Consider the following 115,343-nt stretch of genomic DNA (forward strand, 5'->3'; position numbering starts at 1 on the left):
CTTTGATGGGGAATCTTTTGCTGATTGATGAGACCGAATAATGAGCGACCATCCATATTTTCAAAGGCTTCAATTCCAAAATATTCTGCTAAGGTGGGCGGTAAATCAATCGTTTGACATAATCCATCAACTCTTTGACCATTTAATTCATGATGAGGTACATGCATAAAAAATGGGATGTGAACAATTTCTTCATACATAGGTGCAACATTTTTACCTAACCAGTTATGCTCCCCTAATAAGAAACCATGATCTGTGTTAACGATCAGTAACGTATCCTCCCACATTTCTTGCTCATCCATAAAATCTAAAACACGCCCTAAATGATAATCACACATACTGATTAACGCGGCATATTCTTTCTGCATTTCAGCAATATCCCCTTGATAATGAGCCTTATCTTCAGCTGATAAATGCTGGTAGACTGGCCAATACAGAATATCTTGTGTTTCTGTCAGGCGATAAAGATCTCGATATTTTTCTGGCACGAAAAATGGTTCATGAGGATCAAAACACTCTAGTTGTAAAAACCAGTCATCCTTCTCGTGATTTTTCTGTAAAAAATCTAACCCTCGATCGATCACTTGAACGCTAGACATATCAGATTCCTGCTTTATTTGGCTACGATTGGCAAGATGTTGAATTCTTGAAATAGAATCTGCTGGTTTATTCAATGGTTGGGTATTATGATCTGCCCAATCACCCAATCTGGGAATCCAACGATCTCCTTCTTGACCTCGAAATCCTTCCCAAGATGAATAACGATTATGATACGTAGCGCCGCCATCTTCGAAATAATGAGAATGATCTGTAATTAGATGGGTATAGATATTTTCCTGATTTAATTTTTCAAAAACAGAATAATCAAACGCTTCTAATGGTCCCCAACAGCGATGTAAAAAATTATACTTTCCTGTATGCAATTCCCTTCTTGCTGGCATACAGGGCATACTTCCGCCATAAAAATTGTCAAACGTTATACATTTTTCTCTAAGTCGATCGAAATTAGGCGCCTGAACCCAATTATTTCCATAGTTTGGTAAATAGGCTTTAGATAATGTATCAAACATAAGCATAATAGCTTTCATTTCTATCAACTCCTTTAGTTAGTCTGACGTTCTTTCCAAAAAACAAAAGTTAAAATAAATGCTACGATGAAGGCTGCAATAATCCCAATCAGACTCCCATAAAAGCCCATATCTAAACCATTTTCTGAAATACGATTTGGCAAAGCAAAAATCCCCATTCCACCTTGAGTATAGGTTTTAGATCCAGCAAATCCCATGATCGTCCCCCCCACTGCTCCAGCAATCAAAGTACAATAAAATGGTATTTTTCTAGGTAGCGTAATACCGTAGATCGCGGGTTCTGAGATACCGAAAATACCCGTAATAAAACACGGAGCACACAATGACTTTACCTTCTTATCCTTGGTTTTCAGCATAACTCCCAATACTGCTCCCATCGTGGCGAATGGTACAGCAAACATTAACGCCATAACAGGATCATAACCAAACGATTGAATGTTCAATAACCCGATTGGAATAAAACCCCAATGCAAGCCAAACATTACTAAAACTTGCCACAAACCACCAATGACCGCACCTGCTAAAGGTGGACTTACATTATAGATCCAAAGAACTGCTGAACTCAGTAACGAACTAGCCCAAGTTGCAATTGGTCCAATCATGATAAAGGTCAGCGGAATCACAATGATCAACGTGAAAAATGGCACAAAAAACATTTTAACCACATCGGGACAAACTTTTTGTAGCCAACTTTCTAACTTCGCCGCACAAAATGTCGCCAAAATGATTGGAATAACTGATTGGCCATAACTCATCATAAGTACTGGGATACCTAGAAACTTAAAGTAGACTGGCGCTTCAAATAGTGTTCCTTGAAACATAACAGAAGGTGCGGGAGTTCCAATCAAATTGGCTAAATTTGGATACAATAAAGCAGAGCCAATCACAATCCCTATAAGTGGGTTCAAATTGAATTTTTTTGCAGACGTATAACCTAAAGCTACTGGAAAAAAATAAAATAATGCATCGCCTACGGCCCATAATATTTGATAAGTCCCTGAGTCTGGTGTAACAACACCTGTTACGAGTAAAATGGCAACAAGTCCTTTGATCATTCCAGAAGCTGCTAAAATTCCCAAAATAGGAGTAAATACACTAGAAATAATATCAATCAACCGATTAAATAAACTTTCCTGCCCTTGATCATCCGCTTCTGTTTCTGTAACCAAGTGCGGATCCGCTTGCATTAGAGCTAACTCTGATAAAACATACTCATAAACCTGACTGACATGAGTACCAATAACAACCTGATACTGTCCCCCACTTTGCATGACCGTCACCACACCATCCAACTGATTGATTGCTTCAGTATCAGCTTTCTCTTCATCTTTCAATTTGAAACGCAACCGAGTTGCACAATGCGTGACACTTTTAACATTTTCCTTTTGACCAATAAGTTCAACAATCGTTTTAGCTAATGGTTCATAACTCATTTTGATTCCCTCCCAATCTAAAAGCTAAAAGAGCTCGTTTAGTCTTGACAGGAAAATAGGAAAAAATACTTGAGGTGCTCTTTACCTCACTTATTTTTTATCTTTTTCCCAAAAGACTAGCTCTTGAAGCTAGACAACTCTAAATGCTCATAAAATTTAAAACCCTCCGTTAGAAAGCGCTTTCCGTATTTATCATAACTATGGTAAGATAAAAAAGAAATACTTCATACAACCTTGGGGAAGGTTCCCAAGTTATTGGGAAAGGATAAAATATGAGATTCCAGCAGCTTTTACAAAACAAAATCAACCATTTTAGCGAGACGGATAAGACGATTTGCGCTTATGTATACAACCACCAAGAGCTGATTCCTGAAATCAGTATTACAAGATTAGCTGAAGCCAGTTATACATCTAAATCCTCCGTCTTAAGATTTGTGCAAAAATTAGGGTTTAAAGGGTTTAGTGAGTTTAAATATTTGATTGATTGGTATGGTGTGCAAGATAATTTAAAAAAGCCCCTTTCAATTGAGGATGTGTCAGAACATTTAAACAGTGTCTTTTCTACTATTGAAGAACAGAGTTTAAGCAATTTTTTTGAGTTATTAAGAAATACTCCTAGAATCTATCTTTTAGCGACTGGAACAGATCAACAAATTCAAGCTCAAAATTTTGCTCGTGCTTTTTTAAAGATGAATATTGTCTGCACCTTGATTCCTGGAAATAGTAATATAGAACTTGCTAGTATTGTTTTGGATAATATCAATAAAAATGATCTTATTCTTGTTTTTTCTGGTTCAGGAAATAATGTACAAATCAATGAATTGCTCTCAATACCACTTTTGAAAAAAACACCTATTGTGTCGATCACTGTGACACAAAAGAATTGGTTACAGGAACATTCTGATCTAAATTTTTCGATTTTAAAAAAAGATGCTGAACTAATGATGGGCTTTTCTTCCGGATTTTGTCATTTGTTGATCGATTTTTTAGCGATTCGTTTCAGACTTTATATTGAAGATTTATTAATTGAACAATAGTTAACCGATTGTAATAGAGCTTTTCTTTTTAAATTAGAACATTTTAAAACCAAAAAAATCCAGTAACGTTCGTTTCAACGCTACCAGATTTTTTTAGACTAAAATTACAAAATGATAGTTATAAACAGTATTGAATTTTTGATAGTTATTTTGCATTTAATGCTGCCATCGTAATGTAATGGTATGGCTGATAAAATAAGGAAAGAGGAATACATCAAGTAGGTTCAATTCATCAATCGTCATACTTTTTTGAATTGCAAGTGAGAATAAATGAATGTACCTGGAGATTACGATATGGGCAGTTCTAAAATATATAGCTCCCCTAGATACTAATCCTTTTAATTAATATCTGGGGAGCTATATAATAATTACTTTTTTACCTTTTTTAATGTAAATAGCCAAATCATAGCCATTCAAAAGATTAATTAGCCACTTTGAGCAAGAGTATAGCACCTTTATTTTCCACTATACCCGCTTTCTTTTTTGTATCAATTATACTGCTACTTTTTTCCAATTATTTAAAAACTACAATTGCTAAGTACTATTTAGGGTTTATCAATGGTAATACAAACAAACTTAGATTATGAAGGATGCTTTTTTAGTGTAATTTAACTTTTAACCTTTTTCATTTATCTTACCGTTAAAACATTAGTTTCCTTCTCTCTATAATAATTCTTTGTACCGTTGAATATAGAATCGTTTTACAACTGTTACTAATGTTAAGTATGCCACAATTGTACCAACTAACCATAACCAATAATTAGACGGTAAAACAGCCATTCCTAAACTTTGTCCAAAGGCTGTAAAAGGCAAGACTGTTCCTATCACAATCCCTAGCGACGTAATGGTCGTCATAATGAATGAGCCACTACTTTGAATAAATGGAATTTTAGGCGTACGTAAGGCGTGTAAAACCAACGTTTGTGACCATAACGATTCCACAAACCAACCTGCATGGAACACGGCAATAAAGGCAACTTGCTGAGAAGCATTCAGTGTATGGAAATCTCCTCCTACAACTGCTGGGCAAATAATAAAGTACATCAATAAATAGGTGGTAATATCAAATACCGAACTTGTAGGTCCTAACCAAACCATAAATTTTCCGATGCTGGATGCTTGCCAACGCTTAGGTTTTTCCAAATATTCTTTGTCCATATGATCCCAAGGAATAGATACGCACGAAATGTCGTAAATCAAGTTTAAGAATAAAATTTGCAAGGGTAACATTGGCAGAAATGGTAAAAAGGTACTGGCAACTAATACTGAAAACATATTCCCAAAATTTGAACTTGCTGTTGCTTTTATATATTTCATGATATTTCCAAATGTTTCTCTACCTGAAATAATCCCTCTTTCTAAAACCATCAAATCTTTTTCTAATAAAATGACATCAGCGGATTCTTTGGCAATGTCCACCGCTGTATCAACTGAAATACCAACATCTGCTGCTTTCATTGCTGGTGCATCATTGATCCCATCCCCAAGGAAACCAACAGTATGTCCATTTTCTCTCAAAATGCTCGTAATTTGTTGTTTTTGTTGTGGGTTTAATTTTACAAATACATTGTGCTTTTCAACTAATTGACTTAATTTATCATTGGATATATTCATAATATCTTCGCCATTGATCAATTTTTCAGCACCCAAACCAACTTGTTTACATACGGATCGCGTTACCAAAGCGTTATCTCCTGTTAGGACTTTCACTTCAACGCCATGTGCTTTTAACGTTTCTAGTGCTTGTTTTGTCGTTTCTTTTGGCGGATCTAAGAATGCTAAATAGCCAATCAGCACCATCTCAGATTCATCCGCTACTGAGAATTCACCAACAACACTTGGATTTGTTTTTTGGGCAACGCCGATCACGCGTAAACCATCCTCGTTTAACTCATTCACTTTTTGCAATACTTCTTGTTTAACCTCATCCGTTAGCACACTAACCTTGCCTTTGAAATCGACAAAACTCGAAATACTCAGCATTTCTTCAATGGCACCCTTAGTGATCATTTGCGTTTTTCCGCTAGGATCTTCTACGACAACGCTCATTCGTCTACGATCAAAATCAAAGGGAATTTCATCCACCTTTTTATACGGAATTCCTGTTGTATTCAATTCCGTTTTGGCAGCATCAATAATTGCGACATCTAATAAATTTTTTAAGCCGGTTTGATAGTAACTGTTTAAATAGGCATGACGTAAGACACGGTCATCTTCTTCACCAGCCAGATCCAAATGATATTCCAGTATAATTTTATCTTGTGTTAGCGTGCCTGTTTTATCCGTACATAGGACATCGATTGCACCAAAATTTTGAATCGCATTTAAGTTTTTAATCACCGTTCCTTTTTTAGCCATACCTGTTGCACCTTTGACTAAGTTGGTCGTAACGATCATCGGTAACATTTCTGGTGTCAACCCAACGGCTACGGATAGGCCGAACAAGAAGGCTTCCATCCAATCCCCTTTTGTAAAACCGTTGATTACAATAACAGTTGGCGCCATCAATGCCATAAATTTAATAAACAAGAATGACGTTTTGCGAATGCCTAATTCAAAACTTGTTTGTACCGGTTTAGTAGACAATGATTTGGCCACATCTCCAAACAGTGTACGATTTCCAGTGGCAATGACCACGCCTTCAGCACTTCCGCTTATAACGTTGCTGCCCATAAACACAAGATTCTCATAACTCGTTTCATTGCTATCTTTAGTAATGATTGCCTCTGCCCGTTTTTCAACAGGATAACTTTCCCCCGTCAGTGCAGACTGAGAAATAAATAAATCTTTAGTTGCAATCAAACGAATATCCGCTGGAATCATATCTCCTGCTGACAATCTGACAATATCTCCACACACAATATCTTCCATAGGAATTTCATCATATTTATTTTTCCGTTTTACCGCTGCGGTGACTTTAACCAATGATTTCAATTTTTCGGCTGCTTGATTTGAGCGCACAGATTGAATGAGTGTCATCGTCCCACTGATCAAGACCATAGTGAAGATAATACCACTACCGAAATAGTCACGATCTTCCGGTGCAGCGATAACCACATCTGTAATAAAAGACATAATTCCTAAACCAATTAAAACAAGGGTAAACGGTGTAATATACGCTTTTAAGACTTCTATGAATAAAGGTGTTTTTTTCCCGTAGGAAATAGTATTGTCTCCATATTCATCTCGAGCCATAACTGCTTGAACTTCAGATAGTCCTTTTTTTGATGTTTGAAATGTTTCAAAAATACTTTCAACTGTTTTTCTAGCCATTAAGCCATAATCTATCTCTTGAATTGCTCTTTTTTTTCTTTCCATTTTGTTTCCTTCTCTCCAAAAAAATCCACCATGATCCTGCGCCAATACCTAAACGCATAACCATTTTTCCTAGTGTTTTTACATTGCTCCCTATTTGCAGGGGCTCGGAGAAAAAAGGGCACTAAAAACAAATAGATAATAATAATCGACTCCTTTTTAGTACAACTCTTTCCTGTGACCCCTGTTGCCTCGAACTACTGTCATCCATTTGTTTTCAACTCCCTCTGATTTGTAAAATGTCTTATGTCTACCATGCGTTTTTTAAATACTTTTAAGAGTAACTCGTCTTCTTGATAGGCATCCATCAAACTAACATAGCCTAATTTTTCATAAAATCCCCAGGCCTGCTTTCGACCCGTCAAAAAAATAGTGGCATAGTTTAAATTTCGAGCAACTTGCTCAGCATAAACGATTAATTTCTTTCCCAACCCTTGACCTTGAACGTCTGGACTTAGTGCAACTTGTTTTATTTGTATACAGTTTGAATCACAAGGATGCAAAAGAAGAGTGCCAACCACACGATCCTCTTTTTTGATGACTAAGTGAATATCGTGTTTTTCTTCTACAACAGATTTCGTTAGAAAGGGTTTGCCTGCGCTTGCTTTTAATACTTGATTGCGTAAGGCTAATGTTTCCCGATAAATAGGACTATCCCATCTGATTAAAGTGAACACTGTTTTACCATGATTCTTCCTCCTTTGATAATTGATACACTTCCAATACCTCTTTGTTTTTTGATAACTGTGTAATGATCTCTTTCATGGCCAATTCACGATTCGAATTTGGTTCGATTTCTACCTGTAACTGGACATTATTTCCTGCAAGATCCAGACACAAAAAATGACAAAAGGATAAATAGTAGCGGTCTAGCTGTGTCATCATTTCTGTTCGTAATGCGAGTTCCGCAGTTGATTTTCCAGTGACGATCAAAAATGAATTTTTCATTTTCACTTGCTCTTCTGGTCGATAACTCTCCGTCATTTGATCAAATCGTTGCGAAGCAAAACGAATCACACTATTCACCAGCATGATAACGATGGCGGCTAAAAAACCTTCTTTAATAAAACCGGCGCCGATCATTGCACCCACTGCTGCCGTACACCAGAGAGTCGCAGCCGTATTTAGCCCGGTCACACTAAACCCATCTCGCAAAATAATTCCTCCTGCCAAAAAGCCAATGCCACTAACAACTTGTGCAGCAATCCTTGTTGGACTTGTTTCCGTTGTGATCATGGTAGATATGGACACAAAAAGCATAGCGCCAAGTGAAACCAAGCTCATTGTACGTACGCCGGCTAATTTTTTTCGCCATTGCCGTTCAATACCAATTAAACTACCTGCTAACAAGCTCATTGATAACATCAATAAAAATTCATATACATTCCCCCTTGACGATTATTGAACATAAAATCCGATTTTCTTAGACGCAAAAAAAGTGACTTTTCGCACAAAAACTCCGCGAAAAGTCACTCTACATTCACCAAAAAAAAGCATGACAAATTAAGACATTGATCTAGTCGTTGAGTTTTGGCACTATACAACGTAAAGACAAACATCTTAGCTACCTTATGAAAAGCCTTGTATTCGACAATTCCTGTTCTACCCATTGGCGTCTCTCGACATTTTTGGGCAGTAGCCTATGTTTGTATAGGAGCCTCACCTAACAAATCATATTTTATATTCACTAACAAGTTAACAGAAGAAGAAATTATTGTCAAGTAGGATTTTGGTGGTGGGTGGGAAATTGTTGTTTATTTAGGTCTCAATATATTTTTTGATATCGGTAGTAGTTAGGGAAGAATTAATCAATATTACTATATAATATAAAGATTTTTAACGATCGATAATCTATGAAAAAAGTTTCAATTGAACATCACTCCTTACTTTAGTACTTTTTAATTTTATGTATTTTTTTACATTTAGTTTATATAGCGGAAACAAAAAAAGCTGAGCAAGTCCTGATTCTGAACATTACTCAACTTTATGATAATTTACATTTTATTTAAGTTACTTTTGACTCGTTCAGTCCCTTTATCTTCTAGAATCGCTTAGTTTAAAATGTTACACGTCAAATTCTCTACAGTTACTGTTTAGCATCTGTCCCATAATGATATTTGAGTTTAATACTAGAAAATAACTAAAATGTTACATGTTCTTTTTATAAATGATTCATCAAGAAAACAGTTGCTAATTTAATAATCCAAGCTAATGCACCAAAAAACAGGGTAAATACTAATACTATTAGTATTCTTTCTCCAAAATATTTTTTTGATCTCGTTGCTCTCTCAATTCATCTAAGTTAGACTTCCCTTCAGAAAAAGCAATAATCTCTTTGTACGTCTTAATATTATTTTTCTTTTTCAATTTTTCTATCTTAACAGCGTAATACATTGTTATGGCCGAAAGAAGTAAAAAGGGAATAAATCCCATTACCTTCCAAATGATAAGACTTGGCACACCTATAACAAGTGTCAAACCTAAAAAAATGATCATTCCCTTTGTGCTTTTATCCATTGCATCATCATTTACTATATTTTTCATTTTGTCTACATCTCCTTTAACTAGTTCATCTAGCGAGATATCAAAAAGAATACTTAAAGCAATTAAATTATGAATGTCGGGATAATTTTTATCGTTCTCCCATTTCGAAATAGTTTGACGCGTAACATATATTTTTTCTGCTAATTCTTCTTGACTTAATCCATTGAGTTCACGATTTTTTTTTAATTGCTTGCTAAAGTTCATTCTGCACCTCCTAGTAAATTTAGAATATCTCAAAATCAGCTAATTGTCTGCTTGTTATGAGTTACATTACCCTTTAAACTAGTGTATATATTTGTTTACATCATAGTAAAGATGCATTTCAACCTTAATAGTCTGCGTAAATTATGTTAAATCAAAAACTACTTGAGTATACTCTGTTTTATTTAGACCTATTAATTATGAGCTGGAGTTCTATTGATGTTGTTCATAATAACCAATCTTCTTTTAATTAGATAAAGATCAGTTACACCAAACCAAATGAACTGATTTTGTATAGATAGTTTAGGAACATGATTTCTACTACTAAGCAAATCGCTTTATTTTCTAATAAGGGTTTCAATAATGATAACCAATCACTTGTATTCATGTTCTCTCCTATAAACATGTTATTTTAGTACAAACTAAAGCTCACCTTGAATTAACTTAACTGATTCATTTTCTTGCCAAAGCGCTCGGTCACCAATCACATATAAACGATACTTGGCTCTTGTCACAGCAACGTTTACAATATTATCATTTACCCAGCGAACAGCTCCATTAGCAGTCGAATCACAGCCAAGTAAAAATATCACTTCGTTTGCTTCTTTTCCTTGAAAACGATGGACTGTTCCACAATTTTCTTCTAACCAATAGTCTAAATAATCTCCTGCAATTCTTTTTAGAACTTCCGATTGTCCTGCTGTCTTTTTAAAGCCATTGATTACACTCGTAAATGGTGAAATAACATATAGACTAGGCAAGTCAGGTACTCGCCTAAATGCTTCTTCTACATAAGACAATGCGACTTTAGCTTGTTCTAGAACATGGTGATCTTTATCTCCTATTTCTTTTCCAGAAACATCCTCCCATTTTGATTCAGGCTTAATAAAGGACTGACTTACCCCATCTTTTGGTTTGTTCGTACAGCTTATCATTGTGTTATTGTAAGATAAGGCATTAGAAATCGTAAACATCGGCTCTAAACATCTTCTATGAACAATCAACGGACTTCCAATCCATTCTTCTTCTTTTTCGCTATTAAGCAATGTAGTTCCAATAACATTGATACTATCAGCAAAACTTTGGACAGAGATCTTTTTATCTTGATAATCGGAAAGTTCTTTTGTGACAAACAAGCGCATTAAAGCGTCAACGTCGTCTGTAACAATTGGTTCTACTTGTTTTGGATCCCCTACAATAATTGACTTCTTAAATCGCCACAATGCTCCAACAGCCATTTGTGGGGTTGCTTGCCCAGCTTCATCAATAATTAATTGTCCTAAACTTTTCGGTGTTTCAATTCCATCTAAAAATCTAGCTACTGAGGCAAATGTTGTGGAAATAACAGGAGTAATCAGAAAGACTGTATTCAATAAATGCTCATATGCTGCTCGTTTATCTTTAGTAGAAAAGTGACACATTTCTTGCTCACTATTTTTTCTAAACTTCCACAAACACCCTAAATTAATTAAATTGTGTCTAACATATTTCGACGATAAAACAAAATATTTATTGACTTGTAGTGCCAAATAAAATAGTTTTTCTCTCTCACGATTGTATTCATCTGTCATCCAAGGGTTTGATAATTGAACTTTTTCATTATTAGAATGTAGATGTTTAAAGAATTGGTCATCAATTACAGTAACGCCAGAAGCTTTTAAATCACGTACCTTGTTACTATATCGATTGATACTTTCTTCTTTCTTAGTATCTAGAAGAAGAATTTTTTTCTTATCAGTTTGAATTGATTCAGCAAATGAATGATTTTTACTTTGCACATTCTGAATTTTATCCTTTATTTTTTGATATTCTTTTTCTGTCTTAATTTTTTTGTTAATGATTGGCTTGATTTCATCCTCTAGTAATTTGATTTTTTCCAAAATCAGTTTTTTACTCTCTGTAATCTTATCTAAACTATCTTTCTCCTCCTCAATTTCTGTAAGTCGCTGTGTCGTAATCCATTTACCTAGAATTATCTCAATGAATTTTCTAGTATCCTGTAGTTCTATAATTCTTGTTTTGCTCTCCTTTAGATCGTTTTCTACACTTTCTATATCTCTATTCATTTCATGGAGCTTTGTTTCTGATAATTCCTTTTCAACTTCTATTTTTAGAAGCATCTCTTGTATTTCATTCATTTCTGATTTCCGTTGAAGGATCTCTTTTTGTCCTATATGGATTTGCTTTTCCTTTTGAAAAATTTGTTTGTTTAAATCAGATTGTTCTTCTGTCATTTTGTGTATTTCTAAATCTTTGACGTTCATTATTTTACTAGTATCAGATAACTTTTGTTGAAGTCTTAATACTTTTTCTAACTGAAGTTTAAACACATTTCTTGCTTCGGTAAATTCTGCTTCGTTTTTAAAAGAATGAGTCGCAATATTTTTTATTATTGGTTGAATAACACTATAGTAATAGTCTTTTAAATTTTTTCTTTTTCCAAGTGGAGCAGATATTAATCCCCATTCAGAAAATAAGTCTACAGTTTCCATTTCTTCGTTATTTTTCAAGTCATGTGCCAAAGCTGAAAAATAGATATCTTTTTGCACTAAATCAACTGTTTTTCGTTTATTGTCTTTCGTAAAACTTGAAAATGAAAATTCAAGTGTCTTTTGCTCTTTAGTTAAATCAAATAATTGTTTAATTTCTTTGCACTGTTCTGATTCAAGTGAGTCATGTAAACTTTCGTACTCTGGTAAATCTTTGGTTATGTTTTCAACAGCTGCATTATTCGATGAAGCAACTAGCATACCATATTTTGAAATTTCGTCATTTTTAAATGCATAATAATTTCCAAACTTCTTATCATAACCATTTTCTTTTTTTGTCCCATCACTAAATGTTCTTTTTACAAATGCATCATCTGCTTGGTCATATTCAGATAATAAAGAAGCTACTTTTACCACATTATGTGCAACAATCTCTTTTAGTAGTGTTGTTTTTCCAGTACCCGGAGGACCATTGACTGAAAAATAATCATCTTTATTCGTCAAATAAGCATTAATCGCCACTTGCTGCATCAATGCTGGCTGATGATCTGATGGCCATTTACCTATGGGTGCATTCGCAGGATCTAATAATTCTTTCAAGAAATTATCTTCAGTACGAATGTTTATTTTTCTAGATTTTTCCTTATCAAAAGAATGAGCCATTAAACTTGTCACATAATTCGTAAAGTCTTTTGATGGTAATACCTCCTGCTTTAATTGATCAATTACCATCTCAAAGTCTTTCTGAAAAAAACCTGTCATTAGATCGCTATAATCTTCAAGAGAATCGTTTAATCGTTCCAATTCATCTTTCGTTTTGAATCTAGTATAAATCAATGAGCCCTCAAAAGTCGCTTGACTATTTTTCACCCAACGTTTAACAAATATCTCATAAATATAATCATACATTGATTTTAATAATGTATCATCAACAAATAATTCATCCTGTTCTTTCATAAAATACTTCTCGATATTATCCATGGTTTGGTCATATTCCGCAAGAGACATCTTGTTTTTGATATTGTCTGGATAATGGAAACAAATAGCCGTTCCCCAAAGTAAAGGAGAAACTTTAAGCGATCCTTTAATATATGTTCCTTCTTTTGTTACTTTCAAGGCGTACATACAAATTTTTTCACGATTTTTCTCTACGATTTCTTTTTCTTTTATTAGCGAGAACAGTGCTTCAATTATACTATTTCGAGCAACTTTCCCAACCATAATATGAATTGCCGCCCCCTCAAAAGGAAACACCTTTATTACTTCTTCTCTTTTGCTTATTGTTTCTTTCACAGTTGTATTTAAAGGGATATTTTCAAAAATAGTTAAAGAATTTGAATACACTTTTCGTTTTGATAAAACATCTTTTATCTGTTTTACTTGTAATTTAGAAGGGTATGGAAACTTATTCTGATCAAGAAACTCAACCATTCTCCAATATTCGATAATATCCGTCACTAATTTAGTATTTTCCATTTCAAAAAAACCACTTTTCGTTTTATTTTTAAAACTAATTGTACCATATTATCTTTTACTTTTTGTATTTATTATCCATTTGAAACCAATTTTACTCACAGTGTTTCTTCATTCTCTCCAACGTTTCCAATATAAAAAAAATTAAGCAGTCTTTTGATATAGAAACTCACTCAACTCCCTTACTTTTGTAACACCAATTTTTAAAGTTTTCTTCCAAACAATCCACCTTAACTATCGAGTTTATTGTCCTGCTATAATTGGTAGATAGACTTCTTTTTCCCTGATTTCAAGATGATAGTTTTAGTATGTTTTTAAATTCCGAATTTTCATTCGTTTTTTTCTCTGTTCGCCTTGATTCTCGCTGTCGATTTATTTATACTTAGTGTATAGAATGGAAATAAAAAAGCTGAGTAAGTCCTGATTCAGAACATCACTCAACTTTATGACAATTTAATCCTTGGCACCTTTTTGTTTGGCTGGCACCGAACGAAAATGGTCTTGAAAACAGCAGGAACTGTCCGCGCAAGTATGCCAATAGTAAATGAATCACTAGCTTTTTTGTCATGTCTCTTTTTGAGCGACAACTTGAAAAGAATGCTAGGTTTCTTTAAGGTACTATTGACTTATTCAGGTATTGGACATTGCGCCAATGCCTTTTTTGTTTCTATTCTATGGTTGATTTTTTCTAAAGTTACAATGCATGGAGTTAAAAATAGAAAAATAAAAAACGGCACCTTACAACCTGACTGGCATCACGTTGCAAGGCCCCGAATAAGCAGCAGGAACTGCATAATCGAGTTGCCGATAGCGCGTACCGAAGTACTCGCATGTTTTATTGTACTTAATTTTGATTGATTTGACTAGGGGTATTAGTGGATTCTTTCATTTTCTGACGATTTCATGCGTTCTTTGACGAACTATTGCACACGATGAGGCACAGGTAGGTCTGATCGTTTTTTATTTTCCTGTTGGTTTTACAAAAAAAGGAATGGATGTGTAATGATGAGTAAAGAACAGAATTTAAAGGCGGTACCTTATCAGGGTATTTTGGATGTGCAGAGTGAGTTGATCAAGCCTCGGTCTTGGCAGAAGTCATTGGTCTATTTGGATGAGTTTTTTGATGGAAAAGTTACGAGGAATAAGAAGGATATGCGGATGCGGTACTATTCTTGTCAGCAGTTGTATCAGGTGTTTTCTGGGGATTTTGAGGAGGTTTTGAAGGAGAGTGAGGAAGTTGTAGCGAGGATGATGCAGAGAGGGAAAATTTAACAATAATCATAAGAGGAGCTGAAAACAAATTCTCAGCTCTTTCTCTCTAAAACATTTATACTCAGCAAGCAAAAATCTCCGCTAGTTGGCGGCGCACTTTTGCACTCTAATCATCTTATCTATAAAACTATGAATATTTAGCACTATTTATGTAAAAACCAAAAATCTTGTTAATATAAGATTTCTGGTTTTTCTATTTAAATTCTGTTCTATTTTTAGTAGCAAACTGTTATTAAAAGTTACTTAACATCAATTATTTCCACTCGCTCTGCTAAAACCCATCCATTCATTCCATACGAAGAATATAAAACTTGGTAGGTCAAGTTCTCTTTTCTTATTTCTTCTTCCAGCTCTTCCAGTGAATTATACCGCATTGGCCATACATTTTTTTTACCTTGAATCAATAGCTCTTTATTTTCAGTAAAAAATTTATCTAAAACTCTTTCTTCTAAATCTAAAATAATACTGTAAGGCATTTCATCATAAAATTTGTAACATAAAAAGTTATGGAATACAATTTGTTTTTCTTTGTCGTCGTCAGAAATATTAATAACTATATCCTTATTTTCAAAATTTACAAAATAGCTTTTTATTTCATAGTCGTGTACCATATTCATTTTTACCATTCTCCTTTTTGTCTAGGTGGTCTTTTATTCCAATCCCACTGATGCCTATGTGGAAATTCATGTGTTCCGTCATCAGGGTGATTGTAGTCTATATCTTCAATTGGCAGACCATCTGGTCCATAGTATCTCCTTTGTTTAACTGAACCATCATCATTTAATAAGTCAGCAGATGAGTTTGGCTCACCTTCTTTATCCAGATTTCTTTTCTCTGAATCAAAGACTTTATATTTCTTAGCAGGTTTCCCTTTTTCACGACTCTTATCTAATTCCAATGTTTCGTCTACTGCATTGATAGTAGGTGCATTATTTATTTGATCTAAAATAGATTGTCCTACTTTTATTACTCCAGTACCTTTTTTAATAGCCTCTGCTATTTTTCCAACTTTTCCTAGATTCCCTAATATACCAACAAATCCAGGAGCAAGAGGCATTTCGTTTCTCATTACTTTCAGTTCTTCAACTTTGTACTGGTCTTCATTTAAGGAATCCTTACATATATCCAATTGCGCATATAGTTCTGGATATTTATCTGGCGAAACAATTTTACCATTTTTCATTAGATACCAATGACCTAATTCGTTTTTAACGATTTCATACCCATCTAATTTACCGATTGCTTGTTTTACTTGTGCATCTTTCACTTGTTGTTTCATTTTTTTACGTTGCTTCCAACGTGTATGGATTGGTTTTGCCCATGTCATGTCTAAACTCTTCATATCAAAAGTACCTGTTGCTGGATTCCATGCTTTAGAATTTGCTACTTGTGCTAAACCTGTATTAAATTCTTGTTGACTCGCTTCATAATCTGAAAAGAAACCTGCTGATTGACCATCATATGCATGAAACTTTTCTAATTTTTCCCGACGTTTATCAATACTTTCACAGGCATTGATATATCTACGCTCTAAATCTGGTCGCGGGGTTTTAGCGGTACTCATTTGGTGGTCTAAACGCTGTTTCAACTGCTCAAATTGATTGATTTCTTCCAAAATCAGGTCCTCATCCGTATCAATCCCACTAACAGTTCCTTGATATTCACTAAGAAACTTTTTATGCGCACTTTCCAACGCTTCACCTGTCATTATAGCAGATTGACATAACGGTGTATAAGCAACCATAAAATAACTTTTCGCTGAATCGTAGGCCTTACTAGAAAGTGGTGCAGATAAAAACAGTTGAATGCTTGCTTGTAATGATGTAATAGCCTGATTTGCTTGATTGGTCAATTGAGAGGCTTGTGATGATCGTGCTTGTGCTTCACTCACGTAAAATTTAAGCCCCATTTTCTTTTGCCTCCGACTTCTTCCAAAAAGCTTGTTGATCTGCCTTTAGATTTTCTTCTTGATCAAACAATGTACGTTCATCTTTCTTTAGCTGAAGAAGTTGTTTATCAAATTCTCGTTGAGCTTTTTTAGCGAGATGAAGACTTTCCTCTCCTCTTTCTTCAAAGAAAGCTCGCTCCTCTGCTTCACAATTTCCTAAGACAAAATCATAAGCAGCCTGTTCTTGTTGTTGTAGCTGAAAAAATTCTTCCTGTTGCTCTTCTATGTAGCGTTGCTCTTTTCTAATCGCTAACTGATCCTCTTGAAGTTGTTCTAAACAAATTCTGAACTTATAATTTTTTTGATCAAATACTTGTTGTCTCTGGACTTCACTCATGACAAACCTCCTGGAAAATTAAATTTTGTCAATTGAGCAATAGTTTGATCGATTCGTTCAAACTCTTCGCAACGGAATGAATATTATCGCCCGCAGAAACAACACTAGTAGATAATGCTGCTAATCCTTGTTGATAGTTATTAATTGATTGTACAGCTGGTGCATTGCCTGAAACATTGGTGCTAGAAGCTGATACAGAAACACTTATACTATTTAAAGCACTGTCAGACTGACTAAAAGAAGCCGAAATACCACCAGCAATACTTGAATTACTATTAACAGTCATTTTGTTCCTTCTTAATTATCATATTGTATAATTTAGTTTATCATATAATAGACAAACTATAAATATGGAAAATGGATTAAAAAGGAACTATAAATGAATACTTATATATATCCATAAAGAAATTATAAATAATCATACACATAAATTATTAAATGAGTTAAAATAAAGACCTTTTAATGATTCACCTAAATTAAAAAGGCTAGGAATATTGATTTAACAGTGTTCCTAGCGCATATTAGAGAGTTAGCAATATAGATTTCATTAGAAAGAATTGGGAAAAGTTAGTAAATATGCGAATCAACAATGAGTAAATCGTTACTCTTAATCACTAATAACTAGACAAAGAAAATTCAATCGTAGTTAACTACGGAGTTAAATCAAATAGCATGGGCATGCAAATACTTAGTATAATTTACTTACCATTGAACACTTTGCTCAGAAAAATTTCATCTACATTTTGATCTATTTTTAAATCCTTAAACATTGATGAATATATATTTACCATTCGTTCATTTGCTTGTAAACTGTCAACTGTTCCACTCTCTAAATAAGCATAGAATTTCTTCACAGCATCCATAACTTCTTTTGAATCGTAAAAAGTTGCTGTAATACCATTCATCGCAGCCGAGTATTCATCACTTTTAACATCATACCTATAACTAATCATTTGAACTAGAGTGCTATACTTTTTACTCCATAAATCATGTTCTCTTCGCGATTCTTCCATCTGCCTCTGAAATTCCTTATTCTGTTTATCAAGCTTCGACGAATATGCCAAAGAGATAAAAACGCCTATCAAACCTAAAGCACCACCAATAATTCCATCAATTGTTATGTTCATAAAAATAATTCCTTTCATATAGTCTATTCTAGTTATACGTAGATAGAGGCCACATAATTTCCCCACTATAATCTAACTCTTCTTCTATTTCCTCATCAATATTGTACTGAAGGAGGTTACATTCTTCTATTAGCCTATTTATCATCAAATTTCGTAGTAATAAAATGGGTTTTGTTTGAGTCTCTGGATTTTTTAGCTGATTTGTTATTTCTTCACTGGTAAAAGAAATACTATTCATAAATAAAGTCTTCGCTTTCAAATTCTTTGAAAGCAAATACTTTCCTTTATTGTATTTATACCAAAAGTATAAAAAGTCCTTTATTTCCTGATGTATCATTTTTATTTTTTCACTGTCAAAGTAATCGGTATTATTTATTTTCTCACCTATATTCTTGATAAAACTATCTGCTACTTTTTTAGGTATTACCAGGCTAGGCTCTCTAGCACAAATATAATAATTTTGAATAAAATCTAAAGGATATTCTTCATCCGCTAATTCAAGAACCTTTTCTCCTAATCTGACATACTCATCGTACGTATCCTGTAATTCAAAACTATCTTCTAAGAGATAATCTAGCGTAACCTCAAAGACTGATCTTAATTTCTTACAGTTTTCTAAGGTAGGCATAGCAGCATCATTTTCCCATTTTGCTATTGTCTTTATTGAAACCCCAACTTTTTCAGCCAATTGTTCTTGTGTCATTTGCTTCTTTTTTCTTTCTTCTTTTATTTTTAAATATACTCCCATTTATCAAACCCTCCAGTCTCAAATAATTCTAAATAACCAGAAATATCATCTACAACCGCTTCTAATTCCTCTAGTAAATCTAAATAGTCTACAGGGTCTCTTTTTTCTCTAATTCCTAAATATCCTGCACTATCATCATATATTCGGTTATATAATCTGTCATCAGTATAGTCCAGTTCCTTTATATTAACCATCCAATCTCTACACACCTCGTATGCAGCTTTGCAAGCAAAATAATCAGCTTGCTCACGTTTTAAATAATCTTCATAACAACGCATAATCAAATCATATTTTGGTGTCACAATCCAATCTCTACTATCAACAACTTCATACCTCATAGTAAATTCTGTAATGTTTTCTACCAAGCAATATTCGCTTATTTCTTTCCCAAATTTGTAGTATTTTTCTTTATTGTCAATAACTGGCTCTACATCCTCAGAAACTAAATCTTCCATTGTGATATCATATAATACACTTAAGAATGCTAACCCTCTTGGATCAATGGTTGAAATTCCTGATTCCCAACGTCGAATAGTATCTACCTGAAAAGTAAGACCTGTTCCTTGCTCTATAATTTGTACTAATCTTTTTTTAGAAATGCCTCTATTTTTCCTCTCAATCTCTAGTTGCTTATTAAGAAGCATATGATTTCCCCCTTTTTATTCTGTACATATATCTTACCAAGATAAATAAAGCTTATGAAGTAACTAAATCAGCTAAAAATACTTTAATTAGTTCCTTTTCACTATTTATATGTGTTATCGAAGCATAATTAAATGAAAACAGGAAAGTTTTATAACTCTCCTGTTTTCATTTAACTATTTTTATGATAAAGCAACCACCTAATTTCTTTCAAAGTACATCCTCTTACTTGCTATTTATCTGTCAAATAAGTACTTAACTTATTAGTTTCAAATAAAGATTTCATCGAATATAATTTTGTTATGGAGAAAAATTTGTGTAGATATTAAAGTTTTCTTATTCTTTTCTCCAACGATAATGAGTATAGGCTCAGGACAATTTATTTTTTTTTGCTTTTGAATTTCTAACATTTGCTTCTTATCTTGCATACTCATATATGGTAATGAACTAGGATGAGTGTGCCACTCTCCTAAATAATACTTCTTTTCCTGCCACATTTTTTTTGAATATTGTTTAAATCCTTTTTTTCCTCTGATAAAACTTCGATAAAATTTTTTAGAATCTGCAATATCGTAGTATATATCTGTAAGGTAGGCTAAAGTCAAATCTTCTGAATAATATCCAAAAAGAATTCCCCCTGTTTCTTGAGGTAACGAGTCTTCGTAAAGTTTTTTTAACAAAAAAACTATTTTTGGTTCTATTTCAATTTTCATCTGCAAACTCTTTTCTTTTCAAGATTGAAACCGTTCCAAGCTCTCCGCGTTCAATAATAGTCAAGCTTTCTTTTAAATGTAAAATATCTGACTCAATAATTGAAACAGCAGAGCTTGCTAACAATGACAAATGATCCATCCTTGCTGGAAACAATGGATGCCAGCAACCTAAACCATCTCTTGGGTAATCTATATTTGAAAAATCTGCCCTGTCTCGCTCTAACCACTCTTGAATATTTTCTTTGAATTTTTTCAGCACAACTTTATTTCCTCGTTGTATGTTAATATACATTCTTTTAGCATGTAGGCCTAATGATGTTGAAATAACTAAACCATTTAATTTTTTACTGACGATTAAATCTAATACTTTGTCATTGCCTGTTGTTTCAATAATTACATCATATTCATCTATATTCACTTCTTGTTTTTTTAGGAACTCTTCAATTGACATACTAAATCCATTGCCTTTGTAATGAATAAAAGATTTTGTTAATCTTTTTTCTATACTAATTGCTTTATATTTTCCAATGTCCGTCGCAGCTAAAGTATGCCTTGTTAGATTACCAATCTCTAAAATATCAGAATCCACAATATCCAATTGTTCAACTCCTGACCGAACTAACGTTTCAGACAACACCGACCCAAGTGCTCCGACACCAACAAAGAGAAACTTTAATTTTTTTATGTTCTTTGATAAATTCCCCCTACTTACAAGATTATCTGGAGACCAATTTTCACTACTAATCCATTCTAAAGAAACACTTTCTCGAAGAAATATCCTTCTCATATCAGCCATTTCATAGCCTTTTATATCTTTTCTAAATCCTTTGAAAAAGTGTTCTGGAGTACTAGAATCTGACAAAATAGGGAGTTCTAATGATTGCCAGTGCATTTCACTTATTTGTCCGTTTACTCTTTCTGATATAGGAAACCCAAGCATCATGATGTGTGAATTTCGATCTCTTAAATTGTTTAAAAAAGGCATAACATCTTTAGTGAAATTTACATTGTTTTCTTCGAATATTTTTATCAATTGAGACCAATTTTCAGGAGCCTGCCATGGCTCGATATATGGCATAGATAAAAGTTTTATCCAAACTCCCTTCTCATCTCTTGATTTTTCGTTCATCACATATTTTCCCCAAGAATAAGAAGTGATTTCAGCACCTTTCTTCTTATATCCCGAAATCCCTTTATAGTAATCAGTAACATACATAAAATCTTGATATACGGTTCCAGGCTTACCTGATTTCATATTTAAGAATCCTACCCGATATTCATCATACTTATTCCATTGACTAAAGCTTGCCTCATCTTCTGAAAATAGAACTTTTTTACGAAAATTTGTGGTAGGGTAAGCAACTTTTTCAAAATAATCCCCTTCTGCTAGCAATACTCCATTAGCAGCTTGTTTAATCCATTCTAACGCTTTTTTAGTATAGTTATATAATCTAGAATTCCCTTCCTCCATTTTAACCTCTAGGCTAGGAGAAAATTGCTCTAAACAAATATTACTATCATAGTAATCATGGTCCGAAATATTTTTTAAATGTGGAGATTGATGCGGAAAGACACACCCTATACCATTTATTTTAGATGGATAAAATTGAATTTTACCGTTTGGATAGTTATCATCAATAAATACATGCCAATCACTATATTTGGGGATGTAGCTTGACTGTTGCCCCTTATTCTTTAACCTTATCTTAAGTAGCCATCTACCTTCTGCTTCAAAACTATAATCTTTTATTATCTCACAATCATCCGCCAACCACTCCAGATATCGTCTTCCTTCGAGTAATGATTCACTTGGTTCTAAATTAACCAAATCTAGCACTTCCTATATCTTCTGTTGGAGAGTTTCTAGAGGTGAACTTATTATTGCTATCAGTAGGCGGTGTTTTAGGTTCTGGAAATTCTGTTCCTAAAAGATTTCTCCAATAATTTGCACTTGTTGAAAACTCAGTTTCATCTATAGCTTTGCGAGCTGTAAATGCAGCCTCTTTAATTAAATTATAAAATTCTTCATACTCCTCTTCTGTTATTCTTCCAAAAACATCATGTTCTTCCACACCGTGATCAATTAGTACAGGTTTTGTAGGATATTTTCTCACTATTTCTTCCAATGTTACTGTAACACCTTGAGCGACTGTATCAATATTATCCGGGCAACTTTGACCAATGATATGTTCTAACGGATACCCTTTTGGATATTTTGGAATCTCATGATGTTTTTTCCACCATTTAAGAGCTTTAACAACATTTATATAGTTTCCATTGCAGGTCTTGTTTTTTTCAACTGTCCAATGTATTTGAGCTAATGGATTTGTCAAAGACCATGTATTTTCGCTAGTGTCTGGTATCAAGATAGGTGCTGCATTTTTTGTTTCAGTATCCATTTTAATGACTAATTCTCCCAAAGCTGAATCATAATATTCTTCATTACTTATCATCGTTTGTAAGCCTCTAGTCATTTTTCTACCTTCATTTTTCATCAAGTTAAGAGTTTCAGCATCTTGTACCTTCGCTGTAATCACTAGATCAAGATCTACATAAGACAACTCAATTCCAATTGATCTTTGATTGATTGTATATTTATCTGCATAATACTTTTCTAAGAATGGCTTGAATCTTTCTAAGGCTTCATCAGGTGTCACTTGGTCAGCATCAATATTAGTTACGACAATGATATCTACATCTGAGCGATTCTCACCTTTAGGCTTGACTGCTGTGTTTCGTTTATAGCTTCCCTGAAGAAAAGTAGTCTCAATAATCTCTGAAAGATCATCATCAGCTAAAAGCCTACTTCTTAAAGTATTATGTCCTCTAGCTAAATCCTTAATTTGATTTTGAGTTAGTCTTATGTTCTTTAAAAAATCTGAAAAATATGAATTAACTGTTGCCATTTTATTCCCCTCCAATTTTATAATAATATTGATTCTCTATATGTGAAGTTTTTACTGTCATACTCTAGAAGTTGAATCTCTCCAAATTGAGTTGCATGTTGACCAAAAAAAACTATAAAACTATTTGGAACTGTAAATATGAGTCTCCACTGTTTCCGCTTTACTCTCATAGGTAGTCTTTGTAGTATTTCACTTGCTTCTACAGCAAGTTTCATACAATGATTTCCATCTTTAACAAATCTTTGCTCTGGAACTTTAGGAAATATATCTATGATGTCTATTTTTTCATCTAAAAATTCAGTTTCTACATATTCTCTAACATCATTTTTTAAATTTCTGTTCATCAAATCTATATTAATTATTACAACTTTACTATTTTTATCAATGTCTGTATTAAAATGCAATTCGTTTTCAAAATGCATATTTCCCTCAGAGTATTCCCAGATCTCAGAATTAAAACCTTTCTGAATAGGATACAGATATTTTTGTGTTTTTTGATGAGCATAGTATCCTAAAGTAAATGCTATTGATTGGTGTGCTTCTAGATAAATGCTGTATTCAACAGTTGGTTCTATTTGTTCCTTTACAAATTTTTGAATTTCATTTTTAATCTGGTTATTCCAAACTTCATAGTCACAAAATCTCGTTTCTATAAAATAAGGAGATAGATCCAAGAATTTATTAACATTTTCCTTAAGTTCTTCAGCACCATCAGAAAAACTTCTAATCCCTATACTAAAAAAATTATTTTCTGTAAATCGAGTAAATATTTTTGCCCTAGAAAAATGTTCCATCATTGCCTTTTTGTCTAAAACTACTCCGTCTTTTATTTTGGCATGTAGATCATCTATCAACGAAATATATGGAGCATCCCTATAAAAATCTTCATCTATTTTTTTGAGTTTATTCTTTTTTAAATCTACATTTAAGTAATCTATTAATGCAGCTATAGCTTTTCCTTCTTGAATTTTTATTCGACTTAAAAGAGAAAATAGTTCGGTTTCATTAATTCCTAGATGATTGGCCCACTCACTTCTAATCTTTCCCATCTTAGATTTTGCTGTTTTTCCTTCTTTTAATTTTGATAGGTCAAAGCTTCCGTCATCATTACTAATTAATTGACTTAAAGCATCTGTTTGATCTAACTTCCAAGAATTGATCAATATTACTTCTGCATTATCTTTAGAGTTATCTATGGCTTCTTTTGCCTTTTCCAAAAATGATTTTTTAGTTGCATTAATAAAAGAGGGGAGGATTAAGTCAGAACACTTAATTACCTCACCACTCTTTTCATGAAATTTAACTTGATAAAATCTTTTTTTGATTGTGCCACTTGATGTATATTTTTCAGATTTGAACTCAACAACAATATCATCAAACCCTTTTGCCTCATCTAATTCAAAGCTAACAGACTTTATTTCCGAAACTTCATCAAACATTTCTAAAGCTTTCTTCCAAAAATATAAAGCTTGATACACGAAGCCATTTTTTACAGGTATAACTGAATTTGCCATCTAGCATTCACCACCATATAAACATTTTTAATATTTCGATCTAATAAATAATATATCATTATAAAATTTTCATTACTCACTCACATATCTCCGCTAACCTAAAAGCAAGAATCAATTTCACAGAATAATTAATTTCTAATAAAATATAATATTTTTCGTTCTTAAAATAACAAGATTACCGCACTACTAACTAGTCTCTCGAAAAAGAGAGTAGGATTAGACAATTTTGAATATTAAATAGGATCTACATAGCTTCTTTTAAGGGTTACAATTTTTGTGTTACTTTGCTGATACTTTGAAAAGAATCCATCATCCAAGCAAAGCAGTTCTTCAATTTCTTGATATGTTAAATATTTACCGGAAATATTCGAATATTCTTCAACAAATGATTTGGGAGTATATATTTTTTCTTCAAACAATAACTCTAACGCCTCTTCAAAAGCCTCTGGCATGGCTATCGGCATAATTTCATCCAAAGGTTCTACTTTTCTCCATCCTCTTTTACTCAAATTCTTATAAAGTCTCACAAACTCATCTTGTGTTATTATTTCTAGCTGCTTTGCCCTATAAATCATTGATGCAATAGATACTTTCCATTTCACCTTCAATTCTCTATAATGGTTTAAGTTTAAAGGATCCTTAGAGACGTCAATACTAAACGCTTTTTTAGGAAGTAGAAAGTACCCTGCTAACGAGTCCGCTTCTCTTTCTATTTTTTTATATACATCATTGTTTTCATCTTCAATATTATCAATGTCTTCATGTTGAATGAAATGCGCCAATTCGTGTATGACATCAAATTGCCTTCTGTAAAAAGACTTTTTATTACTACCTAAAACAATAACATAATAATTCTTTACTCCATTTTGAAATTCCATTGTGACTCTTTGGCTAAAAGCATCTATCTTTTCACTCGAAAACGTTAAATCTGAAATTACAAATCCTTTACTTTCCAAAAGTTCTACGGCATTTTCAATAGGAGCTTCTCCTAAATTCCATAGATTTCTCAACAAGCCAGCTTTTTCTTCCAAACTCTCTATATCACTCAAATCAGGTAACTCAAATTCTGGAAATTCTACTGTTTCCTCTAAAAAGCTCCTAAGACTAACAATATTTTCAACTCTCGACAATTGATATTGTTTATCCTTTTTTGAAGTACTTAAAAGTGATCGGAAATACGAATTTCCATATGCAAAGTTCTGTTTATTCGAAGAATAAAAAAATTCTTTTGGGAATCTCAATGCTTGCAGTAAAGAAAATAATATTTCAGGAGTTGGTGCAGAAATGTTCTGTTCATATTTTGAAATCATCTGTTTTGATACACCAATTTTCTCTTTAAGTTCCTCTAGAGTCATCCCTCTATACATTCTTGCTTCTTTCAATCTTTGACCATTAAATTGGTGTTGTACTGACACTGTCATTACCTCTATTCAGCTTTTCTTTTTCTACCTTTAAGTTTAACATGCTTGTTTTTTCTATTTTTTAATTCAGCTCTTCCGTTACCTTCTATTTCTGAATCACTAGCAGCTATAATGTAATCTGATGGAATAAATTTACTCCAATCTTCACTATATAATATTTCACACCCGTCAGATAATTCATACATAGTAATTTTGGGAGTATCTCCAATAGAGTTATCTCTTGTAATTATACAAGCTTTCTCTATATATTCACCAAACTGCTCTAATATTTTATTTGCTTTTTCTGAAGCTTCCCCATAAAGATCTGAACCAAATCGATCGATAGTATATTCAGTCGGATCAAAGAGTTGTCCATATTTATCATGCTCTTCTTCTGGTGATGGATTCTTTAACAATATTACACTTGTGAGATATGTCAATCCTCTTTCCTTATGAAACTTTCTCATTATCTGATTTTTGTTATCTTCAGACATAAATGCATACATAACCTTTTCCATCTTATCAATGAAAATAACCGAACGTTTATCAATGAATTGAAATCTTTCAGCTAATTGAGTGTCAATAATTTTTTTCAAATTATCTGCTCTCTTTAACTTACCGAAATTTAAGTTTCGGCTCTTATATTCTATATTATATTTATTAACAATCTCCTTTAACTCGTTTTCATAGCCAGGATAAATTTGTTCAACAATAGCAACCTTCAAATTCTCTTCCAATCAATAACACTCCTTCAATATAAGATATAACTACTTTAACACAAAAGGGGATTGTTTTCAAATATCGATTAAAAAAGGAGATTATTATCATTTTTGTCAACCTGCTGATTTTATCTAATAAGTAAAGTTCAGCAAAAAATCTATTTTTCTTTTTCTAAATCGAACTCAATACTTCTCTTTACCCTCTGTATCGTACTCACACTCAACCTTGTCCTTTTAGAAATCTCCTTATAACTCAATCCAGATTTCAACAATTCATAAGCATGCAACTTATCATCTGTTATTTTCGCTTTAGGACGTCCTTCTCTGAAGTTTGGATTATTTCTCTTAGCAAATGCTTTACCCTCCTGTGTACGCTCTACAATCATATCACGCTCCATTTCAGCTACTGACAAAATTGTATGCATTATCATCCGACCAATAGTTGTATTTTCAATAGTACCGAGATTAAGAACCTTAATTGTAATATTACGTTCTAACAGCGGTTCAATTACGTCCAGAGCTTCTTTAGTATTCCTTGCAAAACGATCCAATTTCGTTACTACAACTGTATCGTTATCCTCCAGAATTGATAATAACTTGGTAAATTCCGGACGATTTATTTTCGTTCCTGTAAATTTTTCTTTATACACATTTTTTTTACTCACACCAGCTTGTTTCAATTGTTCCAGCTGTTCTCCTAATGACTGAGCTGTCGTACTTACTCTCGCGTATCCATAAATCATAAAATATCCCCTCTTATTCTTAATTATTTTCTGACCTAAGTTAATGACCATCTATCAAGATTGACATATCAACAAACAAACAGTTGGTCAGAAACTATTATGTTTCTGACCAACTAAAAAATTTATAAATCATCTTCTAATGAAATGGATTTAAAAATTTCCTCCTTCATTTCTCTACCTAAAAGTTTAGGCAAATTTTCTTGATTGATTCCTAAAACATACGGTGTTTGTATCAACACATAAGACATATCGTAAGTTAAAACTTCTTGTTCCGGCCTCAAATTAAGTGAATTATAGAAAAAACTCCTTGCGGCTCTTTTTTAAGTGTCTGGTAGTAAGAAGCAATTGCAGGTGAAAGTTTTCTAAGAACGTTACTTTCATTATAACCACTAAACTTAACCGTCAACTTATCTGCAACAATTCCAACGGCTCCTTTTAAAGCACTTTGTGTACCAATAATTACCACACAACCAGAAGATCTCCCTATATTTAAAATGTTCAAAAGCAATCTTTCTGCATAATCACTTTGCTTTTTATCTAACCCATTTCGAGTATTTTCATATTCATCCGCTAATAAAACTATTTGTTTTAGTGGAGCATGTAAATGCTTCTCGTTATATTCTTTAATGTTTTCAACTTGAAGCTCATAAAACAACCTTTCACGTCTTTCAAGCTCTTTTAAGACGTATTCAAAGACCTTCAACTGAGAGTTAATTCCAGAAGCAATAAAAGCTCCTGCTTTCTCAAATTCTATAAAATCAGCAATTTTAGAACTAGACGTCAAAAACATAGTTGTATAGTCAAAACCCAAATCGTATTGCGAAATTTGAGCTAACTGAGCTAAAATATTCTTAATTTTAACACTTTTCCCTGCTCCACTCATCCCTGCTACCCAAAAGAAATTCGTTTGAAAATTCCATTTAGCAGACAGTGCTCCCATTAAACTTTCCCCAATAAAAAACTCCCCAACTGCATTATACTTATTCAGTGCATCAATACTCATTTCATAAGAAGATAGCTCTTCATTTAATAAAACTACTAAAGTAAAAATACCTCTGTCGGCATGTTCTTTAATAATCACTCGGCACCTAAATAGAGCTTCAATATCTGGCTTCAATTTTTCAATGTTTTGAACCGTCTGATTTTCTATAAGTCGGCAATTTAATTGAAGGAATTTCTCTTGCCCCGAAACATTACTCACACTAAATTTCCACATTTTTCTATTTCTATATACTTGGTCTAAGAATCGCTATGCTTTTTTCTGAGCTGATAAAGGTAAAATACTAGCTTGAATTATTTGTTCTGCTTGAAATTCGGGATTTTTTTCTGGAACAATATTCTTAATCTTTTTTAACAGTACAGGATCATTCATTACATATTCCTCCATTAGCCTTGGGTCAGCAGATAGTAGTGCTGGAATATATTGATGCAAGTATCCTTCAACACTAACATAAACATTTTTCCTAAGTGAATTATGGGCGGGTAAGAGATATAGCATTTTAAACAATTCATCTGATGAACATCCTTGTGAAATAGTTGTAGTTATCTTTTGTACATTTAGTATTTTTATCTTCAAAATACTTCGTGCTCTATCATACTCTGTATGATAGAAGTCAATTGTTACACCCAAAATCTTTTCTATCGCTTCCCAAGTTTGATCTAGTCTCAAATGAATATTTAAGCTCACATTACAGACGATGATATAAATGATGCTCATAACCAGTTCGCTAAGTACGCAAATTTTTAATTCGTAGCTAACAACGTAGTTAAATAGATTTTCAGGCAAAATAAAAAACTCCGAATGCTGTTATATCAACATTCGGAGCTTCTATAATAGGTCTACCCAACAGACCCTTCCATCTCATAACTAATCAGTCTATTAAGTTCCACCGCATACTCCATCGGCAATTCCTTCGTAAACGGCTCCACAAATCCCATAACGATCATTTCCGTCGCTTCTTGCTCTGACAAGCCACGACTCATCAAGTAATAAAGCTGTTCTTCCGAAATTTTCGAAACCTTCGCTTCATGCTCCAACGCCACTTGGCTGTTATGGATCTCATTAAACGGAATCGTATCTGATTTCGATTTATCATCCATGATGATCGTGTCACACTCAATATGTGAAATCGAACCAGCACTATCTTTGGCAAAGGTTACTTGTCCACGATAGTTCACTTCTCCGCCATCTTTAGCAATCGATTTTGAAACGATCGAGCTTGATGTGTTTGGTGCATTATGAATCATTTTTGCCCCTGTGTCTTGGATTTGGTTTTCGCCGGCGAATGCGATTGACAGCATCGTACCGCGTGCGCCTTTTCCATCTAGATAGACACTTGGGTATTTCATCGTTGCTTTTGCTCCTAGGTTTCCATCGATCCACTCAACGGTTGCTCCTTCGTAAGCTTTGGCACGTTTGGTTACTAGGTTATATACATTATCTGACCAGTTTTGGATCGTTGTGTAACGTGTATAGGCATCTTTATGGGTAAAGATCTCAACGATCGCTGCGTGTAAGCTATTGCTTGTGTACGTAGGTGCGGTACAGCCTTCTACGTAGTGAACACTTGCGCCTTCATCCACGATGATCAACGTACGTTCAAATTGTCCGGTGTTTTCCGCGTTGATCCGGAAGTAGGTTTGTAATGGAACATCTACGCGAACGCCTTTCGGTACATAGATAAAGGTTCCACCAGACCAAACAGCAGAGTTTAAGGCTGCTAATTTGTTATCTGTTGGTGGCACTAATTTTGAGAAGTATTTCTTGAATAAATCAGGGTATTCTTTCAACGCTGAATCTGTATCGGTAAAGATGATCCCTAACTTTTGGAATTCTTCTTTCATATTGTGGTAAACCACTTCTGATTCATATTGCGCTGAAGCACCAGCTAGGTAAGCACGTTCAGCTTCTGGGATCCCGATTTTTTCAAAGGTTTCTTTGATTTTATCTGGTACATCGTCCCAGTCGCGAGCAGGTTTGTCGCTAGCTCTTTGGAAATATTTGATCTTATCAAAATCGATATCTGATAAATCCGGTCCCCATTCCTGCATTTTCATTTTATTGAATTGTTCTAATGATTTCAAACGGAATTCTAGCATCCATTCTGGTTCTTCTTTTTTACGTGAAATTTCTCTAACGACTTCCTCTGTTAGTCCATCCCCTGTACTGAAGATCGGTTTCACATCATCGTGGAAACCAAATTTATATTCTTCTAACTCTGGTACGTTGCTCATTATTTCACCTTCCCTTAAATATAAGTTCGAACTCTAAATACGAATAAACGGTGGGAGCAGAAGCAACCCTTTCGGAAATAAGCTGAAATTAACAAAAATTTGAAAAGTAATTTTCGTTAATTCCTTCTTATTTCTCAGGGTTAAGCACTTCTGTCCCATCCTCTCTTGATTTGTATTTTTATTATTCACAGTGTAATTGTCCTGCAGTTCCTTGTCCGTCATTTTCCACTGCTTGTTCTAATGCTTTCCACGCTAATGTGGCGCATTTGATGCGTGCCGGGAATTTTGCTACGCCGCCAAGCATCGCTGCATCACCAAGTTTCTCTTCATCGGATACCTCATTGCCTTGCACCAATTGGGAGAAATCTTCCGCAAGCTGCTCTGCTTCAGTTAAACTTTTTCCGATGACTGCATCGGTCATCATGCTGGCACTTGCGGTACTGATCGAACAGCCGCTGCCGTTAAAGGCGATATCTTTGATGATATCATCTTGGATATCCAGCTGCAATTCGATCACATCACCGCACGTCGGATTGTTCATTTCGATTGTCTGACTTGACGCATCCAAGCTTCCATGATGATGCGGATGGCTAGAATGGTCTAAGATCACTTGACGGTATAAATTATCTAATTTAGAGAGAGCCATGTTGGAAAAACTCCTTTGTCGCTAAAATTGCTTCGATCAATCGATCCGCATCTGCTTTTGTATTATAGAGATAAAAGCTTGCTCTAGCTGTTGCTGCTACGTCTAAATATTTCAGTAATGGCTGGGCACAATGATGTCCTGCCCGAACTGCCACACCCTCCATATCTAAAGCCGTCGCTGTATCATGAGGATGCAGTCCATCTAAATTAAACGCAATCACACCCGTATGATGAGCAGGATCTTGTGGGCCATAAACTGTTAGACCATCGATCGCTAACAATTTTGGCAATACATACTCTACTAATTCTGCTTCATGTTGATGGATATTGTCTAAACCGATCTCATTGAGAAAATCGATTGCGGCACCCAAAGCGATCGCACCGCCAATATTTGGCGTTCCTGCTTCGAACTTCCATGGCAATTCTTTCCATGTACTATCATACAAATTCACAAAATCGATCATTTCTCCGCCGAATTCGATGGGCTCCATTTTCTCCAGCAATTCGCGTTTTCCATATAATACACCAATTCCAGTTGGGGCGCACATTTTATGTCCGCTAAAAGCATAAAAGTCCGCATTGATGGCTTGAACATCCACCGACATATGAGGAACAGCTTGCGCACCATCGACAACTAAGACAGCACCATGACTATGCGCCAATTCAGCTAGTTCTTTGACTGGATTGATCACACCTAAGACGTTAGAGACATGAGCGATAGAAACAATCTTGGTTTTGTCCGTGATTTGTTGTTTCGCGCTTTCCATATCTAAAAAGCCATCTGCTGTAATATCAATGTATTTCAACGTTGCCCCTTTACGTTCGGCTAATTGCTGCCACGGAATGATGTTTGAATGGTGTTCCATATAAGAGATCACGATTTCATCACCAGCTTGTACTGCTAGATCACCATAGCTTTTTGCGACCCAGTTCAAGCTAGTCGTTGTGCCTCGCGTGAATAATGCTTCAGCTGTTTCTTTGGCATTGATAAAAGCTCTAACTTTTTCACGAGCCGCTTCGTAATCTTTTGTTGCCCGTTCAGCTAAAGTATGAACACCACGATGGACATTAGCATTATCATGTTCGTAATAATAAGTCAGTCTATCTAAAACTGCTTTGGGTTTTTGAGTTGTTGCTGCATTATCCAGATAAACAAGCGGCTCGTCATTTACTTCTTGAAACAAGATGGGAAACTGTTGCCGAATCTTATCTGCGTTTATCATGCATTCAACTTCCCTTCAATAACATCTACAAATTCTTTTTGGACTTCTTTGACCGGGATCGCTGTGATCACTGAGCCTAAGAAACCACGAATGACCAATCGTTCTGCTTCTTCTTTGCGCAGACCACGACTCATCAAATAGTACATTTCTTCTGGATCGACACGACCAACACTGGCTGCATGTCCTGCAGTTACTTCATTTTCATCGATCAATAAGATTGGGTTCGCATCACCGCGCGCTTTATCAGAAAGCATCAAGACACGGCTTTCTTGTTGCGCATCTGCCCCTTTAGCCCCTTTTAAGATATGACCAATTCCGTTGAAGGTTAATGTTCCGCGTTCACGGATAACCCCGTGTTGTAAAATGTGTCCTACAGAGTGAGACGCTTTATTGGTTACACGCGTATCGATACCTTGTGTTTGTTTACCAGCACTGATTGCAACAACTTTGACTTCTGAATGAGAGCCTTCGCCAACTAAGTCAGAATCAAAATCAGCAACCACATCGCCATCATTCATAACACCGATCGCCCAGTCAACTGAGGCATCGCGCATGATATGACCACGGCGGTTCATATAAGTCGTAAGGTTTTCACCTAATTGATCGACTGCTGAATACTTCACTTTTGAGCCTGCTTTAGCGATGACTTCAACAACGATGTTTGCCGAAACTTTTGCTTTACGTTCGCCGATCGTTTGGAATCGTTCTAAATAACTGAATTCACTATGCTCATCTGCAATGATCAAAACATGTTTGAAGAAGGGCTGTTCACTATCTGAATCTTGGATAAAGATCGATTCGATCGGTTCTTCGATCACTACATTTTTAGGTACATATAAAAATACACCACTGTTCATGAACGCTGTATGGAAAGCCGTTAGCTTGTCTTCGTCCATCTCCACAGCTTTTGTCATATAGTATTCTTTGACTAGATCACCATGTTCCTGCATCGCAGTGAACAGATCAGTGAAGATCACGCCTTGGTCAGCTAATTTTGCTGAAAGTTGTTCAAATGCTGTGATCGATCCTTGCTGCACGATGACTGGATTGTCTTTCATTGCATCAAAGCTAGGGATATTCATCGCTTGTGGTGTATATTCGTCTGTATTTACATTAAACAAAGGCCAACGGTGAAATTTCACCCGTTCGATCTTTGGTAATTCTAAGTGTTCAGCTTTTTCTAAAGCCGCTGCGCGCAAGTCCGTCATCCATGAGGGTTCTTCGTTACGTGCTGAAAAAGCTTTGATGTCGTCAAGATAATTTGCTGTTGTGATATCTTTCATTTATCTTGTCCTCCTTACGCTTCTTCTTTGTATTCGATACCTAATTCTTCACTGATTCCAGCATAGCCTTCTGCTTCTAAACGTTTTGCAAGATCAGCGCCGCCTGTTTTTACGACACGGCCTTCCATCATGATATGCACAACATCAGGTGTGATGTAGTTCAATAGACGTTGGTAGTGAGTGATGATCAATGCGCCAAAGTTTTCGCCGCGCATTTCATTCACGCCTTTTGAGACAACTTTTAAAGCATCGATATCTAAACCAGAGTCGATTTCATCTAAAATAGCAAAAGTTGGTTCCAGCATCAATAATTGTAAGATTTCGTTACGTTTCTTTTCTCCGCCTGAGAAGCCTTCATTCAAATAACGTTCAGCCATTTCCTCAGGCATATTTAGTAGTTCCATTTTTTTATCTAATTTTTTGATGAACTGCATCACAGAAATTTTGTCATCTTCGTCACGTTTGGCATTGATCGCCGCACGCATGAATTCAGCATTTGTGATACCAGGAATTTCACTTGGGTATTGCATCGCTAAAAATAGACCTAAGCGGGCACGTTCATCTACTTCAAGTTCTAAGACATTTTCACCGTCAAAAAGAATTTCACCTTCTGTGACTTCGTAGTTTGGATTTCCCATGATCGCAGCAGATAACGTTGATTTACCTGTTCCGTTTGGTCCCATGATCGCGTGGATTTCTCCTGTTTTCATGGTCAGGTTCACACCTTTTAAAATCTTTTTATCTTCGATTGATACGTGTAAATTTTTAATCTCTAAAACGGACATGTATAATTCCCTCCAACTTAAAAATAATTATTTTATCGTTCTCATTCATTTTATCCTAATTGAGAATGATAAGCAATCTCTTTACTAGAATAATTCTTAATTAAGCTAGCTTTTGTTTGTGAAAAAGTGGACTTAATTAGAATCTTTCTAAATTAACTATTGTTCTTTTATTTGGATTTTACTCTGTTACTTGCTTTTATACATTCCTAATTACTTTGATTTTCCCCACATATTGTGAGATAATTTACAACGATTTCAGAATAATTTTGACTAGAGCAAAAATCATTTTGTCCAGCCAATCGAAAAGAGGGTTTTTAATGTCTAAAAAAGGCATCATTCTTGTTAATCTTGGTACACCAGATAAACCTGAAACCAAGGAAGTTCGAGCTTATCTTAAACGCTTTTTAGGAGATAAACGAGTGATCGATACTAATCGTTTGATTTGGCTTCCTGTTTTACATGGGATCATTCTACGAACCAGACCAAAAAAATCTGCTGCTTTGTACCAACAAATCTGGCAAGAAGCTGGTTCACCTTTACTTATTTATACTCAATCACAAACGAAGCAACTGCAAGCACGCTTTCCAGATCAAGTTGTGCGTTATGCCATGTCATACAGCAGCCCTTTGATTCCAGAAGTGTTACAAGAGATGCATGATTTAGGGGTAACTGATTTGACGATCATTCCATTGTATCCCCAATATTCAACAACGACTACAGCGCCAATATTCGACGAAGTAGCAAAATTTTATTTGAAAGCTGAGGCGATTCCTAGCTTACATTTTATTCAATCATTTTATGATGAGCCATTATATATCAAAGCCTTAGCGAATCAAATCAAACAAGCTTTAACAGAAAGAAAAATAGATAAAATTGTGTTCTCTTATCACGGTATTCCAGTTTCTTATGTAGAAAAAGGCGATCATTATTTAGAGCATTGTCAACAAACGACCCAAGCTGTTATGGAACAGGTCGGTGATGTTTCGCACATTAGCACCTTTCAATCGAAATTTGGACCTGCTGAATGGCTGACACCAGCTACTGATCAAACGTTAAAAGAGTTACCTAAGCAGGGAGCTAAAAATATTTTGATTCTGACACCTGGTTTTGTTTCTGACTGTTTAGAAACGATAGAAGAAATTGAAAAAGAAAATTATGGCTATTTTATGGAAAATGGCGGTGAACATTTCCACTATATTCATCCATTTAATGCTGATCCTATTTTCATTGATATTTTAGAAAAAATGATACAAAAATAATAAAAAGAGACAGAAAAAATCGATTAAAATTTTTTCTGTCTTTTTTATTATTTATCTACTGGTTTTACAGATCCATCCCATTTTTCAAGAATCCAATCTTGGATTTCTTTACTATGCAATGCATCAACTAATTTTTTGATCTTATCACTATCTTTATCTTCAGAACGAACAGCCACAATATTTACATATGGTGAGTTGTCTTTTTCAAGTAAAACTGAATCTTTCAACGGGTTCAACCCTGCGCTATAAGCAAAGTTAGCGTTGATTGCTACAAGATCTGCTTCATCGTTATTGTACGTTGTAGTTAGTACCTCTGGATTGATATTATGGATAAATTTCAAGTTTTTAGGATTTTTATCAATATCTTCAAATGTCGCTGTTTCTAAGTCAACACCATCTTTAACCGTAACTAAATCTGCATCTTGTAAAATCGTAATAATTCGACCCCAGTCAGATTCTGAATTTGACGTAATGATCGTTGCACCGTCTTTTAAGTCTTTAATATCTTTGATTCGTTTTGAGTATAGACCCATCGGCTCAATATGAATACCGCCAGCATTGGCAAAATCATATTTGTTTTCTTTGACTTGTAAATTAAAGTACGGAATATGCTGGAAGTAATTGGCATCAATATCACCTTCAGCTAAGTTTTTATTTGGTAAGATGTAGTCATCGAATTGAACGATTTCTAAATCAACACCTTCTTTTTTCAAAATTGGTTTAACTTGTTCAAGGATTTCTGCATGAGGTGAAGCTGATGCACCGACTTTTAAAACTGAAGATTCTTTTGCAGATCCTGCTGATTTACTATCAGTTGTTTTGTCCTTTGCGCCTCCACAAGCAACTAAACCAAATGTTACAACTGCCAATGCTGCTAAACCGAATAATTTCTTTTTCATCATATATTTCCTCCAATTATGTTCTATTTTGATTGTTTATCGTTTGTCAGAGCGTTTCACTAATTGATCGCCGACAAACTGAATAATAAACACAATAACCAAGATTAAAACTGTTGCAACCAACGTGACTGTATTATTGTTACGACTAAATCCTTCTTGATATGCTAAACCACCAAGACCGCCGCCACCGATGATCCCAGCCATTGCTGTAAAGCCAATCATTGTGATCGTTGTTAGCGTTACACCCGATAATAACGCTGGTGTGCTTTCAGGGATCAAGACTTTAAAGATTTTTTGAATTTTAGAAGCCCCCATTGCATCTGCTGCTTCTAGCACACCACTGTCTACTTCACGAAAAGCAATTTCGACTAAGCGGGCATAAAATGGCGCAGCTGATACGATCAATGATGGAATTGCTGCCTTTGCGCCAATTCCTGTGCCAACTAATTTTCTTGAAAAGTCCATCAACAAGATAATCAACACGATATAAGGAATCGAGCGGAAAATATTGCTAACGACTGATAAAATACTATAGCAAATTTTTGCAAAAGGTGATTTGTTACGGCTTAAACTGTATAATAACAAACCTAATAAAAAACCAATAATAATAACAAAAATCATCGCAACGACCGTCATAAATAATGTATCAATCGCCGCCTGCTGCATTGATTCTGGATTCACTCGGCTAAAGTTTAAATATTTCTCTGCAAATGTTTCATTCGCCACGGTGAATCACCTCCATCACAACTTCTTTTTCATTGAAAAATGCCAATGCCTTATCTATTTCACTCGTTGTTCCTGTAATCATGACAGTCAAGGTCCCAAAGGCTCCTTCTTTTGCTTGTTGAACTTGACCTTGAACCACATTGATATCTACAGCAAACTGACGAATTGCTTGTGAGATCACAGGCTCGTTGGCATTATCACCGCTAAATTGTAGTGTTGCGACAAGTCCTGCTGGATTTTCTTTGATCAGCTCTTGTAACAGCTCTTCTGTATCTTCTTTTGGTTCTAATTCCTGTTGAACAAAACGTTTCGTAACAGCTTGTTTAGGATGTCTAAAGACCTCTAAAACATCCCCTTCTTCAACGATTTGGCCCTGTTCCATTACCGCAACTTTGTTGCAGATTTTGCGGATCACATGCATTTCGTGGGTAATCAATACAATGGTTAAGTTCAACGTTTGATTGATTTCCAAAAGCAGATCCAATACTTCATCTGTAGTCTGTGGATCTAATGCACTTGTTGCTTCATCACAAAGTAAAATTTCAGGGTTATTAGCTAATGCTCGAGCAATCCCTACACGTTGTTTTTGTCCACCCGATAATTGACTTGGATAAGCATCTCCACGACCTTCTAATCCAACTAAGCTTAAAAGTTCTTGTGCTCGTTCTTTTCTGACTTTCTTTGGAACATTTGCTAGCTCTAAAGGTAACATAATATTCTCTAAAATCGTTCTTGACCATAATAGATTAAAGTGCTGAAAAATCATCCCAATCTTTTTACGAAATTGGCGTAATTCTCGGTTGGCCATTTGGGCAACATTTTGACCTTGAATAATGACTTCACCTTGTGTTGGTAATTCTAGACCATTTAATAAACGAACCAAGGTACTTTTACCAGCGCCTGAATAACCAACGATTCCATAAATATCTCCTTGATCGACCGTTAGTGAAACATCATTCACCGCTGTTACTTGCCCGCTTTTACCGGAAAATTGTTTTTGTACGTTTTGTAATTCGATTAGAGGCATTTCTTTCCCTCCACTTTCTTTGGTTTTGCTTCTTTTTTATTATACTACATGATTTGCTTTACGTTGTGAAATAGCTGGTAGATTATTTTTTATAATACAGTGTGATTAATCTACTGCCTGGAATGTAATTCACTAGTAAGGAAACTTCTCTCACTTCGTTCGCCAAGTACTGTTCAACATCAGTTTACTTTTTAAACTGTGTTGAACATGCAAAAAGCTTCCGCCCCATGTCATCGATCTGACAAAAGGACGAAAGCTTGCCTTTCGTGTTACCACCTTGATTTACCATTATTTCACAATAATAGCCTTATACAGTACTTGAATTCGCATACTGTTGTGCTATAACGGGCACTCCCGTAATAAGTTCACATGCGCTCACTTATTCTGCTCAAAGACCATCTTCCATCTCAACTATGCTGCCCATTTTCAGCGAACAAGGCTCTCTTCAAACACGTTTGACATGTACTCTTCTTTTCAAAGCTTTCACTTTATATTGATGAAATTATAGCAATATCCAAATCGCTTGTCAATCATTTTCACGCTTGATTTAATTCTGCTTCATCGATATCGGTTAGAATGGCGATCCAAGCGTTCTTTTGATCAGGATCATCCAATGTACTCGGATCTTGTTCAGCCGCTTCATTGATCGCTGAAATCGTCCCGCTAAGAGGTGTACTAAATTCACTGACTGCTTTTTCAGCTTCCAATTCGATCAATGAATCTCCTTTTTTCAACGTTTGCCCTACTTTCGGCATGGTTGCAAACGTAATATTGCCTAGATCTTCTTGCGCTTCATTGGTCAAACCGATTTTATAGCCAGCATCTGTTTTTAAGAGCCACAAGCTATCGATTATTTTCAATTCTTCCGCCATTATTGAGTAGCTCCTTTGTAATCAGATTCTTTAAATCCGTTTGCTAAAAATTGCTCTCCTTTAACAAAAATCGGACGTTTGATCAACATACCATCAGTTGCTAATAATTCACTTGCTTCCTTGATTGAAAAGTCGTTGACTTTATCTTTCAAACCTTGTTCTCTATAGCGGATGCCGCTTGTATTAAAGAAACGGCGGACTGGTAAATCACTTTGCTCCATCCAACTTGCTAATTGTTTTGCAGTGGGTGGATTTTCGATCATATCGATTGTTTCGTATTTTACCTGATGCTCATCTAACCAAGCCTTTGCTTTCTTACAAGTTGAACATTTTGGATACCAGAAAAATGTGTACATTTTAACGCCTTCTTTCATTTAATAGTCTTCGATCGTTGCTTCTTTTTGATATTTCATTGACATAATCAATCCTACGCCTAACATATTGCCCAAAATCGAGGAACCACCTTGACTAATAAATGGTAATGGAATTCCTGTTAAAGGCAATAGCCCAATATTTGCACCAATATTTTCAAATACATGGAACAGAATCATCATGATAATCCCTGTTGCAATGTAGGCATAAAATTCATTATTTGTCTCAAAACAAACACGAATCATGCGGTAAATCAAGATAAAGTATAGCAAAATAATAAAACAGCCGCCAATGAAACCAAAGTTCTCACCGACAACAGTGAAAATCATATCTGACTCTCTAACTGGCACATAAACATCACTGACATTGTAGCCTTTACCAAGTAAACCACCTGAACCAATCGCAGTTATTGCTAATGCTGGTTGGAAAGAACGATCTGGATCATGATGAAAAGGATTCATCCATAAATCGATTCGGTCAAATTGATAAGGTTTAAAGCCAACAGAATACAAAAATTCACGTCCCGTAGTCGTTGTCACTAAATAAATTGTTCCTGCACCTATTAGTAACGCAGCCAAAAATGTTGGTAAAATAATTTTCCAAGTAATCCCTGACATTAAAAATACTCCGCCAAAAATGGCTAAGAAAACCAACATCGTCCCAAAATCGTCTTGTAGTAAAATTAGAATAATGACTGGCATCGTGACTAACATCATTTTACCAATCAGCCAAAAGTCCGATTTTAACGTTCGATTGACATTTTTCACATTATGCATCGTCACTACGTAAGCCAACATCAAGATAAAAGCGACTTTCATTAATTCTGAAGGTTGGAATGTCGTTCCGCCAATACTGATCCAGTTTTTAGAACCGGTTTGTGATTCTAAATAAGGATCGTAAAATTTTAAAAGCAGTCCCATCATGACTAAACCAATCGCATAGAAGATAGGGGTCAATCGCCATAGAAGTTTGGAACTAAAATTCATAACAATTACAATACTGACACCACCGACTAAATACCATAAGCCTTGTTTCATAAGCATATTACCAATCTCTGGTCGGTTAGGATCATTGCTTAGCGCCACATAAAGTGACAATATGCCGATGATCGATAGAAGGAATACAGGTAAAATCACACCATAATCAATTCTATTATCTAAATTACGCATTAGTTTATTTTTATTCATTCGTCATCCCTTTTCCTTAAATCATACGCTTTTTATTATAACTTTCTATAGGCAGAAAAGAAAGTATAGTCTTAATGATTTTGGAAAAACTTTAAAGTACAAATTTAGGTTTACCCTTTCAACAAACTTTTCTATGTTCATTTAATTACATATTGCTTTGATACACTACAAAACTATATACTAAAATTTAAAGGGAGGTAAATAGGATTGAAAAATATTTATTTGTTAGTAATTAGTTTATTTTTATTATCGCTTAGTGGCTGTGGAAAACAGACCATTACAGAAAACAAAGCGCAAGACTTAGACGAACCATGGATTACACTTGATACAGATACAATTGAATCTGATGAAAATGGCCAATTTCAGATTACGGGAAAAGCCAAATATAGCAGTTTTTCTGCTAATGTCTTGCAAAATAGAAATGGTGTTCGTACCCAAGGAACACGAGGTGTTCTCAAAATAGATAAAGATGGGACATTTATTTGGAGAAATATTTTTATAGATGGTAAAGAACCTACAACTGATGTATCTTTTTCATCCTACAAAGAAAAAGAAAAGATTCAATATCAGATTAAAGTTGATTATAGTAAATTTGTTGCGAAACAGGAAGAAGATAAGTTAGCAGAAGAAGAAATCAACAGTGTAATGCCAACACTTTTAGAAGAAATCGTTGCATCGTCTGAAGATATGATTATCAATATTGAGAGAAAATATTATAGTTACAGAAGTTTACTAGTGACAGTTCCCTTAGATATAAAGTATGAACGTAATAATGTGAAGAAAAAATATATGGATACGATTGGTTTTCTAGTTCAAGACAAAACTGCCAGTACGTTGTATCCAAATAAAGAACAAATTCCTTACATCACATTTCGTTATGAAAAAACGGATGAAATTTTAGGTGCTACTGATTTGATCAACCGACGAAAATTTATTCTTTATGATGACGTTAATGATTGAGAATATTGAGTTAATAAAACACCAAATAGTATTGAGTCTCAATAACAAAACTTAAATCGTTTTGTTTAGTTTATTGGTCTTGACCCCATAGTTGCGGCCTACATCATCATAAGAATAGGATTATTTTACAACATCTAATACTTTTTCATATGCTTCAACTTGTGCGTATAAACGTTGGAGTTGCAACTCATTTTCAATATAATTGATCGAGTTCCCAAGATTTTCTTGACGTAACTTAGCATTACGGTCTAAGGCGTTTTTATTCTCGTTGAAAAAATTAAAGCATTCTCAAAAACGACTTATTTTTTAACTATATTTAAAATAAAAAAGCCCGTCCCATCAACGGCTAAAACATTGAGGAGTCAAGCTTTATCATTATGCCAGCTGCAGGGATCGAACCTGTGACCTATGCGTTACGAGTGCATTGCTCTACCAACTGAGCTAAGCTGGCAATACATTCAAAATTATAAGACTAAACCTACCTTTTGTAAAGGAAAAACGGTGCCTTTTTTTAAATAAAAGTAGTTTTCTGAAATTTTTCTTCATTTATGGTATAATAAAATAAGTTAAGAAAGGAAGTTTTGTTGAATGTCTAATTTCGGTAACTTTAATCGTCCTGTTGAGCCTTCTTCAGAAGGGGATTTATTCACTGTTGATACTCAGGTCACTTTCTTGATGCATGGTCAGCTACAAACGGGAATTATCACAAAACAGTTAAATAATTCTGCTGTAGTGGAAATTGATGAGAATTCTGATAACACCGATTTAATAGTTAAAAGTAATGGTGTGATCGTCATCAATTACAAAAAACTTAAAAAAGTATAGATTTTTCCATCCATAATTACTGGATGGATTTTTTATTTTAGAAGAAAGAACGGGTAAAAACATCTTCCTGTTTTTACCCGTTCTTTTACTATTACTTCGTTCCAAATAAACGGTCCCCAGCATCGCCCAAACCAGGAACAATATAACCATTTTCGTCTAATTTTTCATCTAACGCTGCAGTATAGATATCAATATCTGGATGAGCTTCTTGTAAAGCTTTGATCCCTTCAGGAGCAGCTACTAGACAAACGAATTTAATATTGCTGCCGCCGCGCGCTTTCAATGCATCAATCGCCATGATTGCTGATCCTCCAGTTGCTAACATTGGATCAACCACGAATAATTGACGTGCATCAATATCTTCAGGCATTTTTACAAAATACTCTACTGGCTCTAATGTATCATGATCACGGTATAAACCGATATGTCCAACTTTTGCGGCTGGAATCAATTCCAAAATACCATCTACCATTCCAATACCTGCGCGTAAAATCGGTACGATTGCAACCTTTTTACCAGATAATGTTTTTTGTGTTGTTTTACAGATCGGTGTCTCGATAACAACATCTTCTAAAGGCATATCTCTTGAAACTTCATAAGCCATAAGCATTGCAATCTCATTCACAACTTCACGAAAAACCTTTGTTCCACAATCCTTATCTCTAATGATTGTTAATTTGTGTTGGATCAGTGGATGATCAATAACTTGGAATTTTCCCATGCTCATTCTCCTTCAATAATTTATTCCTTCCTATTGTAAAACAAAATCGAGCGATTGACTAGTCAATCACTCGAAACTTTTACTTATAAAGTGGATATTTTTTTGTTAGCTCGCTAACAGCTGTCCGGACTTCTGTTAAAATTGCTTCATTTTCGTGGTCATTTAAGACTTTCACGATCAATTTCGCTACTTCTACACAATCATCTTCTTTAAATCCTCGTGTAGTGATTGCAGGTGTTCCAAGACGAATCCCACTTGTTTTGAATGGACTAAGTTGTTCAAATGGAATTGAATTTTTATTAGCCGTGATATTGACACTGTCTAAAATCGCTTCTGCTTCTTTACCATTTAACCCAAAACCACTCACATCGATCAATAATAAATGATTATCAGTAGAGCCACTCACTAAACGAGCCTCTGGTGTTTGATTGAAAACCTTTGTCATCGCTTTAGCATTTTCAATAACTTGTTCACTGTATTCTTTAAACGTAATATCTAATGCTTCTTTAAACGCAACTGCTTTACCAGCAATTACATGTTCTAATGGTCCGCCCTGAATACCAGGGAATATATTGCTATTGATTTTTTTCGCTAGCTCTTCGTCATTTGTTAAAATAAGGCCGCCACGTGGTCCGCGTAATGTTTTATGTGTCGTAGATGTCGTGATATCAGCATATGGTACTGGATTAGGATGTAAACCAGCAGCTACAAGACCTGCAATATGTGCCATATCTACCATTAATTTAGCGCCAACCTCATCTGCGATTTCACGGAATTTGGCAAAATCGATTGTCCGAGAATATGCACTAGCCCCAGCAACGATCAGCTTTGGTTGATGTTCGCGCGCTAAAATACGCACAACATTATAATCAATCACTTCAGTGGTTGGATCAACACCATAACTAACAAAATTATATGTTTTACCACTAAAATTAACTGGTGAACCATGAGTTAAATGTCCTCCCGCAGACAAATCCATCCCTAAAACGGTATCTCCTGGTTCGATCAACGAAAGATAAGCAGCCGAATTGGCTTGTGAACCTGAGTGCGGCTGAACATTAGCAAATTTTGCCCCGAATAATAATTTGGCACGATCGATTGCTAAATTTTCAATGATATCGATAAACTCGCAACCACCATAGTAACGTTTGCCTGGATAGCCTTCAGCATACTTATTAGTAAGAATACTTCCCTGTGCTGCCATAACCCCTTTAGAAACAACGTTTTCCGATGCAATCAGCTCTAAGTTATTTTCTTGACGGTCGTTCTCTTTGGCAATTGCATCCCATAAATCAGAATCAAATGTTTTATAATCCATTAAACAAGCCTCCATTTCATTTGTTTGTATCGATTGTATCATAATTAAATGCTCTCTACTTGAAAATCGAATCTTTTTTTAAAATATTTTGATTTGCTGCCTTTTTTAATCGGTTCATATAGGCAATTCCCAACTCTGATTCAGGAAAAGCTTGAGCAAAAATCACATCTATCGCTTGTTCGTCTAAACTTCTAAGTCCAGCAAACAACAATTTAGTCGCCTGTTCAACTGAATGCTCGCCAAAAGAAAAGACTGCCTCAACTTCAGCTGAAAATGTTGCCGTTATTTGCTCATCTGCAAATAACCCGATCCGCTGATTGTTATTTTTGGCCCAAGTGATGACCTTTTTAAACACCTTCTGATCACCGTCTACGATCCACACAGGTACATCTGGAGAATAATGCTTATACTTCATTCCCGGCGCTTTAGGTGCTTCTTTTTCGCTAATTAAGTGCTGATCGATCATTACCTGACCAATAATTTGTTCTAAACGTTCTTTCGTGATTGCACCAGGCCTTAATATTACTGGAACACCATTTTTCGCAGTTAAATCTAATACCGTTGACTCCACACCGATTTGTGTTGGGCCATCATCGACTATACCAGCTATTTTCCCTTGAAGATCATGATAAACATGCTGAGCTGTCGTCGGACTAGGTTTACCAGAAGTATTGGCACTGGGTCCAACTAACGGCACTCCTGCGCTTTTGATCAACTTCAATGTTTCAGCATTATTGGGCATCCGAAAAGCAACGGTCTTCAACCCACCAGTTACAGTAGTAGAAAAAGCATTTGGTTTTACATTAAAAATCAACGTCAATGGCCCCGGCCAAAAAGTATCAACTAACGCTTTAGTCTGCACTGGAAAATCTGCTACATATTGTTTGACCATTTCAAAATCACTTACGTGAACGATTAGTGGGTTATCACTAGGACGTCCTTTAACAGCATATACTTGCTTTACCGCAGCTTCATTCAATGCATTTGCACCCAGTCCATAGACTGTTTCAGTGGGAAAAGCGATCAATTCACCTTGGCGAATGAGTGTTGCCGCTTGCTCAAGTTCATCTGCTGTAAATTGTTTTGTTTTCACTTGCTGATCCCTCCTCTTTTTATGAAACGATGATCATTCGATCATTTCCAGATAAGTCTTGAGCAATATCTACTTGCTTGTGCGCAAAGGCTTGCTGAAATAACTGTTTAACAGCTTGCCCTTGCTGAAAACCGATTTCTAAATAGATTTTACCATTTGGATTTAGCCAATCTTTTGCTTCCTCAGCTAACTGTTGATAAATCGCTAAACCGTCGTTTTCCGCAAACAATGCCGTTTTTGGTTCAAAGGTCCGAACACTTTTATCCATCAAATCCCATTCGGCATTACTGATATAGGGAGGGTTTGAAATCAAGATATCGATTTTGGTCCCTTTGATTGGTTTTAGTCCATCACCATGAATAAAATCAACTGTAGCTCCCAAACGTGCTGCATTTTGTTCTGCTATTTTTAGTGCTTCCTTAGAAATATCGATTGCTGTTACCTGCCAATCAGGTCGAGCCAATTTTAAACTGATTCCAATTGCGCCCGTTCCAGTTCCAACATCCACAACAATTAACGGCTGATTTAGATTTTCCTTTAGACAACGATCAACTAGTTCTTCTGTTTCAGGTCTAGGAATCAAGGTATGCTCATTCACTAAAAAACGGTGCTCGAAAAAATCACTATAGCCTAACAAATATTGTGGCGGATAATTCTCCCCAAGTTGCTTTAAATCTTCCGCAATTTGCTGTTCCTCTTCTGGTGAGATTTCTTCTTTTAAATGAAGTAACCAATCCGTTTTAGTCCAACCTTTTCTTTCAAGAAAGACAAAGAGAATACTGTATCCTTCTATCCCTTGTTTTTCTAAAAAAGAAAAAGCCCGTTCAAGGACTTCAAAATAACGGTTACCCATTTTGCATTTCTTCTAATTTTGATGTTTGATCGTATAAAACTAAAGCATCAACGATTTCATCTAATTTCCCAGCTAAAATTTGATCTAATTTTTGGATTGTTAACCCAATACGGTGATCCGTCACACGATTTTGTGGGAAGTTATAGGTACGGATTCGTTCTGAACGGTCTCCAGTTCCTACAGCAGATTTACGATTTGCATCATATTCGCTTTGCGCTTCTTGTTGCATTTGGTCATAGACTCTGGCACGTAAAATTTTCATAGCTTTCTCACGGTTTTTGATTTGAGAACGTTCATCTTGCATTGCAACCGCAATCCCTGTTGGAATGTGAGTCAAACGTACAGCAGAAGCGGTTTTATTGACATGCTGACCACCAGCACCACTCGCATGGTAAATATCTGTACGGATATCTTTATCGGCTAAATCTAATTCTACTTCTTCCGCTTCCGGTAAAACAACAACTGTTGCAGTTGAGGTATGGATCCGACCTTGAGATTCTGTTGAAGGGACACGTTGAACACGATGTGCACCACTTTCGTATTTTAATTTAGAGAAGACATTGTCTCCAGAAATCATCATGATTACTTCTTTATAGCCACCGATCCCCGTAATATTGGCCTCCATAACATCTGTCTTCCACCCTTGGGATTCTGCATACTTTTGATACATACCGAATAAGTCACCAGCAAATAAAGCTGCTTCATCGCCACCTGCGGCACCACGGATTTCCATGATGATATTTTTGTCATCATTTGGATCTGTCGGCAATAGTAGTATTTTAATACGTTCTTCCAGCACTTCTTTTTCTTTTTTTAGTTCTGAAAGTTCTTCTTTCGCCATTTCAGCCATCTCAGCATCTAGTTTTTCACCTAATAATTCTTCTGTATCGCTGATCCCTTCGACGACTTGTTTATAACGGCGATAAACATCGACAGTTTCACGAGTGTTTGCTTCTTCTTTTGATAATTGCATAAAGCGTTTCGTATCACTGATGACTGCAGGATCGCTTAATAATTCGCCCAGCTCTTCATAGCGATCTTCAATTGATTGTAACTGATCGTACATAGTTAGTTGCTCCTTTTATAGTTAAGTAATAAGTCTATTTTATTTTTCATTTTTTACTTTATTCATTGTTTGTTACTTGTTCACCATCGATTGGTGGATGGAAATAGTGATTACGGCATACAGGATAATAGGCTTCATTACCGCCGATTTGCACTTGAGTCCCTTCATATACTGGTTGACCATCAATATAGTGTAAATTCATTGTTGCTTTCTTGTGGCAGAACCAGCAAATCGTTTTTAGCTCTTCTAGTTTGTCTGCATACAGCATCAAATATTTTGAACCTTCAAATAGTTCATTCCGAAAATCATTTTTCAAGCCAAACGCCATGACTGGAATATTCAATTCATCCACCACGCGAGCAAATTCGATCACATGTTGTTTTCCTAAAAATTGAGATTCATCAACCAAAATACAATAGGGTTTATAATCTAGCTCTTGGATCACTTGATAAACGTTTGTTTCTTTAAAAATCGGGATTGCTTCTCTTCTAAGTCCGATACGACTTGAAACGACACCAACGCCATCTCTAGTATCCAGTCCGCTTGTCATAATCACAACAGGTTTGTCCTGTTCTTCATAGTTATGTGCTACTTTTAAGATCTCAATGGTTTTCCCACTGTTCATTGCGCCATATTTAAAAAATAATTGTGCCATTCCTTTGTCGTCACCTCTCGTGTAGTTCCTCTCGTATTTTACTATATTTTTGATAAAAAAGCAGTATTTTTGAAAAATTGCTTTCTTAGTTTTTGAAAAGAAACCATATCTGTAAACGAAAATAGCAAAGAAAAACTGCTTCTTTACTTAACCGCTATCGTTAATTTTCACTATCAACATTTAAGAAATAGGTTATGCCTATAGAATCATCTACTATTTACTTATAATTTGCGCCTATACATCCTAGTCTTTGTGAGTTCTCCATCACCTTGAACCATACATATAAATTCCCAACTATACCTTTCGTAAAATGTAGAATGATCCGTTATAAGGTAAAGATAATCGTTGCCTTTGTTTTTGAAATCATCGCAAACGAATTGAAGCATGTTTCCTGCTAGCCCTTGATTTCTATAAGAATCTTCAACGTAGACAGCACATATGTTAGGTGTTAAATCTTTTCGATCATGAAAATCATTTTCTATGACTCCGATACCTGCTACAATTTTTTTGTCATCACAAACAATATACCATTGGGGAACAGAAGTATTTGAATTTATGCATTCTTCCATGCTTTGAATGTAAGCTTCAATTGGTATCTTCCATTTTTGATGAAACCATTCAGCCGCTTCTGGTAGAAACTTAGGATGCTCTTTTATTTTTACTATTGTAAATTCTTTCATTTTTTCTCCGAATTCTGATTTTATTTATAGTATAGCGTTATTTATACACTCTCACAATAACTAATAAAAAAACTGACAGATACACATAAGTGTTATATCTGTCAGCTTAATCAAACTATTTATTTTTGTGCTGAAGCAAAGCTCGCTGCTTCTGTTCCTGATTGACGACCAAAGATGATAATATCCGCTACAGCGTTTCCGCCGATACGGTTTGCACCATGTAGTCCACCAGTTACTTCACCAGCAGCATACAAACCTTTGATTGGTGCGCCATCTTCTTTCAATACTTCTGTTTTCGTATTGATTTTCACACCACCCATTGTATGATGGATTCCTGGTGCGATTTTGATTGCGTAATAAGGTCCAGTTGATAAATCATGATCCATACCTGTTGCACGATTATATTGAGTATCAGATTTTGCTTGGACCTCTTTGTTCCATTGCTCAATTGTTTCTTTTAATTTTGCTTCAGGCATATCGATTTTTTTCGCTAGTTCTTCAATCGTTTCACCTTCTACAACAAAGCCTTGTTCATCATAAAAATCAATCGCTTTGGCACGCTCACGAACACCTTGATCGAACACTAAGTATGCTGATTTTTCTGGTAATGCAGTGATTGCAGCGGAAACTTTATCACGAGTATCCATCTCATTAACAAAACGTGTTCCCTCTTGCGAAGCTAAAATAGCTCCTTCACCACGAACAACTTCGCCGATCAAGAATGATTTATCTTGCTGAACAGTTGGATGAATTTGGATTTCTTTCATATCAACTGTGGCACCACCAAGTTTTTCAATCATCTTGATCCCGTCACCTGTTGTTCCTTCTTGATTTGTTGTTACGTAATCTTTTAATTTTGGATCATATTTTTCTAGCATTTCTTTGTTAGCACCAAACCCACCAGTTGTTACGATTACAGCATTTGATTTGATTTCTTTGGTTTCTTTATCGTTCAGTTTAACTTTGACACCATTGACTTGTCCGTCTTTTTCGGTGATTTCAGTTACGTTGGCATTCACAAAAAGTGGAATTTTTTCTTCTTTAACATTGCGAACTAGTCCGTCTACCAGATAACCGCCAATTGCTGATCCGTCAGCTGGACGATGAGTACGTTTTTCGCTCATACCGCCTGTGATCGTCAAGTTGCTTAGCTCGATCCCTTTTGTATCTAACCAATCGATCGCATCTGCTGAATGGTCTACGAAAAAGCGTAATAGTTCTTTATCATTCGTGCCTTTTCCGCCTTTTAAGGTTTCTTCAAAGAATTTATCGTTACTGTCTGTGATGCCTTCTTCTTTTTGGTATTTTGTCTCAGAAGCGTTCATACCTGATGATGATTTGATCGTGTTTCCACCAGCAACAGGCATTTTTTCTAGTATAGCCGGATTCATTCCTGCTTCTTTTGCTTGCAGTGCTGCCGTCATTCCAGCACCACCTGCGCCGATGATCACGATATCGTATTGGTCTTCTAATTCACTTAAATCTGTATAGCCATTGGCTGAAGCACCAGAAGTTACTTCTGTGCTTTCTTTTGATTCTTTACTTTTCTTAGCTGTTTTGTCTTGATCACTCGTACACCCTACAGCGATTCCTGCAAATAAGCTTAATGATACTAAACTCATGATAACTTTTTTCATTTTTTCCCCACCTCAGTAATTTTTATCCATACAATCCTGATTACACAATTTTTTAAACTCCTTCACACAAATGTGATTCTATTCACATTCGATAAAAGCGTAAATACCAGAAAAAAAATTGATTTCACTCCTTTTTAAAAAGAATCAACATATGAATGTTACTTCTCTCACAATTAAAATAACATGTTCTGATTAATTTGTGCGATATTCTGGCTTTTTTTAATCAATTTCTTATTTCTTCTAAGTATTTATTCTTTGTTTGCCCATCATTTATTTTCTGATATACTTGTTTTAACGATGTTCAGGAGGTCCATTATGAATCGATTTCGGCTTTTATGGCTGGCTCAACGCAAGGGAAGGCGTTTTATTTCTACTCATTTTTCATCTATTCAGATAATTGTTTCTTATTATATTATTATGACAGTCGTTTCTTATTTATTATTTTGTTTACCGTTTTTTAGAGAACCAAATTCTCATGTTCGTTTTATTGATATGCTTTTTATGGCGATCAGTACCGTTAGTGTTACTGGTTTGTCTACCTTCGATATTAATTCTGTTTTTAATGATCGTGGCGTGATCTTACTCGAAGTCCTCTTTCAGATCGGTGGTTTAGGGATCATGATGATTTCTACAGCCTTTATCATTCTATCTAAACGGAGGATTTCTTTAAAACAGCGACAATTGATCATGACCGATATGAATCAGCCAAAACTGAGTGGAATCGTTCGTTTGATTCGGATCACATTTACAATCATTTTATGGTTTCAGGTGATTTTTGGAACATTTTTCTCAATTTATTTCTATTTTTCAGGCTATTATAAAACCTGGTCAAAAGCAATTTTCTTTGGATTTTATCAGTCGATCTCAGCTGTGACCAACTCTGGATTTGATGTGACTGGTGATTCGATTATTCCGTTTGCCCACGATTATCTTTTTTTACTCGTGATCATGTTCTTGATTTTTGTCGGTGGGATTGGGTTTCCAGTATTGATGGAATTTCGTGAATGGCTTTTCTTTAAAAAGAAAAAACGCGGTCTCCCTTTCCGCTTCTCGTTATTTAGCAAAATTGCCGTTTTAGCCTTTGTGATTTTATTTGTCGGTGGAACGATTTTGATTTATTTATTGGAGAAAGATCATTTATTTGTCGGAATGGGTGAGATTCAGCGATGGATTACTTCGATGTTCTATTCTATGACTACACGAAATGCAGGCTTGCAGATCAATGATTTAGGCGACTTTCAGGTAACAACCTTAATTGTTTTTTCTCTATTGATGTTCATTGGCTGTAGTCCTAGTTCTGTCGGTGGGGGTATCCGAACAACAACCGTTGCTATCATTGGCTTATATTTATATGCCTTTTTAAAGAGCGAAGATAAGATCAATGTTTTTGGTCGGCGGATCGATGATGATGATGTAAAAAAATCAATCGTTGTTTTTATGCTTTCCTTGATCATGTGTTTCTTTGCTGTTTTATTTTTAACAGCAACCGAAGACCATCCACTGATCGCCATTATTGTGGAAGTGGCTTCAGCTTTTGGTACAACTGGTTTGTCTTTAGGTATCACTTCGGATTTAACAACTGTTGGTAAGCTAATGATTGCACTATTGATGTTTATTGGGCGTATTGGTATGTTGTATACTTTAATGTTGTTTGTACCAAAAGAAACTCGGGATATTGGGTATGAGTATCCTTCTGAAAAAATTATTATTGGATAAAAAACTTGGGTGTGGGACAAAAGTAAAAAGCACTTTTATTTCACACCCTAAATGCGAATAAACGGTGGGAGCAGAAGCAACCCCTTTGGAAATAAGCTGAAATTCACAAAAATTTGAAGAGCAATTTTCGTGAATTCCCTCCTATTTCTCGGGGTTAAACACTTCTGTCACAGCCTCAAGTTTCTAGTTTAGATTAATAGATTAACAATCAAATACATCAAGAATAAACCTGAAATCAGCCACATTGGCAATGAAAGTTCTGATTTTTTACCAGCAACCCATTTTGTTAAAGGATACGCAACAAACCCAAAGGCCATTCCGTCAGAAATGTTCATCGTAAAGGGAATCAAGACAATCATCAACATCGCTGGAAAATAATCACTAAAATCGTCAAAATGCAGTGTTTTGATTTGTTGAATCATCAAGAACCCCGTTATAATGATTGCCGGCGCCAGTGCTGAGTCAGGAATATAAGAAAGAAATGGTAACGCTAATAATGCTAAGAAGAAACAAACACCACTGGTAATTGACGTGATTCCAGTTTTACCACCTTCTTCGATCCCAGTAGCACTTTCCGCCGCCGCTACAGTTGGACTTGTGCCAAAGATACCAGATAACAGTGTAATAAATCCTGTCACACGATACGCTCGTAAATATTTTTTTTCGTCGGCTTCAGGCATCAAGCCTTTCAGTAATCCCATCGATTCAAAGATCAAAATCATTGATAAAGCAAACACGCCTAGTAAAAAGCTTTTAGAAAAGAATGTGCTAAAATCTAACTTTGAAAAAATTTGAGTATAACTCTTTAAACAACTCAATGAAAAATGCTCGGTTGAATTCACTAAACCCATGAGATTGGCAATGATCGTCACCACAACAATCCCAATGAAAAAACTACCTTGAATCCCTTTTAAAAAAAGACAAACAGTTAAAACCAACGAAAACAAGGTTAGTAATGTCAAACTATCACTTAATGACGCTAATTGAGTAAATGTATGTTCACCTCGAACAATAAGATGCCCTTTTTCTAACCCAATCAGCACCAGAAAAAAACCAATCCCCACAGTAATCCCAGTTTTTAACGTTTCAGGAACAACTTCTGCAAACAGCTTGCTTAACTTCGTGAAAGCCACCAGTAGATAGACGATACCAGCACAAAAACTAACGGCTAGAGCTTGTTGCCAAGTCAAGCCTAAAGACAGAACCAAGGTGTAGGTAAAGAAAGAATTCACACCCATTCCCGTTGTTAAAACGATTGGTGCATCTGCAATGAATCCCATCAAAATCGATCCGATAATCGAAATAAAGATCGTCCCAAAGACTGTCAATTCTTTTGGCATACCTGCCTCTGCTAATATCATTGTATTTACCATTATGATGTAAGAAATGGCGAAAAATGACGTTGTTCCAGCCAAAATTTCACGTTTTAGGTCTGCTTTGCTAAGTTTTTTCCATTGAAACATATAAACTCTCCTTATTATTCAGATTCACATGCAAGTACGATTTTTACTTTTTTATCATACTATTTCTAATCAACAAAACACTGTTACCAACTAAACAAACCGACCATACCTGCACTTAATAATGACACTAACACTCCTGATAATAACATATAAGGAACATTTTTTGATACTTCATCTGAAACCTCTTTCTTTAAGATACCATTTAGACACCCTAAAATCATACCTATCGTAGAAAAATTCGCAAATGACACTAAAAATGTGCTTAATACAGCAGCCATATGTTTGCTTAAAGATGCTAACTGCGGATTCAATTCCCCCATTGCTACAAACTCATTTGTAACTAATTTTGTCCCCATAAATTGAGCTGCTTCAAAGGCTTCGTCCAAAGGTAAACCTAAAATAAATGCAAAGGGCGTCATAAACACTCCTAAAATTTTGCTTAAAGATAGACCTCCTGGAAATAGAGCTAAAACTTTATCAATCAACGCTGCTAAAGCCACGAATGAAATAATCATCGCTGTAATGATCAAAATCAGTTTCCCTGCTTCCAAAATAGAATTCCTAAAAATGAGAAAAATGGTTCACGATCTGTTTTTTCGATTTTATAAATCGTATCTTCTTCTTCTGTAATCGTGACTGGATTTAAGACACTTGTTACGATCATTGCATTGATAATATTTAGCGGAATAGCGGTCAACACAAATTGGGCTGGCAACATTTGAAGATAGACAACAATCACCGCTGCAGAGACACAGCTCATCGACATCATTGAGATTGTCAGAATTCGCGCACTTTTCAACCGTTTTAATTGACCACTAGAAACGGCTAAAGCTTCTGTGTTTCCTAAAAACATCATCTCAACTGCAAAGAAAGATTCAAATTTTGGTTGTCCTGTCAGTTTAGACAATCCTTTTCCTAGCCATTTAATGATAAATGGCAGGACCCCAATATACGTTAAAATATCAAATAGGGGCACCACTAATAAAATCGGCATCAAGGCGCTAACAACAACATCCATATTTTTGACATTCACCATACTAGAGAAAGCAAAACCGATACCAGAAAATGAGGTTTCGATCAACCAATTAAAACCATCAGCGACTTTTTCAATGGCAAAACGTCCAGCCGAAAATGAGGTTAAAAACCAGGCTAGAAAAATATTTAGCAACACTAACACAATAATAGACCGCCAATGAATTGTTTTGCGATCTTTTGAAAATAACCAAGCAAGCCCCATAAATAGTAATACACCAAGTATATTGATCAATAAATATATTGTCATCTTCTCTAACTCCTTTTATTCACCAAACATAGCCCGCATTTTAGCTTCATCAGGCCGCTCAATAACCCCTTTTTCAGTAATGATCGCTGTAATTAATTCATGTGGCGTAACGTCAAATGCTGGATTGTAGACTTTTACACCATCTGGCGCCGTTTGTTTGCCAAAACTGTTGGTAATTTCTATTGCTTCACGCTCTTCGATTGGAATCTCTGAACCTGTTTTAGTGTCCATATCAATTGTTGAAGTTGGACCTGCAACGTAAAATGGAATCCCATGTTTTTCAGCTAAAACAGCAACACCGTACGTTCCAATTTTATTCGCCGCATCCCCGTTAGCCGCAATCCGATCACACCCAACAATAACTGCATCGATTTTTCCTTGCTGCATGACCATCGCCGCCATATTATCGGTAATCAATGTGACATCGATCCCGGCTTTCATCAATTCCCAAGTAGTCAATCTTGCTCCTTGTAGCAGTGGCCGTGTTTCGTCAGCATAGACTCGCAGTGTCATACCACGTTCTTTCGCTAAATAAATCGGAGCTAAAGCGGTTCCATATTGCGCCGTTGCAATGGCCCCAGCATTACAATGCGTTAGAACCGTTTGGCCATCCTCCAATAAAGTTAGCGCATGTTCCCCAATTTGTTTACACATTTGAGCATCTTCTTTTTTAATTAAATCAGCTTCTTCTATCAATTGCACTTTTAATTGCGCTACACTTTGGTGCGAATGATCGCTAACAAGATTGTTGAGATAGTTAGATATTCTTGTTTTATTGGTAATAAGGTTTGATCTAAAATAATAATTTGGTTCTCTTCTTTTAAATAACGGACTGATTCTACTTGTAACATGCTATCTACCCCTTCATACTAGCCAACATTTGATTAATGGCTGTTTCTTTCACAATTTTCGGCTGACCCACAGTCCGCGCATAATGATAAATCTTAGCAACATCTTCTAAATAGACAGCATTTGAATAGGCCTGTGCCATCGTTGTTCCAATGGCTAATTCACCATGACTTTCCAACAGACAAGCATTTACTTCATATTTATTCAATGTTTCCGCTACGGAACCCCTAATTCAATTGAACCAGGCATTGCAAAGGGTGCCACAGGAATTGCGCCTCCCAACAGAGCCATTTCAATCAAAACCGTTGGAATGACTTCATTCAATACAGCGAATGCCGTTGCAAAAGGAGAATGGGTGTGGGCAATTGCCCCTGTTTGTTGTGAAGTTCGATAGATTTCTATATGCATTTGCCATTCTGAAGACGGTTTCATTCCTGAAATCAGTAATCCTTCCAGATCAATGACACTCATAACATCTTCCTGAAGTTCTCTATAAGGAATACTGCTTGGCGTGATCACCATCACTCCAGCTTCTCGATCAATCGCACTGAAGTTGCCGCTGGTTCCTGCCATTAACCCATTTTCATAAGCCGTTAAAGCTGTTTCTAATACAACTTTTTTAAGTGGTGTTTTCATTGATAATCCTCTTTAAATTATCGGTTACGAACAAAATAAAACTGTAAGATAGTATTTGAAACGGTCGTTTTACAATAAAAAACCGGCTGATTCAAGGTATTAAAGAAGGTTTGTTCCATTATTTGAACTGCTTGATTTTCTTCAATTTCCAGCTGTTTTGCGGTTTTTTGGTTAGCATTTTCAGCATAAAACAAACAATCAGACTTCTTGATTTTATGCTGTAAAACATGATCAAAATATTCCAACATCGATTCTTTTGATTGAACTTCTAATAATTGTTCATCTAAATATTTTTCCGGAATATACACATCATCAATTGAAAAGGCAACACCGTCTGCTGTGCGGACTCGCTGAAAATAAACCAATTTTTGATCAGTTTCCAATAATAAATCAGAAGCAATCTTTTGATCTTGAACTGCACGCAACGTTTCTGTAATTTTTGTACCAATTTGATAATCGCGTTCTGTCACAAATTCAGTAATACTATCAAGTTTTTCTAATCCTGAGCGTAAATTTGGTTTACTGTCTAATACGAAAGTACCAACACCATGTTTTCTCACAATGTAACCTTCCGTCTCTAATCGTAATAAAGCTTCTCTTAAAATAGGTCTGCTTACATCTAGCATTTTAGACAGATTTAACTCTGAGGAAAGCTTTTTCCCTTCCGATAACTCTTTACTTTCTATTAATGTTTTTAATTTTTGATACGTCGCTTGCGCTAATGTTTGTTTTTTAATTTTAAAATTTGTCATTAGATCCTCCTGAATAATTGTCTATAAATTATAGCATATTCAGAAATAATAATGAGTTGAAATCAATTATTCATCACATAAAGCTTCTAAGGCAATCGTAATTTCAGCCTCTACTACTTTTCCAACAACTTCGGTATGAGGATTATAGTCAATCATATCAGAAAACGCATAACCATCTAAAGCAAAGATCCCTGCCGCTGCTACTCCACGCATCCGTGCAATGATATACAATGATGCAAGCTCCATTTCAGCTCCCAATGCTCCTGCTGCTTTGTATTCCATATGAGGAAATGCCACTGCTCCTGAATAAAAAACATCTAAGGTAAAAATCGTACCTCTTTTAAAGCGAATATCTTTCGTTGCAGCATTTTTTTCTACTTTCTGTACTAAAGAAAGATCCCCAACAGCCGGCATTCCTCTAGGAACCAATTGGTAAGTTAAACCGTCTTCGTGAACTGCCGAATCTGCAACAATCAAACTACCTGGTGGTAATTCCTCTACATATGAACTAGCTGTTCCGACACGAATGATTTCTTTTGCTTCCGCTTTAATCAACTCTTCAAAAGAAACTACTGCATCTGGGCAACCTGCTCCATGACTGGCAATTGTCACGTTAGTTCCATGATAAACCCCATTAAAAATCCGATATTCTCTTGCAAATGATAGCTCTTGTGCGTCATCCAATAGCTCTGCAATCTGTTTAGCACGCCCTGGATCACCACAAACAATCACTTTGCTGGCTATTTCTCCAGCGTGTACTTTGATATTTGGCAAATATACTTTTTCTTCCATAATTCTCTGTCCTCCTCACCAACAAGTCAGACCTCTTTACTTATTATAATATCAGAAATGATAGCGTTATCAATCAGTAAATTGAACTAAATTTAGTTTTTTGGTTAAATGATTTATTTATCTTCTACTACCTGATTACTTTATCAATCCTATGTAGTTAGCTGGTTTCTATCATCCTATCTATTTTTAGTATTATATAAAAAGGAGTATGAAACAAAACTAAAAATTAGTTTTGTTTCATACTCCTGATTTTAATAAGCGCCTAAAAAACAGACTGTATTTCGATTCCATTAGCTTTTTGAAACTCTGACATTTTACCTGCTAAGGTCATTTGTCCGACCCTATTTTTATTTCTTTATCTGACTCACTAATTTAACATAATTTTCAGAACGGTCTTCTGCATCATCTTTTGTTTTCGTTAAAAGATCTTCTACAACTTCTTGATTGTCTTTGATTGTATGAAGTGCAGAGAAACGAGTTTGTTTTTCAAGGAAATCACGTATTTTAGAGAAATCAGCTTTTTTGTAGTCAATGACCATAGGATCTTTACCTTTTTCAATAAGTTGTGGATTATAACGATACAATTGCCAATAACCTGACTCAACAGCTTCTTTTGCTAATGCCAATGTTTCGATCATTCCACCTTTAACACCATGGTTGATACAAGGTGTGTAGCCAATAATCAATGATGGTCCTGGATAGCGTTCCGCTTCATCAATGGCTTTGATTGTCTGCATTGAATTAGCACCCAATGCAATTTGAGCAACATAAACATTTCCGTAAGTCATCGCCATCATGCCTAGATCTTTTTTAGATGTTTGTTTTCCCCCAGCAGAGAATTTTGCGATAGCAGCAGCTGGTGTTGCTTTAGATGTTTGACCACCTGTATTTGCATAAACTTCATTATCCATGACAAAAATATTGACGTCGGCTCCACTCGCTAAAACATGATCGATTCCACTAAAACCAATATCATAAGCCCAACCATCACCACCAACAATCCATTGACTGGTTTTTACAAGTAAATCACTTTGTTGATAGATTTGTTCCAAAAGTGGATCTGTTTGATATTCCTCACTCAAAGCAGCAGCTAGTTTCGTTGCTCGTTGCTGTGTTCCTTCACCTTCCAAATAATGCTCTAACCAATCTTCCATTAAAGCATGAAGCTCCTCTGTTCCTAGTTTTTTATCGACTGCTTCTTGCACTTGATCCGCTAAATATTGCCGTTTTGTTTTATTGGCTACATACATGCCGTAGCCGTATTCAGCATTATCTTCAAACAGTGAATTACTCCAAGCAGGACCTTGACCGCATTCATTGGTCGTATAAGGTGTTACAGGAGAGGAGCCACCCCAAATAGAAGAACAACCTGTTGCATTTGCCATCATCATACGATCCCCAAATAGCTGTGTTAATAGTTTGATATACGGTGTTTCGCCACACCCTTCACACGCTCCTGAAAATTCCATCAATGGCTGATTAAATTGAGAGCCTTTGACTGATAATTTTCTAACTGGGTTTTCTTTTTGCTGCAAGGTCATTGCAAAGGCCCAGTTGATTGCTTGCTCTTTTTGTTCTTCATAAGGTTTCATAAGAATGGCTTTTTCTTTGACAGGGCAGGCTTGAACACACAAACCACAACCTGTACAATCTTCTAAAGAGACTTGAATCCGATACATCAAACCGTCAGCACCGCGCATTTCTCTAGCAACAAATCCTTCTGGTGCTTCTTCCATCTCAGCTTCATCTGCTAAAAATGGGCGAATCGCTGCATGTGGACAAACAAAAGCACATTCATTACACATGGTACATTTATCCATCTGCCATTCTGGCACTTCTAAAGCAATCCCACGTTTTTCATAGGCCGCTGTGCCCATTGGCATTTCACCTGTTTTCATGCCATTGTCGATTAAATCACCAACCGTTAAGTCGTTCCCTTCTTGGCGATTGATTGGCTGTAGAATATTCGTAACATACTTAGGCAAGGTTAGATCTTTTTTCTCAGGTTCAATGACGATCGTTGCCCATTCTGATGGTACTTCGATTTTTTGAAGTGAATCAAAGGTTCTATCAATTGCTTGGTAGTTTTTATTGACAATCTCTTTTGATTTTTTGCCATATGTTTTTTGAACCTCTGCTTTTAGTAAAGGCATGTATTCTTCTCGCGTCATAATATCCGTTACTTCAAAAAACGCAGTGGACATTACCGTATTGATTCTGCGACCCAACCCAACTTCTCGAGCTAATTCAACAGCATTGATAATATAAAATTGAATATTATGTTGCGCAATGTATTGTTTTAGCTTCGCTGGAAGTAATCGATAGACTTTTTCCTTGTCCCAAATAGTATTCAATAAAAACGTCCCGCCGTCTTTCAAGCCTTTTAATAAATCATAATTGTGAATATAAGAAGCATTATGACAGGCAATAAAATCTGCTTGTTCTACTAAATAAGTTGAAGTGATCGGTTCTTCTCCAAAACGTAAATGAGAAAGAGTCAAGCCGCCTGATTTCTTAGAATCATAACTAAAATAAGCTTGAGCATATAAATCAGTGTTATCACCGATAATCTTGATTGCCTGTTTATTGGCACCAACTGTTCCGTCTGATCCAAAGCCCCAGAATTTTGCTTGGAATGTTGAATTAGGGGTTAAATCCAACACCTCGCCATGCGGTAATGAGCGATAGGTCACATCATCTACGATTCCGATTGTAAAACGTTGTTTCAATTCAGCAAATGGTAATAATAGATGATCATAGACCGCTTTGATTTGATTAGGTGTTACATCTTTTGAGCCTAATCCATAACGCCCACCAATTACGATCGGACGATTTTCATGTTGATATAACGCGCTTTGAACATCTAAAAGCAATGGTTCTCCGTCAGCTCCAGCTTCTTTTGTTCTATCTAGAACCGCAACTTTTTCCACTGTTTTTGGTAATTTTTCTAATAGGTTTTCTGTTGGAAATGGACGGTATAAATGGATATTGATCAGACCAACTCTGCGACCTTGCTCATTTAAATAATCTACCGTTTGTTGAATAACTGGTGAAGCTGATCCCATGGAAATAATGACTTCTGTTGCATCATCCGCACCATAATAGTCTGTAAGATCATAATTCGTACCACGTAATTCATTGATTTGATTCATATACTTTTGAACGATTCTCGGCATTGCTTCGTAATTGGCATTAACTGTTTCTCTTTGTTGAAAATGAATGTCTGGATTTTGAGCTGTTCCTGAAACTGTTGGATGATTTGGGTTCATCCCCCTTTTTCTAAAGCGGTCCACTGCATCTTGATCCAGCATCCCTTTTAAATCAGCATAATCCAATACTTCGATTTTTTGTAATTCGTGACTCGTTCTAAAGCCATCAAAGAAATTAACGAAAGGTAAGCTACCTTCGATACTAGCTAAATGTGCTACTGCTGAAAGATCCATCACTTCTTGTACACTGGATTCGGCCAACATACAAAAACCAGTTTGGCGAGTTGCCATAACATCTCCATGGTCCCCGAAAATACTCAAAGCACTTGTCGTGATCGCTCTTGCTGCTACATGAAAAACACCTGGTAAAAGTTCACCAGCTATTTTATACATATTAGGGATCATCAACAGCAAACCTTGTGAAGCTGTATAGGTTGTTGTTAGAGCACCTGTTTTTAATGAACCATGAACAACACCTGCGGCTCCAGCTTCTGATTGCATTTCAATTACTTGGACTTTTTGTCCGTAGACATTTTTCAAGCCAGTTTCTGCCCATTCATCGACTAATTCTGCCATCGTAGAACTTGGTGTGATCGGATAAATCGCTGCTACTTCAGTAAAGGCATAGGAAATATACGCTGCGGCTGTATTTCCGTCCATTGTCTTCGTTTTTTTCATTTTTCTCACCTTTTATCTTCCCTCAAACTTTTGTTGTTACGGGCGTTTTCTTTTTTTCTCGTACATACTTGTCGATTTCTACAGCAGCAACTTTTCCAGCACCCATGGCTAAAATCACTGTTGCTGCACCTGTAACAATATCTCCGCCGGCAAAGATGCCGGGAATCGATGTTGCTCCCGTTTTTGGATCCGCCTCAATGTAACCCCATTTTGTTAATGTAAGTTCTGGGAAAGTAGATAATAAGACTTTATTGGACCCTTGACCGATTGCTTCGATCACTGTGTCAGCTTCGATAATAAACTCACTATTTTTGATTGGAACAGGGCGACGTCTTCCAGACTCATCTGGTTCACCAAGTTCCATTTTGACGCATTTCACACCAGTTAAATCACCAGTACCATTATCTATATATTCGATAGGGTTAGTCAGCCAATGATACATGATATCCTCCTCAACAGAGTGATGATATTCTTCAATACGTGCTGGCAGCTCCTCCAGTGATCTACGGTAGACAATGCTGACATGTTCAGCACCTAAACGTTTAGCTGAGCGTGCGGCATCCATCGCTACATTCCCACCACCGATCACGACGACATTATCCGATTGTTTCATCGGTGTATCATATTTTGGGAATTCATAACTATGCATCAAATTGATCCGTGTTAAATATTCGCTAGAAGAATAAACGCCATTTAGTGCTGTACCAGGAATCCCCATAAAATTAGGTGCTCCTGCACCAACAGAAATATAGCAAGCATCAAAATCGTTCATGATCTCATCCATAGTGATCGTTTTTCCAACGACAATATTGGTTTCGATCGTTACACCTAACGCTTCAATACTTTCAATCTCTTTTTTTACGATCCTTTTAGGTAATCTAAATTCCGGAATACCATACGTCAAGACACCGCCAGAATCATGTAGAGCTTCATAAACGATGACCTCATAGTTCATTTTGGCTAAATCCCCTGCAACCGTTAAGCCCGATGGACCGGAGCCGATCACAGCGATTCGCCCGATTTTTGGTTGATCATTCTGAATATGTCTAGAAAAGTCTTGATTTTCCAAAGCCCAGTCAGCCACCAAACACTCAAGTTTGCCAATTGCGACTGGTTCAAAATTTTTCGCCATCCCTAATTTACAAACTTGTTCACATTGTTTTTCCTGAGGGCAAACTCGACCGCAAATAGCTGGAAGATTTGTATATTTTCCTAATACATTAGCGGCTTCTTGCATATGGCCTTCTTTGATTGCAAGGATAAATCCAGGAATATCGATCATCACAGGGCAACTGGAGATACAAGGAGCATCTTTACATTGTAAGCATCTAATTGCTTCTGCTTGTCCTTCTTCGATTGTATAGCCTAAACAAACTTCAGAAAAATTTGTTTTGCGAAGAGCAGGATCTTGTTCAGTAATGGGTGTTTTTGTTCTGCTTCTTCTAGCCATGATTCCCCACCTGCGCTTTTTGGTAATTTGTTAAACTATTTTCTTCCTCAGTCTTATATTGTTTCATCCGACTGATAAACTCTTCCCAATTGACCTCAGTTCCTTTAAATTCCGGACCGTCAACACAAGCAAATTTAATACTTCCATCGATCGTTACCCGGCAACCACCACACATACCTGTTCCATCGATCATGATTGGGTTTAATGAAACGTAAATCGGTAATTTATGATTTGTTGCAGTCATCGTACAAAATTTCATCATTACGCTGGGACCAATCGCCCAGCTGCAATTAACTGTTTCTCTGGCAATCACTTGTTCCATTGCTTCAGTTACAAGTCCTTTCATACCAAGAGTGCCGTCATCTGTTGTAATGATCAACTCATCGGAATATTCACGACACTCATCTTGAAGAATCACTAATTCTGCGGTTTTGGCACCAAGAATCGTAATGACTCGATTTCCCACTTTTTTTAATCCTTTAACAATTGGAAAAATTGCAGCGATACCAACCCCACCGCCTACGATCATTACGGTCCCGTAATTTTTTATTTCGGTCGGCATGCCAAGTGGTCCTGTTAAATCTAAAATAGCATCGCCAACCTTTAGAGTACCAAGTTCAGCAGTTGTTTTACCGATTACTTGAAATACCAAACGAATGCTACCGCTGGAAGGTTCCGCATCTGCAATCGTCAAAGGAATCCGTTCTCCAACTTCATTGATACGGAGAATTACAAATTGCCCTGGTTGTGCTTTTGCTGCGATTCGAGGAGCTTCGATCCAAAAATCATATTCATTTTTGGAAAGATGAACCTTTTTGGTTATCTTATACATATGGATTACCGTTAATGAATAGCCTCATTCATTTTTCCTTCTTTCATATGATATCTGCTTATCTCTATAACCCAGCCGTTAGTTCCTGAACGAATTTTTTTAATGCTTCAACATCTTCATCTTCTGCATTATTTTCAATTTCAACTGTTTCGGCAACTTTTTTTGCACCAGATTTTTCTAAAGCCGCTACAAAATCATGGGCTGATTTGCAGAACAAATCGCCATACTCACGATCTCCAGAACCAACAACGCCAAAAATTTTTCCAGCTAAATCCTTTTCCTCCAACTCATCATAGAAATCCTCAAATTCAAATGGCAATTCACCATCGCCATAAGTATAAGTAGCAAGCACACAAGCATCTGCATCATCAAAAAAGTCAACATCTACTTCTGAACACTCTTCTCTTTCTACATCAAATCCCGCTTCTTGTACGGTACTTTCTATGATTTCTGAAATCTCCTCGGTGTTTCCTGTCATGCTTGCATAAATGATTTTAACCAATGCCATATTTACTCATCCTCTCAACTTTTTTACATAATATTTTAAAGTATAAAAAGATTGAGTTGTAACCCTTTTCATTCTTTTCATACTTAATATCAACAAAACTACATGTCTGTCGTACCTGTTAAGGATCTCTTATTCCAAATTACCTTTTTCACATATAAACAAATGCGCTAAAACGCTTTCTTTTTTTAGATCAAAATCATGTAAAAACTTCACTTATACTATAACATAAACAGCTACTTTAAAACAATATTTTTTAGGTAAAAAAAATAATTTTTAGCAAATCTGTTTCATCCGTGTTAAAACAAGTTTTTTTCTCGCCCTAACCAAAGAACCGCTTCCAAAACAGCACCACCTAATGCTCGTGCTTTATCTGATATCGTAAAGCAATCTACTTGGTCAATAGGACGAGGATCGACATCGCCACATTTTAGTCCCGTTTGACAGGATACTTGATCTGAAATCATCCCTCTTAGAACACCATCTAATGGTGATTGTACAGCTACTTTTCCAACATAAAAAAGTACTTCGCCTTTTTTTACGACATCACCGAGTTTTTTTATGTGTTTGACAGCTCCTGAGGCTGGCGAATGGATAACGCGTTCCGCACTCTTTCCACCAACTTCACCAGGTGTCCCAGTATTCGGGATAGCACGCCCTTCAAAATACAAGCGTCCTAAATAATGCCCTCTCATCGTTTCAACTACAACATCAACATCTTCTGGTGCTGAAAAACCTGGTCCTAAAGCAATTGTTATGGGTGCCATTTTTCTGTTCGTTCCTAAATTTTTTTTAGCTAAAATTGCATCTACCAAAACGGTTGGTTGTAACTCAGATAATGAACTTGCTGTGGGATCAACCAGCATGGGGATTTGCCCGTCAGCCCAGATTGCGGAACATTCCGAGACATCAGCTACTAAAATAGCTTCTAGATCTTCTACCTGCTGTTTTCCTTGAAAAATAGCCGTACACAAGGCCACAGTACGGCGAATTGCTAAAGGTTTGGCTGTTTCTAAAATGACGACTTTAAAACCGGCATGAACTAATTTTTGAATCACGCCTGTTGCCAAATCGCCACCACCTCTTACAGCTATGATTGCTTCAGAAATCGATTGTTTTATTTTTCCCATAATACAATGCCTTCTTTCGATTGAATATTGCAGGCAATCACTTTACTCAAGCGTTTTAACAACATTTGTGGTAATAAGGATAAGACTTTTTTTGCCTGATTCAATTGCGCTGGTGTTTCCACCTGATTGATACAAAGAATCCGTTGTCCCTGACTTTTCTCCCATAAACCTGTGGGACTAGTAATGATTTCAGCTAATGTTTCTTCATGGATTTTTGCTCCTTGAGTAGCCCCGGTTGCACGCAGAAAAAGCGGCAAACGATGGATCGTTCTATCATCAATAGCTTTTCCTACAGCAGAGATGGGAATCAAACCAATCGTAACAGTTGTTTCCGGCAACACAACAGGCTCAAAGGTTTCCCAGCCTTTTAAAGGTAATTGCTTGGAACCATCGGCCTCTAAAAATGCCTTGTCAAAATACTGAAGTGATTGTCGGAAGACAGCAAGAGGCAGTGCACCCAATTTATAGCCATCAGCAGTCAAACAACCTGCCAATGTGATCCCACATCCATCTTTACCTAGTGTTGAAAAGTCTTCACTATAAAAATAATCATATGATTGTTCCACTGGATAACCAATTTTCGTCGTTGTGCTGACTAAAATAGTTTGATCACGATAATACTCAGCAAGATACCACATCAAGCTTGTTTTTCCACCACTGCCGATCAATGAAACGACTTGTTGACCTTGAAAATCAAAACAGCCGCTCAAGGTTTCCATGGGACATACTTCCTTTCACTGTTACTTCCTTCAATTGTAAATACTCCTTTAATCGGTATCTTAGCATCCGCTAAATGCATTCGCCCTTGTTCAAAATCTTCTCTCGCCAGTCTTAAACAAATACCACAAAAATCGCCTAAGCTTGTCGGTAGTGCCATAACTGAAACAGGTATTTTTTTATTGAGTAAAATTTTCTCACTATGAACCGCATAATGGGTATTTTGAAACGTTAAAAGATACTCCATTTTTCCACCTCGTTTTAGAAATTGATGACTTTTTTCGCCTGCGCCATTACTTCTGAAATCCCATACATATTTGTGATTTCACCGATTGCTAATGTTTCTTTGATTTGGTAAAAATCTAAACAGGCACCACACGTACTGATCTGTGTCCCTTTATCTACTAACACTTTCAAGTCATTCAATGTATTGGAGCCTTGATTCGTCAAAAATGCCCCACTATTAAAGAACAAGAGATGCTCTGGTGGTGTATCTAGTTCAGTCAAAGAATAAATATAACTTTTTAATAGCATTGCCCCTAAATCTGGATCACCGTCCCCCATAGTTTTACGTCCAAAAGCAACGACTAATTCACTATCTGATACTGTTTGGTTTAACTGATCTTGATTTTTGGGAACGACGATTTCAACCGTAAATTCATCGTTTTTTAGTGTTTGACTGGTTGTTTTAAGCCCCAATCCCTTAGCCATTTTCTCGATATTTTTCACAGAAACTTCATTATCTACGATGATTTCAATAAGCCCACCATCATTCTTGATTTCCCGAATCGCTTTTTTTGCTTCAATCACTGGAATTGGACAGGGTTTACCTAAAGCATTAATTTTTTTCATTGCTGCTCCTTCTTTCTCATACAATAATAATCGACTGATCTGATTCTTTCTGGCAAACTTCCCCTATAATCGCCGCTACTGGATCATCTTTTTGGATTGCCGCAAGACATTCTACAGCCTTCTGTACAGCGACACTAATCAGTAATCCGCCCGAGGTCTGAGGATCAAATAAAATCTCCTGAAATGCTGGCGTAGTGTTGGTCAAGTCAATTTTAGTTTCCAAGAATTGGCGATTTCTTTGTCCGGCCGCTGTTGCTAAAAACTCTTCTGCATAATGATAGGCGTGCGGTAAAAGTGGTAATTGTTCTGGATCAATCACAAGCGTCACATCTGCCCCCGCCATTTCAGATGCATGCACTAATAAGCCAAAACCGGTCACATCTGTACACGCATGAACAGGAAAATCACGCATCTTTTCAGCCGCATATTTATTTAGTCGTTCCATCGAGGCGATTGCTGCCTTTTCTGATGTTTTACACGCTACTCCTCCTCTAACAGCAGATTGAACTAGTCCCACCCCCAAGGCTTTAGTAAGAATCAAAATATCGCCGACTTTTGGAGTATTATTATGAATGATTTTTTTTGGGTCCACTTGTCCTGTAACGGCTAATCCATATTTAGGTTCATGATCATAGATCGAATGCCCACCAGCTAATGAAGCCTGTGCTTCTTTTAATTTCTCAGCACCGCCAATCAGGATTTCTGAAAGCTTTTGTTTTGCCATTTTCTCTGGAAAACAAACTAAGTTCAATGCAAACAACACTTCTCCTCCCATTGCATAAACATCGCTCAGTGCATTTGCTGCGGCAATCCTGCCAAAAGTGCGGGGATCTTCGACCATCGGTGAAAAAAAATCCACTGTTGAGATCAGCGCAAGATTTTCTGATACTTGATAGACTGCTGCATCATCAGATGCATTAAAATCGACTAATAACTTTTCATCAGAGAATTTGGGCAAACCACCTAAAAAACCAACTAATTCATTTGGTCCAATTTTGGCACCACACCCACCTGACGTACATTGTGATAAAAAATCCATCCTTTTTCTCCTTCATCTTTATTCTGACAAAATTTCCTTTAAGGCTTTTAAAGTGTACTCAATTTCATCTAAGGTCGTATTCCAACCAAAACTAAAACGAACTGCACCGATTTTTAGCGTTCCAGCAGTTTGGTGTGCCAACGGAGAACAATGTAATCCCGATCGTGTGACAATCTGATAGCGATCAAATAATTGCTGAGAAAGTTCTCCAGAATCAACCCTTGCTGACTTGATTGAAACAACGGGTACCCTTTGAATTGCTTCTGTACATCCTAGAATTGTTACAGGCAATTTTTTTAATCCCGTCAAAAATCGCGAGGTCAGGGCGCGCTCATGATCTGCGATTTTGTTGAGCCCAAGTTCTTTTATAGATTCAAGTGAACTCTTCAAACTTAAAATTCCTAACATATTTTGTGTGCCCGGTTCAAATTTATCTGGTAAAAAATCAGGCTGCGCAAGTGATAACGAGGCACTGCCTGTACCACCACTCATCCAGGGCTTGATTTTGTGCTCCATATTTTGTGCTAGAGCAAATCCTCCGATTCCAGAAAGCCCCATTAGACTCTTGTGTCCTGTAAATGCCAAAACATCGATCAACATCTCTTCTATATCAATTGCTAAAAAACCCGCAGTTTGTGCGCTATCCAAAACTGTGATGATACCGTGTGCTTTTGCAATTTCAAAGCATTCTTTCACAGGTAAAATCGTCCCTAATACATTGGATGCGTGTGTCATCACTATGACTCTTGTTTCTGGACGAATCAGTGATTCAATTATTTCTGGATCAAGCCTGCCATCTAATTTGCAAGGAATACGTGTCACTGAAATATTCTGTCGCTTTTCTAGCAGGTGTAAAGGTCTAGCCACGGCGTTATGTTCTACTTCAGTTGTTAAGACATGATCCCCTGGTTTTAATAGACCATTTAGCACCATATTTAGTGAAGTCGTTGCATTTGCCGTAAAAATAATATGTGCCGGATCAGGTGCATGAAAAAATTCCGCCAACAATTGGCGAGCCTCAAAAACCACTTCAAGTTCATCGATATTTTGTGAACCACGATTCGTATTTAAATTATTATTTCTTTCTAAGTATTGACATAATGATTGAATAGTCGCTTCAAATTTGTGATTTGAAGTAGCTGCATGGTTTAGATACACAGACTGTTTCATCTTTTTATCCCTTCCTACTGTGACAAATGCTTTGATTGGTTAAATTCTGATATTCTGCTGGCGTATCGATATCAATCAAACATTCAGGCCTGTCTACACGAATTTTACGCCAAGCTTCTGGATGATTATCCCGAACAACTCGACCACCAGAAGCTCCTGTAACCTTTAGTAATTCAGAACGAAACGCTTCACCAAAAAACATAGGACTACATGGTGCTTCCCTTTGATCAATTGGAAAAACGATGGTTTCTTTAGAGTAAGCTGAAAAAAGGGATTCAAGCAACGCTTGCGTTAATCGTGGTTGATCGACAGTTAAATAAAGATAGCCTTCTCCAGTAGCCGCTTTTGTTCCTAAACGAACGCTTGCACTTTGCCCTTTCTGTGCTTCTATATTTTGAACGACCTTTAGATCAGTAGGTAACTTTAATCCCTGCAAGTTTTCAGGTGAAATAACTAAAATCCGTTCAAAAAATGGCATTTTTTTAGTGAGGTTTAACGTCCGCTCCAAAAAAGTCTCCCCTTGATAATCAAGAAAGAGTTTATTTGTTCCCATTCGTACAGAACATCCTGAAGCCATAATGATTGCACTTACTTTCAGCATTGGTTTACTCCTTTTGATTTCATCGATCGTTAAAAATAAAAACGCACCCAATTGTCTTTATCGGATGCGTTTTTTGCGCTTTTGTGTATCGTTTTTTCAGCACCTCACAGAATCATTCAGTTATTTCTTTTGATAAAAAGTATCTTCCATAGGTAATGTGGATCTTAGTTTTCCATCAAGTGCATAGTAAGCACCAGCCAAAGCTGGTGCGGTCGGGATCGTTGCTAATTCTCCCACACCTTTGATTCCATAAGCCAAGCCATCATGAATATTGTCCGCTTGAACTAAAATTGTTTCGATTGGTGGCACTTGAGCAGCATTTAGCAAGCCTAGCGTAGCGTATTTTGCTTTGACATAACCATCTTCCATGACAAATTTCTCGGTCAATGCGTAACCCATCCCCATTACGATCCCACCTTCGATTTGCCCTTCTGCTGCCTTAGGATTGACGACTTGCCCCATGTCATATGCTGCCACAAATTTTTCGACTTTGCCTTTTTCATCTAAAATCGCAACTTCTGCTGCATAACCATAGCCTGCATGACTAACAGGACTCTTCTTATCGTTGATCAAAGGATCTGTTTTAGCTGAATATTCTCCGTAAAACTCTTGTCCTTCTAAATCAGACAACGCACGCCCCATATCAAGCTCATAACGTAATTGCATCGCTGCTCTTCTGGTCGCTTCACCTGTAAACAAAGATTGGCGAGAGGCTGTTGTCGTACCGGAATCTGGTGTTCGGCGCGTATCTGGCGCTTCAGCAATAATCATTTCTGGCGGTAGATCCAAGGTTTCACATGCGACTTGAGTTGTCACCGTTGCCATCCCTTGTCCAATACAAGCCGCACTAGTTCTAACATGAACCTTACCGTCTTCAACAGAAACAATACAACGACCAACATCTGATAATCCAACGCCGATCCCGCTATTTTTAAAGAAACAAGAAATTCCAGCAATTTCAGCGTTTTCATAGGCATCTTTAACAGCCAGTAACGTTTCTTTCAATGCGGCATTTTTTGAAACTAATTGACCATTTGGCAAAGAATCTCCAGGTTCTGCTGCATTTTTATAGCGAATATCCCATTGAGAAATACCGACTTTTTCCGCTAATAGATTAAGATTACTTTCAATTGCAAAAGCTGTTTGGCAAACCCCAAAACCTCTGAAAGCACCAGCTGGTGGATTATTTGTATACACAGCATAACCTTCGACATCAATATCTTGGTATTTATAGGGACCAGCCGCATGTGTGCATGCTCGTTGAAGAACAGGCCCGCCTAAAGAAGCATAGGCTCCCGTATCTGCATAAATGACAGCTTTCATAGCCGTTAGATTTCCTTGTGCATCACAACCTGTGGTGAAGTCCATTTCCATGCCATGACGTTTTGGATGAATCATTAGGCTTTCTTGTCGGCTAAGTAAAACTTTGACTGGTTTTTGTAAACACCAAGCCGCAAGAGCAGCATGATGTTGCACGCTCATATCTTCTTTTCCGCCAAAACCGCCGCCGACTAATTTCGCTTGAACATGAATATTTTCCTTTTCCACCCCTAACATACGAGCAACTTCTCGTTGTTCATCATAGATACTTTGACCTGCACTATATAGTAAAATACCATCCTCACCTTCAGGCATTGCAATGGCACATTCAGGTTCCATAAATGCATGTTCATTGATCGGAACTGAATAATGTTGGGTTACAACATATTCAGATGAAGCCAACTGCTCATCCGCATTACCACGAATAAGATGTTCATGAGATAAAATATTGCCTTTTTCATGAATCAATGGTGCATCTTCTACTAATGCGGCCTCACATGAAGTTATTGGTGTCAGTTCTTCATAAGTGATTTCTACTAATTCTTTGATTTCCTCTAAAGCTTCTCTTGTTGTAGAAACAACCAAGGCAATCGCATCACCAACATAACGTGTGGTATCCCCAACTGATATCATAACGTCCCAATCAGAGATAAATTCCAAATGACCGATTTTATTGTTTCCAGGAACATCTTTTGCTGTCAGCACTGTAACACATTCTGGATGCTCAACAGCTTTACTTATATCGATTTTTAAAACCTTCGCTCTTGGATAGGCACTGCGGACAGCTGATGCATGAAGCATTCCTTCAATTGTGATGTCATCTACATATTGTCCTGTTCCTAAGGTTTTTTCAACAGCATCTACTCGTTTGAAGTCTTCTCCTAATTTTCCATTTGACTGCTCTTCTGGAATGCTCAATTTTTCACGAAACATTTTAGCTGCTAATTGAATTGCTTCAACAATTTTGACATAACCTGTACAGCGGCAGATATTCCCACGAATTGCTTTGCGAACGTCTTCATCACTAGGTTCGGCTTTTTTGTTCAATAATCCGTGAGCTGAAATAACAATCCCTGGAATACAATAACCGCATTGAACAGCGCCAGTCTTAGCAAAAGCATAGGCATAAACATCTTTTTGATGTTGGTCCAAGCCTTCGATCGTGACAATTTCTTTTCCATCTACCTTTTCTAAGCTAAATAAACACGCTTTGGAAACCCTTCCATTTAATAATACTGAACAAGCGCCACAAGAACCTTGATTACAACCATCTTTTGTCCCAGTCAACCTTAAATCTTCACGAAGAAAGTCCATTAACTTTTTATTCGTGTCACAGGTTTCTGTCTTACCATTTACAACTAATGAATACATTTTTTCTTTACACCTCAATTTCTGTTATAATTATAGCTTTTTATCACTATGATTATACCATAAAATTTTAGTCTAAAAATTATTATTTAGCAAAAAAAATATTTTTTATTCACTTTTGTTGAATACCGATCAATGCAGCCCCAATCGAGCCTGCGTATTGAGATAGTTCTTGATCATAGTATACTTCTTTTTGAGTATATTCAGCAACTAAATCTACAACTTTCTTACTATGAGACAAACCGCCAGAAAAAAAAATCGGACCTTGATCAGGATTAATCTGTCGATGTTGATTACTAATACGAGCCGCGATCGAATGCAAGACTCCTAAAGCGATATTTTCTCTTTTTTCGCCTTTTCCAATCAAGCTAATGACTTCTGATTCTGCGAATACGGTGCACATGCTATTGATTTTTACTGGCTCAGCTAAGGCCACAAAGGGATCAATCAGATCGATCCTTTCCCCTAAGGTCCGCATTAATACTTCTACAAAGCGTCCTGTTCCAGCGGCACATTTGTCATTCATGTTAAAATCTAAGACATGCCCATCAGTGTCCATCCTGATCACCTTACTATCTTGCCCACCGATATCGATCACATTTTGAATTCCAGGACTTAGATATGATGCTCCTTTAGCATGACAAGTGATTTCCGTAACTGCTTTATCGGCTTTTAACAGTTTGCGACCATAGCCAGTCGTAATCAATTTACAGGGTTCATTTCCACTTAGTTTTGTCACAACTTCTGCAGCTGCTTGTTTGGGATCACCTGAAGTTAGTACCAAGTATTTTTTCACCAGATTGTTTTGTTCAAAGAGAACACCTTTCGTTGTCGTCGATCCACTATCAAGACCAATTACTTTCATGATGAGCGCGCCTCTAACATTTCGATAAAGGCTGTCACTCGAGTATTGATTTGCTCGATATCTGCCGTAGAATAGTCTGTTTCTAAATATAAATACGGTACATTTTTTTCAGATTGGCAAAAACGCCGAACCTTCAATGCTTCGATCGAATATGGATGGCAGGATTGTAGCACCATATCTAAAACCCCATCAGCTTGATAGTCATCGATCATTTGGCTTAATAAATCAAAACGACTGGTATTATTAGACATACAGGCACAACCAATATCGATATATTTCTCTGCTAAGGCTTCATAAACGTCTTCATTCTCTTCATCGACTAGCCGTTCAACAGCCTTGGCTACTGTACAATTTTCAAATCCTACGATGGTTCCACCATTTTCTTCGACTGCACGAATCACTTTTTCCGTTACACCCCCCATTGGTGAACCAGTGATTAAAATTCTAGGTTTTCCATTAGGCTGATGGTTTTCGGAATATTGTACGATGATTTTTGCAGTTGTATCCTCTAATTTTTGGATCAGACTTTCCTTTTCAAAAGTATAATTTGCGCCATACATCACTTTAAAAATTTCTGAGCCTTCAATTGCAGGCGGATTTAGTTTCCCAAGTCCATAAAACTTTTTTCTAGCTGCTCGCTCTCTATTTTTTAGACGAACCGCTTTTTGAATGCGTTCTTCTGTAATCTCCACATCAAGAAATGACTCTAATTTTTCTTTAAAACGAATGATTTCATCTTTCCATAAGCCAAACGCTGCCTCTGAATTTCGTGCGTTTGGTAAGTTCATTAAATACAGTGGTTTGAATTCTTCCATGTATTCATACATCTTTTTCTTTCCATCACAAGTTGTTTCCCCTACAACTAAATCGGAAAAATAGAAAAATGGGCATTTATCAGTTTTCCCAAAACCATAACTGGATTTGATCAACGGACAAAGATTTCTAGGTAGATCCTCTTCTGCAGCTGAAATCGTTTCATCTGACGTCGAACAGAGGCTAATTTGGACAGCATCAGCTGCTAAGACGATTTCTTCTGGCATGAAAGTACAATACACACCAACAACCGGTACTCCTTGTTCTTTTAGTTCTTTTACTTGAATAAAACCTTGACGTCTAGCATCATCGAACTCCGCAACTATTTCTGGTAATTCTGTTTTGATTTGCATAAAATCCCTCCCGTTATTTTGTCTCTTTATTGTGCATTTGTCAGAATCATTTTGACTTGTTCTGCTGTCGGTTCAACATGGTAGAATAGCTTGTAAAACTCGTTAACTGTCTCTTCCATATTTAGTTTGTATTGTTCAGGGTAAACTAACGCCCCTAACCACTGAATGCCAATGATCCGATTGACAGACGGCGGTGAACTAATGAAGTTATAGGGTGCAGTTGGCACTTGATAAACCTTGCCAGCTTTGACCGCTGTTAATTCTTGCCATGACTCATCAGTTTTGATTTGATCATAGACAGCTTTTGTCTCAGCTAAAATATAATCTGGCTGCCATTGAACTAGCTGTTCCATCGAAATAACGGTTCCGCCACCTTTTGACACAACATCAACACCTGTTGCCGCATTTTTTGCGCCAATCTCATCAATCACTTGAGCATGAAATGAGCCTTCAGCATTTGTGTTTAGTCCAGCATTTCCGGCTGCATAATAGATACTTTTTTGCTCTGATTCTTTTAGTGAAGATCGAACACTATCAGCTTTTTCTATGACCTGTTGACAATAGGAACCAAGTTTTTCTGTTGTTTGTGTGTTTCCTAATAATTCACCTAATTTCTGGTAGGTTTCTGGCATATTTTTTAAATTTGCTTCAATGAAAAGCGTGGGAATATTGATTTGCTCTTGCAATTTGTCCATATCTTCTTTCACTGTTTTTTTAGCCTCACCGATATCGATAATGACATCTGGTTCAGCAGCACTCAAGGCTTCCATATTTAAGCTAGCGTTTTTTCCGTAAAATTGTCCAAATTCCGGTAATTTCTGATATTTTATATCAATAAACTCTTTAGCCTCTGACGAAAAAGGGCTGGCTAAACCAACAAGTAGATCAGGGGAGCTAGTATACAATACGATTTGAGCCAGTGGTCCAGAAGGGGCTATTTTATTGATCTGTGTTGGGATGATTACCTCACGCCCAGCAGAATCAAGAAAAATGCGTGTCCCATCTGACTGTTTGTTTTCGGAACTAATAGCTGTTTGCGTTTTTTCAGTTTCATTGGTTTTTTTTTCGTTAGTAGTGCAACCAATAATTGTAACTAGTGCTAATCCTAATACTAAAAGCAAATTTATCTTTCTTTTCATTAAAATTCTATCCTTTCTGTTTCAATCGATTTATTTTTTTGTTGGCAAACAGATTCTTTTTCCAGTTGAAGCTATTGTATGTACAGTGATCGGTACACGATAAATGGCCTCTAACTGTTGGCTCGTTAAAATCGTTTTGGGTATTCCTTGTAATAGTTGACCCTCTTGTAAAACTAAGACATAGTCAGCATATTGAAGTGCGTGATTAGGATCATGGGTCGATTGAATAATCAAATAACCTTGCGCTGCTAGTGTTTGAATCATTTCTAAAACCATTATCTGATTGCCGTAATCAAGATTAGCACAAGGCTCATCCATAATAATGATTTTACTTTGCTGAGCCACTGAACGAGCAATGATCACAAGTTGTTGCTCTCCTCCACTTATTTCTGAAAAAATACGATTCTTTAAATGCGTGATATTGAGTGCGACTAAGGCCGCTTCCGCCAACTCATTTTCAACTGTTCCAGGTTGCTGATAATTTTTTAATCTAGCAGTTGTACCCATTAAGACCATTTCAAACACAGTAAAATGAAAAATACCTCGTTGTTTTTGCGGAATATATGAAATCAACTTAGAAAGCTCGTTTCTTGAGCACTGTTGAATCGAACGATCATTGATTTTAACACTTCCCAAACTTGGCTCCAACACTCTTAGCAAACATTTAAACAACGTACTTTTCCCCACACCATTTTTTCCTAATAAACAAACCGATTGTCCATAATCTAATGTAAATGAAATGTCATTCAATATTTTTTGCTGTTTATAGGCAAATGCTAAATCAATAACTTCAAGCATTGAAATTCCTCCTCACTGTCTAACTGAACGATTATTTTTAGCAATCAATAAAAGAAAAATCGGCGCACCAATAAATGAAGTTAAAATCCCGATCGGTATCTCACTAGTTGTAATCAAGCGTGAAAAATCATCTACAAATAACAGAAAAGTACCGCCTAATATAGCAGTCATCGGAATACTATAGCGATAATCATTGCCAACTAACATCCTTGAAAAATGCGGTACAACCAACCCTACCCAACCAATCAGTCCGCTAACCGATACTGCACTTGCTGTAATCAAGGTCGCAGCCAGAATCAAAATCACGCGTAAAACACGACTGTTTACTCCTAAACTCAACGCTTCTTCTTCTCCTAGAGAAATCACATTTAAGCGCCAACGTAATAAAAAAATGGGCATCATCCCTACTAAAATCAAAGGGGCCGCAAATACAACATTTTGCTTATTGATCGAAGATAAGCTGCCCATTAACCAATAGGTGATTGCCGGCAAAGTATTGGTCGGATCCCCTACCAATTTCAAAAAGGAAACAGCTGAAGAAAAAAGTGAGCCAATCATCATACCAATCAAAACCATGTTTAAAACCGAATCAGTGCGCAAAAAACGACTCATTAAAAGAACCGCACCTACACCTAATAATCCAAAAATAAAAGACAACGAAATCACCTGTTCATAGGCCAATGAAAAAAACAATCCCATAGCCGCACCAAAAGCTGCACCTTGTGAAGCACCTAAAATATCTTGTGAGATCATTGGATTTTGAAACAAAGCTTGATAAGTTGCCCCAGCTACAGAAATACCGCCACCTATCACCACTGCCATAATAATTCTAGGAAAACGAATCTTAAACAAAATCGTCTCAACTTGACTGCTCCAGGTTTGCTCTAAAGGGATTATTTTATTCAAAACAACCTTAAAAAAATCGTCCATCGCAATCGGAAACTTCCCTAAAAAAAAGGAAATTATAAAGACGAGTAGAAAAAGCAAGACGGAAGCTAAAAGAATGATTTTTTTCTGTTTCGTTGTCGACTGTTTGTTTTCCACTAAATTCACCCCTATTGTTGACCGCTATCCCTTTGGTCTTTCCGCCCTTTTTTCAATCAACTCACCGGCAACACTAATTGCCAGTTCAGCTGGTGTTTCTGATTTTATTTTTAGGCCGATCGGCATATTGATTCGTTCAATGTCTTTCATTGAAAATCCGCTTTCTTTTAATTTTTTGACTTGGACAGCAATTTTTTGCTTACTGCCCATGACACCGATGTAATGTGCTGGAGTTTCTAATAACTGCTTAGCTATTAGAAAATCAAATTGATGGCCTCGTGTCATCACGATGGCATAATCTGCCTCTGTAATTTGGATCGATGCGGCAAGATTACCCAAATCAACGACCATTCTCTGATCGGCATCTGGAAAAACTGCTTCGGTTAAAAATTGTTCCCGATCATCTAAAACAACACAATAAAATTCTACTGTTTTTAAAATAGGAACTAACGCCTGAGCAACATGACCAGCACCAAAAACGTAAACTTTTCCAAGTTGCAACAATGCTTCCACTGAATAAATCCGTTCATTCAGTTTTACTTCTGATAAACCAACTTTAAACTTCTCCTCTTTTAATTTAGCTGGTATATTTCCGATTAATCCTGTTTCTACGCTATACACTCCAAAACCATTTTCTCTTTCAGCATTGATTTCAGTGATCAGCCAACATTGCTGATTACGGTTAAAATGCTGGATAACCTCTTCGCAAATGGCTTGAACAGAAGCATCTTGCCAACTAAGATATTGAAAAAACAGCGCCACATTCCCCCCACAAATCATACCCAGATCGACAACATCATTGGGTGCTAAAATAAAGGTCTCTGCTCGAGATCGTTGTGCTTTCAGAACCTCTTTCGCAATTTTTTCTGCGCGAAACTCTACTGCGCCACCACCAATCGTGCCATTTATCCGACCAGATTTATCAACTAGCATACGAGCACCAGCAGCTCTAGGTGTCGATCCTGAACTTTCAGTAACCGTAACTAAAACCGTATCTTCTCTTTGTTTGATTGCTTCATTTATTCGTAGAAAAAGTTCTTTCATTCTCTTTCCTCCAACTCTACTGATTCTAAATCTAATTCATCACTAAAAATCTCTGCAAAATACTGATTGGTGATTTGATACGTTTTCTTTTGAAAAAGCAAAAACTTTGCTGTTAATTTTTTTCCTTGGCTCGTTACGGTGGAACCACCGCCATTATTCCCACCTACACTTTTATTGACTAGAGGATAACCTAGTTCTTCCTCAGCTTTTTGGATCATCCGCCAAGCTTTGTTATAAGACATGCGCATCTGTTTAGCAGCAGTATTTAGTGAGCCTGTTTGAGAAATCCGTTGGAGTAGTTCAACAACGCCAGGCCCAAAAAAAATGCGATTTGTCCGCAATTTCAAATTGAGCGTATAATTAAAGGCTTCTTGCTCCGTCATTACAAAACCTCCTTTCGTTATACTCTAAAAAGATAACGACCATCAAAAAAATTATCTCTTTAAAAATTCAGACAGTTGCATTTTGATTTCAGCAAAATTATGTTCATTTAATGCTAAAATCTGTCCTTCATTTTTGAGAATAGTTTGTTTTAGCTGTGCTCGTTGTCTTCCTATCTCTAACTTTTCAATTGTATGCTTCTTTTGTCTTTGATAATTTACATCTGACTTAAACACCCCAACTATTTTTTGCGGTTGTTGAATCATTGTTAAAAGCTCGTTTGTGAAGCTTTGTGATAGTAATTCGATCCCACCGATTTCATCTAATAAAATAAGATCAGCTGAATAGGTTTTCGCTTCTTCTAATAAAAACTTGCCCCATGTTTCAAACACTTGCAGGTTTCTCGTTCGTTTGCCGTTTTCAGTTTGAATAAAACAATGTTCGTCAATCGGCTCTAAATTGGCTTCTTTTTGAAGTAATTCTTTTGCAGCTCTCAGTTCAAAACCAACAATCTGACCTTGTTCACCAATTCTGCGTTTCACATAAAAACCACTGATAGATTTCCCAGTAGCTCTGATTACCTCTTGTAATAATGTGGACTTTCCGACGAATTTGTCTCCTTCTAGAAAAAAATTCTTCATTCTGCATTTTCCTTTACTAAATCGCTGTCTTCATAAAAACAATGCAAAAGACAAATCAGCTTATTCATTTATCTTTTGCATCTTTTTTAAGGAGAAAATCTTCATAGTTATTCGATCGCTAGTTGCTTCTCCTCTTTAAGTAAAACATTTAAAACAACTGCAACGATCGTTGTCAAAATAACTTCTGAGTTACCAAAAATAGTCGTTACCCAAGGTGGAAATCCACTTAAACAACCAACTGATAACGTTACTCCGATACCAAAAGCTAACGCAATTCCCACAACCCCCGTATTTCTAGGAGTTAATTCTTGCGTTGCGATCATCCGAACGCCAGTCATTGAAATTGACGCAAACACAGATACCGTTGCACCACCAATCACAGCATAAGGAATTGTCGTCAAAATCGATGCGACTTTTGGAACAAAGCCTGCCACCAGTAGAATAACAGAGGCAAAAACCATTACATATTTATTAATTACTCTAGTCACCGTAACTAATCCTACGTTTTGACCAAATGTTGCAACGGGTACAGAACCAAAGAAGCTGCCAATAAAATTGGAGAAACCGCTTCCTATAATCCCGCCAGAAAGCTCCTGATCCGTTGGTTCCCGATCCATTGCTCCAACTGTTGTGGCAGTGAACTGCCCGATTGCTTGAACTGCATCAACGATAAACATTACTACTAAAGTTAAAATCGGTACGATTTGAAAATCTAAACCAAAGTATAGCGGTGTGATCATTTGAAAAACAGAAGCTTCCTTGACTGGAGCAAAATTGACCATTCCTAAAATCAATGAAACAACATACCCGATAATCATCCCATTTAGAATAGAGGATAGCTTAAGAAACCCTTTTGAAAAATAGTTAAAATAAAAAACCACTGCAAAAGTTAGTAATGCCACTAGCCAATTTTGAGCTGAGCCAAAATCTGGGCTGCCAGCTCCCCCAGCCATGTATTTGATTGCGACAGGAAATAGCGATAATCCAATACTTAAGATGACCGTACCAGTAACGAGCGGCGGAAACAATATTCGGATTTTTTTGATAGAGAGTCCAACTAAAATAACTAAAATACTGCCAACCAGCTGAGCACCAAAAATTGCGGCAATCCCAAAGTCTCCGCCAATGGCCATTAAAATCGGTACATAAGCAAAACTCGCACCCATCATAACAGGTAACCTAGAGCCGACTTTTCCAAAAATCGGAAAAAGCTGAATCAGAGTTGCTACGGCAGAGAAAATCAGTGACGTTTGAATCATGATCGTCGTATCTCCAGAACTTAGATTGCAGACTTTAGCAATCATAATTCCAGGTGTGACGATCCCAACTACTGCTGCTACTACGTGCTGTAAGCCCATTGGAACAGCTTCTTTGATTGATAACTTGGCATCATAATCAAACAATGCCTTTTCTTCTTTTTCACTCATAGGCAAGTTTCCTTCTTTACTTTTTATTTTAAAAAGGACTGCACTTATCCGAGTATTGAAATCCGCAACCCTTTTTCTTGAATCAGAAACTTCTCAGAAATTAATTTTTAACTGCAATTGCTTCAACTTCAAAAAGTCCATTCTTTGGTAATTCACATACTTCTACACAAGAACGAGCGGGAAGTGTCTTCGAGAAATATTTACCATAAATGTCATTGATTTTTTCAAAATCTGACATGTTTTTTAGAAATACAGTTGTTTTTACAACATTATCATAAGTCATATCTGTTTCTTTTAAGATGGCACCTAAATTGATTAATGCTTGTTCTGCTTGTTGCTCAACAGTTTCCTTCATTTCACCACTAACAGGATCTAATCCCAATTGGCCAGAGATATACTGTGTCTGGCCCGCTAAAACTGAGTGGGAATAAGGTCCTACAGCTGCCGGTGCATTTGTTGAATTTACCATTTTGTTTGTCATCAACTCACTCCTTCTCCTACGTATTTTGCTTCATTTATTGCTCAATGATCGTGCCTGTTTTCCCAACAATTCCGTCTTTGGCTTTTTCTAATAAGGTAATCAATGTTTTACGACCCGGTTTTGATTCAGCAAATTGAATTGCCGCTTCCACTTTTGGCAACATTGAACCTGGTGCAAACTGTCCGTCTGCTGCATGTTTTTTCATTTCGCTTGTAGATACTTGACTCAATTCCTTTTGCGTTGGTTTTCCAAAATCGATACAGACTTTTTCTACGGCTGTCAAAATGATCAGTAGATCAGCATCCACCATTTCAGCTAATAGTTCGCTACAGAAATCTTTATCGATTACAGCTGCAGCTCCACTTAAATGATTGCCGGACTTCACAACTGGAATACCACCACCACCACAAGCAATCACGGTTTGACCTGAATCAATCAGAGACGTAATCGTTTTGATTTCAACGATTTCTTTTGGTTTTGGTGATGCCACAACTTGACGATAGCCTCGCCCTGAATCTTCAACGACTGTCACTTGTTTTTCTTTCACAAGCGTATCTGCTTCTTCTTTTGACATAAAGCGACCAATCGGTTTAGCAGGATGAGCAAATGCTGGATCTTTCGGATCGACAGCTACTTGTGTGATCACAGTTCCAACCGGTTGCTCTAAGTTACGGCTCAATAATTCTTCCCGTAAAGCATTTTGCAAATCATAGCCGATATAGCTTTGGCTCATCGCCACACAAACGGATAGTGGAATCGTCGGATATTTGCTTGGATCACTTAATGAAAGTTCTTCCATCGCTAACTGGATCATCCCAACTTGAGGACCATTACCATGAGACAAAATCACTTCGTATCCTGCCTCGATCAAATCTGCAATGGCTTTAGATGTTTCTTGTACTGCCGTCATTTGTTCTGTTAAGTTATCACCTAATGCGTTTCCGCCAAGTGCAACCACAACTCTTTTTACCATTCAGCCATTCACCTCGTGTTCTGTTTTATAATGATTCGTTTAATTGATTATTTTAAAAGTAAGATGCTTTCTCTTAATAAATCACATCAATGATTGTTAAGTAAAAACTGAATTTTGCATGAAGTTGTCAGAATCTGTGGACAGCAGATTCGTTTTAAGACAGTTTTATCCTTAACTGATAGTATTCATAAATGGACTTGGAAAGGTCTTAAAATCAGTTCATTTTTTTTTGAAAAGAGAACAAATTATTATACTTACGACTATCATCATCAATAAAGAAAGCATCTCACTTCATGCCTAGTTCAATAAAGCGTTATTTGACTTCTCTTGGAGTTGCTTTTTTCTCAAGTTCTTTTAATGTTGCTTGCGGGCTTTTTACTTTGCTTAAGAAAATCATAGCCGCAATTATATATGGTTTGTAGCTTGCTTCTTTGTACAGTTCCACACGATAACGATCAAAGACAGAAGCCTCAACTTCACCTTCCTCACAGCTGACACCAGTGATATCGGCAGGTAAGCAGTGCATGTATAATGCTTTACCATCTTTTGTTGTCTTCATTAGTTCTTCTGTACATTCCCAATCTTTATGATTGGTGTTTTGAGCAAGTAGTTCTTTTTCTAATTTATCGATACCAGCTTGATCGCCTTCACCATATAATTGTGTCCGTTTTTCCATAGCAGCAAAGGGAGCCCAGCTCTTAGGATACACAACATCGGCATCTTTAAATGCTTCTGCCATACTGTTTGTTTTAGTAAATGAACCGCCAGCTTCCGCTGCATTTTTCTTCGCAACTTCTTCAACTTCTGGCATGATTTCATAGCCTTCTGGATGAGCTAAAACAACATCCATACCAAGACGTGTCATCAAACCTACGATTCCTTGAGGAACAGATAATGGTTTACCATATGAAGGTGAATAAGCCCAAGTCATCGCAATTTTTTTACCTTTCAAGTTTTCGACACCGCCGAATTCATGGATCAAATGCAAAGCATCTGCCATCGCTTGAGTTGGATGATCGATATCGCATTGCAAGTTGACTAATGTTGGACGTTGTTCTAATACGCCATCTTTGTGCCCTTCTTGTACGGATTCAGAAACCTCACGCATATACGTATTTCCTTTACCGATATACATATCATCACGAATCCCGATAATATCAGCCATAAATGAAATCATGTTCGCTGTTTCACGAACCGTTTCTCCGTGAGAAATTTGGCTTTTTCCTTCATCTAAATCTTGAACTTCTAGCCCTAAAAGGTTACAAGCTGAAGCAAAACTAAAACGAGTTCTTGTTGAATTATCACGGAATAATGAAATACCTAAACCGCTATCGAAGATTTTTGTTGAAATATTATTTTCACGTAAATAACGTAAAGTATCAGCTACTGTAAAAACAGCTTCTAATTCATCACGGGTTTTTTCCCATGTTAAGAAAAAGTCGTTTTCATACATTTTATCAAATTCTAATTTGTCCAATTTTGCAATATAATCGTTAAAAGTTTCCATGTCATTTCTCCCTTAAAGTTTATTAATACGATACCTACGATACAAATGACCTTTACTCATTCGCATCGCGGTTCGTTTTCCCTTTGATCATTCACTATAACTAGTCAAAATAATGATTAGTTATTTTCGCAATAGACAGTTGGTAATGCGGCATAAACAGCTGCACAGCGAACTAAATCATCTTTCCAAGTTTTTTCATTTGGTGCATGTGCTTGTGCTTCAGCACCTGGTCCAAAGCCAATACAAGGAATGCCGTTGCGACCCATGATCGATACTCCGTTTGTTGAGAATGTCCATTTGTCTAACAACGGACGAGCTTTACGCATGTCGATCGTTTCTTTTGATCCCTTACGTTCTTCACCATAAAGATTTCTGTGTGTTTCCATCAAGGCTTTTGTTACGCCATGTTCTTCTGGAATTACCCAAGTTGGGAAATAACATTCGATTGGATAAGTCAATCCAGTGTATGAAGGACGATCATAATCATACATTGAAACAACTACATCTTCGCCATATTTTTTAACAGCAGGTAATTGACGGATTTCTTCTAAACAGCTTTCCCAAGTTTCGCCAGCTGTCATTCGGCGGTCTAATGACACTGTACAACCATCCGCTACCGCACAACGACTTGGTGATGAATGGAAGATTTGTGAAGCTGTAACAGTTCCTTTGCCTAAGAAACGTGCTTCTTTCCATTCAGGATTGTATTTTTCATCAAGCATACGTACTAAGCCTCTAATAACAGTACTTTCGGTATCCCCATTATTGTTTAAGGCACGAACATCTTGTAAAATGTCGGCCATTTTGTAAATCGCATTATCGCCACGTTCTGGAGCTGATCCGTGACATGAAACACCTTTGACTTCTACTTTGATTTCCATCCGGCCACGTTGACCACGATAAATTCCGCCATCTGTTGGTTCAGTTGACACAACGAATTCAGGACGGATGCCGTCTTCTTTGATGATGTATTGCCAGCATAACCCATCACAATCTTCTTCTTGAACAGTAACTGTTACTAATGCTGTATATTTTTCGGTTAATAGTCCCAAATCTTTCATAATTTTGGCACCATAAATAGCTGAAACAATTCCGCCTTCTTGGTCAGAAGTACCACGTCCGCCAATTTCAGTATCTGTTTCATACCCATCATATGGATTAAATTTCCAGTTACTCATTTCACCGATACCAACAGTATCCATATGACCGTCAAATGCGATCAATTTTTTCCCTGTTCCCATATAACCTAGTAAATTACCTTGAGGATCTACTTCGATTTTATCAAAACCTAAATTTGTCATTTCGGCTTTCGCACGATCCATTTTAGCGCCTTCTTCAGCACTTTCTCCTGGAATTTTAACTAAATCACGTAAAAACTTGATCATGTCCTTTCTGTAACCTTCTGCTGCTTTGTTAATTTCATTGAAATCCATTTATATTACCTCCATAAGATTTTTTTATAGTTATCTGGATCTGTGTCGCCTTCTGTTGAGAACATTAGAACCCTTGAATTTTCGTCTAGTTCTAACGTATCACGTAATTCTTTATATTCGGGATCTTGCATCGCGGTTGCTACTAAGCCCATTGCGACAGCACCTGATTCTCCTGAAATAACTTGAGGATCACCTTTTAATGGCGCTCCAAGCATTCTCATACCTTTTTCTGAAACCCAGTCAGGCGCTGAAACAAAGACTGATGTATGATTTTCTAAAATATCGAATGAAATCGTATTTGGTTCACCACAAGCAAGTCCTGCCATGATGGTTTGCAAATCGCCCTCAACAAAATGAATCTTGCCGTCTTTTTCGATTGCTGATTTATATAAACAATCTGCTACTTGCGCTTCGACTACGATCATTTTAGGTGGATTATCAGGATAAAGATTAGCAAAATAGCCAACAACTGCTCCGGCTAAACTACCCACACCCGCTTGTACAAACACATGTGTTGGCCGCTTGTTTCCAGCTTCTGCTAATTGCTTAGAAGCTTCTAATGCCATCGTGCCATATCCTTGCATGATCCAAGTTGGAATTTTTTCATAACCATCCCAAGCAGTATCTTGTACCATGATACCGTTTTCAGTTTCTTCTGCCATCTTGTTAGCCATCCGCACACATTCGTCGTAATTGACTTCTTCAATGGTCACCTTAGCGCCTTCTTTTTCAATATTTTCTTTTCGGGTTTGCGTTGAGCCTTTAGGCATCAAAACAACTGATTTCTGTGCCAATTTATTTGCCGCCCAAGCAACGCCGCGTCCATGATTTCCATCAGTCGCAGTGAAGAAAGTTGCTTGCCCAAATTCTTCCCTTAGTTTATTGGACGTTAAAACATCATACGTCAAATCTGCTACGTCTTTCCCCAGTTTTTCTGCAATATAGTTTACCATAGCGAACGAGCCGCCGAGCACTTTGAAGGCATTTAATCCAAAACGATAGGATTCATCCTTAACAAAAAAATCCTTTAATCCTAAATGTTGAGCCATCTGTTTTAATTCAGCCAATGGCGTCTGATTGTATTGAGGGAAACTACGATGAAAAGCTAAGGCTTTTTCGATTGCTTCCTTTGACATCAGTGATAAATACTGATCATCTGTTTTGGGCATTTCATTTGCCGTCCATTTTATTTTTTCCAAAAAGTTTTCCCCTCCATCTATTTATTTAAATCAACACAAGTTGATTGATTCCCTTAGTCATTTTTGGTGATGTTCCGGAAAATAAATTTTCCTTGTTTTTCTGCGATCACTTGACCATTTTCAGCCACTTTTTGCCCTCTTAGATAAACGGCTCGCGCGCTGCCTTTTGTTTGCATCCCGTCATAAGGAGTGTAATCTACATTTTGTAGCTGAGTTTTTGCTGAAATGACGCCTGTAGTTTTGGGATCCCAAATGACGATATCTGCATCGCTGCCAGCTTGGATAATGCCTTTTTGTGGATATAAGGCAAACTGTTTGGCAATGTCTTCTGAAATCAGACCAACCATCCGCTCTAAACTGATTTTTCCAGTCGTTACGCCATAGGTATAGATCAACTCAGGACGAGTTTCGACACCCGGCATCCCGTTAGGAATTTTACTAAAATCTTCTTTGCCAATCGTCTTTTGTCCCTCAAAATTAAAACTGCAATGATCCGTTGAAATCGTATTGACTTGACCATCGATCACACCATCCCATAAAGCCTGCTGATCACCAATACTACGTAACGGTGGTGAACAGACATACTTCGCTCCTTCAAAGTCAGGACCATCATATAAATGTTCGTCCAATACTAAATATTGCGGACATGTTTCCACAAAGACTTTTTGATTTCGTGCTCTCGCTCGTTTTATAGCTTCTAAAGATCGTTTTGTGCTTAAATGAACAATATTAACGGGTAAACCAGCTAAATCTGCAATCATTAAGTATCGTTCTACAGCTTCTGCTTCAACTGAATCAGGTCTTGTTAAAGGGTGATAATGAGGTGATAATTTCCCTTCCGCTACAAATTGAGCAATCATTTCATTGACCATATCACCATTTTCACAATGAATACCTAGCATTCCTTGGTACTTATGAATCTCATTCATTGCTTCAAATATTTCAGCATCTGTTGTCCTTAAATTGTCATAGGCCATATACATTTTAAATGAAGTAATCCCAACATCAATCATTGCTTTAACTTCTGCCTTGATAGCGGGATTCCACTCAATGATCGACATATGATAGGTATAATCACAAGAACTATTCCCCTGTGCCAACTGATCCCAAGCAGCTAGGCAGTCTTTTAATGAACTGCCTTTACTTGGTGTCGCCATATCAATCACTGCAGTGGTTCCTTTAGCAACAGCTGCCTTGCTTCCCGTATAAAAATTATCTGCAGTCCCCATTGAGCCTTTCCCATTGTTTAATTCTAAATGAGTATGGGCGTCGATAAATCCCGGCAGTAAAAAACATTCTGTCACGTCTTCGACTGTAGAATTTTCTGTTTTTAAATGAGTACCCATTTCAACAATTTTTTCACCATCGATTCTTACATCTAATTGACGGCGACCATTAGCGGAAACTACGATTCCGCCCTTTAAAAGAATAGACATTTTTTAACCTCCATTTTTCAGAAGTTGTTTTTGCGCAACTCATGTCTTTTTACATTTGCATACAGTATTCATATTCTTCGATCATCGTATCCATCAATTCGATGATATCTGCTGGAATATCAACTCCTTGTGCTGTTAAATGGACGGTTGATGTATTGCTCCATAAACGAACCAGACAAATTTTTTCTCTTGGGTCAATAACGTAAAAACCTGAATTCGTACTATTTTGAAAATCAGCTTCCGTATTGAATAGCGTAAATTTATCTTTGTATGGTGCACTTGCATAAGGACAAAACGTTTCACAGTTGCCGCATTCATTACACATACGATCAACATGAACAATTTGTGGTTGCCCTTTGACTGTTACAACAATATTGGCTCTATTTGGACAAACATCCATACAAGATTCGCAGATCGTTGAACATTCTAAACAATTGCTTGCTTGGCCGCACAAAGCTTCATTTGTTTCTAGTAGGCCTCGTTTATTACGCACAGCTGCAGAATCATCGTTTAGATTTGTTTGTTCATAATGATGATTATGGATTTGACAAATATTTCCTGCAGCTTTCGTTGCGTCAGCAATGGCTTCCACAATTGTTGCCGGTCCTAGATTAGCATCTCCAATCACATAAACATCTTTTAAATTTGTTTCTAACGTTGCTTGATTTGACACGACTTTCCCATATTGATCAGTTGTAATCCCAATTGATTGATAAAAGTCTGTATCAACTTTTTCACCAACAGCAGCTACAACTGTATCAGCTGGAACTTCCGTATATTCGCCTGTTCCAACAGGTTTACGACGACCAGAGCCGTCACGTTCACCTAAGCGCATTTTTTCACAAGTTAATAACCCATTGTCCAATTTAATTGGTGACAATAGCTCTAAGAATTCCACACCATCTTCTAACGCGAAGTACAACTCTTCCTCATCAGCTGGCATGTTACGTTTGTCTCGACGGTAAACAACAGAAACCTTCTTCACTCCCGGTAAAGTAGTTGCAGCTCTAGCACAATCCATTGCAGTATTTCCACCGCCAACCACTACGATTTGTTCACCATATGGATTGACTTGAGGATTTTCGCGATTGGCTTTTAAGAATTCTAGCGAGTTTAGCGTTTCACCTGCTTCTAATCTTAACTTCCCATGTTTCCATGCACCGATTGCATAAATAACATTGGTATAGCCTTGTTCACGTAATGCTTCAATACTCGGTGCAGCTTTTCCAGTCTTAAATTCCGCTCCCATAAATTTAGCCATTTCAACATCGTTTTGAACAGATTTCATTGAAATTCTAAATTCTGGTACGATTTGACTACAAACTCCGCCGATCGTATCTGCTTTTTCAAATACAGTGACTGGCATTCCTTCACGAGCAAGTAAGAATCCAGCAGAGATTCCAGCTGGTCCACCACCTACAACCGCTGTTTTAGGCGCATTTTCTTTTCGAACTGGTTTTTCCATCGTCGCCATTAATTCGTCATAAGCATGTTCAGCCGCTTCCAGTTTTGCCTCACGAATTTTGATCGATCCTTCATAGAACTGACGGGTACATTTTGTCATACAAGGATGCGCACAAATTGTTCCCGTTATGAAAGGCAACGGATTTTTATCCACGATCACTTTTAAGGCCTCCAAATAGTTGCCTTCGCTAACGTAACGAAGATAAGCTGGAATATCTTGATCGATTGGACAACCTCCGTCACTACGACAAGGAGCTGTATAACAATTAGTTAATGGAACGGTTGTACGTAGTTTAGGACTTTCAGATAATTTGATTGATTTTTTGTAGCGACCTTGTGTTTTTGCTTTTTCAACGATTGCTATCAGTTTATCTAGATCAACACGTACTTGTGTTGGATAATCTGATTCACTTAACAGATTCGCTACTTGGTTCATGCGTTGATAGCCACCTGGTTTCAATAATGTTGTAGCCATCGTAATCGGCCAAATCCCCGCATCAAAAATATCTTTAATATTGAAAATATCTGCACCGCCAGAATAAGAAATTTGCAGTTTTCCATCGAATGCATCCGACAATTTTTTAGCTAAGGAAATACTCAATGGGAATAATGAACGTCCTGACATATACATTTCATCCCCAGGTAATTCATCTTCAGCAATCCCAACAGGAAAAGTATTCGTGATTTTCACGCCAAAGTTTAACCCTTTCTTGTCTGCTAAAGTCTGTAGTCGTTTTAGCATCGGAACCGCATCTTCAAATTGTAAATCTGCTACAAAATGATGATCATCAAAAACCATATAATCAAAACCTAGTTCATCCATTGTTTGACGTGTGTACTCATAACCAAGCATAGTTGGATTACACTTAATAAATGAATTTAACCCTTTTTCTTCTAATAAATAAGTTGTGATTCGCTCGATTTCGTCTGATGGACAGCCATGTAGTGTAGAAAGTGTGATTGAACGGCACACATTTGGACTGATTCCTTCGATAAATTCTTTGTCGATAAAGTTGAATTGTGGTAAGTATTTATAGGCAGCTGCTTTACATTCTTGCCAAATCGGTGTATTTTCAGCATCTTGCATATCTGTAATATATTTATCAACTTTTGGCGACTGAATACCAGCTAAATCATACCCAACACTCATATTGAAAATAAATCCATCTGGGTCTCCTAAACCAAGTTCTTTACTAAGTAGTTTTAAAACAAACCACCCTTTGACATATTCGTCATAAGCTTGGGGAACACGCAATTCAGTTGACCATTCTACGTTGTAGCACTCATCAGCTGCTGTAATACACGGCTTACTTACAGGTAAATCTTCTCCATCAATAATTTGAACTGTTTTAACTTCAAAAAAACGTGAACCGGTCAAATAAGAGGCAATAATATTTTGAGATAACTGGGTATGTGGTCCTGCAGCAGGGCCACAAGGTGTCTCCATTTTTTCACCAAATAAAGGCATTGTCTTACTGGAATCAGCTTTATAAAACTTTCTTACACCAAAAATTGTTGATTCATTTTTATATTCGTTTAAGATCCAGTTCAATAACCCATCGATCGAAATCGGGTGCATGATGTCACTCATGTTTGTCACTCCTTTTTATTTTTCTAAGCTAGTAATACTAGCTATTGATTCTTGTCCAAAGCGATTGTGCTTGTACTTGAGCATCATGCCAGATTTTTTCTTCATCAACGCCTTGTACTTCTCTATTTTTCATACGAATCTCACCATTGATAATTGTATCGGTAACAGCGCCACCATTCATGCCAAATAGAATATGAGAATTATAATTGTCTTTTGTCATTGGTGTTGGTCCTTTATAATCCAACACAATCACATCTGCTGCTGCATCTGCTTCTAAAACGCCAAGTTTTTTTTCAAAATAACGATTTGCCATTTGTGGATTATTATTGAATAACATCTGCGGGATTTCTGCCCAAGCAGCATTTGGATCTGCTAAATGATGTTTGTGAATGATATTTCCCACCTTGTATGATTCTGTAAGATCATTCGTGTAACCATCTGTTCCCAGTCCCATTAAAATGCCATACTCATTAAGCATCCGCATTGCTGGCGGACAGCCTACAGCATTTCCCATATTAGATTCTGGATTTGTTACAACCATTGTATTAGTATCTCGTAATAGTTCCATTTCATGGGGATTGATATGAATACAGTGGCCTGCCATTGTTTGCTTCCCTAAAATACCCAAGTCATATAAACGATTTACGATTGGCTTTCCATATTTTGCAAGTGAATCATATACATCAGCGATGTCTTCTGCAATATGGATATGATAACCAACCCCTTCTGGCGTATAAGCAGCGCAATGTTCTAACGATTTGTCGGATAACGTAAAGGCTGCATGTATTCCCATCATCGCTTTTTGCATATCATCACTGCGTTCACCGCTTATCTTGATAAAGTCAGCATTTTCTTTAACTGCTGCTTTCATTTTCGCTTCACCATCTCGATCGGATACTTCATAACATAAACAAGTACGAACCCCCAGTTCATCTGCTGCATTAGAAAGCTGGGTCAAACTACCTTCAATCGCACCATAACTAGCGTGATGATCGAAAACTGTCGTCACTCCATTTTTAATACTGTCCAAGTAGGCAATTTTAGCGCTATGATAAGAGTCTTCTAAATTCAATGTTCGATCGATACGCCACCATTGTCCCTCTAAAATATCCATAAAATTTTTAGGATGATAGTTATTGATACTTAATCCTCTCGCGAATGTACTATAGATATGATTGTGCATATTGATAAATCCTGGCATAATCACGCCGCCTTTGGCATCAATAAATTCAGCTTTGGGAAACTCTTTGCGTAAATCCGTTGTTGCTCCTGCTGCTTTGATTTTCTGACCCTCAATTGCCACACAACCGTTCTCAAAAAATGTCCCTTCCTTGTCTCTTGTGATCAGTCGTCCATTTCCTATTAATAACATCATTGCCCTCCTATATTTCTTTTATTTTTTTGCCGAAAATAGAAATCGCTTTCATAAAGTATAGTTCAAACATTCACGAATGAATGGTTATCTGAATAACAATTTATATATTCTAATCTCACACTAAAAAAGCGCTTGCAATCATACTCATGATGAACTATTTCCTCTAACTCGATTAAATTATACCACCATACCTAAAAAAAAAAACAATGCTGCCTAAAAAATATTTTTTAGTGCAAAACGCCCATTGTCTTGTATTATGATTTACTGCATGATATTATTACACACGAAGCGAATTATAGATAACCATTTTTCTCTAAAAATGTCTATATATATATCTATTATTTTCTTAAAATTGTAAGACAAGCGAAATCAAACCTAAAGTATCATTCAATTTACTTAAAAATAAACTCTGTAAGATAGAAAGGAGTGAAATTATGCTTTCCGATGAAAAATTAAATTTTCTGACTCAAGTTGCTAAAGCTTTGGCTGGTCAGTTTGGTGAAAATTGTGAAATCGTTATTCATAAAATCAATGAAAACAATGTTAACAATACCATCGTCTCTATTGAAAATGGCCATGTTTCTTCGCGTCAGCTTGGGGATGGACCCTCTCAAGTTGTTTTAGAGGCATTAAAAAAAGATCCAGCTGATTTGATCGATCACGTCAATTATTTGACGCGAACACATGATGGTCGTATTTTAAAATCAAGCACCGTTTATTTCAAAGATAAATCTGGTAGCTTAGATGGAATTTTTGCCATCAATTATGACATCACCGCTTTGATTGCGGCCGAATCAACGTTAAAATCACTTGTTTCCATCGATGAACAAGAGGATGAGAAAGAACCTGATTATATTCCTCAAGATATCAACGAACTTTTAGATGATTTGATTGATGAATCAGTGAAATTAGTTGGCAAACCTGTTCCATTGATGACAAAAGATGATAAAATCAAATGCATCCAGTTTTTAAATAGCAAAGGAGCCTTTTTAGTAACAAAATCAGGCGACAAAGTAGCTGGATTTTTCAATATTTCAAAATATACATTATATAGCTATATCGATGCTAAGTAACTATTCGGGATTTATTATTAGGCAGTTGTGTTCTTTTTGAACCTAACTGCCTAATTTTTATTTTCCCTAATATAGTAAGAAAGAGTAAAAGCAATTAATTTTTTTTTTTAATTGTGGTATTATAGATTGAGTTTATTATTGAATTTAATTTTTGATTGTTGATATAAATTGGAGGGCACTACTTTATGGGAATTAGAAGTCATGTAGCGATAGCCGCTGGAAAAACTTCTCAATGGGTTTTACAAACTTTTTTCAAAGGCGGCAGCAGCTATCCTGGAAAACTAGCACTAAAAATCGATCCAAAAATTTTGGATACCTTGGCAAAAGATTATGAAATCGTCGTTGTTACTGGTACGAATGGAAAAACATTGACTACTGCTTTAACGGTAAATATTTTAAGACAAGAATTTGATCACGTACTGACGAATCCAACAGGTGCGAATATGGAACAAGGAATCGTTTCAACGTTCTTATCTGCCAAAAATAAAAAAGCAAAAAAGAAATTTGCCGTTTTAGAAATCGACGAGGCTAGTTTAAGTCGTGTTACAAAATATATCGAACCAAAACTATTCTTATTTACAAATATTTTTCGAGATCAAATGGATCGCTACGGTGAAATTTACACTACTTACAAATTGATTGTAGATGGTGCAGCGGCTGCTCCTAATGCTCCAATCCTATGTAACGGTGATTCACCGATCTTCAACTCAGTTGAAACGATCAATCCGAGAAAATACTATGGGTTTAATCATGAGCCAGATAAAGAGCAAGTGGCTCATTACAATACAGATGGACTACTTTGCCCAAAATGTCACCATATTTTACATTATAAAATGATCACTTATGCTAATCTTGGAAAATATTATTGTCCAAACTGTGGTTTTCATCGTCCTGAACTAGATGTTCAACTTACCGAGATGGTTGCAATGGATAATACTTCTGCTGATTTTGTCATTGATGGTTCTGAATATAGCATTGCTGTTGGGGGAATGTACAATGTCTACAATGCCTTGGCTGCTACGGCTGTTGCAGAGCATTACGGTGTTGCGCCGGAAAAAATCAAAGCAGGACTAAGCTATGATGAAAAAGTATTTGGTCGCCAAGAAACCATCAATATTGATGGTAAATTATGCACGTTGATTTTAGTTAAAAACCCAGTTGGTTTAAATCAAGTGATCGATATGATGGGCCTTTCTCCTTATTCTTTCTCACTTGTCTCATTATTAAATGCGAATTATGCAGACGGTATCGATGTTAGCTGGATCTGGGACGGTGACCATGAGTCGTTTGCCCAAATGGACATTCCCGAAGTGATTGCTGGTGGTGACCGCCATACAGATATGGCTTTACGACTAAAAGTTGCTGGAATTCCTGAAGATAATTTAAAAGAAATCCCTAATCTTGAGGATGTAATCACGGCAATCAAAAAATTGCCGACAGAACGTGTTTATATTTTAGCTACGTACACGGCAGTTTTACAGTTACGAAAACAACTAACTGCTCAAGGTTATATTAAATAGTTGTGTATCGGTGTGAAACACTTTTGTCTTATGATCTTCTGAAAAAATAAAATACGAATGAGGTAAAAACAATGACTAAAGAATTAGTTGTATGCCATTTATATGGAAATCTACTAAATACTTATGGTGACAATGGTAATTTACTAATGTTAAAATACCTTGCTGAAAAAATGAATGTCACCTTTCGTTCTGAGATCATCAGTATTTATGAACCTTTTGACCCGAATAAATATGATTTAGTTTTCGTTGGTGGTGGTCAAGATTTTGAGCAACTGATCATTTCTGAAGATATCCAAACTAAAAAAGAAGAACTGACCGAATATATTGAAAATGATGGCGTAATGTTGGCAATTTGTGGTGGATTTCAATTGTTAGGCCACTATTATATGGGAGCTAAAGGTGAAAAAATCCATGGAATCGGTGCTTTGGATCACTATACGTTAAGCCAAGATAATAACCGCTACATTGGTGATATTGTCATTCATAATGAAGAATTCAATGAAACGTATTACGGTTTTGAAAATCATAATGGCCGAACTTTTCTCGGAAAAGGTGAGCGTCCTTTAGGGAATGTAATCAAGGGAAAAGGCAATAATAGTGAAGACGGTTCTGAAGGTGTAATCTACAAGAATGTTTTTGGTTCTTATTTCCACGGACCGATTCTTGCTCGTAATGAGAACCTAGGCGTTCGCTTGATCAAAACTGCCTTAGAAAAAAAATACAGTGAACCCTTTGAGGTCCCACAAGAGGTATTGACTGTTAAATAAACAAAAAAGTGTTAGGAAAAAAATCCTAACACTTTTCTTGTTTATTTTTAGGCATCTACACCAGGCTCTGAAGCAATAATCGTCAAGTCTCCTTCGACACGCCATTTTGTGATATCATTCGGTAAAATAAAGCTTGTTCCTTTACTCAATTCATAGCTTTCAGTTTTAACCGTCTCAACCTCTTCAATGATCAACTGACCGACACCATCAATGACTGTTGCTAATGTATACGGCGCATTTTTTTTAAGATTCAATACACCTTTGACTTGCCATTCATATACATTGAAAAAAGGTGTTTTCAAGTAGGTAATAATACTTGATTGCCCTTGGTTTTGTTGCTGGATCGATAATTGTGCCTCTTTAGCTGGAACTGTCGTAACATCCACAGATTGTTGAATGTGCAGTTCTCTCGTTTGGCCTTGATCATCTTTTCTATCGTAGTCATATACACGATACGTTGTATCACTACTTTGTTGTGTTTCTAAAATCATGATCCCTTTACCGATTGCATGGATCGTTCCACTTGGCACATAGAAAAAGTCACCTTTTTTAACTGGAACTTTTTTCAGTAAATCATCCCAACGTGCATCTTTGATCATTGCTTCTAGTTCTTCACGGCTCTTGGCATTATGTCCATAAATGATCGTAGATCCTGGTTCAGCATCAATAATATACCAACACTCGGTTTTTCCAAGTTCGCCTTCATGAGCCAATCCATAAGTATCATCTGGATGCACTTGCACAGATAAATCATCTTCCGCGTCCAAAATTTTTGTTAATAAAGGAAAAACATCGCCCTTGGCATGACCAAATAGTTCACGGTGATTTGCCCAAAGTTCGTCGAGCTTTTGCCCAGAAAAGACACCATTCTCCACAGTGCTAACACCATGAGGATGCGCACTGATCGCCCAGTCTTCTCCGATTTTATTACTTGGTAAGTCAAAACCGAATACAGTGTGTAAACGATCGCCACCCCAAATTTTTTCTTGGAATACTGGTTTTAGAAATAAAGGTTGCTGCATAGTTTAGAGACTCCCTTCCATTTATACTCGTCAATTATACCACTAAAAAGAAAGCGATTCATCTTTGTTTGCTATTTTTTTCTTTCAAATAAATGTCAATCAATTCATCTCTTTTTTCAATGTACGTTGCTCTCTCATCTACGGGATGAACTCGATTAGATAGAAAAATAAACGCTTCTTTTTCTTTTAGATCAATTAGCAAAAAAGTTCCTGTATACCCAGTATGAAATAAAAACGGCCTTCCTGTTAAATCAGCTTTCAAATCCCATCCTAAAGAACGATGTCCGCACTTATCTGGTGTTTGATCCGCCAACAACAAACAAACTGTCTGCTTTCTTAATACTCTCGTTTTCTGATACAGGCCTTCATTCAAATACATTGAGGTGAATTTTTTAAGATCAGCTAAGTTAGTGAATAAACCAGCATTGCCAGCATGTTCAGCTAAAACAAACGCTTTTGGATCATGAGTTTGTCCGCGAATCACACCTCTTACGGGATGGTTTTCTGTTGGTACGGTTTTGGATGGATCTGATGGTAAAAAGCAACTATCTGTCATATCCAAGGTGTCTAAAACACGTTCCTTAAAAATTTCAATGACGTCTTTCTCTAGCAATTCTTCTAACATAAATCCCAATAAAATCGTCCCAGTATCTGTATATGCTACTTTTTTTCCTAAAGATTCCCCTGAGCGAACCAGATTATATGCCTGCTGCAATTCACTTTTCGATAAAGCATCTCGATTTTCAATATAACTTTGAATATCAGATGTATGAGTCAATAGATGTCGAATCGTTATTTTTTCATCTTCAAATACTGGATAATAATTTTTGAAAGGTGCATCAATTTCGATAATTTTCTCTTCCAGCAATTGTAAGACCACTGTTGTTGTACAAATAACTTTTGTCAAAGAAGCAACATCAAAAAGCAGCGAAGGCTTTAGCTCTTCGACTGTAGGTATAAGTCGAGCATTTCCCCAGGTATGATCTTCGGATGCTGTGTCAGTCATAAATGAAAAACTAACACCAGGAAAAACACCCTCATTCATCAAAGTCTTAATTTTTTTGCTTGTTTCTTTATACATCATTCATTTTCCTCATTGCTTTTATTCTTATTTCTCAACTAGTTTCGTACAAACCACCATTCAATGTCACTTGGATCATAAATGGTTAAAATGGTTAATTTTTTATCAACAAAAAATTTTTGCTGCTTATTTTCTAAATGCTGCTTAAGTAATTTCATTTCAGTTTCAGTTTCTAATCCTAAAACGAAAAAATCTACTCCCAAACATTCTTCACTCTCTAGTTTATTCTCATTTTGTGTGACAGAATCTGCCAAGTAAATCTCAAAATTACCATTTTTCATCGACAGCTTCCCCATTGAAACATCTTCAGAAAACATTCCTAAAACATCTTGATAAAAAGCTAAATGCTCTGACTTGTTTTCTACATGCAGTTTGATCCGATCAAATACCACGTCTGCTGAAAGGCTTGAATATAATACATTGCTTTCTTGTATTAATGTTTGAATATCTAGTGATTCAGCTGTCTCTACAGCTTGGTTAACTGATTTTTGATAATTAATTTCCAGCTCATTCCCCTCGGGATCTTCTAAGAAGACACTTTTACGATTTCCTTGCTGTACTGATTTACCGATAGGATAATTATGTGCTGTAATTCTTCTCAAAAGACTACCAAATTCTTCCTTAGTCGGAATTCGTAATGATAAACAAACAGCTTTGTTCAAAGAGACTAACTGCTCTTCAGCTAGATCTGCTTCCTCTAATATCAGCAATCTGCTATCCTTTTCTTGTGAACCAAAGATAGACAAATTATTTTCTTCCAATTTCAAAATAAACCCCAACACATTTTTGTAGAAACGAACCATTTTTTCTACATCTTTCACACGCAACGCAACCGTTCTTACATATACATCTTCCGATAATTGAAACTTTTCCATTCGTCTTCCCCCTCCGAATGTCTCCCTATATTTATTCTAAACATCTCGACTGATTTCAGCAAGCAAATGTACTTTTTTCGTTCATCACTCTTATAGATGAAACTGAATAGAAGTAAATTCTATTTACCTAGACCAATTAAGAAGTAAAATACAATCACTTGATTACCACTTATTCTATACCAATTATCGGATAAAATGAATATAATATCCACATTATTGTTTAAATAATATTTGTAAATAAAAAAAGATGCTGAATCTGCTGTTCAAACATCTTTCTTTTTAGCTATTAACTAAGTTACTTAATTATAAATGGCCTTGATTGGATCCATTCTTGACGCACTAATCGCAGGGATAATCCCAAAAATAACGCCTGTAAAAATCGAAACTACTGTGGAAATCGCAAATATTGCTGGGGTCATGACAGGTATGATATCTACAAATCCACCGACGAGCGTAGAAAGCAGGTAACCTATTCCCACACCGATCAATCCACCTAACAACGTAATAAATGCCGCTTCCAATAAAAATTGCATTAAAATCATTCGCGGTTTTGCTCCAATTGCTCTACGAATCCCGATTTCTCGTTTCCTTTCCGTTACAGAGACATACATGATATTCATTACACCAATTCCTCCAACTAATAGAGAAATTGCTGTCACAGCCATCAGAAACATCGTCATTCCTCCGATAGCGTCTTCCATTTGTTTTTGATTCTTTTGTTCCAGATCATTTTCTTTGAACACACCTTTAACATCTGGATGATTTTCACTTAAAATCGTAACCGCTTGAGCAATCACAGTTTGTTTATCAGTACCTTCTTTTAATTTAAAATTGATTCCACTAATTGACTTTGAGCTAGCCAATTTATTATAAGAACTTCTTGAAACAAAACTGCTTGAAACAGTATTCCAATCCAAAGACATTGCCTCAGTATTATCTAATGAATCATAATCAAATGGTTCCAAAATACCGATTACTTTGTACATATAACCATTGATTGCAACTGCTTTACCAATCAATTCACTTGGATCATCCATTTTTAAACTCATATCAAACGTATCATGATTTAAGATGATCACATCTTTATTGATATCTCGATCATCGAAATCACGACCATATTTTAGTTTGTTGTTGCCCCTGTTTGAAGTGACCATCAAGTTTGCCTTGGCACCAAAATAATCCAACTGAGTCGTTAAATTATCCCCCATCACACCATCGCCATATTGAGGATAAATCGTTTCGATACCATCGATATCTCTGACTTTTTTCATATCAACTCTTGAAAAACTATAATCAGGTTCTTCAAAGCTCATCATTCCCGAAGCACTTTCATCTTGCATGGTATAATGGAGCTTAACGACATCCGTGTTCATTGCACTCGTTGCCGACATTACTTGTTTTTTCATCCCTTCACCAAGAGTAGAAATGGTCACAACGGAAGCAATTCCAATGATAATACCGATCATCGTTAGAAACACTCGTAATTTATGCGCACGTAAACTTAAAAGTGTACTAATCAATAAGTTTGAAATCATCGAATCACCTCTTCTTCAAGAAAGCGGCCATCTTTCATATGAATCACTCGAGTGGCATATTTCTTCATATCTGCATCATGAGTAACCATTACAATCGTCTTTCCTTGACGATTCAGCTCAGTCAACAACTCCATGATTTCTGTTCCCGTCTCACTATCTAATGCTCCTGTAGGTTCATCAGCCATGATCAAAAGTGGATCATTGACTAAAGAACGCGCAATCGCTACACGTTGTTGTTGTCCACCAGATAATTCATTCACTTTAGCTTTTGTTTTTGCTCCTAAACCAACCAACTCTAGATATTTTTCAGCAATCTTGCGCTTTTCATCATTGCTTTTTTTACCTTCATAAACACAAGGTAATTGCACATTCTGACTAACATTCAGTGAATTGATCAAAAAGAACTGTTGGAAAATAAAACCCAAATATTCATTACGGAATTCTGATTTCTTGTTTTCTGAAAGAGTTGAAACATCTTCCCCTTTGAAAAGATAATTTCCATCAGACACTCGATCTAAAAATCCAATGATATTCATCAAGGTGGTTTTACCACTTCCAGATTTTCCCATGATCATAATAAATTCACCTTCATTGATCGTCAAATCCAATGATTTTAAAACCTGCAATTTTTCTTTCCCAACAGGAAAATACTTATTGATTGCTTGCATCTGAATAAGAGGTCGCGGGCTTTGCTCTTGTTGTATCATGTCTGCTCCTCCTATTCTTTTGCTGCTGGCGCTGCTTCTCCCGATTCATCCGTGCCTTCTCCAATTAAATCGCCTTCCTTGACTTCTTTCTTAGAAGAAACAATGATTCGATCTGCAGATTCTAATCCTGAATTTATAACAGTATTTTCTCCTTTTTCTTCACCAATTTGTACATCACGGCGAATTACAGAACCAAAGTCATTGACCAATACATATTTTTTACCATCTTGATCATGAACTGCCTTTTTAGGGACCTCGATTGGTTTACTATCTCCTAAATTGATCGTCGCTTGCATATGATAGCCATTTTTTATTCCTTCTAAACTATCAAGCGATAATTTTACATTATAATTGGACATCGATCCTTCAGCATTACTGCTTTCACCTTGAGCTGCTTTGACTTCCGGCGGATTGTCATCAATATACGAAATTTTTCCAGTCACGGTAGTACCACTTGAAACAACTGAAAGATTTGCTTTTTGATCAACAGCAATCTTCATTAAATCTTTTTCATTTACTTTTCCAGCAACGTATAGACCATCTGATGTTAAACGAAGAACAGGAGCATTTTCATCCTTAACTTCTGGGATAGAAACGCGTCCTTTAAATTTTGCTTTGGTTGAGATAAATTGCTTGGTAGACAGGTCAGCTACCGTTTCATTTGAAAACAAAATTTCTTCATCAACACCATCAACCTCAGCTTGATGTTGTTCATCAATCGCGGCTCCGTTTGTTGTTCGCTCTTCTTCTTTTGTTTTATTATAAGTATCGATTGCTCGATTCCATTTCTTATAAATATTCTGTTTTTTTGTCGCTAGTTTACTTAGGGTATTATTTTGCGCTTCGATTTCTTTTGTGATTTCCTTGTCTTCATAGGTAAATAATATTGTCTCTGGTTCGACAACGTCCCCATTATTTACTTTGATTTCTGGTGTACTTGTCATTTTTGCATCTTTTGAAAAAGCTTCTGCCTGTTCCGGTTGTACTACACCATTGATGTAGACTTGTTCAATATCTGGAACTTCAAAGTATTCGATGCCTAAATCCTCCGTAACCGCTTTCTGATCTGAACTAGCAGATGGTTTGCCACCGAATAAATTAGGAAGTATAAATAGACCGATAAGTACCACAGCAACTATTCCAACAATAATCATTATTTTTTTCTTTTTCATAACCCTTCTCCTCATCTCCTTTTAATCAAGTTATCTTATTCGACAACTTTAGTTATCCTACTCTTTCATTTAACCATTATTGGCTCTATCATACAAGTTACATTTTTGTAATTTTGTGAATATTGAAACTTGTTAAGGTTCTCTATTTTCATTTTTACTTTTCTTGCTGAGACTAAATAAGACTAGAATATAAATGGATTCTTCATCCTATTCTAATCTTTTTATTTAGATGCTACACAACTTATTTAGAGAGTCCGTTTTTCACCCAATTTAGTTTGATTTTAAAATCGTTTATAATCCCGGTTAAATCCTTTTCAAGAGGATTATCTCCTTTTTGATACCCCTCTATGATCGAAGTAAAAACAATATTTATCAGTATTTGCATCACCATTTTAAATTCTTTTTCATCCGCAATCTTTAGTTTAGATCGATCAATCAAGGTATAGAGTTGATGCCCGTGACGCATTTTTTGTGATTTTTCTCCCTTCTTTTTAATCGTTTGCAATTCAGGCAAAATCCGCACCATTGAGCGATAATCACTATCCATATAAAAATGTTTATAAAAGCCCGCATGTGGCCCACTTAATGCTTCTAAAACTATTTTTGAGAAATATTTTCTCATTCCGTCAAATAAATCTCCGTCTGATTCTTGCACACATTTTGTGATTTCACTTTTTCTATCCTGACTTAATAAATCAAAATAATAATAGTAGAGATCTTCTTTATCTTCGAAATATTGATAAAAACTGCCTCTGGGTATCTCAGCTAGCTTTATAATATTAGCAATCGATGCTTCTTTCAGTGCAACTCTAGAAAATTCGATCGAAGCCGCCTCCAACAATCTACGTTGTTTTTCTTCTGATAAATGGAAAAAAGTACTTTTTGGCATTTTGTTCCTCCCTCTCTACAACATGACACGATGTCACATAACGTGACTTCATCATAGCACCTTAAAATGAAAAAAAATAGAAAAGGTGTGAGTTTTTCATGGGAACATTCTTTATATAAATAATTAAGCACAAAAAAGCTAGATGAATAGCGCATTTCATCCTAGATCAAGTTGCATTACTTCAGTTACTGCCTGCTTTACAGCCTTAACAACTTCTTCGAATGGCTGGTTTGCATCGATAATATAGTGATGCGGATAGTTCATCACTGTATTTTTATTTGTAGATTCCTGATCATAAAGTGCCCCACGTGCATTTATGACTTCTTCGCTTACTTCTCTAATTTTTAACCTTGATAAAACATTTTTTTTGGATACTTCTAAAAAAATCGGAATAACCATACTTCCAAATTGATTTTGAATTTTCTGAAAACCATTGATTGTTAATACATCATAAGCAGAATGATTCTTTGTTTTGTTCATTAACTCCGCAATTCCTACCCCATAATGATAGCCATGATAAGTATCATACTCAGCTAATGACTTAGTATTCACCAAATAGTCAAATCGCTCTTTTGTTTCAAAATAATAATCCGTACCATCTTGCTCTCCAGTTCTAATTGGACGTGTTGTATGAGAAACCACCTTGTACTCTTTCTGAAAAACTGCTTCTGCTATTCTGGTTTTACCCGAACCACTTGGACCAATAATAACAAAAAAAGGATGTTTTAATTTTGCTTCTCCCATAGTCACTCCTCCTTGTAAATTTACTATACAACAATTAGAAAACTGCTTCAAAGAAAAAGACAAACATGAACGTAATTCTTAGTCATGATTGCCTATCTCTATTTTGTAAATTAATCTTCCATAATAGTAAAAAATAACTACCAATTTATTTATAGCAATGTTATAATTACATAAATAGTATTTTATTAAAAATACTGTCGATGCATCTTCTAACAGCACTAAACTTCCCCAAGCTTTGAAATGTTAGAAGATGCTTATAGATTTAAGTTCCTACAGTGAAAGCAAATAAACTAAACAATACAACAGCAACACCTAAAGTCATTTTTTCTCCCTCCAATCTATGATTATTTATAAAAGCTATTCTATATAAAAATATCTTTCATAAGATTATTTTAACAAACAACAAGACTTAAATAAACAACAATTAGATAAATTTGCATAAAACACTAAAATAAATGCTTTTTTTTTATAATATATGTTTTTTACACAAAAACACTTATTTTCTTATCATACGTGCAATTTTTAGGAGTGAATCATATGAAAATAGGCGAAACTTTAAGATTTTTCAGAAAGAAATTACATCTAACACAAAAAGAAATGTTGGATAATCATTTAGATCCTTCCTCTTATTCCCGTATCGAGCACGGGAAACAAATTATCAGAATTGATACTTTAGCTGAAGTTTTAAAAAAATTATCCCTCTCACCTGAAGAATTTTTTGCACGAATCTCTTTGGATGAAGACCAAAAAAAATTTAAGGCACTATTTTACTATTGTGCTGAACATTTAGATAATCAATCTATGAAACAAAAATTAGTTGATTACTATCTTAAACTAGCAAAATTTCAACACAATTTAAAAGAACTTTCAAATTATATTGTTATCAAAGTTTACTTTTCTCAATTTTGGAGTGAGATTGATCCTATTACTGATAAAGAGATTCAAGAGATAGTCAATTACTTATTAAAAAAAGATTATTATCAACAATTCGATTATCTAATTATATCAAATACTATTAGATTTTTTAGTACCAAACAACAAGACCTAGTTCTTTCAAGAGCAATTCCAATTTCTGATGAAGATTTAAGAGATTCTACAACTTTGAATTTTGCTTATAATATGCTTACAAATGTTATTTCCTCTAGAATTCATGAAAGAGATTATGAAGGTGCAGCGAAGTATCTATCAATTGCAAAAAAACAAGATAAAAAAGGTAAAAATTATAATTTTCGTATGAATCTCCAATATTTAAATAACTTGCTAGAGTATTTAGTAACGGGAGAGCACCATTACATGGAGTATCTATATGACTTTATCAAATTAATTGAAAATATTGGTGACCTTCAGCAAGCGGAAACTTTAAAAAAAGAGGTTACCTATTTGACTCACAGTAATTTCACCGTAACCGATAAAACAAGCTTTCCAAATGGCTTATTCAGATATTAACCATTGTTTAACAAAAGAGCCCTAACTCAGAGTTTATCACTGAGTTAGGGCTCTTTTTCATGCTAGTTTAAATCCGATCCATTTGTTTCAATCACTTGTTTATACCAATTAAATGATTTTTTCTCATAGCGATTCATTGTACCTTCACCATTATCATCTAAATCAACATAGATAAAGCCATAACGTTTACTCATTTCACCTGTTGAAGCACTAACTAAATCAATACAACCCCATGGTGTATAGCCCATTAAATCAACGCCGTCATTGATCGCGTCAGACATCGCTTCAATGTGACGACGTAAATAATCAATGCGATAGTCGTCTTCTACATAAAAGTTTTCATCTACTTTATCAATCGCACCTAAACCATTTTCGACGATAAACAAAGGTTTTTGATACCGATCGTATAATTCGTTTAGAGCAATTCTTAATCCCTCTGGATCGATCTGCCAGCCCCATTCACTTGCTTCCAAAAATGGATTACGCACACCGCCTAATAAATTTCCGATCACCGTATCTTCTTCTTCCGCTGTTTCATTAACTGCTGAAGACATGTAGTAACTAAAACCAATATAATCAACAGAATATTGTTTCATTAATTCTAAATCATCCGCACCAATTTCCAAGTCAGATACACCATATTTATCAAACATCCGTTGTTGGTAAGCTGGATACTCACCACGAACTTGAGCATCTGTACAATAAAAATTGAATTCTTGATTTTGAGCTAGTGTAGCCATTTGGTTGATTGGATTTGCATCAATACTATAGGTTGTCGCGTAGATGATCATACAACCGATTTGCATATCTGGATTGATCTCATGACCGATTTTAACTGCTTTAGCACTTGCCACAAATTGGTTATGCCATGCTTGGAAAATATTTTGATAATCACCAGCACCAGTTGCTTTGACCATTCCTTGGCTTAATGCTGGGAAATGGAATGCTGAGTTGATTTCGTTAAACGTCATCCAATAGTTTACTTTTTTACCGTAGCGTGTTAAAACGACCGTTGCATATTTTTCAAAAAAATCGATCATTTTACGATTTTTCCAGCCACCATATTCTTTTGCAAGGTGTAAAGGCATTTCATAGTGTGAAATTGTAATAACAGGTTCAATTCCATGTTTCAAACATTCATCGATCACTTGATCATAAAATTTCAATCCTGCTTCATTTGGTGTTGCTTCGTCCCCTTTAGGGAAAATTCTTGCCCAAGCAATTGAGAAACGATAACATTTGAAGCCCATTTGTGCAAACAGTGCAATATCTTCTTTAAAACGATGATAGTGATCAATTCCACGATGGTTAGGGTAAATAAATTTATCTTCATCAATTTCCCAATTAAATGTATCACTTCCTAAAATTTGAAAGCGTTGTTTACCACCAGGCATTGCATCTGCTACTGATAAGCCTTTACCGTCTGAACGATAAGCGCCTTCTAATTGATTCGCTGCAGTTGCACCACCCCATAAAAATCCCTCTGGAAATGCTGTTGTTTTGTTTGACATTATTATTCCTCCTTATTCTAAAACCATAGAGGGCTAACTTTTTCAGCCCCCTTAGCTAAGTAAATTTAAAGCGGTAAACCTTAACTATAAATTAACGTACAATCGCTAAGAAATCTTCACCATGTAAAACATCTGTTTGATCCATATCTAATACATCTAGATAGTCACCACTATTTGTAACTACAACAGGTGTTACAACGGGATGACCTGCTGCTTTGATTTTTTCAATGTCAAATTTAACTAGGAGCTCCCCTTGTTTGACTTTATCACCTTGTTTCACTAGAATCTCGAATCCGTCACCATCCATCTCAACGGTATCCATTCCGATGTGCATCAACACTTCCGCACCATCTTCAGTTGTGATTCCAACTGCATGGCCTGTTGGAAATAGTGTTGTGATTTCTCCATTTGCAGGAGCATAAAGTTCACCCAAAGCTGGTTCAACTGCAATTCCTTTACCTAATGCACCAGATGAAAATACTTGATCTTCTACTTTGTCTAAAGGAACGATTGTTCCAGTAATTGGACTTTTTAAGACGATTTTATCATTTTTATTGCCATGTTGCGTTTCTGAATTAGAACTGTTGCCTTTTGTAGCTGTTTCACTGCCTGCTTCCGGTTTATCTTCAAATTTTAAAATAAACGTTAAGACGAATGCAATCACAAATGCAATTACTGTTCCAATAACTGCTGCGATCAAACCAGATGTATCTTTTGTATCTTGTGGAATAAAGCCTGGCAAGCTTAGTAAACTAATCAAACCAAATACATAGTTTTGAACATGACTGAACCCGATAAATGCTCCACCAACAGCTCCACCGATACAAGCCGCAATAAATGGTCTTTTAAGTGGTAATGTGACACCATAAACAGTCGGCTCAGTAATCCCAAATACTGAAGTCATTGTAGAAGAAAGAGCTAACCCTTTCAATTTTACATTTTTTGTCATAAAGAAGACTGCTAGCGCTGCTCCACCTTGTGCTAAAACAGCTGGTAATAACATTGGTGCCATTGTATCAACGCCACCACCTGCTTGAGAAAGATTCAGCATCATGATTGGTACAAAACCCCAATGCATACCAAACATAACGAATACTTGCCATAAACCACCCATCACAGCTCCTGCAATAATTGGACTAAGCCCATAGATTCCATTGTAGCCTTTACCTAATAAATCTCCCAAAATCGTGCCGATTGGACCAATTGCAATAAATGTTACTGGCGCCATTACTAAGAATACTGCCAAGGGAACACAGATAATTTGTAAGAACGAAGGAATGATTTTTTTAAAGAAACGTTCTACATAACTTTGAACATACACTGCTAAAATAATTGGAATAACAGAAGACGTATATGCACTAGCACCAATAATAACTGGAATACCCGCAAAGCTTAATGTTTGACCTGCTAAAGCACTAATACTTGGATGAACCAATGCCATCGCTAAACAGACTGCTAAAAACTGATTTGTTTTGAATTTTTTCGCAGCTGTAAATGCTAAAAGAATTGGTAAGAATGTGAAGATTCCATCTGCTATTGCAAAGAGAACTACGTAAACACCTGATTCAACAGTCAACCAATTTAGCGTCAAGGCTAGTGTTAAAAACCCTTTTAAAACCCCAGCTCCAGCCATAGCTCCTAAGAATGGTGTAAAGATAGATGAAATAATATCAATTAATTGATTAAATATATTCCCTTTAGGACCTTCATCTTTCTCTGAATCATCATCGCCTAAATTACTATGAGCCATCAACTCTTTATAAACATCACTAACATGACTACCAATCACGACTTGATACTGACCGCCGCTTTGAACGACTTGAATCACATCTGAATCTTGATTTAATTTTTCGGTATCTGCTTTACCTTCGTCTTTCAATTTAAAACGTAGACGTGTTGCGCAATGAACTACGCTGTTCACATTTTCTTCTCCGCCAACTAACGTTAGGACGCGTTCAGCGATTTCTTGATTTTTACTCATTTTATATGCCCCTTTTCCTTAATTTTTTATATAAAAAAACCTAAACTGAAAAAACAATACTCTACTATACCTAAAAAAACTAAATATAGGTGAATCACTTGTTTTTTCAATCTAGGTTTTGCCTGCTAAACAGTAACAATCCGCTTCGATTGAATGCTAAATTTTTAATAACAATAGATAAACATTACGCTTTTTTCTCACCAACAACTCGCTGGATGTGAATGGTCAAATAAATCTGTTCCGCTTTATCAATTGGTTTCTGATACTTCTTAACCAGATAATCATTGATTCTGTGGACTGATTGAAATGCCTTTGGATATTTACTTTGAATCAATTCGTACAGAAAATCATCCTCTTCATCGTGGGCTTCATTTTGCAAATAACGTTGTGCAAAATATTGTAAATGCGTCACGATTCTTTGGTAATTCAGTGAATCCTCATCAAATGGTTTACCGAAATAACGACTGATGATCGTTAAGATATCTCGAACCATTTCAGTTGCCGACATAGTTACTTCCATGTTGCCATTGGCTTGTTCACTGTTTACAATGTGAAAGGCAATAAAACCAGCTTCGCTTTCTGAGAAATCTATGTCCAGTCTTTCCTTAATCAACGCTACGCCTTTTCTAGCAATAGCAAACTCTTTCGGATAAAACTTTTTTGTTTCAAACATTAGTGGATTTGGCATTTCGAGACCTTCTTTAGCTCTCATAATGGCATAATGCACATGATCCGTTAACGTTAAGTATATATTAGATGAAAGCTCGATGCCTAAATCTTCTTCTGCTATATCGACAATTTTTTTGACGATCTCTACTTCTTCTACTGGAATGTCTGCAAATAATTGCTGAAACTGTCCTGAAGTGATGGAATCTTTAAGAATAAATTCTTTTTCAATAAAAGCTGGATCAATTACATCCCCAATCTTCTTCTGAAATGCAAGACCGCGGCCCATACAGACAATTTCTTCACCTGATTCATTTTTTGTCATGACGACATTGTTGTTTAAAATTTTTTCAATATTCATGATGAACCTCACCTTTTACAAATACAAATGAAAAAAACCTAGAATCCACCCAAATAAACAATTATGGAAGATTCAGGTTTTGCCTGCCAAACAGTAACAATCCTTATTACATGCATAGCATAACATGATTTCAGTTTATTTGCAACCCTTTTCAAAAAACAACTGGTAAATAGTTTTTAGACATCTCTTAAGAAGTGCCAGAGTTTTAAAAAAAATATTCGTAAGGATGAGTTGTATGTTTGAATCGATTTCTATTCCAGATTTTGAAACACTTTATACTGAAACTGAACTTAACGTTATCGACATCCGTGAAACCAGTAATTATCTAAAAGGACACTTAGCCTACTCAATATCACTACCTGCCACTCTTTTGCCAAATATGTTAAAAAAACTGAATAAAGAGAAAACCTATCATATCATTAGTTATAGTGGGCGGCGTTCTGAAATCATTGCCTCATTTATGGCTTCTAAAGGTTTCCATGCTGTCTATGTAATTGGTGGAATACAGCATTTTTCACAAGCATTTTAACATTAAAAACGAGACTGGTCTATAACTCTGTGAGTTACAGACCAGTCTCATAGAATCCGAATAAATGGAGGGATTAGACGCTTCTGTCCCAACCTTTTTTATAAAATTTATGCAAATATATTGATTTTCTTACTTTTTATTAGTAAAATAGTTTTTGTCTATAAAAAATGATACTGAGGTATTCAAAGGAGATTTTACATGTCAAAATTACTTGTTGTTAAAGCACACCCGCTCACTAAAGAAGAATCTCGTTCGGTTTGTGCGTTAGAAACGTTTTTAGAAAGTTATCAAACACAAAATCCTACAGATGAAATCGACATTCTTGATGTCTATGCTGATTTTGTACCAGAGATTGATGAAGAATTACTTTCTGGTTGGGGTGCATTGCGCACTGGTACTGAATTTACAGCTTTAAATGAAAGCCAACAAACTAAAGTTGCCCGTTTCAACGAGCTGACAGACCAGTTCTTAGGTGCTGATAAAGTAGTCATTGCCAATGCGTTATGGAATTTAAATGTTCCAACTCGTTTAAAAGCTTGGGTTGATACAATCAATGTTGCTGGCAAAACATTTAAATACACTGAAGAAGGACCAAAACCTTTAACTAACGGTAAAAAGGCCCTACACATTCAATCAAATGGTGGCTTCTACGAGGGACAAGATTTTGCTTCCCAATATGTAAAAGGAATTTTAAACTTCATCGGCGTTGCTGAAGTCGATCAATTATTTATTGAAGGAATCGACCATCATCCTGAAAAAGCTGAGGAATTATTAGGTGCGGCAATGGATCAAGCAACAACTTTAGGTAAAACATTCTAAAAATAAAAAGACCGAAACAGACATGCTAGTCTATTTCGGTCTTCTTTTATTCTAATTTTTTTAATTCTTCTTCTTCATGATACAAACTGGAAACATCTTTATACCATTCAAAGACATGCGTTATAATGACCTTAGCTGCCGCATAAATAGGTATTCCTAAAATAACGCCAACTACACCGAATAGCTTCCCGGAAGTCAGCAGCACGACTAAAATCGTCACTGGATGGATATCAAGTTGACTCCCCAACACCAATGGTGAAATCACACGACCTTCAATTGTTTGTTCGATAACAAATACAACCAACACTTTTACAAGTAAAATTGGACCGCCTACGATTCCTAAAAACACAGCTGGTACCATTGCTAAAAATGATCCTAGATAAGGAATCAAATTAAGAAAACCTGCCGTAATGCCTAACGTGATTGCATAATCAAGTCCAATAAAAGAAAAGCCTAGAATAAACATTACTGCTACAGCAAATGCTACAGTCAGCTGACCACGAATATAAGAAGAAACTTGAGAATTAACTTCCCCCAGAACCTTCAATGTAGGTTTACGCATTTTATTGGGTAAAAATTTCATCAGATATGGCGCTAATTGTTTACCATCTTTTAAAAGATAAAATAAAATAAATGGCATCGTTATAATTGCAACAACGATCGTTGCAACTGCTCCAAAAAAGCTACCTATACCTTGAACTGTAAACGTAGAAATATTACGAATAATATCTCCCAATGAACTAATCATTTTGTCGCCCATGTCTTCTAACTGACTACGAAATTGAGCAAAAAACGGGTCACTTAAAATTTCTTGCATCTTTTGATCGATCGTATCAATATATTGTGGAAAATGGTTGCCAAAACTTATCGTCTGCTCTTGTATTTTGGGAACAATCACGACCAATCCCCAAATAATCAATGCCACCACTATAATAAATAGCCCAACGATACTCCAAATTCGTGGAACTTGTTTCTTTTCTAGATAATCAACGACTGGATTCATCAAATAATATAAAATACCTGCCATGATCAATGGTAAACCCACGACTCCTACAAATTGCCACACTGGCTTAAATAAATAGGACACCTTTGTAAATACAAGTAAAATTAGTAAAATGAGTAATACGATCAATAGTGAAGTCACTACTTGATTATTTAAAAACCAACGCCAAAACCATGAAAAACGTCTTTCTTTTTCTTTCTCTTGTCCCATTCAATCACACTCCAAGCGATGCATACTCAATGATTGATCCAACTTTGATTGTTGGAAATGCGCTAGGATCAAGGTATAAGCCATTCACAATAGCATCCTCTTCAGGTACATCAGCAAAAACTAGCGTTACATGAGCAATGCTATTCAAGTTATCGTTAGCAAACGGTCCTACATATTGAATTGTATAGTCTTGTTTGTCGATCTTTAATAAATCCCCTTTTTTCATGTTCAATGAGGGTATTTCTTGAAATTGTTGAATCACTGAATATTCTTTTAAGCCTTCTGTAGCACTTTCACCAAAAAGTATAATCATCGGTTCTTTTTCATCTAATGCACTAGCACCGATTTCTGTCACTGTAGCTTTCATCTAATTATCGCTCCTTATCCTATTAATCACTTTCATTATAGCATAGAACCTTTTTTCTTATTTGTTATTTTGGTCTTCATAAATTTATAAAAAAAAACAAACAAGATTTCACTCATCCTGTTTGTCTATTTAGACACGATACCTATCACGTTCAATTATTACGATAAAATCGTTACTTCTACTTGTCTGCGGCCCCAATTGATACATTGAGCTACATCAGAAAAGTGGAGGTCAATAATATTCCCTTTGATAGCACCACCCGTATCACTAGCAATCGCTTCGCCATAACCTTCAACATGTAGCTTTGTACCTAAAGGGATCACGCTAGGATCTACTGCAATTGCCATTGGGTCTACACGTAGGTCTTGCCCCATTGCGGTTAGATTGCCCCCACCGATAAACCCTTCATTACAAGAATAGGCTGTTGCTTCCATGATCAGCTTTTGACCACTGGGTTTGCTACTTTCGGCTGTTTGTTTTGCCAATTCGGCTTGTTTTTGTTCAGATTCAGCCTTTTGTTTTGCAAGTTGCTCTTTTTTGTCAGCTTCCGCTTTGGCTTTCTCAGCTTGTTCTTTTGCTATCTTTTCTTTATTTAAAATATCAGACTTTACTAATTGAAATGCTTTTCCATCCGTTATTGAATAGATCATTGAGCTTGATAATTTTTTGGTTTTATATTCTGGTACAATTGTATAATCTGTCAAACTCTTGATGTCACTGCTCTTATTTTCAGCTGCGTATACAGGAATAACTGATCCCGTAATAAAGCAGGTAATGATAAATAAAATCGCTAACCATTTTCGCTTCATTAAATTGTTTCCTCCCTAAATTTCGTACGGGAGCAATCATAACATGCGACAAGCTCTTAATGGTTACCATTTTATTAAAGCTAGGTTACAGCATGAAAGAGAACGTTTTATTGTTTGTTACATTGGAAATATTTTCATTTTTTTCAGGATAAATAAGCACGTTCACAGAAAAAAATCCTGTTTTAGCAAGCATTATTTGTTTCTCATTAAAATAGCAAAAAAAAACATCTACCCTAAGCTATTGTTATATTTACAGGGTATTAAGCTAGTAAACAGTTCAAAAACAATAGAAACTCCCTTTATATTACAGTGAAATTACAAATAATTTCGCTTAACTAAAACAAAAAGACAGCCTAAACTGACAAAGCAGTTTGAACTGTCTCCTAAATGATTACCTATTTAAAAAAGTCTAGAATATGAGCCCAAATTTCTTCTTTGAACACATCTTTTGGATTCCCTCCACCAATCACCCCATAGCCGATCATTGTACCAGCCACAAATAAGATGATCACTAAAGAAATCACTACTAAAACTTTCAACAAAGTCACTATAATATAGCGTGTCGAACTCATATCTCTTTCCCCTTTTAATTAACTGTAGACATTTTCTTTTCTACAACTTTTTCGTCGTTGATACGTTCCACTTTTGCTCCTAATTTTTGAAGTTTTTCATGGAATTTATAATAACCACGATCTAAATATTCTAAATGGGACACACGTGTAATCCCACTAGCTCGTAGTCCAACTAAGATCAACGCTGCTGCTGCACGTAAATCAGTCGCTTCTACCGACGCACCTTGTAATGCTTGAGTGCCGTTGATGATAGCAATATTTCCGTCTATCTTAACATCGGCATTCATACGTTGCATCTCTTCTAAATGTTGGAAACGATTCTCAAATACAGTTTCAGTTACAACACTTGATCCTTCTGCTACCATTTGCATCGCAGTCATTTGCGCTTGC

At 36.3% G+C, this 115,343-nt stretch carries 107 protein-coding genes, 1 tRNA gene, 3 pseudogenes, 1 riboswitch and 1 other annotated feature (2 of these 113 only partly in view); of the genes and pseudogenes, 12 read left to right on the forward strand and 99 right to left on the reverse strand.

The window, feature by feature from the left end:
• Both A5866_RS04510 and A5866_RS04515 read right to left on the reverse strand, forming a co-directional pair.
• A protein-coding gene (locus tag A5866_RS04510; protein WP_086444259.1) for a sulfatase crosses the window boundary here: on the reverse strand, positions 1 to 1,088 show its 5' portion. Its footprint begins 409 nt before the window's first position; the window shows 1,088 of its 1,497 coding nt (coding positions 1-1,088); its start codon is at positions 1,086 to 1,088; its stop codon lies off the left edge, out of view.
• Between the two features lie 14 nt (positions 1,089 to 1,102).
• The gene (locus A5866_RS04515; RefSeq protein ID WP_086444258.1) at positions 1,103 to 2,521 is read right to left on the reverse strand and encodes a PTS transporter subunit EIIC; all 1,419 of its coding nucleotides are present in this window, start codon (positions 2,519 to 2,521) and stop codon (positions 1,103 to 1,105) included.
• Positions 2,522 to 2,793: 272 nt separating this feature from the next.
• Between A5866_RS04515 and A5866_RS04520 the strand changes: the two genes are divergently transcribed.
• Entirely contained in the window at positions 2,794 to 3,558 is a 765-nt protein-coding gene (locus A5866_RS04520) for a MurR/RpiR family transcriptional regulator (protein ID WP_086444257.1), read from the forward strand.
• Positions 3,559 to 3,703: 145 nt separating this feature from the next.
• On the opposite strand, the pseudogene A5866_RS04525 reads toward A5866_RS04520, so the two are convergent.
• The 7 genes and pseudogenes from A5866_RS04525 to A5866_RS04555 all read right to left on the reverse strand — a co-directional run.
• A pseudogene (locus A5866_RS04525) lies at positions 3,704 to 3,846 on the reverse strand (NADH oxidase); the annotation flags it as partial.
• Positions 3,847 to 4,221: 375 nt separating this feature from the next.
• The gene (mgtA, locus tag A5866_RS04530; protein WP_086444256.1) at positions 4,222 to 6,876 is read right to left on the reverse strand and encodes a magnesium-translocating P-type ATPase; all 2,655 of its coding nucleotides are present in this window, start codon (positions 6,874 to 6,876) and stop codon (positions 4,222 to 4,224) included.
• 200 nt (positions 6,877 to 7,076) lie between these two features.
• Entirely contained in the window at positions 7,077 to 7,550 is a 474-nt protein-coding gene (locus A5866_RS04535) for a GNAT family N-acetyltransferase (RefSeq protein ID WP_086444255.1), read from the reverse strand.
• A gap of 4 nt (positions 7,551 to 7,554) precedes the next feature.
• Positions 7,555 to 8,229 carry an MgtC/SapB family protein gene (locus tag A5866_RS04540; RefSeq protein WP_086445513.1) on the reverse strand — a complete coding sequence of 225 codons (675 nt, stop codon included), beginning with the start codon at positions 8,227 to 8,229 and terminating at the stop codon, positions 7,555 to 7,557.
• 152 nt (positions 8,230 to 8,381) lie between these two features.
• A riboswitch (M-box (ykoK) riboswitch) is annotated at positions 8,382 to 8,551 on the reverse strand.
• Between the two features lie 566 nt (positions 8,552 to 9,117).
• Positions 9,118 to 9,621 (reverse strand): helix-turn-helix domain-containing protein, encoded by a 504-nt coding sequence (locus tag A5866_RS04545; RefSeq protein WP_339099747.1) that lies wholly within the window; start codon positions 9,619 to 9,621, stop codon positions 9,118 to 9,120.
• A gap of 262 nt (positions 9,622 to 9,883) precedes the next feature.
• Positions 9,884 to 10,006: a hypothetical protein gene (locus A5866_RS04550; RefSeq protein ID WP_254907543.1), complete on the reverse strand. Its 123-nt coding sequence runs from the start codon at positions 10,004 to 10,006 to the stop codon at positions 9,884 to 9,886.
• A gap of 34 nt (positions 10,007 to 10,040) precedes the next feature.
• A complete protein-coding gene (locus A5866_RS04555; RefSeq protein ID WP_086444254.1) occupies positions 10,041 to 13,583 on the reverse strand; it encodes a DEAD/DEAH box helicase in 3,543 nt (1,180 codons plus the stop codon).
• 1,002 nt (positions 13,584 to 14,585) lie between these two features.
• On the opposite strand from A5866_RS04555, the gene A5866_RS04560 reads away from it, so the two are divergent.
• Entirely contained in the window at positions 14,586 to 14,852 is a 267-nt protein-coding gene (locus A5866_RS04560) for a hypothetical protein (RefSeq protein WP_086444252.1), read from the forward strand.
• 239 nt (positions 14,853 to 15,091) lie between these two features.
• On the opposite strand, the gene A5866_RS04565 is transcribed toward A5866_RS04560, so the two are convergent.
• The 21 genes from A5866_RS04565 to sufC all read right to left on the reverse strand — a co-directional run bounded on the left by A5866_RS04565 (position 15,092) and on the right by sufC (position 34,819).
• Entirely contained in the window at positions 15,092 to 15,469 is a 378-nt protein-coding gene (locus A5866_RS04565; protein ID WP_086444251.1) for a hypothetical protein, read from the reverse strand.
• Positions 15,470 to 15,471: 2 nt separating this feature from the next.
• Positions 15,472 to 16,761: a hypothetical protein gene (locus tag A5866_RS04570; protein WP_086444250.1), complete on the reverse strand. Its 1,290-nt coding sequence runs from the start codon at positions 16,759 to 16,761 to the stop codon at positions 15,472 to 15,474.
• Entirely contained in the window at positions 16,751 to 17,137 is a 387-nt protein-coding gene (locus A5866_RS04575; protein WP_086444249.1) for a hypothetical protein, read from the reverse strand. Before A5866_RS04575 ends, A5866_RS04570 begins: the two co-directional genes overlap by 11 nt.
• Positions 17,138 to 17,165: 28 nt before the next feature.
• On the reverse strand, positions 17,166 to 17,423 hold the full coding sequence (locus A5866_RS04580) for a TIGR04197 family type VII secretion effector (protein ID WP_086444248.1): 258 nt from the start codon (positions 17,421 to 17,423) through the stop codon (positions 17,166 to 17,168).
• A 412-nt stretch (positions 17,424 to 17,835) separates the two neighbouring features.
• Positions 17,836 to 18,264, reverse strand: coding sequence for a hypothetical protein (locus tag A5866_RS04585; RefSeq protein ID WP_086444247.1), 429 nt, complete (start codon positions 18,262 to 18,264; stop codon positions 17,836 to 17,838).
• Between the two features lie 28 nt (positions 18,265 to 18,292).
• Positions 18,293 to 19,012, reverse strand: coding sequence for a helix-turn-helix domain-containing protein (locus A5866_RS04590; RefSeq protein ID WP_086444246.1), 720 nt, complete (start codon positions 19,010 to 19,012; stop codon positions 18,293 to 18,295).
• Positions 18,997 to 19,656, reverse strand: a complete 660-nt coding sequence (locus A5866_RS04595) for a hypothetical protein (protein ID WP_086444245.1) — start codon at positions 19,654 to 19,656, stop codon at positions 18,997 to 18,999. Before A5866_RS04595 ends, A5866_RS04590 begins: the two co-directional genes overlap by 16 nt.
• A 267-nt stretch (positions 19,657 to 19,923) precedes the next feature.
• Positions 19,924 to 20,367: a Mov34/MPN/PAD-1 family protein gene (locus A5866_RS04600; RefSeq protein WP_086444244.1), complete on the reverse strand. Its 444-nt coding sequence runs from the start codon at positions 20,365 to 20,367 to the stop codon at positions 19,924 to 19,926.
• Positions 20,357 to 22,195 carry a ThiF family adenylyltransferase gene (locus A5866_RS04605; RefSeq protein ID WP_086444243.1) on the reverse strand — a complete coding sequence of 613 codons (1,839 nt, stop codon included), beginning with the start codon at positions 22,193 to 22,195 and terminating at the stop codon, positions 20,357 to 20,359. The genes A5866_RS04600 and A5866_RS04605 overlap by 11 nt, the downstream gene beginning before the upstream one ends.
• Positions 22,188 to 23,273 carry an SMODS domain-containing nucleotidyltransferase gene (locus A5866_RS04610; protein ID WP_086444242.1) on the reverse strand — a complete coding sequence of 362 codons (1,086 nt, stop codon included), beginning with the start codon at positions 23,271 to 23,273 and terminating at the stop codon, positions 22,188 to 22,190. The genes A5866_RS04605 and A5866_RS04610 overlap by 8 nt, the downstream gene beginning before the upstream one ends.
• Before the next feature lie 17 nt (positions 23,274 to 23,290).
• Complete coding sequence (locus A5866_RS04615; protein ID WP_339099748.1) at positions 23,291 to 24,787, reverse strand: SAVED domain-containing protein; 1,497 nt, start codon at positions 24,785 to 24,787, stop codon at positions 23,291 to 23,293.
• A gap of 233 nt (positions 24,788 to 25,020) precedes the next feature.
• On the reverse strand, positions 25,021 to 26,202 hold the full coding sequence (locus A5866_RS04620) for a helix-turn-helix domain-containing protein (RefSeq protein ID WP_176332554.1): 1,182 nt from the start codon (positions 26,200 to 26,202) through the stop codon (positions 25,021 to 25,023).
• A gap of 11 nt (positions 26,203 to 26,213) precedes the next feature.
• Entirely contained in the window at positions 26,214 to 26,924 is a 711-nt protein-coding gene (locus A5866_RS04625; protein WP_086444238.1) for a DUF5986 family protein, read from the reverse strand.
• Positions 26,925 to 27,064: 140 nt separating this feature from the next.
• A complete protein-coding gene (locus tag A5866_RS04630; protein WP_086444237.1) occupies positions 27,065 to 27,649 on the reverse strand; it encodes a recombinase family protein in 585 nt (194 codons plus the stop codon).
• A gap of 277 nt (positions 27,650 to 27,926) precedes the next feature.
• Positions 27,927 to 28,850: an FtsK/SpoIIIE domain-containing protein gene (locus A5866_RS04635; RefSeq protein ID WP_176332553.1), complete on the reverse strand. Its 924-nt coding sequence runs from the start codon at positions 28,848 to 28,850 to the stop codon at positions 27,927 to 27,929.
• Between the two features lie 48 nt (positions 28,851 to 28,898).
• A complete protein-coding gene (locus A5866_RS04640) occupies positions 28,899 to 29,435 on the reverse strand; it encodes a hypothetical protein (protein WP_086444235.1) in 537 nt (178 codons plus the stop codon).
• A gap of 53 nt (positions 29,436 to 29,488) precedes the next feature.
• Positions 29,489 to 30,883 (reverse strand): Fe-S cluster assembly protein SufB, encoded by a 1,395-nt coding sequence (gene sufB, locus A5866_RS04645; protein ID WP_086444234.1) that lies wholly within the window; start codon positions 30,881 to 30,883, stop codon positions 29,489 to 29,491.
• Positions 30,884 to 31,064: 181 nt separating this feature from the next.
• On the reverse strand, positions 31,065 to 31,529 hold the full coding sequence (sufU, locus tag A5866_RS04650; RefSeq protein WP_086444232.1) for a Fe-S cluster assembly sulfur transfer protein SufU: 465 nt from the start codon (positions 31,527 to 31,529) through the stop codon (positions 31,065 to 31,067).
• Positions 31,516 to 32,751 carry a cysteine desulfurase gene (locus A5866_RS04655; protein ID WP_086444231.1) on the reverse strand — a complete coding sequence of 412 codons (1,236 nt, stop codon included), beginning with the start codon at positions 32,749 to 32,751 and terminating at the stop codon, positions 31,516 to 31,518. The genes sufU and A5866_RS04655 overlap by 14 nt, the downstream gene beginning before the upstream one ends.
• On the reverse strand, positions 32,748 to 34,034 hold the full coding sequence (gene sufD / locus A5866_RS04660; RefSeq protein ID WP_086444230.1) for a Fe-S cluster assembly protein SufD: 1,287 nt from the start codon (positions 34,032 to 34,034) through the stop codon (positions 32,748 to 32,750). Before sufD ends, A5866_RS04655 begins: the two co-directional genes overlap by 4 nt.
• A gap of 14 nt (positions 34,035 to 34,048) precedes the next feature.
• On the reverse strand, positions 34,049 to 34,819 hold the full coding sequence (sufC, locus tag A5866_RS04665) for a Fe-S cluster assembly ATPase SufC (protein ID WP_086279110.1): 771 nt from the start codon (positions 34,817 to 34,819) through the stop codon (positions 34,049 to 34,051).
• A gap of 317 nt (positions 34,820 to 35,136) precedes the next feature.
• On the opposite strand from sufC, the gene hemH reads away from it, so the two are divergent.
• Positions 35,137 to 36,078: a ferrochelatase gene (gene hemH, locus A5866_RS04670; protein WP_086444229.1), complete on the forward strand. Its 942-nt coding sequence runs from the start codon at positions 35,137 to 35,139 to the stop codon at positions 36,076 to 36,078.
• Between the two features lie 47 nt (positions 36,079 to 36,125).
• On the opposite strand, the gene A5866_RS04675 is transcribed toward hemH, so the two are convergent.
• From A5866_RS04675 to A5866_RS04700, 6 genes are all read right to left on the reverse strand, one after another.
• Positions 36,126 to 36,977 carry a MetQ/NlpA family ABC transporter substrate-binding protein gene (locus tag A5866_RS04675; protein ID WP_086279688.1) on the reverse strand — a complete coding sequence of 284 codons (852 nt, stop codon included), beginning with the start codon at positions 36,975 to 36,977 and terminating at the stop codon, positions 36,126 to 36,128.
• A gap of 36 nt (positions 36,978 to 37,013) precedes the next feature.
• Positions 37,014 to 37,643: a methionine ABC transporter permease gene (locus A5866_RS04680; protein ID WP_176271467.1), complete on the reverse strand. Its 630-nt coding sequence runs from the start codon at positions 37,641 to 37,643 to the stop codon at positions 37,014 to 37,016.
• A gap of 49 nt (positions 37,644 to 37,692) precedes the next feature.
• Entirely contained in the window at positions 37,693 to 38,730 is a 1,038-nt protein-coding gene (locus tag A5866_RS04685) for a methionine ABC transporter ATP-binding protein (RefSeq protein WP_086444228.1), read from the reverse strand.
• Positions 38,731 to 38,972: 242 nt separating this feature from the next.
• Positions 38,973 to 39,217, reverse strand: a binding site (T-box leader).
• A gap of 49 nt (positions 39,218 to 39,266) precedes the next feature.
• On the reverse strand, positions 39,267 to 39,602 hold the full coding sequence (locus A5866_RS04690; protein ID WP_176332552.1) for a glycine cleavage system protein H: 336 nt from the start codon (positions 39,600 to 39,602) through the stop codon (positions 39,267 to 39,269).
• Positions 39,602 to 39,958 (reverse strand): arsenate reductase family protein, encoded by a 357-nt coding sequence (locus A5866_RS04695; RefSeq protein WP_086279687.1) that lies wholly within the window; start codon positions 39,956 to 39,958, stop codon positions 39,602 to 39,604. Before A5866_RS04695 ends, A5866_RS04690 begins: the two co-directional genes overlap by 1 nt.
• A gap of 18 nt (positions 39,959 to 39,976) precedes the next feature.
• Entirely contained in the window at positions 39,977 to 41,161 is a 1,185-nt protein-coding gene (locus A5866_RS04700) for an FtsW/RodA/SpoVE family cell cycle protein (RefSeq protein WP_086444227.1), read from the reverse strand.
• Positions 41,162 to 41,368: 207 nt separating this feature from the next.
• Here A5866_RS04700 and A5866_RS04705 point away from each other — a divergent pair, with 207 nt between their 5' ends.
• On the forward strand, positions 41,369 to 42,121 hold the full coding sequence (locus A5866_RS04705; protein WP_086444226.1) for a hypothetical protein: 753 nt from the start codon (positions 41,369 to 41,371) through the stop codon (positions 42,119 to 42,121).
• 378 nt (positions 42,122 to 42,499) lie between these two features.
• Here A5866_RS04705 and A5866_RS04710 read toward each other — a convergent pair.
• Positions 42,500 to 42,572 (reverse strand) — tRNA-Thr (locus tag A5866_RS04710).
• Positions 42,573 to 42,709: 137 nt separating this feature from the next.
• Between A5866_RS04710 and A5866_RS04715 the strand changes: the two genes are divergently transcribed.
• Positions 42,710 to 42,946, forward strand: a complete 237-nt coding sequence (locus A5866_RS04715) for a hypothetical protein (RefSeq protein WP_086444225.1) — start codon at positions 42,710 to 42,712, stop codon at positions 42,944 to 42,946.
• Positions 42,947 to 43,037: 91 nt separating this feature from the next.
• Here the strand turns inward: A5866_RS04715 and upp are convergent, their stop codons facing one another.
• From upp to A5866_RS04755, 8 genes are all read right to left on the reverse strand, one after another.
• On the reverse strand, positions 43,038 to 43,667 hold the full coding sequence (upp, locus tag A5866_RS04720; protein WP_086279094.1) for a uracil phosphoribosyltransferase: 630 nt from the start codon (positions 43,665 to 43,667) through the stop codon (positions 43,038 to 43,040).
• 79 nt (positions 43,668 to 43,746) lie between these two features.
• Positions 43,747 to 44,985: a serine hydroxymethyltransferase gene (glyA, locus tag A5866_RS04725; protein ID WP_086279093.1), complete on the reverse strand. Its 1,239-nt coding sequence runs from the start codon at positions 44,983 to 44,985 to the stop codon at positions 43,747 to 43,749.
• A gap of 55 nt (positions 44,986 to 45,040) precedes the next feature.
• The gene (locus A5866_RS04730; protein WP_086444224.1) at positions 45,041 to 46,078 is read right to left on the reverse strand and encodes an L-threonylcarbamoyladenylate synthase; all 1,038 of its coding nucleotides are present in this window, start codon (positions 46,076 to 46,078) and stop codon (positions 45,041 to 45,043) included.
• 19 nt (positions 46,079 to 46,097) lie between these two features.
• Positions 46,098 to 46,931: a peptide chain release factor N(5)-glutamine methyltransferase gene (gene prmC, locus A5866_RS04735; protein WP_086444223.1), complete on the reverse strand. Its 834-nt coding sequence runs from the start codon at positions 46,929 to 46,931 to the stop codon at positions 46,098 to 46,100.
• The gene (prfA, locus tag A5866_RS04740) at positions 46,924 to 47,997 is read right to left on the reverse strand and encodes a peptide chain release factor 1 (RefSeq protein ID WP_086279090.1); all 1,074 of its coding nucleotides are present in this window, start codon (positions 47,995 to 47,997) and stop codon (positions 46,924 to 46,926) included. Before prfA ends, prmC begins: the two co-directional genes overlap by 8 nt.
• A 58-nt stretch (positions 47,998 to 48,055) precedes the next feature.
• Entirely contained in the window at positions 48,056 to 48,652 is a 597-nt protein-coding gene (locus A5866_RS04745; protein ID WP_086279089.1) for a thymidine kinase, read from the reverse strand.
• A gap of 221 nt (positions 48,653 to 48,873) precedes the next feature.
• Positions 48,874 to 49,332, reverse strand: a complete 459-nt coding sequence (locus tag A5866_RS04750; protein ID WP_086444222.1) for a GNAT family N-acetyltransferase — start codon at positions 49,330 to 49,332, stop codon at positions 48,874 to 48,876.
• Between the two features lie 119 nt (positions 49,333 to 49,451).
• Positions 49,452 to 50,969, reverse strand: coding sequence for a flavocytochrome c (locus A5866_RS04755; protein ID WP_086279087.1), 1,518 nt, complete (start codon positions 50,967 to 50,969; stop codon positions 49,452 to 49,454).
• A gap of 315 nt (positions 50,970 to 51,284) precedes the next feature.
• Here A5866_RS04755 and A5866_RS04760 point away from each other — a divergent pair, with 315 nt between their 5' ends.
• On the forward strand, positions 51,285 to 52,685 hold the full coding sequence (locus tag A5866_RS04760; RefSeq protein WP_086279086.1) for a TrkH family potassium uptake protein: 1,401 nt from the start codon (positions 51,285 to 51,287) through the stop codon (positions 52,683 to 52,685).
• Between the two features lie 47 nt (positions 52,686 to 52,732).
• On the opposite strand, the pseudogene A5866_RS17050 reads toward A5866_RS04760, so the two are convergent.
• The 38 genes and pseudogenes from A5866_RS17050 to ssnA all read right to left on the reverse strand — a co-directional run.
• Positions 52,733 to 52,852 (reverse strand): annotated as a pseudogene (locus A5866_RS17050) (DUF3788 domain-containing protein); the annotation flags it as partial.
• A gap of 21 nt (positions 52,853 to 52,873) precedes the next feature.
• Positions 52,874 to 54,148, reverse strand: a complete 1,275-nt coding sequence (locus tag A5866_RS04765; protein WP_086444221.1) for an NCS2 family permease — start codon at positions 54,146 to 54,148, stop codon at positions 52,874 to 52,876.
• Between the two features lie 83 nt (positions 54,149 to 54,231).
• Positions 54,232 to 55,430 (reverse strand): annotated as a pseudogene (locus A5866_RS04770) (NupC/NupG family nucleoside CNT transporter).
• A gap of 15 nt (positions 55,431 to 55,445) precedes the next feature.
• Positions 55,446 to 56,132 carry an S-methyl-5-thioribose-1-phosphate isomerase gene (gene mtnA / locus A5866_RS04775; RefSeq protein ID WP_339099749.1) on the reverse strand — a complete coding sequence of 229 codons (687 nt, stop codon included), beginning with the start codon at positions 56,130 to 56,132 and terminating at the stop codon, positions 55,446 to 55,448.
• An 11-nt stretch (positions 56,133 to 56,143) separates the two neighbouring features.
• Positions 56,144 to 56,281, reverse strand: a complete 138-nt coding sequence (locus A5866_RS04780; RefSeq protein ID WP_254907542.1) for a hypothetical protein — start codon at positions 56,279 to 56,281, stop codon at positions 56,144 to 56,146.
• Between the two features lie 5 nt (positions 56,282 to 56,286).
• Positions 56,287 to 56,487: a class II aldolase/adducin family protein gene (locus A5866_RS04785; protein WP_217871551.1), complete on the reverse strand. Its 201-nt coding sequence runs from the start codon at positions 56,485 to 56,487 to the stop codon at positions 56,287 to 56,289.
• A gap of 8 nt (positions 56,488 to 56,495) precedes the next feature.
• Positions 56,496 to 56,915 carry a class II aldolase/adducin family protein gene (locus tag A5866_RS04790; RefSeq protein ID WP_217871549.1) on the reverse strand — a complete coding sequence of 140 codons (420 nt, stop codon included), beginning with the start codon at positions 56,913 to 56,915 and terminating at the stop codon, positions 56,496 to 56,498.
• Between the two features lie 17 nt (positions 56,916 to 56,932).
• Complete coding sequence (locus tag A5866_RS04795; RefSeq protein WP_086444219.1) at positions 56,933 to 57,667, reverse strand: GntR family transcriptional regulator; 735 nt, start codon at positions 57,665 to 57,667, stop codon at positions 56,933 to 56,935.
• A 66-nt stretch (positions 57,668 to 57,733) separates the two neighbouring features.
• Positions 57,734 to 58,459, reverse strand: a complete 726-nt coding sequence (locus A5866_RS04800; protein ID WP_086279082.1) for a hypothetical protein — start codon at positions 58,457 to 58,459, stop codon at positions 57,734 to 57,736.
• Positions 58,460 to 58,806: 347 nt separating this feature from the next.
• Positions 58,807 to 62,346, reverse strand: coding sequence for a pyruvate:ferredoxin (flavodoxin) oxidoreductase (gene nifJ / locus A5866_RS04805; RefSeq protein WP_086279685.1), 3,540 nt, complete (start codon positions 62,344 to 62,346; stop codon positions 58,807 to 58,809).
• A gap of 22 nt (positions 62,347 to 62,368) precedes the next feature.
• Complete coding sequence (gene gltA, locus A5866_RS04810; RefSeq protein WP_086444218.1) at positions 62,369 to 63,796, reverse strand: NADPH-dependent glutamate synthase; 1,428 nt, start codon at positions 63,794 to 63,796, stop codon at positions 62,369 to 62,371.
• Entirely contained in the window at positions 63,789 to 64,628 is an 840-nt protein-coding gene (locus A5866_RS04815) for a sulfide/dihydroorotate dehydrogenase-like FAD/NAD-binding protein (RefSeq protein ID WP_086444217.1), read from the reverse strand. The genes gltA and A5866_RS04815 overlap by 8 nt, the downstream gene beginning before the upstream one ends.
• Before the next feature lie 64 nt (positions 64,629 to 64,692).
• Positions 64,693 to 65,136 (reverse strand): flavodoxin, encoded by a 444-nt coding sequence (locus tag A5866_RS04820; RefSeq protein WP_086279079.1) that lies wholly within the window; start codon positions 65,134 to 65,136, stop codon positions 64,693 to 64,695.
• 296 nt (positions 65,137 to 65,432) lie between these two features.
• Entirely contained in the window at positions 65,433 to 66,263 is an 831-nt protein-coding gene (gene yqeB / locus A5866_RS04825; RefSeq protein WP_086279078.1) for a selenium-dependent molybdenum cofactor biosynthesis protein YqeB, read from the reverse strand.
• Positions 66,251 to 66,982 (reverse strand): selenium cofactor biosynthesis protein YqeC, encoded by a 732-nt coding sequence (yqeC, locus tag A5866_RS04830; RefSeq protein ID WP_086279077.1) that lies wholly within the window; start codon positions 66,980 to 66,982, stop codon positions 66,251 to 66,253. The genes yqeB and yqeC overlap by 13 nt, the downstream gene beginning before the upstream one ends.
• Complete coding sequence (locus A5866_RS04835; protein WP_086279076.1) at positions 66,970 to 67,227, reverse strand: DUF3343 domain-containing protein; 258 nt, start codon at positions 67,225 to 67,227, stop codon at positions 66,970 to 66,972. Before A5866_RS04835 ends, yqeC begins: the two co-directional genes overlap by 13 nt.
• Positions 67,228 to 67,241: 14 nt before the next feature.
• Positions 67,242 to 67,832, reverse strand: a complete 591-nt coding sequence (gene yedF / locus A5866_RS04840; protein ID WP_086444216.1) for a sulfurtransferase-like selenium metabolism protein YedF — start codon at positions 67,830 to 67,832, stop codon at positions 67,242 to 67,244.
• Between the two features lie 16 nt (positions 67,833 to 67,848).
• Complete coding sequence (gene selD, locus A5866_RS04845) at positions 67,849 to 68,871, reverse strand: selenide, water dikinase SelD (RefSeq protein WP_086444215.1); 1,023 nt, start codon at positions 68,869 to 68,871, stop codon at positions 67,849 to 67,851.
• Positions 68,872 to 68,889: 18 nt separating this feature from the next.
• Positions 68,890 to 70,041 (reverse strand): selenocysteine lyase SclA, encoded by a 1,152-nt coding sequence (gene sclA, locus A5866_RS04850; RefSeq protein ID WP_086444214.1) that lies wholly within the window; start codon positions 70,039 to 70,041, stop codon positions 68,890 to 68,892.
• A gap of 4 nt (positions 70,042 to 70,045) precedes the next feature.
• Positions 70,046 to 70,642 carry an NTP transferase domain-containing protein gene (locus tag A5866_RS04855; protein WP_086279072.1) on the reverse strand — a complete coding sequence of 199 codons (597 nt, stop codon included), beginning with the start codon at positions 70,640 to 70,642 and terminating at the stop codon, positions 70,046 to 70,048.
• A gap of 120 nt (positions 70,643 to 70,762) precedes the next feature.
• Complete coding sequence (xdh, locus tag A5866_RS04860; RefSeq protein WP_086444213.1) at positions 70,763 to 73,333, reverse strand: selenium-dependent xanthine dehydrogenase; 2,571 nt, start codon at positions 73,331 to 73,333, stop codon at positions 70,763 to 70,765.
• Between the two features lie 109 nt (positions 73,334 to 73,442).
• Positions 73,443 to 74,195, reverse strand: coding sequence for an acyl-CoA dehydratase activase (locus A5866_RS04865; RefSeq protein WP_086444212.1), 753 nt, complete (start codon positions 74,193 to 74,195; stop codon positions 73,443 to 73,445).
• A complete protein-coding gene (locus tag A5866_RS04870; RefSeq protein WP_086444211.1) occupies positions 74,192 to 75,361 on the reverse strand; it encodes a double-cubane-cluster-containing anaerobic reductase in 1,170 nt (389 codons plus the stop codon). Before A5866_RS04870 ends, A5866_RS04865 begins: the two co-directional genes overlap by 4 nt.
• A gap of 26 nt (positions 75,362 to 75,387) precedes the next feature.
• Complete coding sequence (locus A5866_RS04875; RefSeq protein ID WP_086444210.1) at positions 75,388 to 76,500, reverse strand: ABC transporter substrate-binding protein; 1,113 nt, start codon at positions 76,498 to 76,500, stop codon at positions 75,388 to 75,390.
• Positions 76,501 to 76,530: 30 nt separating this feature from the next.
• The gene (locus A5866_RS04880; protein WP_086444209.1) at positions 76,531 to 77,298 is read right to left on the reverse strand and encodes an ABC transporter ATP-binding protein; all 768 of its coding nucleotides are present in this window, start codon (positions 77,296 to 77,298) and stop codon (positions 76,531 to 76,533) included.
• A gap of 12 nt (positions 77,299 to 77,310) precedes the next feature.
• Entirely contained in the window at positions 77,311 to 78,342 is a 1,032-nt protein-coding gene (locus tag A5866_RS04885) for a FecCD family ABC transporter permease (protein WP_086444208.1), read from the reverse strand.
• 24 nt (positions 78,343 to 78,366) lie between these two features.
• Entirely contained in the window at positions 78,367 to 79,386 is a 1,020-nt protein-coding gene (gene xdhC, locus A5866_RS04890; RefSeq protein WP_086444207.1) for a xanthine dehydrogenase accessory protein XdhC, read from the reverse strand.
• A complete protein-coding gene (locus tag A5866_RS04895; RefSeq protein ID WP_086444206.1) occupies positions 79,383 to 79,769 on the reverse strand; it encodes a winged helix-turn-helix domain-containing protein in 387 nt (128 codons plus the stop codon). Before A5866_RS04895 ends, xdhC begins: the two co-directional genes overlap by 4 nt.
• Before the next feature lie 51 nt (positions 79,770 to 79,820).
• Positions 79,821 to 80,408 (reverse strand): nucleoside-triphosphatase, encoded by a 588-nt coding sequence (locus tag A5866_RS04900; protein WP_086279063.1) that lies wholly within the window; start codon positions 80,406 to 80,408, stop codon positions 79,821 to 79,823.
• Positions 80,409 to 80,515: 107 nt separating this feature from the next.
• Positions 80,516 to 81,835 carry a nucleobase:cation symporter-2 family protein gene (locus A5866_RS04905; RefSeq protein ID WP_086444205.1) on the reverse strand — a complete coding sequence of 440 codons (1,320 nt, stop codon included), beginning with the start codon at positions 81,833 to 81,835 and terminating at the stop codon, positions 80,516 to 80,518.
• Between the two features lie 100 nt (positions 81,836 to 81,935).
• A complete protein-coding gene (locus tag A5866_RS04910; RefSeq protein WP_086444204.1) occupies positions 81,936 to 82,316 on the reverse strand; it encodes a Rid family detoxifying hydrolase in 381 nt (126 codons plus the stop codon).
• A 34-nt stretch (positions 82,317 to 82,350) separates the two neighbouring features.
• A complete protein-coding gene (arcC, locus tag A5866_RS04915; RefSeq protein WP_086444203.1) occupies positions 82,351 to 83,289 on the reverse strand; it encodes a carbamate kinase in 939 nt (312 codons plus the stop codon).
• Between the two features lie 313 nt (positions 83,290 to 83,602).
• Positions 83,603 to 84,796, reverse strand: coding sequence for a knotted carbamoyltransferase YgeW (gene ygeW / locus A5866_RS04920; protein ID WP_086444202.1), 1,194 nt, complete (start codon positions 84,794 to 84,796; stop codon positions 83,603 to 83,605).
• A 116-nt stretch (positions 84,797 to 84,912) separates the two neighbouring features.
• Positions 84,913 to 86,229 carry a YgeY family selenium metabolism-linked hydrolase gene (locus tag A5866_RS04925; protein WP_086279058.1) on the reverse strand — a complete coding sequence of 439 codons (1,317 nt, stop codon included), beginning with the start codon at positions 86,227 to 86,229 and terminating at the stop codon, positions 84,913 to 84,915.
• Positions 86,230 to 86,234: 5 nt separating this feature from the next.
• A complete protein-coding gene (gene dpaL, locus A5866_RS04930) occupies positions 86,235 to 87,428 on the reverse strand; it encodes a diaminopropionate ammonia-lyase (RefSeq protein WP_086444201.1) in 1,194 nt (397 codons plus the stop codon).
• Positions 87,429 to 87,481: 53 nt separating this feature from the next.
• Positions 87,482 to 88,864: a dihydropyrimidinase gene (gene hydA / locus A5866_RS04935; RefSeq protein WP_086444200.1), complete on the reverse strand. Its 1,383-nt coding sequence runs from the start codon at positions 88,862 to 88,864 to the stop codon at positions 87,482 to 87,484.
• Between the two features lie 49 nt (positions 88,865 to 88,913).
• The gene (gene ygfK / locus A5866_RS04940; protein WP_086444199.1) at positions 88,914 to 91,919 is read right to left on the reverse strand and encodes a putative selenate reductase subunit YgfK; all 3,006 of its coding nucleotides are present in this window, start codon (positions 91,917 to 91,919) and stop codon (positions 88,914 to 88,916) included.
• Positions 91,920 to 91,956: 37 nt separating this feature from the next.
• Positions 91,957 to 93,291 (reverse strand): putative aminohydrolase SsnA, encoded by a 1,335-nt coding sequence (gene ssnA / locus A5866_RS04945; protein ID WP_086444198.1) that lies wholly within the window; start codon positions 93,289 to 93,291, stop codon positions 91,957 to 91,959.
• 437 nt (positions 93,292 to 93,728) lie between these two features.
• Between ssnA and A5866_RS04950 the strand changes: the two genes are divergently transcribed.
• The 3 genes from A5866_RS04950 (at position 93,729) to A5866_RS04960 (ending at position 96,654) form a co-directional block, all read left to right on the forward strand.
• Entirely contained in the window at positions 93,729 to 94,367 is a 639-nt protein-coding gene (locus tag A5866_RS04950; protein ID WP_086279053.1) for a helix-turn-helix transcriptional regulator, read from the forward strand.
• Between the two features lie 185 nt (positions 94,368 to 94,552).
• Positions 94,553 to 95,887, forward strand: a complete 1,335-nt coding sequence (locus tag A5866_RS04955; RefSeq protein ID WP_086445575.1) for a Mur ligase family protein — start codon at positions 94,553 to 94,555, stop codon at positions 95,885 to 95,887.
• Positions 95,888 to 95,958: 71 nt separating this feature from the next.
• Positions 95,959 to 96,654: a type 1 glutamine amidotransferase gene (locus A5866_RS04960; protein ID WP_086279051.1), complete on the forward strand. Its 696-nt coding sequence runs from the start codon at positions 95,959 to 95,961 to the stop codon at positions 96,652 to 96,654.
• Positions 96,655 to 96,701: 47 nt separating this feature from the next.
• Here the strand turns inward: A5866_RS04960 and manA are convergent, their stop codons facing one another.
• The 8 genes from manA to A5866_RS05000 all read right to left on the reverse strand — a co-directional run bounded on the left by manA (position 96,702) and on the right by A5866_RS05000 (position 104,679).
• A complete protein-coding gene (manA, locus tag A5866_RS04965; protein WP_086445576.1) occupies positions 96,702 to 97,676 on the reverse strand; it encodes a mannose-6-phosphate isomerase, class I in 975 nt (324 codons plus the stop codon).
• Between the two features lie 58 nt (positions 97,677 to 97,734).
• Positions 97,735 to 98,757, reverse strand: coding sequence for a serine hydrolase domain-containing protein (locus A5866_RS04970; protein ID WP_140335174.1), 1,023 nt, complete (start codon positions 98,755 to 98,757; stop codon positions 97,735 to 97,737).
• Between the two features lie 38 nt (positions 98,758 to 98,795).
• Positions 98,796 to 99,632 (reverse strand): VOC family protein, encoded by an 837-nt coding sequence (locus A5866_RS04975; RefSeq protein WP_086445577.1) that lies wholly within the window; start codon positions 99,630 to 99,632, stop codon positions 98,796 to 98,798.
• 299 nt (positions 99,633 to 99,931) lie between these two features.
• The gene (locus A5866_RS04980; protein WP_086444197.1) at positions 99,932 to 101,167 is read right to left on the reverse strand and encodes an ABC transporter permease; all 1,236 of its coding nucleotides are present in this window, start codon (positions 101,165 to 101,167) and stop codon (positions 99,932 to 99,934) included.
• Complete coding sequence (locus tag A5866_RS04985; RefSeq protein ID WP_086444196.1) at positions 101,164 to 101,874, reverse strand: ABC transporter ATP-binding protein; 711 nt, start codon at positions 101,872 to 101,874, stop codon at positions 101,164 to 101,166. Before A5866_RS04985 ends, A5866_RS04980 begins: the two co-directional genes overlap by 4 nt.
• A gap of 11 nt (positions 101,875 to 101,885) precedes the next feature.
• The gene (locus A5866_RS04990; protein WP_086444195.1) at positions 101,886 to 103,046 is read right to left on the reverse strand and encodes an efflux RND transporter periplasmic adaptor subunit; all 1,161 of its coding nucleotides are present in this window, start codon (positions 103,044 to 103,046) and stop codon (positions 101,886 to 101,888) included.
• Positions 103,047 to 103,287: 241 nt separating this feature from the next.
• On the reverse strand, positions 103,288 to 103,935 hold the full coding sequence (locus A5866_RS04995) for a TetR/AcrR family transcriptional regulator (protein ID WP_086444194.1): 648 nt from the start codon (positions 103,933 to 103,935) through the stop codon (positions 103,288 to 103,290).
• Between the two features lie 156 nt (positions 103,936 to 104,091).
• Positions 104,092 to 104,679 (reverse strand): guanylate kinase, encoded by a 588-nt coding sequence (locus A5866_RS05000; protein WP_086444193.1) that lies wholly within the window; start codon positions 104,677 to 104,679, stop codon positions 104,092 to 104,094.
• Between the two features lie 537 nt (positions 104,680 to 105,216).
• Between A5866_RS05000 and A5866_RS05005 the strand changes: the two genes are divergently transcribed.
• Complete coding sequence (locus tag A5866_RS05005) at positions 105,217 to 106,125, forward strand: helix-turn-helix domain-containing protein (RefSeq protein ID WP_086444192.1); 909 nt, start codon at positions 105,217 to 105,219, stop codon at positions 106,123 to 106,125.
• Between the two features lie 62 nt (positions 106,126 to 106,187).
• On the opposite strand, the gene A5866_RS05010 is transcribed toward A5866_RS05005, so the two are convergent.
• The 3 genes from A5866_RS05010 to licT all read right to left on the reverse strand — a co-directional run bounded on the left by A5866_RS05010 (position 106,188) and on the right by licT (position 110,644).
• Positions 106,188 to 107,636: a glycoside hydrolase family 1 protein gene (locus tag A5866_RS05010; protein WP_086444191.1), complete on the reverse strand. Its 1,449-nt coding sequence runs from the start codon at positions 107,634 to 107,636 to the stop codon at positions 106,188 to 106,190.
• Between the two features lie 91 nt (positions 107,637 to 107,727).
• Complete coding sequence (locus A5866_RS05015; RefSeq protein WP_086279041.1) at positions 107,728 to 109,617, reverse strand: beta-glucoside-specific PTS transporter subunit IIABC; 1,890 nt, start codon at positions 109,615 to 109,617, stop codon at positions 107,728 to 107,730.
• A 184-nt stretch (positions 109,618 to 109,801) separates the two neighbouring features.
• Entirely contained in the window at positions 109,802 to 110,644 is an 843-nt protein-coding gene (gene licT, locus A5866_RS05020) for a BglG family transcription antiterminator LicT (protein ID WP_086444190.1), read from the reverse strand.
• 235 nt (positions 110,645 to 110,879) lie between these two features.
• Between licT and A5866_RS05025 the strand changes: the two genes are divergently transcribed.
• Positions 110,880 to 111,173 (forward strand): rhodanese-like domain-containing protein, encoded by a 294-nt coding sequence (locus tag A5866_RS05025; RefSeq protein ID WP_086444189.1) that lies wholly within the window; start codon positions 110,880 to 110,882, stop codon positions 111,171 to 111,173.
• A 198-nt stretch (positions 111,174 to 111,371) separates the two neighbouring features.
• A complete protein-coding gene (locus A5866_RS05030) occupies positions 111,372 to 111,992 on the forward strand; it encodes an FMN-dependent NADH-azoreductase (protein ID WP_086444188.1) in 621 nt (206 codons plus the stop codon).
• A gap of 46 nt (positions 111,993 to 112,038) precedes the next feature.
• Here the strand turns inward: A5866_RS05030 and A5866_RS05035 are convergent, their stop codons facing one another.
• The 5 genes from A5866_RS05035 to murA form a co-directional block, all read right to left on the reverse strand.
• Positions 112,039 to 113,205, reverse strand: a complete 1,167-nt coding sequence (locus tag A5866_RS05035) for an AI-2E family transporter (RefSeq protein ID WP_086279037.1) — start codon at positions 113,203 to 113,205, stop codon at positions 112,039 to 112,041.
• Positions 113,206 to 113,209: 4 nt separating this feature from the next.
• Positions 113,210 to 113,572 (reverse strand): PTS glucitol/sorbitol transporter subunit IIA, encoded by a 363-nt coding sequence (locus tag A5866_RS05040; RefSeq protein WP_086444187.1) that lies wholly within the window; start codon positions 113,570 to 113,572, stop codon positions 113,210 to 113,212.
• 158 nt (positions 113,573 to 113,730) lie between these two features.
• Positions 113,731 to 114,381 carry a 3D domain-containing protein gene (locus A5866_RS05045; protein WP_086279035.1) on the reverse strand — a complete coding sequence of 217 codons (651 nt, stop codon included), beginning with the start codon at positions 114,379 to 114,381 and terminating at the stop codon, positions 113,731 to 113,733.
• 395 nt (positions 114,382 to 114,776) lie between these two features.
• Complete coding sequence (locus tag A5866_RS05050; protein ID WP_086279034.1) at positions 114,777 to 114,953, reverse strand: DNA-directed RNA polymerase subunit beta; 177 nt, start codon at positions 114,951 to 114,953, stop codon at positions 114,777 to 114,779.
• A 14-nt stretch (positions 114,954 to 114,967) separates the two neighbouring features.
• Positions 114,968 to 115,343 carry the end of a UDP-N-acetylglucosamine 1-carboxyvinyltransferase gene (gene murA / locus A5866_RS05055; RefSeq protein WP_086444185.1) on the reverse strand. The gene runs 923 nt beyond the window's last position, so 376 of the gene's 1,299 nt are visible here — the last part of the coding sequence; its start codon lies beyond the right edge, outside the window; its stop codon occupies positions 114,968 to 114,970.

Source organism: Enterococcus sp. 12C11_DIV0727 (assembly GCF_002148425.2).
Classification (GTDB): domain Bacteria; phylum Bacillota; class Bacilli; order Lactobacillales; family Enterococcaceae; genus Enterococcus_L; species Enterococcus_L lemimoniae.

Excerpts from the sequence above, each read along its gene's own strand:
- A5866_RS04515 (WP_086444258.1), bottom strand. The coding sequence starts at position 2,521 with ATGAGTTATGAACCATTAGCTAAAACGATTGTTGAACTTATTGGTCAA.
- A5866_RS04520 (WP_086444257.1), top strand. The coding sequence starts at position 2,794 with ATGAGATTCCAGCAGCTTTTACAAAACAAAATCAACCATTTTAGCGAG.
- mgtA (WP_086444256.1), bottom strand. The coding sequence starts at position 6,876 with ATGGAAAGAAAAAAAAGAGCAATTCAAGAGATAGATTATGGCTTAATG.
- A5866_RS04540 (WP_086445513.1), bottom strand. The coding sequence starts at position 8,229 with ATGAGCTTGTTAGCAGGTAGTTTAATTGGTATTGAACGGCAATGGCGA.
- A5866_RS04545 (WP_339099747.1), bottom strand. The coding sequence starts at position 9,621 with ATGAACTTTAGCAAGCAATTAAAAAAAAATCGTGAACTCAATGGATTA.
- A5866_RS04550 (WP_254907543.1), bottom strand. The coding sequence starts at position 10,006 with ATGAATACAAGTGATTGGTTATCATTATTGAAACCCTTATTAGAAAAT.
- A5866_RS04555 (WP_086444254.1), bottom strand. The coding sequence starts at position 13,583 with ATGGAAAATACTAAATTAGTGACGGATATTATCGAATATTGGAGAATG.
- A5866_RS04560 (WP_086444252.1), top strand. The coding sequence starts at position 14,586 with ATGAGTAAAGAACAGAATTTAAAGGCGGTACCTTATCAGGGTATTTTG.
- A5866_RS04565 (WP_086444251.1), bottom strand. The coding sequence starts at position 15,469 with ATGAATATGGTACACGACTATGAAATAAAAAGCTATTTTGTAAATTTT.
- A5866_RS04570 (WP_086444250.1), bottom strand. The coding sequence starts at position 16,761 with ATGGGGCTTAAATTTTACGTGAGTGAAGCACAAGCACGATCATCACAA.
- A5866_RS04575 (WP_086444249.1), bottom strand. The coding sequence starts at position 17,137 with ATGAGTGAAGTCCAGAGACAACAAGTATTTGATCAAAAAAATTATAAG.
- A5866_RS04580 (WP_086444248.1), bottom strand. The coding sequence starts at position 17,423 with ATGACTGTTAATAGTAATTCAAGTATTGCTGGTGGTATTTCGGCTTCT.
- A5866_RS04585 (WP_086444247.1), bottom strand. The coding sequence starts at position 18,264 with ATGAACATAACAATTGATGGAATTATTGGTGGTGCTTTAGGTTTGATA.
- A5866_RS04590 (WP_086444246.1), bottom strand. The coding sequence starts at position 19,012 with ATGGGAGTATATTTAAAAATAAAAGAAGAAAGAAAAAAGAAGCAAATG.
- A5866_RS04595 (WP_086444245.1), bottom strand. The coding sequence starts at position 19,656 with ATGCTTCTTAATAAGCAACTAGAGATTGAGAGGAAAAATAGAGGCATT.
- A5866_RS04600 (WP_086444244.1), bottom strand. The coding sequence starts at position 20,367 with ATGAAAATTGAAATAGAACCAAAAATAGTTTTTTTGTTAAAAAAACTT.
- A5866_RS04610 (WP_086444242.1), bottom strand. The coding sequence starts at position 23,273 with ATGGCAACAGTTAATTCATATTTTTCAGATTTTTTAAAGAACATAAGA.
- A5866_RS04615 (WP_339099748.1), bottom strand. The coding sequence starts at position 24,787 with ATGGCAAATTCAGTTATACCTGTAAAAAATGGCTTCGTGTATCAAGCT.
- A5866_RS04630 (WP_086444237.1), bottom strand. The coding sequence starts at position 27,649 with ATGATTTATGGATACGCGAGAGTAAGTACGACAGCTCAGTCATTAGGA.
- sufB (WP_086444234.1), bottom strand. The coding sequence starts at position 30,883 with ATGAGCAACGTACCAGAGTTAGAAGAATATAAATTTGGTTTCCACGAT.
- sufU (WP_086444232.1), bottom strand. The coding sequence starts at position 31,529 with ATGGCTCTCTCTAAATTAGATAATTTATACCGTCAAGTGATCTTAGAC.
- A5866_RS04655 (WP_086444231.1), bottom strand. The coding sequence starts at position 32,751 with ATGATAAACGCAGATAAGATTCGGCAACAGTTTCCCATCTTGTTTCAA.
- sufD (WP_086444230.1), bottom strand. The coding sequence starts at position 34,034 with ATGAAAGATATCACAACAGCAAATTATCTTGACGACATCAAAGCTTTT.
- sufC (WP_086279110.1), bottom strand. The coding sequence starts at position 34,819 with ATGTCCGTTTTAGAGATTAAAAATTTACACGTATCAATCGAAGATAAA.
- hemH (WP_086444229.1), top strand. The coding sequence starts at position 35,137 with ATGTCTAAAAAAGGCATCATTCTTGTTAATCTTGGTACACCAGATAAA.
- A5866_RS04675 (WP_086279688.1), bottom strand. The coding sequence starts at position 36,977 with ATGAAAAAGAAATTATTCGGTTTAGCAGCATTGGCAGTTGTAACATTT.
- A5866_RS04680 (WP_176271467.1), bottom strand. The coding sequence starts at position 37,643 with ATGCAGCAGGCGGCGATTGATACATTATTTATGACGGTCGTTGCGATG.
- A5866_RS04685 (WP_086444228.1), bottom strand. The coding sequence starts at position 38,730 with ATGCCTCTAATCGAATTACAAAACGTACAAAAACAATTTTCCGGTAAA.
- A5866_RS04690 (WP_176332552.1), bottom strand. The coding sequence starts at position 39,602 with ATGGCGGAAGAATTGAAAATAATCGATAGCTTGTGGCTCTTAAAAACA.
- A5866_RS04695 (WP_086279687.1), bottom strand. The coding sequence starts at position 39,958 with ATGTACACATTTTTCTGGTATCCAAAATGTTCAACTTGTAAGAAAGCA.
- A5866_RS04700 (WP_086444227.1), bottom strand. The coding sequence starts at position 41,161 with ATGAATAAAAATAAACTAATGCGTAATTTAGATAATAGAATTGATTAT.
- A5866_RS04715 (WP_086444225.1), top strand. The coding sequence starts at position 42,710 with ATGTCTAATTTCGGTAACTTTAATCGTCCTGTTGAGCCTTCTTCAGAA.
- upp (WP_086279094.1), bottom strand. The coding sequence starts at position 43,667 with ATGGGAAAATTCCAAGTTATTGATCATCCACTGATCCAACACAAATTA.
- glyA (WP_086279093.1), bottom strand. The coding sequence starts at position 44,985 with ATGGATTATAAAACATTTGATTCTGATTTATGGGATGCAATTGCCAAA.
- prmC (WP_086444223.1), bottom strand. The coding sequence starts at position 46,931 with ATGGGTAACCGTTATTTTGAAGTCCTTGAACGGGCTTTTTCTTTTTTA.
- prfA (WP_086279090.1), bottom strand. The coding sequence starts at position 47,997 with ATGTACGATCAGTTACAATCAATTGAAGATCGCTATGAAGAGCTGGGC.
- A5866_RS04745 (WP_086279089.1), bottom strand. The coding sequence starts at position 48,652 with ATGGCACAATTATTTTTTAAATATGGCGCAATGAACAGTGGGAAAACC.
- A5866_RS04750 (WP_086444222.1), bottom strand. The coding sequence starts at position 49,332 with ATGAAAGAATTTACAATAGTAAAAATAAAAGAGCATCCTAAGTTTCTA.
- A5866_RS04755 (WP_086279087.1), bottom strand. The coding sequence starts at position 50,969 with ATGAAAAAAGTTATCATGAGTTTAGTATCATTAAGCTTATTTGCAGGA.
- A5866_RS04760 (WP_086279086.1), top strand. The coding sequence starts at position 51,285 with ATGAATCGATTTCGGCTTTTATGGCTGGCTCAACGCAAGGGAAGGCGT.
- A5866_RS04765 (WP_086444221.1), bottom strand. The coding sequence starts at position 54,148 with ATGTTTCAATGGAAAAAACTTAGCAAAGCAGACCTAAAACGTGAAATT.
- A5866_RS04780 (WP_254907542.1), bottom strand. The coding sequence starts at position 56,281 with ATGTTACAAGTAGAATCAGTCCGTTATTTAAAAGAAGAGAACCAAATT.
- A5866_RS04790 (WP_217871549.1), bottom strand. The coding sequence starts at position 56,915 with ATGAAAACACCACTTAAAAAAGTTGTATTAGAAACAGCTTTAACGGCT.
- A5866_RS04795 (WP_086444219.1), bottom strand. The coding sequence starts at position 57,667 with ATGACAAATTTTAAAATTAAAAAACAAACATTAGCGCAAGCGACGTAT.
- A5866_RS04800 (WP_086279082.1), bottom strand. The coding sequence starts at position 58,459 with ATGGAAGAAAAAGTATATTTGCCAAATATCAAAGTACACGCTGGAGAA.
- nifJ (WP_086279685.1), bottom strand. The coding sequence starts at position 62,346 with ATGAAAAAAACGAAGACAATGGACGGAAATACAGCCGCAGCGTATATT.
- gltA (WP_086444218.1), bottom strand. The coding sequence starts at position 63,796 with ATGGCTAGAAGAAGCAGAACAAAAACACCCATTACTGAACAAGATCCT.
- A5866_RS04815 (WP_086444217.1), bottom strand. The coding sequence starts at position 64,628 with ATGTATAAGATAACCAAAAAGGTTCATCTTTCCAAAAATGAATATGAT.
- A5866_RS04820 (WP_086279079.1), bottom strand. The coding sequence starts at position 65,136 with ATGGCATTGGTTAAAATCATTTATGCAAGCATGACAGGAAACACCGAG.
- yqeB (WP_086279078.1), bottom strand. The coding sequence starts at position 66,263 with ATGGGAAAAATAAAACAATCGATTTCTGAAGCAATCATAGCTGTAAGA.
- yqeC (WP_086279077.1), bottom strand. The coding sequence starts at position 66,982 with ATGGAAACCTTGAGCGGCTGTTTTGATTTTCAAGGTCAACAAGTCGTT.
- A5866_RS04835 (WP_086279076.1), bottom strand. The coding sequence starts at position 67,227 with ATGGAGTATCTTTTAACGTTTCAAAATACCCATTATGCGGTTCATAGT.
- yedF (WP_086444216.1), bottom strand. The coding sequence starts at position 67,832 with ATGAAAAAAATTAATGCTTTAGGTAAACCCTGTCCAATTCCAGTGATT.
- selD (WP_086444215.1), bottom strand. The coding sequence starts at position 68,871 with ATGGATTTTTTATCACAATGTACGTCAGGTGGGTGTGGTGCCAAAATT.
- sclA (WP_086444214.1), bottom strand. The coding sequence starts at position 70,041 with ATGAAACAGTCTGTGTATCTAAACCATGCAGCTACTTCAAATCACAAA.
- A5866_RS04855 (WP_086279072.1), bottom strand. The coding sequence starts at position 70,642 with ATGCTGAAAGTAAGTGCAATCATTATGGCTTCAGGATGTTCTGTACGA.
- xdh (WP_086444213.1), bottom strand. The coding sequence starts at position 73,333 with ATGTATTCATTAGTTGTAAATGGTAAGACAGAAACCTGTGACACGAAT.
- A5866_RS04865 (WP_086444212.1), bottom strand. The coding sequence starts at position 74,195 with ATGAAAGTAATTGGTCTTGATAGTGGATCGACGACAACGAAAGGTGTT.
- A5866_RS04870 (WP_086444211.1), bottom strand. The coding sequence starts at position 75,361 with ATGCAAATCAAAACAGAATTACCAGAAATAGTTGCGGAGTTCGATGAT.
- A5866_RS04875 (WP_086444210.1), bottom strand. The coding sequence starts at position 76,500 with ATGAAAAGAAAGATAAATTTGCTTTTAGTATTAGGATTAGCACTAGTT.
- A5866_RS04880 (WP_086444209.1), bottom strand. The coding sequence starts at position 77,298 with ATGCTTGAAGTTATTGATTTAGCATTTGCCTATAAACAGCAAAAAATA.
- xdhC (WP_086444207.1), bottom strand. The coding sequence starts at position 79,386 with ATGAAAGAACTTTTTCTACGAATAAATGAAGCAATCAAACAAAGAGAA.
- A5866_RS04895 (WP_086444206.1), bottom strand. The coding sequence starts at position 79,769 with ATGACGGAGCAAGAAGCCTTTAATTATACGCTCAATTTGAAATTGCGG.
- A5866_RS04900 (WP_086279063.1), bottom strand. The coding sequence starts at position 80,408 with ATGAAGAATTTTTTTCTAGAAGGAGACAAATTCGTCGGAAAGTCCACA.
- A5866_RS04905 (WP_086444205.1), bottom strand. The coding sequence starts at position 81,835 with ATGAGTGAAAAAGAAGAAAAGGCATTGTTTGATTATGATGCCAAGTTA.
- A5866_RS04910 (WP_086444204.1), bottom strand. The coding sequence starts at position 82,316 with ATGACAAACAAAATGGTAAATTCAACAAATGCACCGGCAGCTGTAGGA.
- arcC (WP_086444203.1), bottom strand. The coding sequence starts at position 83,289 with ATGGTAAAAAGAGTTGTGGTTGCACTTGGCGGAAACGCATTAGGTGAT.
- ygeW (WP_086444202.1), bottom strand. The coding sequence starts at position 84,796 with ATGGAAACTTTTAACGATTATATTGCAAAATTGGACAAATTAGAATTT.
- A5866_RS04925 (WP_086279058.1), bottom strand. The coding sequence starts at position 86,229 with ATGGATTTCAATGAAATTAACAAAGCAGCAGAAGGTTACAGAAAGGAC.
- hydA (WP_086444200.1), bottom strand. The coding sequence starts at position 88,864 with ATGTCTATTCTTTTAAAGGGCGGAATCGTAGTTTCCGCTAATGGTCGC.
- ygfK (WP_086444199.1), bottom strand. The coding sequence starts at position 91,919 with ATGAGTGACATCATGCACCCGATTTCGATCGATGGGTTATTGAACTGG.
- ssnA (WP_086444198.1), bottom strand. The coding sequence starts at position 93,291 with ATGTTATTAATAGGAAATGGACGACTGATCACAAGAGACAAGGAAGGG.
- A5866_RS04950 (WP_086279053.1), top strand. The coding sequence starts at position 93,729 with ATGCTTTCCGATGAAAAATTAAATTTTCTGACTCAAGTTGCTAAAGCT.
- A5866_RS04955 (WP_086445575.1), top strand. The coding sequence starts at position 94,553 with ATGGGAATTAGAAGTCATGTAGCGATAGCCGCTGGAAAAACTTCTCAA.
- A5866_RS04960 (WP_086279051.1), top strand. The coding sequence starts at position 95,959 with ATGACTAAAGAATTAGTTGTATGCCATTTATATGGAAATCTACTAAAT.
- manA (WP_086445576.1), bottom strand. The coding sequence starts at position 97,676 with ATGCAGCAACCTTTATTTCTAAAACCAGTATTCCAAGAAAAAATTTGG.
- A5866_RS04970 (WP_140335174.1), bottom strand. The coding sequence starts at position 98,757 with ATGTATAAAGAAACAAGCAAAAAAATTAAGACTTTGATGAATGAGGGT.
- A5866_RS04975 (WP_086445577.1), bottom strand. The coding sequence starts at position 99,632 with ATGGAAAAGTTTCAATTATCGGAAGATGTATATGTAAGAACGGTTGCG.
- A5866_RS04980 (WP_086444197.1), bottom strand. The coding sequence starts at position 101,167 with ATGATTTCAAACTTATTGATTAGTACACTTTTAAGTTTACGTGCGCAT.
- A5866_RS04985 (WP_086444196.1), bottom strand. The coding sequence starts at position 101,874 with ATGATACAACAAGAGCAAAGCCCGCGACCTCTTATTCAGATGCAAGCA.
- A5866_RS04990 (WP_086444195.1), bottom strand. The coding sequence starts at position 103,046 with ATGAAAAAGAAAAAAATAATGATTATTGTTGGAATAGTTGCTGTGGTA.
- A5866_RS04995 (WP_086444194.1), bottom strand. The coding sequence starts at position 103,935 with ATGCCAAAAAGTACTTTTTTCCATTTATCAGAAGAAAAACAACGTAGA.
- A5866_RS05000 (WP_086444193.1), bottom strand. The coding sequence starts at position 104,679 with ATGGGAGAAGCAAAATTAAAACATCCTTTTTTTGTTATTATTGGTCCA.
- A5866_RS05005 (WP_086444192.1), top strand. The coding sequence starts at position 105,217 with ATGAAAATAGGCGAAACTTTAAGATTTTTCAGAAAGAAATTACATCTA.
- A5866_RS05010 (WP_086444191.1), bottom strand. The coding sequence starts at position 107,636 with ATGTCAAACAAAACAACAGCATTTCCAGAGGGATTTTTATGGGGTGGT.
- A5866_RS05015 (WP_086279041.1), bottom strand. The coding sequence starts at position 109,617 with ATGAGTAAAAATCAAGAAATCGCTGAACGCGTCCTAACGTTAGTTGGC.
- licT (WP_086444190.1), bottom strand. The coding sequence starts at position 110,644 with ATGAATATTGAAAAAATTTTAAACAACAATGTCGTCATGACAAAAAAT.
- A5866_RS05025 (WP_086444189.1), top strand. The coding sequence starts at position 110,880 with ATGTTTGAATCGATTTCTATTCCAGATTTTGAAACACTTTATACTGAA.
- A5866_RS05030 (WP_086444188.1), top strand. The coding sequence starts at position 111,372 with ATGTCAAAATTACTTGTTGTTAAAGCACACCCGCTCACTAAAGAAGAA.
- A5866_RS05035 (WP_086279037.1), bottom strand. The coding sequence starts at position 113,205 with ATGGGACAAGAGAAAGAAAAAGAAAGACGTTTTTCATGGTTTTGGCGT.
- A5866_RS05040 (WP_086444187.1), bottom strand. The coding sequence starts at position 113,572 with ATGAAAGCTACAGTGACAGAAATCGGTGCTAGTGCATTAGATGAAAAA.
- A5866_RS05045 (WP_086279035.1), bottom strand. The coding sequence starts at position 114,381 with ATGAAGCGAAAATGGTTAGCGATTTTATTTATCATTACCTGCTTTATT.
- A5866_RS05050 (WP_086279034.1), bottom strand. The coding sequence starts at position 114,953 with ATGAGTTCGACACGCTATATTATAGTGACTTTGTTGAAAGTTTTAGTA.